The sequence below is a fragment of the Sporosarcina sp. FA15 genome (assembly GCF_051550195.1).
Lineage (GTDB): Bacteria > Bacillota > Bacilli > Bacillales_A > Planococcaceae > Sporosarcina > Sporosarcina psychrophila.
Map to the genome: position 1 here is coordinate 2885563 of NZ_CP188818.1, position 115343 is coordinate 3000905.

Annotated in this window: 88 protein-coding genes and 1 riboswitch (2 of these 89 only partly in view); of the genes, 19 read left to right on the top strand and 69 right to left on the bottom strand. The window is 40.8% G+C overall.

Going from position 1 to position 115343, the window contains the following annotated elements:
- Both ACP8HG_RS13585 and ACP8HG_RS13590 read right to left on the bottom strand, forming a co-directional pair.
- A protein-coding gene (locus tag ACP8HG_RS13585; protein ID WP_438296769.1) for a SpaA isopeptide-forming pilin-related protein crosses the window boundary here: on the bottom strand, positions 1-268 show its 5' end (the start). 5855 nt of this gene lie to the left of the window's left edge; only the first 268 of its 6123 coding nucleotides appear in the window; it begins with the start codon at positions 266-268; its stop codon lies off the left edge, out of view.
- Positions 269-407: 139 nt separating this feature from the next.
- On the bottom strand, positions 408-1025 hold the full coding sequence (locus ACP8HG_RS13590; RefSeq protein WP_255428509.1) for a class D sortase: 618 nt from the start codon (positions 1023-1025) through the stop codon (positions 408-410).
- A 397-nt stretch (positions 1026-1422) separates the two neighbouring features.
- Between ACP8HG_RS13590 and ACP8HG_RS13595 the strand changes: the two genes are divergently transcribed.
- The gene (locus tag ACP8HG_RS13595; protein ID WP_438296771.1) at positions 1423-2559 is read left to right on the top strand and encodes a DUF5050 domain-containing protein; all 1137 of its coding nucleotides are present in this window, start codon (positions 1423-1425) and stop codon (positions 2557-2559) included.
- 149 nt (positions 2560-2708) lie between these two features.
- Positions 2709-3869, top strand: coding sequence for a response regulator (locus tag ACP8HG_RS13600; RefSeq protein WP_438296773.1), 1161 nt, complete (start codon positions 2709-2711; stop codon positions 3867-3869).
- Between the two features lie 51 nt (positions 3870-3920).
- Here ACP8HG_RS13600 and ACP8HG_RS13605 read toward each other — a convergent pair whose 3' ends face one another.
- The 6 genes from ACP8HG_RS13605 to ACP8HG_RS13630 form a co-directional block, all read right to left on the bottom strand.
- On the bottom strand, positions 3921-6965 hold the full coding sequence (locus tag ACP8HG_RS13605) for a hybrid sensor histidine kinase/response regulator (RefSeq protein WP_438296775.1): 3045 nt from the start codon (positions 6963-6965) through the stop codon (positions 3921-3923).
- Between the two features lie 760 nt (positions 6966-7725).
- Entirely contained in the window at positions 7726-8637 is a 912-nt protein-coding gene (locus tag ACP8HG_RS13610; protein ID WP_438296777.1) for an aminopeptidase, read from the bottom strand.
- Between the two features lie 29 nt (positions 8638-8666).
- Complete coding sequence (locus tag ACP8HG_RS13615; RefSeq protein WP_438296779.1) at positions 8667-9338, bottom strand: AroM family protein; 672 nt, start codon at positions 9336-9338, stop codon at positions 8667-8669.
- Positions 9335-10495: an amidohydrolase family protein gene (locus ACP8HG_RS13620; protein WP_338655102.1), complete on the bottom strand. Its 1161-nt coding sequence runs from the start codon at positions 10493-10495 to the stop codon at positions 9335-9337. The genes ACP8HG_RS13615 and ACP8HG_RS13620 overlap by 4 nt, the downstream gene beginning before the upstream one ends.
- The gene (locus tag ACP8HG_RS13625) at positions 10495-11574 is read right to left on the bottom strand and encodes an amidohydrolase family protein (RefSeq protein WP_438296781.1); all 1080 of its coding nucleotides are present in this window, start codon (positions 11572-11574) and stop codon (positions 10495-10497) included. Before ACP8HG_RS13625 ends, ACP8HG_RS13620 begins: the two co-directional genes overlap by 1 nt.
- Before the next feature lie 78 nt (positions 11575-11652).
- The gene (locus ACP8HG_RS13630) at positions 11653-13245 is read right to left on the bottom strand and encodes an ABC transporter substrate-binding protein (protein ID WP_438298659.1); all 1593 of its coding nucleotides are present in this window, start codon (positions 13243-13245) and stop codon (positions 11653-11655) included.
- Positions 13246-13556: 311 nt separating this feature from the next.
- On the opposite strand from ACP8HG_RS13630, the gene ACP8HG_RS13635 reads away from it, so the two are divergent.
- The 8 genes from ACP8HG_RS13635 to ACP8HG_RS13670 all read left to right on the top strand — a co-directional run bounded on the left by ACP8HG_RS13635 (position 13557) and on the right by ACP8HG_RS13670 (position 21820).
- A complete protein-coding gene (locus ACP8HG_RS13635; RefSeq protein WP_187045838.1) occupies positions 13557-14525 on the top strand; it encodes an ABC transporter permease in 969 nt (322 codons plus the stop codon).
- A complete protein-coding gene (locus tag ACP8HG_RS13640; protein WP_354312054.1) occupies positions 14522-15415 on the top strand; it encodes an ABC transporter permease in 894 nt (297 codons plus the stop codon). The genes ACP8HG_RS13635 and ACP8HG_RS13640 overlap by 4 nt, the downstream gene beginning before the upstream one ends.
- Positions 15416-15432: 17 nt before the next feature.
- Positions 15433-16446 (top strand): ABC transporter ATP-binding protein, encoded by a 1014-nt coding sequence (locus ACP8HG_RS13645; RefSeq protein ID WP_342539120.1) that lies wholly within the window; start codon positions 15433-15435, stop codon positions 16444-16446.
- Positions 16439-17407 (top strand): ABC transporter ATP-binding protein, encoded by a 969-nt coding sequence (locus ACP8HG_RS13650; protein ID WP_187045841.1) that lies wholly within the window; start codon positions 16439-16441, stop codon positions 17405-17407. The genes ACP8HG_RS13645 and ACP8HG_RS13650 overlap by 8 nt, the downstream gene beginning before the upstream one ends.
- A gap of 19 nt (positions 17408-17426) precedes the next feature.
- Complete coding sequence (locus ACP8HG_RS13655) at positions 17427-18377, top strand: DUF1177 domain-containing protein (protein ID WP_438296784.1); 951 nt, start codon at positions 17427-17429, stop codon at positions 18375-18377.
- A complete protein-coding gene (locus tag ACP8HG_RS13660) occupies positions 18374-19642 on the top strand; it encodes a M20 family metallopeptidase (RefSeq protein WP_438296786.1) in 1269 nt (422 codons plus the stop codon). Before ACP8HG_RS13655 ends, ACP8HG_RS13660 begins: the two co-directional genes overlap by 4 nt.
- Before the next feature lie 57 nt (positions 19643-19699).
- Positions 19700-20461: an IclR family transcriptional regulator gene (locus ACP8HG_RS13665; protein ID WP_438296788.1), complete on the top strand. Its 762-nt coding sequence runs from the start codon at positions 19700-19702 to the stop codon at positions 20459-20461.
- Positions 20462-20767: 306 nt separating this feature from the next.
- Positions 20768-21820, top strand: coding sequence for an acyltransferase family protein (locus ACP8HG_RS13670; RefSeq protein WP_438296790.1), 1053 nt, complete (start codon positions 20768-20770; stop codon positions 21818-21820).
- A gap of 417 nt (positions 21821-22237) precedes the next feature.
- Here the strand turns inward: ACP8HG_RS13670 and ACP8HG_RS13675 are convergent, their stop codons facing one another.
- The 5 genes from ACP8HG_RS13675 to ACP8HG_RS13695 all read right to left on the bottom strand — a co-directional run bounded on the left by ACP8HG_RS13675 (position 22238) and on the right by ACP8HG_RS13695 (position 30635).
- Complete coding sequence (locus ACP8HG_RS13675) at positions 22238-22879, bottom strand: hypothetical protein (RefSeq protein ID WP_067212584.1); 642 nt, start codon at positions 22877-22879, stop codon at positions 22238-22240.
- A gap of 172 nt (positions 22880-23051) precedes the next feature.
- On the bottom strand, positions 23052-23876 hold the full coding sequence (locus tag ACP8HG_RS13680) for an alpha/beta fold hydrolase (RefSeq protein ID WP_399629138.1): 825 nt from the start codon (positions 23874-23876) through the stop codon (positions 23052-23054).
- A 786-nt stretch (positions 23877-24662) separates the two neighbouring features.
- Positions 24663-25967 (bottom strand): glucose-6-phosphate isomerase, encoded by a 1305-nt coding sequence (locus tag ACP8HG_RS13685; protein WP_438296792.1) that lies wholly within the window; start codon positions 25965-25967, stop codon positions 24663-24665.
- Between the two features lie 705 nt (positions 25968-26672).
- Complete coding sequence (locus tag ACP8HG_RS13690) at positions 26673-26942, bottom strand: excalibur calcium-binding domain-containing protein (RefSeq protein ID WP_187045853.1); 270 nt, start codon at positions 26940-26942, stop codon at positions 26673-26675.
- Positions 26943-27896: 954 nt separating this feature from the next.
- A complete protein-coding gene (locus ACP8HG_RS13695) occupies positions 27897-30635 on the bottom strand; it encodes a M14 family metallopeptidase (protein ID WP_438296794.1) in 2739 nt (912 codons plus the stop codon).
- A 223-nt stretch (positions 30636-30858) separates the two neighbouring features.
- Between ACP8HG_RS13695 and ACP8HG_RS13700 the strand changes: the two genes are divergently transcribed.
- Positions 30859-31041 (top strand): hypothetical protein, encoded by a 183-nt coding sequence (locus tag ACP8HG_RS13700; RefSeq protein WP_438296796.1) that lies wholly within the window; start codon positions 30859-30861, stop codon positions 31039-31041.
- A gap of 377 nt (positions 31042-31418) precedes the next feature.
- On the opposite strand, the gene ACP8HG_RS13705 is transcribed toward ACP8HG_RS13700, so the two are convergent.
- The 25 genes from ACP8HG_RS13705 to ACP8HG_RS13825 form a co-directional block, all read right to left on the bottom strand.
- Complete coding sequence (locus tag ACP8HG_RS13705; protein ID WP_067212603.1) at positions 31419-32345, bottom strand: aldo/keto reductase; 927 nt, start codon at positions 32343-32345, stop codon at positions 31419-31421.
- A 709-nt stretch (positions 32346-33054) separates the two neighbouring features.
- Complete coding sequence (locus tag ACP8HG_RS13710) at positions 33055-33432, bottom strand: hypothetical protein (protein ID WP_438296798.1); 378 nt, start codon at positions 33430-33432, stop codon at positions 33055-33057.
- Between the two features lie 28 nt (positions 33433-33460).
- Positions 33461-34072, bottom strand: a complete 612-nt coding sequence (locus ACP8HG_RS13715) for a hypothetical protein (RefSeq protein ID WP_438296800.1) — start codon at positions 34070-34072, stop codon at positions 33461-33463.
- A 21-nt stretch (positions 34073-34093) separates the two neighbouring features.
- Positions 34094-34375 (bottom strand): hypothetical protein, encoded by a 282-nt coding sequence (locus ACP8HG_RS13720; RefSeq protein ID WP_438296802.1) that lies wholly within the window; start codon positions 34373-34375, stop codon positions 34094-34096.
- A 321-nt stretch (positions 34376-34696) separates the two neighbouring features.
- Complete coding sequence (locus ACP8HG_RS13725; protein ID WP_438296804.1) at positions 34697-35260, bottom strand: hypothetical protein; 564 nt, start codon at positions 35258-35260, stop codon at positions 34697-34699.
- Positions 35261-35558: 298 nt separating this feature from the next.
- Positions 35559-36113: a hypothetical protein gene (locus ACP8HG_RS13730; RefSeq protein ID WP_421101590.1), complete on the bottom strand. Its 555-nt coding sequence runs from the start codon at positions 36111-36113 to the stop codon at positions 35559-35561.
- Positions 36114-36160: 47 nt separating this feature from the next.
- Positions 36161-36418, bottom strand: a complete 258-nt coding sequence (locus ACP8HG_RS13735; RefSeq protein WP_338655070.1) for a hypothetical protein — start codon at positions 36416-36418, stop codon at positions 36161-36163.
- 439 nt (positions 36419-36857) lie between these two features.
- Complete coding sequence (locus ACP8HG_RS13740) at positions 36858-37307, bottom strand: DUF5085 family protein (protein WP_231885715.1); 450 nt, start codon at positions 37305-37307, stop codon at positions 36858-36860.
- Positions 37304-37759 (bottom strand): DUF5085 family protein, encoded by a 456-nt coding sequence (locus ACP8HG_RS13745; protein ID WP_438296807.1) that lies wholly within the window; start codon positions 37757-37759, stop codon positions 37304-37306. Before ACP8HG_RS13745 ends, ACP8HG_RS13740 begins: the two co-directional genes overlap by 4 nt.
- A 21-nt stretch (positions 37760-37780) precedes the next feature.
- Complete coding sequence (locus tag ACP8HG_RS13750; protein WP_438296809.1) at positions 37781-38569, bottom strand: hypothetical protein; 789 nt, start codon at positions 38567-38569, stop codon at positions 37781-37783.
- Positions 38566-40143 (bottom strand): ribonuclease YeeF family protein, encoded by a 1578-nt coding sequence (locus ACP8HG_RS13755; protein ID WP_438296811.1) that lies wholly within the window; start codon positions 40141-40143, stop codon positions 38566-38568. The genes ACP8HG_RS13750 and ACP8HG_RS13755 overlap by 4 nt, the downstream gene beginning before the upstream one ends.
- The gene (locus tag ACP8HG_RS13760; protein WP_338655059.1) at positions 40140-40442 is read right to left on the bottom strand and encodes a YwqI/YxiC family protein; all 303 of its coding nucleotides are present in this window, start codon (positions 40440-40442) and stop codon (positions 40140-40142) included. Before ACP8HG_RS13760 ends, ACP8HG_RS13755 begins: the two co-directional genes overlap by 4 nt.
- The gene (locus ACP8HG_RS13765; RefSeq protein WP_438296813.1) at positions 40439-40801 is read right to left on the bottom strand and encodes a YwqH-like family protein; all 363 of its coding nucleotides are present in this window, start codon (positions 40799-40801) and stop codon (positions 40439-40441) included. Before ACP8HG_RS13765 ends, ACP8HG_RS13760 begins: the two co-directional genes overlap by 4 nt.
- A gap of 11 nt (positions 40802-40812) precedes the next feature.
- Complete coding sequence (essA, locus tag ACP8HG_RS13770) at positions 40813-41349, bottom strand: type VII secretion protein EssA (RefSeq protein ID WP_438296815.1); 537 nt, start codon at positions 41347-41349, stop codon at positions 40813-40815.
- On the bottom strand, positions 41339-44167 hold the full coding sequence (gene esaA / locus ACP8HG_RS13775; protein WP_438296817.1) for a type VII secretion protein EsaA: 2829 nt from the start codon (positions 44165-44167) through the stop codon (positions 41339-41341). The genes essA and esaA overlap by 11 nt, the downstream gene beginning before the upstream one ends.
- Positions 44164-48645 carry a type VII secretion protein EssC gene (essC, locus tag ACP8HG_RS13780; protein WP_438296819.1) on the bottom strand — a complete coding sequence of 1494 codons (4482 nt, stop codon included), beginning with the start codon at positions 48643-48645 and terminating at the stop codon, positions 44164-44166. The genes esaA and essC overlap by 4 nt, the downstream gene beginning before the upstream one ends.
- 45 nt (positions 48646-48690) lie before the next feature.
- Complete coding sequence (gene essB, locus ACP8HG_RS13785; protein ID WP_438296821.1) at positions 48691-50046, bottom strand: type VII secretion protein EssB; 1356 nt, start codon at positions 50044-50046, stop codon at positions 48691-48693.
- Between the two features lie 13 nt (positions 50047-50059).
- A complete protein-coding gene (locus tag ACP8HG_RS13790; protein WP_067212643.1) occupies positions 50060-50299 on the bottom strand; it encodes an EsaB/YukD family protein in 240 nt (79 codons plus the stop codon).
- A gap of 80 nt (positions 50300-50379) precedes the next feature.
- Positions 50380-50673 (bottom strand): WXG100 family type VII secretion target, encoded by a 294-nt coding sequence (locus ACP8HG_RS13795; RefSeq protein ID WP_067212644.1) that lies wholly within the window; start codon positions 50671-50673, stop codon positions 50380-50382.
- Between the two features lie 145 nt (positions 50674-50818).
- Complete coding sequence (locus tag ACP8HG_RS13800; protein ID WP_067212647.1) at positions 50819-51169, bottom strand: hypothetical protein; 351 nt, start codon at positions 51167-51169, stop codon at positions 50819-50821.
- Positions 51170-51186: 17 nt separating this feature from the next.
- Positions 51187-53154 carry a DUF6792 domain-containing protein gene (locus ACP8HG_RS13805; RefSeq protein WP_438296824.1) on the bottom strand — a complete coding sequence of 656 codons (1968 nt, stop codon included), beginning with the start codon at positions 53152-53154 and terminating at the stop codon, positions 51187-51189.
- A 48-nt stretch (positions 53155-53202) separates the two neighbouring features.
- The gene (locus ACP8HG_RS13810; protein WP_438296826.1) at positions 53203-53865 is read right to left on the bottom strand and encodes a hypothetical protein; all 663 of its coding nucleotides are present in this window, start codon (positions 53863-53865) and stop codon (positions 53203-53205) included.
- Between the two features lie 644 nt (positions 53866-54509).
- On the bottom strand, positions 54510-55172 hold the full coding sequence (locus ACP8HG_RS13815; protein WP_338655043.1) for a hypothetical protein: 663 nt from the start codon (positions 55170-55172) through the stop codon (positions 54510-54512).
- Between the two features lie 215 nt (positions 55173-55387).
- On the bottom strand, positions 55388-56050 hold the full coding sequence (locus ACP8HG_RS13820; RefSeq protein WP_438296828.1) for a hypothetical protein: 663 nt from the start codon (positions 56048-56050) through the stop codon (positions 55388-55390).
- Positions 56051-56281: 231 nt separating this feature from the next.
- Complete coding sequence (locus ACP8HG_RS13825; protein WP_187045873.1) at positions 56282-57163, bottom strand: DUF1672 family protein; 882 nt, start codon at positions 57161-57163, stop codon at positions 56282-56284.
- A 458-nt stretch (positions 57164-57621) separates the two neighbouring features.
- On the opposite strand from ACP8HG_RS13825, the gene ACP8HG_RS13830 reads away from it, so the two are divergent.
- A complete protein-coding gene (locus ACP8HG_RS13830) occupies positions 57622-57765 on the top strand; it encodes a hypothetical protein (protein ID WP_342539145.1) in 144 nt (47 codons plus the stop codon).
- An 848-nt stretch (positions 57766-58613) separates the two neighbouring features.
- Here ACP8HG_RS13830 and ACP8HG_RS13835 read toward each other — a convergent pair.
- The 3 genes from ACP8HG_RS13835 to ACP8HG_RS13845 form a co-directional block, all read right to left on the bottom strand.
- A complete protein-coding gene (locus tag ACP8HG_RS13835) occupies positions 58614-60182 on the bottom strand; it encodes a glycoside hydrolase family 10 protein (RefSeq protein ID WP_438296831.1) in 1569 nt (522 codons plus the stop codon).
- 471 nt (positions 60183-60653) lie between these two features.
- On the bottom strand, positions 60654-62918 hold the full coding sequence (locus ACP8HG_RS13840; RefSeq protein ID WP_438296833.1) for a 5'-nucleotidase C-terminal domain-containing protein: 2265 nt from the start codon (positions 62916-62918) through the stop codon (positions 60654-60656).
- Between the two features lie 356 nt (positions 62919-63274).
- Positions 63275-64915 (bottom strand): glycerol-3-phosphate dehydrogenase/oxidase, encoded by a 1641-nt coding sequence (locus ACP8HG_RS13845; RefSeq protein ID WP_438296835.1) that lies wholly within the window; start codon positions 64913-64915, stop codon positions 63275-63277.
- A gap of 168 nt (positions 64916-65083) precedes the next feature.
- Here ACP8HG_RS13845 and ACP8HG_RS13850 point away from each other — a divergent pair, with 168 nt between their 5' ends.
- The gene (locus ACP8HG_RS13850; RefSeq protein WP_187045879.1) at positions 65084-65647 is read left to right on the top strand and encodes a glycerol-3-phosphate responsive antiterminator; all 564 of its coding nucleotides are present in this window, start codon (positions 65084-65086) and stop codon (positions 65645-65647) included.
- Here ACP8HG_RS13850 and ACP8HG_RS13855 read toward each other — a convergent pair.
- From ACP8HG_RS13855 to ACP8HG_RS13870, 4 genes are read right to left on the bottom strand one after another with little or no spacing between them, the layout of a single operon-like run.
- Positions 65642-66415 carry an HAD-IIA family hydrolase gene (locus ACP8HG_RS13855; protein WP_187045880.1) on the bottom strand — a complete coding sequence of 258 codons (774 nt, stop codon included), beginning with the start codon at positions 66413-66415 and terminating at the stop codon, positions 65642-65644. The genes ACP8HG_RS13850 and ACP8HG_RS13855 overlap by 6 nt on opposite strands.
- Before the next feature lie 20 nt (positions 66416-66435).
- Positions 66436-68139, bottom strand: coding sequence for an ABC transporter permease (locus ACP8HG_RS13860; RefSeq protein ID WP_187045881.1), 1704 nt, complete (start codon positions 68137-68139; stop codon positions 66436-66438).
- On the bottom strand, positions 68136-69266 hold the full coding sequence (locus ACP8HG_RS13865; RefSeq protein WP_338655024.1) for an ABC transporter ATP-binding protein: 1131 nt from the start codon (positions 69264-69266) through the stop codon (positions 68136-68138). Before ACP8HG_RS13865 ends, ACP8HG_RS13860 begins: the two co-directional genes overlap by 4 nt.
- A gap of 16 nt (positions 69267-69282) precedes the next feature.
- A complete protein-coding gene (locus ACP8HG_RS13870; protein ID WP_342539149.1) occupies positions 69283-70311 on the bottom strand; it encodes an ABC transporter substrate-binding protein in 1029 nt (342 codons plus the stop codon).
- A 279-nt stretch (positions 70312-70590) separates the two neighbouring features.
- Between ACP8HG_RS13870 and ACP8HG_RS13875 the strand changes: the two genes are divergently transcribed.
- Complete coding sequence (locus tag ACP8HG_RS13875; RefSeq protein ID WP_438296839.1) at positions 70591-70917, top strand: hypothetical protein; 327 nt, start codon at positions 70591-70593, stop codon at positions 70915-70917.
- Between the two features lie 290 nt (positions 70918-71207).
- Here the strand turns inward: ACP8HG_RS13875 and ACP8HG_RS13880 are convergent, their stop codons facing one another.
- The 6 genes from ACP8HG_RS13880 to ACP8HG_RS13905 all read right to left on the bottom strand — a co-directional run bounded on the left by ACP8HG_RS13880 (position 71208) and on the right by ACP8HG_RS13905 (position 83797).
- A complete protein-coding gene (locus ACP8HG_RS13880; RefSeq protein ID WP_438296841.1) occupies positions 71208-72104 on the bottom strand; it encodes a DUF2628 domain-containing protein in 897 nt (298 codons plus the stop codon).
- 82 nt (positions 72105-72186) lie between these two features.
- The gene (locus ACP8HG_RS13885; RefSeq protein WP_438296843.1) at positions 72187-72444 is read right to left on the bottom strand and encodes a hypothetical protein; all 258 of its coding nucleotides are present in this window, start codon (positions 72442-72444) and stop codon (positions 72187-72189) included.
- A gap of 1286 nt (positions 72445-73730) precedes the next feature.
- On the bottom strand, positions 73731-78548 hold the full coding sequence (locus ACP8HG_RS13890) for an endonuclease (protein ID WP_438296845.1): 4818 nt from the start codon (positions 78546-78548) through the stop codon (positions 73731-73733).
- Positions 78549-78649: 101 nt separating this feature from the next.
- On the bottom strand, positions 78650-82153 hold the full coding sequence (locus ACP8HG_RS13895) for a 5'-nucleotidase C-terminal domain-containing protein (RefSeq protein WP_438296847.1): 3504 nt from the start codon (positions 82151-82153) through the stop codon (positions 78650-78652).
- 559 nt (positions 82154-82712) lie between these two features.
- The gene (locus ACP8HG_RS13900; protein ID WP_438296849.1) at positions 82713-83012 is read right to left on the bottom strand and encodes a site-specific integrase; all 300 of its coding nucleotides are present in this window, start codon (positions 83010-83012) and stop codon (positions 82713-82715) included.
- 443 nt (positions 83013-83455) lie between these two features.
- Positions 83456-83797, bottom strand: a complete 342-nt coding sequence (locus tag ACP8HG_RS13905) for a hypothetical protein (protein ID WP_438296851.1) — start codon at positions 83795-83797, stop codon at positions 83456-83458.
- Between the two features lie 470 nt (positions 83798-84267).
- On the opposite strand from ACP8HG_RS13905, the gene ACP8HG_RS13910 reads away from it, so the two are divergent.
- Positions 84268-84609: a transposase gene (locus tag ACP8HG_RS13910; protein ID WP_187045315.1), complete on the top strand. Its 342-nt coding sequence runs from the start codon at positions 84268-84270 to the stop codon at positions 84607-84609.
- Between the two features lie 5 nt (positions 84610-84614).
- Positions 84615-85466, top strand: a complete 852-nt coding sequence (locus ACP8HG_RS13915; RefSeq protein ID WP_187045316.1) for an IS3 family transposase — start codon at positions 84615-84617, stop codon at positions 85464-85466.
- 191 nt (positions 85467-85657) lie between these two features.
- Here the strand turns inward: ACP8HG_RS13915 and ACP8HG_RS13920 are convergent, their stop codons facing one another.
- The 6 genes from ACP8HG_RS13920 to ACP8HG_RS13945 form a co-directional block, all read right to left on the bottom strand.
- Positions 85658-89011, bottom strand: coding sequence for an S-layer homology domain-containing protein (locus tag ACP8HG_RS13920; protein ID WP_438296854.1), 3354 nt, complete (start codon positions 89009-89011; stop codon positions 85658-85660).
- Between the two features lie 331 nt (positions 89012-89342).
- A complete protein-coding gene (locus ACP8HG_RS13925; protein ID WP_438296856.1) occupies positions 89343-89600 on the bottom strand; it encodes a hypothetical protein in 258 nt (85 codons plus the stop codon).
- Between the two features lie 454 nt (positions 89601-90054).
- Positions 90055-90765 carry a WecB/TagA/CpsF family glycosyltransferase gene (locus ACP8HG_RS13930; RefSeq protein WP_067213010.1) on the bottom strand — a complete coding sequence of 237 codons (711 nt, stop codon included), beginning with the start codon at positions 90763-90765 and terminating at the stop codon, positions 90055-90057.
- Positions 90762-92054 carry a nucleotide sugar dehydrogenase gene (locus tag ACP8HG_RS13935; protein ID WP_438298660.1) on the bottom strand — a complete coding sequence of 431 codons (1293 nt, stop codon included), beginning with the start codon at positions 92052-92054 and terminating at the stop codon, positions 90762-90764. Before ACP8HG_RS13935 ends, ACP8HG_RS13930 begins: the two co-directional genes overlap by 4 nt.
- Before the next feature lie 169 nt (positions 92055-92223).
- Positions 92224-93420, bottom strand: a complete 1197-nt coding sequence (locus tag ACP8HG_RS13940) for a S41 family peptidase (protein ID WP_438296859.1) — start codon at positions 93418-93420, stop codon at positions 92224-92226.
- Positions 93421-93552: 132 nt separating this feature from the next.
- Positions 93553-94629, bottom strand: coding sequence for an S-layer homology domain-containing protein (locus tag ACP8HG_RS13945; protein WP_438296861.1), 1077 nt, complete (start codon positions 94627-94629; stop codon positions 93553-93555).
- A gap of 251 nt (positions 94630-94880) precedes the next feature.
- Here ACP8HG_RS13945 and ACP8HG_RS13950 point away from each other — a divergent pair, with 251 nt between their 5' ends.
- Complete coding sequence (locus ACP8HG_RS13950) at positions 94881-94988, top strand: putative holin-like toxin (RefSeq protein ID WP_222617994.1); 108 nt, start codon at positions 94881-94883, stop codon at positions 94986-94988.
- Between the two features lie 180 nt (positions 94989-95168).
- Here the strand turns inward: ACP8HG_RS13950 and ACP8HG_RS13955 are convergent, their stop codons facing one another.
- From ACP8HG_RS13955 to ACP8HG_RS13990, 8 genes are all read right to left on the bottom strand, one after another.
- The gene (locus ACP8HG_RS13955) at positions 95169-96365 is read right to left on the bottom strand and encodes an aminotransferase class I/II-fold pyridoxal phosphate-dependent enzyme (protein ID WP_438296863.1); all 1197 of its coding nucleotides are present in this window, start codon (positions 96363-96365) and stop codon (positions 95169-95171) included.
- A 611-nt stretch (positions 96366-96976) separates the two neighbouring features.
- Complete coding sequence (locus ACP8HG_RS13960) at positions 96977-97066, bottom strand: putative holin-like toxin (RefSeq protein WP_222617995.1); 90 nt, start codon at positions 97064-97066, stop codon at positions 96977-96979.
- Between the two features lie 256 nt (positions 97067-97322).
- The gene (locus tag ACP8HG_RS13965; RefSeq protein WP_438296866.1) at positions 97323-98243 is read right to left on the bottom strand and encodes a nuclease-related domain-containing protein; all 921 of its coding nucleotides are present in this window, start codon (positions 98241-98243) and stop codon (positions 97323-97325) included.
- A 470-nt stretch (positions 98244-98713) separates the two neighbouring features.
- Positions 98714-99640 carry a DMT family transporter gene (locus ACP8HG_RS13970; protein WP_187045904.1) on the bottom strand — a complete coding sequence of 309 codons (927 nt, stop codon included), beginning with the start codon at positions 99638-99640 and terminating at the stop codon, positions 98714-98716.
- A 208-nt stretch (positions 99641-99848) separates the two neighbouring features.
- Positions 99849-101453, bottom strand: a complete 1605-nt coding sequence (locus tag ACP8HG_RS13975) for a gamma-glutamyltransferase family protein (RefSeq protein ID WP_438296868.1) — start codon at positions 101451-101453, stop codon at positions 99849-99851.
- A gap of 790 nt (positions 101454-102243) precedes the next feature.
- Positions 102244-103209 (bottom strand): nuclease-related domain-containing protein, encoded by a 966-nt coding sequence (locus ACP8HG_RS13980; protein ID WP_438296870.1) that lies wholly within the window; start codon positions 103207-103209, stop codon positions 102244-102246.
- A 933-nt stretch (positions 103210-104142) separates the two neighbouring features.
- Positions 104143-105303, bottom strand: a complete 1161-nt coding sequence (locus tag ACP8HG_RS13985) for a polysaccharide deacetylase family protein (protein ID WP_438296872.1) — start codon at positions 105301-105303, stop codon at positions 104143-104145.
- Positions 105304-105401: 98 nt separating this feature from the next.
- Positions 105402-106019: a 3'-5' exonuclease gene (locus ACP8HG_RS13990; RefSeq protein WP_187045908.1), complete on the bottom strand. Its 618-nt coding sequence runs from the start codon at positions 106017-106019 to the stop codon at positions 105402-105404.
- Between the two features lie 239 nt (positions 106020-106258).
- Positions 106259-106357: riboswitch (guanidine-I (ykkC/yxkD leader) on the top strand.
- A gap of 75 nt (positions 106358-106432) precedes the next feature.
- On the opposite strand from ACP8HG_RS13990, the gene ACP8HG_RS13995 reads away from it, so the two are divergent.
- A complete protein-coding gene (locus tag ACP8HG_RS13995; RefSeq protein WP_399629283.1) occupies positions 106433-106774 on the top strand; it encodes a DMT family transporter in 342 nt (113 codons plus the stop codon).
- Positions 106774-107088: a DMT family transporter gene (locus ACP8HG_RS14000; RefSeq protein WP_067213040.1), complete on the top strand. Its 315-nt coding sequence runs from the start codon at positions 106774-106776 to the stop codon at positions 107086-107088. Before ACP8HG_RS13995 ends, ACP8HG_RS14000 begins: the two co-directional genes overlap by 1 nt.
- Before the next feature lie 151 nt (positions 107089-107239).
- On the opposite strand, the gene ACP8HG_RS14005 is transcribed toward ACP8HG_RS14000, so the two are convergent.
- From ACP8HG_RS14005 to ACP8HG_RS14020, 4 genes are all read right to left on the bottom strand, one after another.
- A complete protein-coding gene (locus ACP8HG_RS14005) occupies positions 107240-112801 on the bottom strand; it encodes a S8 family serine peptidase (RefSeq protein WP_438296875.1) in 5562 nt (1853 codons plus the stop codon).
- Between the two features lie 525 nt (positions 112802-113326).
- Entirely contained in the window at positions 113327-113797 is a 471-nt protein-coding gene (locus ACP8HG_RS14010) for a general stress protein (protein WP_067213042.1), read from the bottom strand.
- A gap of 165 nt (positions 113798-113962) precedes the next feature.
- The gene (locus ACP8HG_RS14015) at positions 113963-115261 is read right to left on the bottom strand and encodes an efflux RND transporter periplasmic adaptor subunit (protein ID WP_338654980.1); all 1299 of its coding nucleotides are present in this window, start codon (positions 115259-115261) and stop codon (positions 113963-113965) included.
- Positions 115254-115343, bottom strand: the 3' end of a protein-coding gene (locus ACP8HG_RS14020; RefSeq protein WP_438296878.1) for a hypothetical protein. Its footprint extends 606 nt past the window's final position; 90 of the gene's 696 nt are visible here — the last part of the coding sequence; its start codon lies beyond the right edge, outside the window; the stop codon is at positions 115254-115256. The genes ACP8HG_RS14015 and ACP8HG_RS14020 overlap by 8 nt, the downstream gene beginning before the upstream one ends.

Consider the following 115343-nt stretch of genomic DNA (forward strand, 5'->3'; position numbering starts at 1 on the left):
CTTCATTTTCTGGTAGTTCTGGAGATTCGTTTTCGGCACCTTCTTCATCTTCACCAGGAGTTACTTCTGTTTCTGTTACTGGTTCATCTGGTTCTATCTCTGGTTCTATTCCCCCAACATCTTCCTGGGCAGCTTCAACTTGAACTATCTGATTATCCTCATTCAGTTCAGTTTCACTGAATTCGTTTGCACTTGCGGAAGCCAATGGTCCCAAAATAGCTTGCCCAATCAGCAGTAAAATCAAGGCAAATATATTTAACTTCTTCACGCTATCCCCCCTATCTGTTTGTTATTCGACTTGTCCGCCCAATAATAGGCATTTCGAAATTTCATACCCAATTCCCCTTTTCATAATAAATATATTTATATCAATTTCTATAAATATTAATTTATGATTTTTGAAACTACTACTTCTTTAGTGCCGCCTGAACAATCAATCGGTTCGGCGGGTTAACTGCTCCAAGCGGTGTGCAAGTGACCAGTGTGAGAAATGGTCCTTCTTGATCATCGAGGACGGACACATCCGATTGATGGACGATAAATGAGTCGACTATGACAAATTCATATGTACCTTCTTGTGTGGTCACTTGAATTTCGTCGTTCATCCTTAATTCATTCATACGATTGAATTGTTTCCCTTTCGCTACAGCTCTGTGTCCAGCTAAACCAATGTTGTTGACGCCGAATTCTTTCTTAGGCTCTATCATGCCGATGCCCTTGCTGAGCGTTTCGGGGCTCGTCCCGTCAAAGATAATCATTTCAAGGTCAATTTTGTTAATATTAATAATTCCGCGAGCTCCTTCCAATAATTTGGATTTCTCGCCAGTTGGTTCATTGTATTTCTGCACCGCGAGTGTATCTTCATATTGATTGGAGGCATGCTCAATTTGTTCCGTATTGCCTAATTGTTCAAAACTCCTTACCAGCTGCTGCTGACCACGATCATAGTGCTGTTTTTCAAGTTGCGGATAAAATACAACCGCTAAGCCAATGACCATCAATAGAACGCCTATAATTCTCCGCAATCCTATTCGCTCCTTTAGTGGACATGAAAAGTGAACGTACGCTAAGACTTTTCCCAGCCCCTTGGCAAACGTTTCTTAATTTATCATATGGAATCCCTCTTATAGAACGCTTTACAACCTCTTACACTTCTCTTAAACATTCAATAGCCAACGTCTTTTCGTAGTGACTACGCCTGAATTTGAAGATTGCTGTTTGGTCTTCTCGGGACGTTGTACAGTTTCGTAACATTAATTATTGAAGTGCTAACAACACTTTATCAATCTCACACTCAGGCATTATGGTATACTATTATTAATCACAGTTAATAAACTAAAGTCCTAATTCAGTAATTGGATTAAGAGAGTTAAAAGCAATATTCATAGTTAAAATGGCGCACTTTAATTTGGAGGGATTCCATTGAGAAAAATATTTATTTTTTTCACATTCTTATTCATCACACTGTCATTCGCTAGTTACTCAATCACTGTAAAAGCTGCTAGCAATGAAAATCCTGGACTTAAAACGACTGTAGTAGCGGACTCATACAACTCAATTCGTTCCTCTCTGTTAAAAAATGAACGTACTGGGCAATTTGATAGCGCAGAAGTTTCATATACACAAGTTGACGCCCTTATTCAAAAAGTAGTACGTGAAAATCCTGAAATTCTTTATTTTGATTCGGCAATGTCATGGTCAAATGGTGACATTGAGTTTTCGTACTCACTCCCTGTTAGCACAATAAAAAAGAACAAAGCAGCTCTTTCAAAAGAGGTTGACAAGGTACTTGCCCAAATTATCAAGCCCGGCTTCACAAATTTTGATAAAGTAAAAGCCATTCACGATTATTTAGTATTGAATGTTGCTTATGATTACAAGAACTTTCAAAATAACACCATCCCTTCTGATTCCATTACAGCTTATGGTGCACTTATTAAAGGTGTGGCCGTTTGTGATGGATATACGAAAGCTGCTCAACTTCTACTTGATCGTCTTGGTATTGAAAATTACTATGTTGACGGATATGGAAATGGCGGTCAGCATTCATGGAACTTAGTCAATCTAAACGGACAGTATTACTTCATGGACATTACCTGGGACGACCCCGTTCCGAATGTAAAAGGTACTATTAGTTATAAATACTTCCTAGCCTCTGCCGATCAACTGCGAAAAGACCATAAATGGAACGAGGCGGATTGGCCAATTGCCAAGAGTAAAACGTACAGTTTCTTGAACGACTTTGGCTCGATGATCGAATTCAAAGGACACTATTACTACAGCAGTATTTCGGACAAGGATACATTATATCGAGTTAAGAAAGACGGAAAATCTAAGCAAAAAGTTAACAATGTAAAGGCTCCTTATTTCGCCATTATCGATGACTGGATTTATTTCAGTAATTATTCGAAAGGTGGATTCTTGTATAAGATGAAAATCGATGGATCCAAACCTCAACAACTAAATTCCATCCATTCAGTCAATCTAGTCGCTGTGAACAACCAGCTTCACTATACTGATTCCAAAACTAAAAAAGTTCTTAAATTGACGATAAAATAAAAAACTCCTAATCGGTTTTAGCCGATTAGGAGTTTTTTTATGGTATCTTTTTAGTTTGACTAGAATGCTTATTCGTACTGGCATAGCATTGAAGATATAGATTTGTTATATATTCCAAAACTATGATAATCTTGAGTTAATAGAATGACGTGTTTCCTACACTGAAAGGAGGTAATTTCATCATACGCGCGATTGTAGTTGACGATGAACCATTGGCTTTGAAACATATGGAAATCAAGCTAAGTGAATTGGGCACTGTCGAAGTTGTTAAGACCTTTTTAAATGTAGGTAATTTCTTAAAAGAAATGAAACATCTTAATTTTCAAGTAGCATTTTTGGATATTGAAATGCCCGGTTTTAGCGGATTGGATTTAGCTGAACTAATTCAAGAGCAATTCAAAGATGTTTACATTGTTTTCGTTACAGCCCATCGAAATTATGCTGTTCAAGCTTTTGAATTGAATTCAATTGATTATTTATTAAAGCCAATTATGAAAGAACGTCTTGAAAAAACTGTAACCCGCATACAAGAACAACTGCGAGTAAATGATATCTCATCTTCCACTGATCAGGATATCTCCTCAAAACTAAGAGTTGTCTGTTTTGATGAGTTTGCTGTCTTCAGTCATAATGAACCAGTAAAATGGAAAACAGCAAAAGTAAAAGAACTTTTTGCTTTCCTCGTCACGAATATTAACACTTATGTAAATAGGGACTTCCTTATCAATTTACTTTGGCCAGACACCGAATATCCAAAGGCTAAGATTCTACTCCATACGTCTATTTCACATTTGCGAAAAACGTTAGATTCTATGGGTTATCCGGGTTCTTTAACTTTTTCCAATCAAAACTATACTTTAGAACTTTATGATTTTCAATGCGATGTAATTGAATTAGAACAGACAATAGCTATGTATACTTCTGTAAATCATAATACTATACAGCTATTCGAGCATGTCGTTCAGCAATACAGCGGTGATTATATGGGAAAAAACGGATATGAATGGGCTGCAGTCAAAAATCAAAGTATTCGCCAAGAACTGTTACGGCTTCTGCAAAAAATGATTGATTACTATACCGACAATGAAAAATTGGATAAAAAACAGAACTATTTACAAATTCTACTCACCTATAATCCTTACTCGGAACATGCTTTACAGCAACTTATGCGCTACTACATTACCGTTAGTAACCGTGGTGATGCCGTTAATGTCTATCATGAGTTCAAAAACCAGTTACAGGAGGATCTCGGTATTTCGCCAGGTCGTGCAACAACAGAACTCTACGAATCGATTCTAGTTACAAATTAGTTAAGGAGAAAACGCCGCTGTCATACCATGGACAGCGGCGTTTTCTCCTTACTATTCTTCTTTTGGCACGATAAATCTAACGGTGGTCCCCACATCGGGTACACTTGTTATGTCAATTCCACTTCCGTATTGCTGTTTAAGTCGTTTATCGGTATTAAGCAAACCGATTCCCCGATGTCCTTCTATCTGATGGATCAGTAAATTTTTCAATTTCACTTCTGGTATTCCTACCCCATCGTCTAGAATTGTAATTTCGACTACTTCCGGCCGTTCTATAACCTGGATTCGAACAGTTCCACCTTCTGGACGCTTTAATACGCCATGTTGAATGGCGTTTTCTACGATTGTTTGAATTGAAAGTGGAGGAATTCCAATAGCTGGTATCTTTTCCACCTCCCATTCTATATTCAATCGTTCTCCAAACCGTTCTTGTTCGATGAAAAGATACGAACGCACAAGTTCCAACTCATTTTCTAATTGGATAACTGGATTTAGATTATGGCTGGCAAAACTAGCATGCAAATAATCGCCGAATTTATCCAATAACTCCACCATTTTAGAAGCGTTGACTTCACTAAGTGCCGCAATCGTATTTAATGTATTAAACAAGAAATGAGGCTGGATTTGTGCCTGCAGCCAGGCTGCTTCCATTCGAACTCGTTCGCCAATAGACGTTTTCAAATCGATTAAAGCCTTTACGCGTGACACCAATTCAATTTTTTCTACGGGTTTAGTAACATAATCACTTGCTCCGCATTGAAAACCAGTTTGAATATCCTCTAATTGGCTACGAGCTGTCAATAATAAAATAGGAAGTTCTGAAATCGTGAACCGTTCCCGTATTTTCTGCGCTAGCTGATACCCAGACATGCTTGGCATCATTACGTCCGATATAACAAGATCCCACTTTCCTTTATCCAATAAAACCAATGCTTCTTTCCCACTCGTACATGTAATGATTTCCAACTGTTCAGCTACTAAAATTCGCTCGACAATCGCCAAGTTAAGAGGATCATCATCCACAACTAATATACGTGGAAATCCTATAGTCATAATCTGCTCTGTCCTCTTATTCCCGTTAGTCACGTCCACTACAGTTAGTCGTACAAGAGGGTCACTCGTTTGATTTGCTGAAATTGGTAGTGTAAAAGTAAATGTAGAACCTTTCCCTACAGACGATTTGACGGATAATAATCCTCCATGCAGTTTGACTAACTGTTCGCAAATACTTAGTCCAAGTCCGATTCCACCAGCAATCGCTGTCATATCAGAATCCGCCTGCTCATATGGTAAAAAAATGGACTTCATCGTTTCTTCATCCATACCAATTCCATTATCCTGTACATGAATAATCGCCATTTCTTTTTGGGATTCCGCAGACACTACGACTTCTCCCTCATTCATATACTTGACCGCATTATGAACTAAATTGAATAGAATTTGAAATAGGCGATTCTCATCAGCTTCTATCTTCGGAAATGTTTCGGGAATCGTTTGTACAAATACAATACTTTTCCCTTCTTTCATAAAACCAAGCGTATCAAATACACTAGATACGACGGATGCAAGGTCTGTTTCTTTAACTTGCAATCGGATTCCATTTTCTTTTAGTTTAGTAATATCAAGTAGATCATTCAGAATCATCGACATACGCCGACCGACTGTCATCAGTATTCGTAGGTTTTGTTTACTTTCTTCAGTCAAATCATCCTTTTCATTGTCATAAATTGCTTGTGACATATTAATGATTCCATGAAGTGGATTTCTTAATTCGTGTGATGTATTGGCAAGGAATTCGTCTTTTCTTTCAATTTCTTTCTGCAACCTTCCAGCCAGATTCTTAGTTTCTTCTGTAGCGAGGAAAAAACGTTTAAACCAGAATACCGCAAAAAATATGACACCCAATATAATGTCAATCGGATAGTAGGGTAATGAAACAGATAGCTTATTTTTTATGTCTCCCCAAATAGCGCTGGAAGCAATGCTGATTGTAGCAAGAAGCAGATAGATAATCCCCGCTTCACTTACTGCTACTTTCTTCAATATTACAAGTGGAATAATCATCGGGATAAGAAGCATAATAACTGAGAAAAACGGATTAATTACAATCTTGAAATCTATCAGTACGCTAACAATAAATAATAAATATACGAGGTTTAAAACCCTATATAGGTTAAATACTCGAGCTTTACTATTTGAATGTCTCGTCATTATTGGCCTGCAAAATTGCAACAGAAAAAATGCGCTACTCGCATATGAAAGATAAAGGATTTCCGCCCACATCCCCGAGCTAATGGATGGAAATAAGTAAAGTAATACTTTATCATCATCCGCAAGAACTGAAACTGTCGCACAAAAAAATACAATGGAGAGAAAAACCAATTCTCTCTTTCTGACAAATACAAGAAAGATGACTAATACATAAATGCTATGAAGAAACAGTATTGTTGCCGACATAAATTGCATCAAAGATGACATCATTTGATCTTTTTTCATGGAAGCAGAGTTCCCGAATTTAATCGATTTCACGATTCCACCTGAATGGCCAACGTTATAATTAGAGACTTGAATAATCAGGTCTATCTCTTTAAGATTGCCATCTATGGATACTTCGAATGGGCGATAGTCCTGAATAGCTGATTCGACAGTTTCAGCCACGCGTCCCATTTCTGCCACTCTTTCACCATTGATAAAAACTGTTGCACTGGATTTAATTTCTTTAAAACTCATGGTGTACAGCTTGGATTGTCCATCCAGCAAAATCTGAAGGCGATAGGTTCCATATCCATACGGTATATTTCTATCGTCAGATACTGTTTCTACCCAATCTCCAGGAACTCTAATCCATTGTTGCTTAGCGCCAGAGAATTGCTTCGTCAAGCTCTCCGGCGCTATTAATTGATTGCCGAAAAAAGCCCATTCACCGTTCAGCGTGATTGCTTTATCATCTGGCAACTCCACACCCCGAAGATCAAGGATTCCCCCTTCTGCGTAAGGATAATCTGACGTCATATAATGATTGAGCCAAAGTAACCTAAAACTCGTAAGTAAAAGTAAAAATAAACCGATTATTATAATCATTTTTTTCTTATTCATGATAGTTAGATTCGCTGTTTGATAAGCTAATTCCTTCTTACAGTCATACCTCTCTCGTTTCCTATGTGTGAAGAACACGATTACAAGGGCAAGATATAGCAGTGTGTAAGTAATATTATAGTGACTCCCTCCATTTTGACGCTACTGGGTATTTCATTTGCAAACTCTTTGGAGTGCGTTAGATCATCAGTGATATACAAGTTCTTTATAGCAGATGGACTTTTTTGGCAGTAGGCCGGCTAGCAAGAATGATATGTTATATGACCGGTTGAGCGGGAGATATGATCGCTCGCCATGGGATATGATTGGTTGAGCGAGATATATGATCATTCAACATGGGATATGATCGGTTGGACGGGATATATGATCGTTCAACATGGGATATGATCGGCTAAGCGGGTTATATGATCGCTCGCCATGGGATATGATCGGTTGGGCGGGTTATATGATCGTTCAAAATGGGATATAATCGGTTGGGCGGGTTATATGATCGCTCAAAATGGGATATGATCGGTTAAGCGGGTTATATGATCGCTCAACATGGAATATGATCGGTTGGACGGGATATACGATCGGTCAACATGGGATATGATCGGTTGGCAGTGTTATATGATCGCTCGCCCTGGGATATGATCGGGCGACAGTCTTATATATTCTGACAGCCTCTACCTTTGAAAACCTCCATTCAAAACAGCTCAGATTCAGTTACTGACTCTGAGCTGTTTCATTTTTATATCATGTATGATTAGCTATTATCCACTCAATCCCACTCTACAATAGGTTCTTTCGTTACACAGTCAATATGCACATTTGTTTTGATGGTGCCGCCAAACGTATGATTCGAGCCAAATGCCACATGTATCGTATGATAGGCTTTTTCGTCTTCCAGTATAATGCCCGTCAAACGGGCAGCGTAGTTCGTGCCAATACCAAATTCGCAAAGCAGTCGTCCGTCACCTTCGCCCAGTATTTCTAGCAACTTTTCACCATTTTTGCCGCTTGCAGTCGTTAACCTACCTTTTTCAATCGATAGGATGACTGGTTCTTCTAGTAATCCTATGGTAGAAATCGTGCCGTTTATTTCGATTGTCCCTTCGGCTGCTCCTTCAATTGGTGCAATGTAAGCTTCCCCTGATGGAAGGTTGCCAGAAGCCCCTTTTTCTCGGAATACCCCCGTACTTGGAACACCATTCCTTCCGTTTATCGGGATGACCAATTCATATTGACCTCCCGTGCGAATTGTTACTTTTTTCGCAGCTGTTAGTTTGGCAGTCATTTCATTTGTTTCTTGTTCCACTACGCTGTAATCGGCAGCCATCGCCCCATTCAGGAACATATCTTCCGTAATGCCTGGCATCGTAATGACACTGATACCTTTTGCGTTTGCGTTTTTTCGTGCGACAGTATGTGTCAGTGAATGTTTCGTCAAACAAAACACTAGTTCATAATTCAACATTTCTTTCGCAGCCGCTTCCGGTGGTTCTTCGCCCGACTTTGTTCTGTCTTCCATGACAAGCGAACTCACTTGCCATCCGTCGTTCTCCAGTGCATCAATGAACTTCTTACCCAGTTTTTCGGTGCTGACATCCGTGAGAACGAGAATATTGACGGTTTTATCGACCGAGAAGTTATTGACCATTAACGTTGCGACCGTTTGTTGAAAGTCTTTCAATTTTTCTCCACCCTTTCGCTTTAAATTATTCACAACATCTCAGCTAGTGAAGAAAACACTACATTACGCGCAACAAGTACTGGTTTTGTAGTATACTCAACCATAATTTTCTTCATTTCGTCCGTATATCCCATGCAATCTAACACTATCGCAGTAACAGGCAACTTGTCCATTTCCTTTGCAACATTAATTAAATTTTCACTTTTAAAGTCATATGGAGAACTCGCTAAAACGGAACAAGTAAAACCTGCATCGTCCCACTTTTCCGTAATGCTTTGTGATTGCTCAAGTAATGGGACGACGATACCTAATTCCCCCTCTTTAAATAAGCCTTTAACGACATGGCTCAATAAATAGTCCGGATAAACGATAGGTATATCAGATTCAAAAAGGTCAAATTTCCCCGTACAAGCAAGTAAAATCGTGTCAATGTCCTCCGTCTGACATTCATCTATTAGCCGTTGCAATGCGCTAACCACGAATTGTTTCCCTAGCGTTACACTCGAGCCATCACGTAGCCGTGAAACTAATGTTTTTTTACGATCCACAGGCGCAAGTGCTTCAATTTCTGATGTTGATAAATCATCCAGTATACCTTTTTCTATTAATCGTAAATTCTTCGGCAAGTATTTAGTGATGGCTGGAATCATATCGGCCCTTGGACTTTGCCCAATTGTAAGGATACAAAGAGTTTTCTTCATTCAACAAATTCCTTTACGTACACACTTTCACCATCAATATAAGTTGAGAGCACATTTGCTTGGGCTTGGAATGGCTGATGAGACCAAATGACAAAATCTGCATGCTTTCCGATTTCGAGTGAACCTACTTTATCATCTACGCCCATAAGTCGAGCTGCTTCATACGTAATACTTTTTAAAGCTACCATTTCATCCAATCCGAATTTAACTGCTTCCGCAGCACAATAAATAAGGTATTGAATCGGAATAAATGGATGATCCGTCATGATTGCAAATGGTATTCCCGCATCATGAAACATTTTCGGTGCCATTGGCGTGGAATTTCTCGTTTCATATTTACTTGCTGGCAACATGAATGGGCCAAGCGTAACACTCGCTCCGCTATTCTTAACCGCATCCAACATCATATGCCCTTCCGTACAATGTTCAAGCGATAGCAACACATCGAATTCTTTTGCAATTCGGATAGCAGTCGCGATATCATCAGCGCGATGGCAGTGTAGGCGTAACGGCATATCGTGTTCCAATACCTGTATAAAGGGCATTAGCTCACTTTCATCTTCCCTTACCACTTCCCGTTGCTCTTGCGTCAATTTTTGTGCATCGTGAAAACCTTGACGTATAATATCTGCAACAGCCATTCGCGTCATCGGTTTTTTTTGATATTGATTGCCAAAAACATTTTTAGGATTTTCCCCAAGCGCTCCTTTTAAGCCACTGCGTTCTACAAGAATACGTTTTTCCAAACTTCCTCCACCAGTTTTCATGATACTCCATGTACCCGCGATTGGATTCGCACTGCCTGCACCTGTCTGAATCGTCGTTACTCCTCCTTCAACCGCTAAGTCAAATGAAAAGTGGCGAATATCAATCCCATCTACTGCTGCCATCGAAGGCGTCCAAGGATCTGAGTATTCATTGGCATCATTTATCTGCTCACTAATCTCTCCCCATATCCCGACATGCGTATGCGCATCGATTAGACCTGGCGTTATCACCTTTCCAGAACAATCGATTACTTGAGCTCCGCTTGGAATAGGAACTTCAGTGCCTATATGTGTGATTAAACCGCCTTGTATCCAAAATTCACCGTTTTGAATGACTGTATTCGATTTGTCCATTGTATAAAGTGTGGCATTTTTCAATACAGTAACCATTAAAATCCTCCTTTACGATAAACTTCTTGTCCTTTAATGAAGGTATGCAGGACATTTGCAGTTAAATTTAACGGATGCTGATCCCAGATAACGATATCGGCAAATAGTTCGGGTGCAATAGAGCCTGTTAAATGATCGATTTCCAGTAGTTTAGCTGCATTTTTCGTTAAGGCTAACAATGCATCTTCAGATGAAACCCCTTCGCGAAAAGCAAGTGATGCTTCGAGTTTTAAATGTGTAACAGAATTGACCGGGTGATCGGTCGCAAAGCCGAAGCGTACGCCTGAATCTTGAAGCGTTTTGTAGAGCGCCGGTTTCAGATTCTTCAGCTCCAATCGTTCAATCGCTTGAAAACTGGGTCCTCCGATACTATTGTTGGAATGCGTCAATACTTCTTTATCGACTAGTCCGCATTCTGTCGCGTGAACTAATGTGATTGGCACATCCACTTCTTTTGAAATTCGGATTGCGGTTTCGATATCATCCGCTCGATGGCATCTTACAAATACTTTTCTGTTGTCCAATTCCCCTGAGCTTTTTAACCGCTTCAGTGTAGTCCTAATCCTCTGAGCAATACCCATTCGCGTTAAAGGCATCTTTGTTTGTTCCATAAAAGACTTTTTCGGAATATCTCCCATCGAAAAAGAAAACCCTACTTCATTATCAATCAGCATCTCTTCAACGGTAGAACCTTTCATATGAATGATAGCCGTTTTTGCACCTATAACACTGTTAGGCGCAGACAGGATATGTGCAGTCGTGACTCCTGATGCAACTGCATCTTTAAATGAAGGATCAAACGGATAAATACCATCCGTCACAGAAAGTTTCGTCGGATCTTCTTGTTGGGGTTCATAGGAATCATTGCCTTCCCAACGGACACCCGTTTCGCGTAATCCAATTTGAGAGCAAGTGTCAATCAATCCCGGTGTAATGTATAGATTAGTAGCATCTATCGTCTTAGAAATCTCACTTTCATCACAGCTAGCCAATAATTCATCCGTGAAAAAGATGTCTTGTTTACTAAACGCCCCACTGTCAGAATCTAGTACCCATCCATTTTTTATAACAGTTGTCATATGACTCCTCCTCATGTATACGCTGAAAAAAGCAGAGACTCAGACCCTCTACTTTTTCAGCAATACCTATTTTACTACTTACTTTTTAATCCAAACATTTGCTCCGTTCGGGTGAACGATTTGGATAGAGTTATCCGCAGACACTTCATATCCTTGAACTTTTTTACTGATACCCGCTGTTGCTTCCTGCACATCAATTTCGATACGCGGAACGTCTTTCAAGATAATTTTCAATGCTTCTTGATAAATTGCTGCACGTTCATCTTGATCGGCCGTTTCAGATAATGCGCGATCTAACAGTTTATCAACTTCAGGGTTGTCATAGCCTTTCCCGTTTCCTAAAGCACTAAGTTGATCTGTATGGAACAACTGATAAAGGAAGAAGTACGGGTCTGGATACCATGACCAGCCACCAATGGACATCGGTGCATTCCCTTTAGATACCGTGTCACTGTAAGTTCCCCACTCTACGACTTTAATTTCTACATCGATGTTGAGGTTTTCTTTCATTTGATTTTGGAGGATTGTTGCGTATGGAACACGTGCTGCCCCAACGTAAATTTCTGTTTTAAAGCCATCTGGATAGCCTGCTTCAGCAAGCAACTCTTTCGCTTTTTCCGGTTCATAAGTTGGGACTAGTTTTTCCAGTTCTTCATCGTAGCCCCAAGATCCAGTAGGAAGTGGCAGATAAGAACGGACAGCACCGCCCCATTGGTTAACACCAGATACTAGTTCGTCAACATTTGTTGCTTTATAAATCGCTTCACGAACTTTAACGTCCGCAGTTGGCCCAACTTTATTATTCAAGTCAAGATACGTAATAGATAGCGCTTGGATAGTTAGTAATTCAAAGTTCTCGTCTTTGTTAATCAATTCCCTATTTTGTCCTTTAACATCCAAAGCGACATCGATATCGCCTGAACGCAATGCGTTTGTCATCATATTAGGGTCCGCAATAACTTTCATCCGTACACCATCTAAATGTGGTTTACCGCCCCAATACTTGTCATTTCTTACTAAGTCAATTTGCTGATCCTTTTTCCAATCTTTAATGGCAAACGGACCAGTACCCACTAAGTGCGCACCGAACTCATCGCCCCATCCTTCAACTTCTTCTTTTGGCACAATTGAGTTACCAGCATCAGTCAATACAGCTAGCAAAGCAGCATTAGGTGTTTCAAGATGGACTTGTACTTCAAATTCACCTGATACATCTACTTTTGTAACGCCGTTAAGTCTGTTCATGACAGATTCATTTACTGATCTTTCCAAGCTATATTTTACATCTTCGGCAGTCATTTGACGGCCGTCTTGGTATTCACCAGGTTGGAAGAAGACGTCGTCCCTTAGTTGGAACGTGTAGACAAGCAAGTCGTCAGAGATTTGCCAATCTGTTGCGAGCGATGGAGTGATCTCGCTCAAGTCTTTACTATAAACTACGAGTGTATCTGCAACCGAACGCATAACTTGTGATTCGTATACGCCTGTATATTTAACCGGGTCAAGTGTTTGTGGATTTGCTGAGAGGCCAATTTGCAAAGTCCCTCCATCTTGAGGTTCCCCACTATTTTCTCCCCCTTTGTCTCCGTCCTTACTATCAGAACTTGGCGTGGATGACTTTCCTGAACAAGCAGCTAATACGAGTAACAGCGAAATACCAACTAAAAACATTTTCGCCCTTTTATATCCCAATATAATCCCCCCACTTCCATTTTGATTCACACTGTGAACCACTGATTCAACAGTGTTAAATTAGTTACTAACTTAACACGATTTATCATCAAATGTAAAGTATTATTTTAAAAGATTCTAATATCTTATAACGTGCATAATTATTCAAAAAGTCACTTCATTATAAGGCTCACAGGTAATTAAGAATTCTAAAGATTTACCATTTACTTTTTATTCAGAGGGTGGTACGCTATCCTAAATTCACATTGTGAACCAGTGTTTCAGAATAATAGAATGAGAGGTGGAAGTGAATGGGTAAGTACTTTCTTCGAAGACTGATTGATTTATTACCTACTGTTTTTGTTGTAGCTATTATCGTCTTCATCATTACACGTCTAATACCCGGAAATCCCGCAGCCGTTATGCTAGGCCCTACCGCCAGCGTAGAAGATATAGAAAAGCTGACGGAGCAATTGGGATTAAATGAACCCTTATATCAACAATTCTTCAGTTATATAACTGGTTTGCTACAAGGGGATTTTGGCACTTCATTAAGTTATAACCAACCCGTAACGGAATTGATCATGGAGCGCTTTCCAAATACGCTTGTCCTGGCAGTAGCCGCATTAATCATTGCGCTGGTTATTGGTATCCCGGCAGGAATGATTTCTGCATCTCGTCATAACTCCATTTTGGATTATGTGGTTATGTTAATTTCACTAATTGGCGTGTCGATGCCCATTTTTTGGCTCGGTGTTATGTTAGTTCTTTATTTCAGCGTAGGTTTAGGGTGGTTTCCTGCAACAGGAATGGGAACCTTAAGTGAAGGGCTCATTCCTTATCTCAAGCATCTTGCATTACCAGCTATCACACTTGCTACCATTCCAATGGCGACTTTCGCCAGGATTACACGATCTAGTATGCTAGAGGTTTTATCACAAGAATACATTAAAACGGCACGCGCAAAAGGGGTCAGCGAGTTTTGGGTTATATCAAAACATGCTTTTAAAAACTCTCTTACACCAATCTTGACGGTGTTAGGCATGCAAATTTCAATGCTACTTGGAGGAGCAGTTTTAACAGAAACAATCTTTAGCTGGCCGGGGATGGGACGATTGATTGTCGATGCCATCGATAAAAGGGACTTTGTCGTTGTACAAGGAACTGTATTATTCATCGCTATCATCTTTGTTGTCGTCAACTTGCTAGTAGATATGCTCTATAAAGTTGTCAATCCGCGAGTCAATTATCTCTCGAAAAAAGGGGGCGGTGGAAAATGACACTGACTCAGCCTACTAATTCGCGTTCAACTGTAAAGGATAATGCAAATACGAAAGAAGCGAGTTTTCTTAAAAAGCTGTTCAAAAATAAATTAGCCGCTTTTGGACTAGGTGTCACTATTTTAATGGTCATCGTAGCTGTATTTGCGCCTTTAATAGCAACACACACTCCAAATAGTATGGATCTTGCGAATACACTTGCAAGTGCTGGAGTTGAAGGTCATCTTTTAGGCACTGATAACTATGGCCGTGACCTTTTCAGTAGAATTGTCTATGGAGCTCGGATCTCCCTTATCGTCGGAGTTTCGGCTGTACTGCTTGGGGCCATTTTAGGTACCTTGCTTGGTCTGTTAGCAGGCTACTTCGGCGGGAAACTTGACTCGATTATTATGCGTACGATGGACGGACTCTTCGCATTTCCTTTTATTCTTTTGGCAATTACGTTAATGACGGTACTTGGTCAAGGTCTGGTAAACGTCATTATCGCAATCGGAGTTGCTAATATTCCAGGATTTGCACGGATTGTTCGTGGACAAGTCTTAAGTGTTAAGGAAGAGGAATTTATAGAAGTAACGAATTCGTTGGGAGCCACACATCCAAGAATTATTTTCTACCACATCTTGCCGAACTGTTTAGCGCCGCTGATTGTATATGGAACGATGAGCATTGCTGGCGCAATCATTTCAGAAGCTGCCCTTAGTTTCCTGGGTCTCGGCGTCCAGCCACCTACTGCTTCTTGGGGAAGCATTTTGAAAGACGGGAAAGATTTCCTGGTCTTGAATCCTCAAATGGCTACGTTCTCAGGACTTGCTATATTAATAACGGTGTTAGGTATTAACTTATTCGGTGATGGTCTGCGTGACGCACTAGATCCGAAAATGAAAGTTTGACGATTGGAGGGATGAATATGTCGGAAACTTTACTTCGCATAGAGGACTTAGACGTTCAATTCAGATCTTCCTCCTCTGTAGTGAAAGCCGTAAATGGTGTAAATATCACGTTAAATAAAAAAGAAACACTCGGTATCGTCGGGGAGTCCGGATCGGGTAAAAGCGTAACAGCTACCGCTTTAATGCGGCTAATCCCCTCCCCCCCAGGTAAAATATCCGGCGGGACCATCAATTTCGATGGCAAAGACTTGCTGAAGCTCTCTGAAAAAGAAATGAAAGCGATACGAGGCAATGACATCGCAATGATTTTCCAAGATCCAATGACGAGCTTGAATCCAGTGTTCAAAGTTGGCAATCAAATCATCGAAGCGATTCGAAACCATAAAGTGATATCCAAAAAAGATGCTAAAAAAGAAGCGATTGAAATGTTAAAAGTGGTCGGCATTCCGGAACCTCAAAAGCGAATTAACATGTATCCGCACGAGTTTTCGGGGGGCATGAGGCAGCGGGTTATGATTGCGATTGCATTGTCATGTAATCCAAAGTTATTGATTGCAGATGAACCGACAACTGCACTGGACGTTACGGTACAAGCGCAAATTCTAGATTTGATGAAAAAATTGCAACAAACAAACGATACATCTATCATCATGATCACGCATGACCTCGGTGTTGTCTGGGAAATGTGCGACAAATTGATTGTCATGTACGCCGGTTCAACTGTTGAATCCGGAACGGTAGAAACAATCTTTAATAACCCTCTCCATCCATATACATGGGGGTTACTAGAGTCACAAATTACAAAAGACGTAATTCACGGTGAGAAATTGCCTGCCATCCCGGGAAGTCCTCCTGACATGAGAAAACCTATGCCGGGTTGTCCTTTCTATGACCGCTGTCCGTTCGGCCAAGAGATTTGTTTAACAACAAAACCTGAGCCAATTGAAGTAGAAGAGAATCATATTGTATCCTGCCATTTCCAAACGACAACGACTCGTTTAGAAAGAAAGGAGCGAATGTACGTTGACTGAATCGATTATAAAAGTACGTGATTTAAAAAAACACTTTCCTATTCATAGTGCCATTCCTTTTGTGAAATCGCATCAAAGTGTCAAAGCTGTTGATGGCGTGAACTTCGATGTTTATAAAGGCGAAACACTCGGTATTGTGGGTGAATCAGGTTGCGGCAAGTCGACACTAGCACGCTTAATCAATCAGCTTGTTCACCCTTCTGCTGGTTCTGTAGAGTTTAAAGGTAAAGATTTAGCAACTTTATCCGCTAAAGACGTTCGTGCAGCAAGGAAATCGATACAAATGGTATTCCAAAATCCTGATGCTTCACTAGATCCACGGAAGACGATTGAGTTTTTAATTGCCGAACCTTTAGTTATCCATAATATTGGCACGAAAGAAAGCCGTAAACAACGGGTGCATGAACTATTAGAAACAGTTGGGCTAAGTAGCTACCATGCCCGCCGTTATCCACATGAATTTTCTGGTGGGCAAAAGCAGCGTATCAATATTGCACGTGCTCTTGCGCTAAATCCTGATGTCATTATTTGCGATGAACCGGTATCGGCGCTGGATGTATCCGTACAAGCACAGGTCATCAATCTACTTAAGAGTCTACAAAAGGAATTTAACTTGACCTATATTTTCATTTCACATGACTTAAACGTCGTTCGTTATATGTGTGACCGTATTGCAGTTATGTATTTAGGGAAAGTCGTTGAAACAGGTACTTTCCAACAGCTCTACGAAGATCCGAAGCATCCTTATACAAAGGCCCTTCTTTCTGCAATTCCAAAAGAAAATCCGTTCGAACAAAAGGAACGTGTCATTCTGACAGGTGACGTACCAAGTCCGGTTAATCCACCTTCAGGCTGTGCTTTTCATGAACGCTGTCAATATGTGATGGATATTTGTAAAACCGACGCACCTGTATTGCAGACAATCGAACCAGAAAACCAAGTCGCTTGTCATCTTTATTAAAAACTAGGAGGAAATGAATATGTCACTCAAACACGTAATGGAAGTTCTTGAATTAATGGATAGTAAGTTTGTAACAGGAGAAAGCATCAAAAGTTATTTGGAAGGTATCTCTTCCAACGGGGACATTTCTGTAGAAACAGTTTTCGGTGAAAAAGGATCCACTGATTTCATCAAAATTACACTTGCAGGCGAAAATGGAAAATCCAAAGGCGGTACTTCCCCTACTCTCGGTATTATCGGACGTTTAGGCGGTATCGGTGCACGCCCGGAAATGAAGGGCTTCGTTTCTGATGGAGATGGCGCGCTGGCATGTATTTCTATTGCTGCTAAACTTCTTGATATGTCTGGAAAAGGTGATGACCTGAGAGGCGATATCGTGTTAACAACACATATTTGCCCAGATGCTCCGACAACTCCTCATGAGCCGGTTGCTTTTATGGGTTCGCCTGTTGACATCCTTGCGATGAATCAACATGAAGTTACCGCTGAAATGGATGCTATTATTTCCATTGACACGACGAAGGGTAATATGATCACGAACCATAAAGGATTTGCAATTACACCTACAGTAAAAGCTGGTTACATACTAAAAGTCAGTGATGATCTTTTACACATCTACACACAATCTGCAGGAATCCTGCCTGTCACGCTTCCTATTACAACACAGGATATTACGCCTTATGGCAATGGACTTTACCATGTAAACAGTATTTTACAGCCTGCTGTTGCAACGAATGCACCGGTTGTCGGAGTTGCAATTACGACTGAAACGGCTGTAGCCGGCTGTGCAACCGGGGCTTCCCACCCTACTGATGTTGAACAAGTTGTTCGTTTTGCAATCGAAGTGGCAAAATCATTCGGTGAAGGTAAATGTGACTTCTACGATGAGACTGAATTTGAATTGATTGAAAAACTATACGGCACAATGAATCACCTACAAACAAAAGGAAGTAAGGTGGAAGCAGTATGACTGATACAATAGCACTCAAGCAATTATTAATCGATGAAGTTGAAAAAAGAAAAGACGAACTAATTGAACTATGCAGTTCCCTTATCCAAATTCCAAGTGAAAATCCACCGGGAGACTCTACGGATATCAGCCAATTTATCACAGATTACTTAAAACAATATGATTTAGAGCCTGAGTGGCACGAGGCAAGCGACAAAATGTTCAACCTGATCTCTTCGTATGGCAACAAAGAAGGTAAAAATCTCATTTATTGCGGGCATACGGATGTTGTTCCAGCAGGTGATTTAACGAAATGGGATTTCAATCCATTCTCTGGTGAGGTTGTAGATGGCTGGATGCTCGGACGCGGTGCGAGTGACATGAAAGCTGGACTAGCGGGACTTATTTTTGTTTATGGTCTAATGAAACGGATGGACATTCAGCTTCCTGGACAATTAACATTAGCGATAGTTCCCGATGAAGAAACGGGCGGCGAATTCGGGGTGCCTTGGTTACTCGAAAACAAGCTGATTGCAGGCGACGGTGCACTAATAGCAGAACCTTCTTCTCCGTACAACCCGACGATCGGTCAAAAAGGCTCTTACTGGTTTGAGCTCGAGGTGTTCGGTACACCAGGACACGGTAGTCTTTCACCGATTGCTGGAAATAATGCAATCACTGATGCCATTAAAGCCATCGATAAAATTCAAGATTTATGGGATTTAAACATTATCATCCCGGATGAAATTAAACCGTTAATCGAAGTATCCCAACGCTATATGCGCGAAGTTGAAAAAGACAGACTGAAATTTCAGCCTGTGCTGGAAAAAATCACAGTTAACATCGGAACAATTCAAGGTGGAACAAAATCAAATATTATTCCAGAAAGTTGTAAAGTACAAGTAGACTGCCGCCTACCATTCGGAATTACACATGACGAAGTTTCTCTGTATCTAAAAGATGCTTTAGATAGTTTAGGCATCCGTTACTCCATTCGATTGTTCGGATTTAAAAGTCATGCTAACTACACTTCTGCAGAAGATCCAGTTTGCCGCGCAATTGTGGACAATATTACGTTCGTTACTGATCATGAAGCTTATGGCGTTATGCAGTGGGCAAGCAGTGATGCAAGACATTTTAGAGATTATAATATTCCAGTCTTACAATACGGGCCTGCCTATCTTCCAAGTATCCATGGCTACAATGAAAAAGTACAAGTAGAAGATATAATCCGCTGCGCAAAAGTGTATGCTGCGGCTGTAATTGATTTCCTATACGAAAAATAGTAGGATGATAGTATGATATCCAATATCTATAATTGCTCGTATAAAAGGAGTATATTAATGTTAAAGACAGTGAATCTAGCTTTAGAGGTATTGAGAATGTTTTCCAAAAGCAAGCCTGTTTGGGGTGGCCGGGAATTAGCACATGAAATGGAACTGAATCACACCAATATCTATCGAATTCTCGAGACATTGGAACGGAACGGTTTCGTCAGTAAAGACCCGATTACTAAACAATACTCATTAGGTTCAGTTGTTTGGGAATTGGGTACGGTTTTTTATGAGGGACTAAATATTAGTACTCTTATTAACCCTATTCTAGAGAAATTAAGCGAGAAAACAGGAGAATCTGTTTTTCTAACGGTCCTGGATAAGGGAGAAGCTGTCACACTGATGGTAATCGAACCTAAAAACAAGGTAAAGTTCTCTGTTTCAGCCGGCAGCCGTGCTCCACTTTATGTGGGAGCTTCTTACCGATCAATATTGGCATATATGTCTGAAGAAACCAGAGAAAAAGTGATTACTGGTGAATTAGTGAAATACACTGGGAAAACGATGACAGATTCTACTGATTTGCGTAATGAGTTATCTTTAATTCGCAAAAATGGCTGGGCCGAAAGCCAAGGTGAATATACACCTGACGTTGTCGCACTTGCAGTTCCGCTACTAGTCGATAACACAATTATCGGCTCCATCACGGTAGCGGGTCCTTCATATAGAATAGAAGAAGAACAAAAAAACATTGCCCTTCCATTGTTGCATGAGACTCGGGATGAGGTTGTGGAAGTAATTACGCGATATAAGTTGAAATTGAATACATGAAGTGACGAGACAACACCCCCCGACTAAAAATCATCGAGGGGTGTTTTTTTGAATATAGATGATTCTAAGTCAATTATATTGGAACATTGCTGCTTTGAAAGGTGCGTGCCTTGATAGTTCCCCTGTAGCTTCTCTATCCAATCACGTTGAATAGTCAGTTAAATTAGTTATCCGTAATAAATCAAGGAAATATCTCCAAGCATTGCTACCTTTCTTTCAATCCCGAGTCAATTCTGTTACATACCGTTCCCAACTACTGATACGTTGTACACTAGATATACGTCAATTTTCTTGAGGAGTTTGATTATGAATAAGAAACGTTTATCCTGGGTGGATGTCACCAAAGGATTTTTAATGATTCTTGTCGTCATTGGTCATTATCCTGGACAGCTCGATTTCCCACTGGCGAAGTATATCTATTGGTTTCACATGCCAGCATTCTTTATTTTAAGTGGTTTGTTTTTTAAGCCTGTTGTAGAAAAGGGCTTAATGAAACTTTCAATTCAAAAACGTTTTATGCAATTAATCGTCCCATACTTGTTTTTCCTCGTCAGTATTACGCTGATTCGTTACGGGATAGAAATTGGTTCAGGCAATATGGATCTATCATGGTATGTAAATGATTTGTGGACACTCGCTGTCGGCGGACGTTTTGCACGTGGTGCATATGGTGTATTCTGGTTTGTAACTACGCTATTCTTTACGTATTTGTTCTTCTTATGGATGACAAAATACTTTAGTCGTACGAAACAAATTATTATTTTGGCTATCTTTTATAGTATTGCCCATTTTGAAAGTTTGTTTGCGATGCGCGTCATTGGTGGATCACCAGATACTGCATCTCAAACAATCCCAATGATTTGGAACATCGATGTTGCACTCATGGCAGTCGTCTATTTTTCACTCGGTTATTATATGAAGAGTATTTGGATGAACGTTTCGAAAAGATGGTTAATCGCGGGATTGATCGGTAGTGTGACAGCAGTTTTGCTTGATAACTTTAATGTAATCGACTATCATTTGAGCATGAAATTTTTGCGTTATGAACATTTCGTTTTAGATTTGATCATCCCACTTTCATTCACACTTGTATTGGTGGGCGTATTCCAACTCATCGCTACTCAACTGTCACTCAATTGGCTGCAAAGGATCGAGAAGCACTCCCTAACGATTATGTACTTGCACATCTTTACAGATATTTTGTTAAATGATTACTTCACATATGGCATTATTGGATTCACAGCATTTGGATTGGTCATTCCAATCGTAGTTTCAATTATCATTCAAAAAATGATACCACATGGAAAGCTACTCCTTGGTGGATTTTCTCAAAAAAGGCCACTACCCATTCAGCAGTAGCACACTAAAATCTGTACTATATAAGTTGAAATAAAGAATCCTACCAACAACGCTCGGCGCCAGTAGACGCTTTGTTGGAGAATATATAAGATCATTAGTTCAACTTATATAGATAGTCGGCATTTAACAAATAGAATGTTCTTCCAACACCGCTTGTCGCTAGATTTGTTCGTTACACCGGCAGACGATTAACAGGTATATCTCTAGGCAATCGTGCATATACTACTAATCACAGAGAGGCGGCACTCCTCTGTCCCGCACGGGGGCACTTTCGACGGAAGGTGAAAAAGAATACCAAGCATAATCTGACTGGAGATTGTCCAGTAGTGCCGCGTACTACATAGCTTAGAACGGAAAAACCAGCCATTTACGATCTTGGCTGGTTTTGCTTTGTACTTTCTTCATTGCACCAGAAAGTTATTCCGGAAACGTTATTACAAGATTTCCTTCGATATTTACAACCTCAATCAGTTCCTCGTTAAACAAATACGGTGTATCATTTTTGTCCTGTGGTGTTATTGCCTCGTAGCTATTCTTGACAGACAAAACTTGAAATGTAACTGGAATATAGCGACCTTTGTTTAATGTTTTCATGTTCCCCATCAAAAATACTTCTTTGCTGGAAACAGCAAAACTCAGATGTCCCACTTCTTTATTCAAATTACCCGATACTAATTTCACGTCCTGCAATAAAGAAATTGTGCATAAAATGAAATCATTGATGATTTCAGCAGGTAACTTCTCAAAGCCATTTTTCAAAAACAGCGCGTTAAAACCATTCCTTATTTCTTTAAACGAGAAGATATCCTCAATTTTTTTAGCTTTGACCCCATTACCCAAATTTGCGATAACCTGTTTGCAGTCTCCTAGGTACTCCCCTACATATCCCGAGCTCTTCTCCCTTAGCGCGATGAAATCAGCAAGCCCATTAACACTATCAATTCCATGCGCATCGTCTCGAACCAACATCATGAAACTATAGAAGTCCTTTTCATCAAAACTTCTTTCAACAAATTTGTTGTAGTAGTGTGCAAATAACTGTTGTTCTTTCTTATCCATGACGCTTCCACCCTTTTCACTATTCTTTTACGTATCTTTACTATAATCATAACATGCTTAGGAACATACTTTCTACAATGGGGTTGTAAATGTACACTCGAAATACGTCTTCTTGCTTTTTAACTAGCACAAAAAACCAGCCCTCACAATCCAGGCTGGTCCTCATTTAACATTAGGCAATACTAACAAGCTTACTAGTTGCTAATAATTCCTGCTCCACTTTAACTTGTTCCTTGATAAACTGTATAGCTATTTGATTGAACTCTTTATGCTTCTCAATATTACAGACATGGCCGCATTGCTCAATAATATGCAATCTAGCGCTTTTATCCTTTATCGTATCTTCTTCAACGGGGCCAAGAAACATATAGTCTTGATCACCCATGATGTACATCTTGGGAATTTCATGTTTTTCACAATCAATTCGCGGATAAATTTCACAAACCTTGGCAGCAAATCGATACCATTTAATAAACCCTTTTTGACGGATTTTCTTTGCTTCTAGGATGAAAACATCCCTTGACTTCTTATGGTGTGCTTTAGGCATAAGGATACGTGCAAATGTTTTATACAACCACATGTAGGGGACCACACTTTTAAGCAAATTTCCTGTTCTCAGAATCACTTTCGCAACACTTGTTAACCGGATAATTGCACCGCCTAAAATCATGCTTTTAATTCTACCGGGTGCGTAAATATGCATCGCATGTAAGACAACAGAACCCAAACTAATCCCCGCAAAGTGAGCCTTTTCAATAGAAAGGGAATCCATTACCATTACGACATCTTTAGCTAAAATTTCAGGTGTATATGTCAGCATTTCAGGTTCATAATTAGCAGAACCGCCATGATCTCTTAAGTCAATGAAGAGAAGATTGAAATGCTTTTTAAACTCTTTTATTTGTTTATACCATATATTCGAATTCCCACCCAAGCCATGAAGAAATACGACCCACTCATGCTGAGGACCTAAGTTATGCGTTTCATAATGTAACAAATGAAATTAACCCTCTTCCCTTTAGAGCAATCCACAAAAAACCTACATTTTATCGAAATTTGTCGGTTTTTGTTATCTTATGAATACTATTGTAATTCATTCGTTTACAAAAGTCTTGTGCTAGCCTGAAAGAATCGCCTCGAATTTTCCCACTGTACTTTTTGTTGTCACAAAAGAGAATTATCTCCTTGTGCACGCTACCCTTAGAGAGTTTATCCATTATTAGCCAAATATTATTCCTCAAACTCATCCGCTTGTATAGGACGTTCATATTCCACCGGTAATCAATCACATTCGCCGCGTGAACAATCATATAACCCGCCAACCGATCATAACCCTGCATGAACGATCATATCCTCTGCCAACCAGTCATAACGCCACACAAACGATCATATAACCCGCCAACCGATCAGTAACACCACACGCTCGATCATATATCCCACCAACCAGTCATTACTACCTCACGCACGATCATATTTCCTACCAACCGATCAGTAACGCCGCACGAACGATCATATATTCCGCCAACCGATCAGTAACACCACACCAACGATCATATTCCCCGACAACCGATCAGTAACGCCACACCAACGATCATATATTCCGCCAACCAATCATAACGCCACACCAACGATCATATTCCACGCCAACCGATCATAACCCCCACATAACCAATCACATACACCCCCCAGCCCAATCATTTCCTATATACAAAAAAAATCAGACATTTACGTACATGTCTGATCTTCATTTTATTAAGTTGTAGATCACTAAAACTTACACCTGTTATAGAGCCGCTATTACATGCCCGGGTTTCTCCAACAATCTAAAGATATTGTTTTTATATTCTTCAACCCCTGGCTGGTCGAAAGGATTTAGGCCCTGCAAGTAAGCACTCATTGCACATGAAAGTTGGAAGAAATATATGAGATAACCAACATGATAGGCATCTTGCTTAGCCACTTCAAGACGTAGTAAAGGTACGCCTCCATCTCGGTGCGCCTCCATAGCCCCATGCATCATTACTTCATTTATTTCATTTAATGTTTTATCCGATAGATAATTCAAGCCATCCAAGTTTTCTTTGGATGAAGGTATCGCACAATCCTCCGCTTCTTCTGTGAAATGGACAAACGTTTCAAAGAGCATCCGTTGACCATCTTGTATATATTGACCGAGGGAATGTAAGTCGGTAGGATATGCGACGGCGGCAGGGAAAATACCGTTTCCGCCCTTCCCTTCACTTTCACCAAAGAGCTGCTTCCACCACTCATGGAAAGTTTCAAAGGATGGGGAAAAGCTCGCTAAAATTTCGACATTGTAGCCTTCAGATAACAGTAGCGTTCGTAAAGCAGCATACTGATAAGCTATATTCGAACCTATATCTGCGTTCGAGAGATCATGAATGGCTTTTTTTGCTCCTGCAAGGAGTTGTTCAATATCGACACCAGCTACTGCAAGAGGGATTAAACCAACTGGCGTGAGAACAGAATAACGGCCCCCAATATCATTTGGTATAATGAAAGACGTAAATCCTGAACGGACAGCCATTTCCCTCAAAGCACCTTCTGATTTATCGGTAATCGCAACAATTCGTTCGCTTGCGGATGAACCATAACGGTTTTCCATATATTCAAGCATAATCCGGAAAGCAATTGCAGGTTCCGTCGTTGTTCCAGATTTCGAAATAACAATAATGGCAACTTCTTTACTCCCCATATAGCTTAATAATTGTTTCATATACGCACCGCTCAAGTTTTGGCCAGCAAAGAGTACTTCAGGATCATCCGAGTTTTTTTCAAAATACGGTGATAGAGCGTCTTGAATCGCTTTCGCTCCTAAATAAGAACCTCCGATACCTATGACAACAACTAAATCTGCATTTTCACGCAGTTTTTTCGCCGCCTTCAGAGCATCCTCTAATTCATTTAACGAAATCTCATTCGGGTAATTCTTCCACCCCAAATAATCAGCACCTTCAGAAGTACCTTTGTTCATTTCTTGATGAATCGTTTTCACTTGTGTGCCAAATACTTCCTCAAGCTTACTTATAGATACATGTGATTGATTTAATGTTAACGGAATTACCAATTCGACATTCTCCCCTTCTAGGTGGTTTTATCAATTTAAGTCATAAATTACTATTCATCTAACATGTCCGACTTCTTTCTACGGGTTCAATAACAGTCTATCACTTCCAACTCCCACTCATCTTTTATCAAGATAGGGCAGTAACTCATTTCCCATTAGGTGAGCCTCTTCAGCTATCGCAATTAAAAATAGATCATCAAAGCTCTTCTTCTCTATTATGCCCAAGAAGCATCTTAACTTCAATTCTAAATTTCCATGGATGATTAAACAGTGGAAGATATATTATATGAAGGAATTTCCTTCAGTAACACTTAGTTATCGTAATGCAACTACCCCACTTACACAACATCAGTAATACGTAATGAATTACTGTTATTTTAACCACTGCTAATGAACCATGATTTAATCATCTTGGAATACAATGTATCGTGTGCGGTTCGGTGGATCCCGTTATAGCCTAATGAATAAATTATTAGTCAAACGTGCACTTAAAAGTCTGTCCACTTGTTGTATAGGAGAGGATTTACACTCGCAGAATATGTGCAGTAATTCGGTATAAAAGTAGCTGGTAAGAAGAAACATCGGGAGCGGATACTTATGAATTTGAAGTGCGAATTAGGGTAACAACAACCAAGCCTAGCCAGATACTATAGTAAAAAACAGCTCCTATCCATCTGGACTGAAGCTGTTACGTTACTTTTATAGTTACTTTTCACACGCGATTAAATCTTTATCGCGGTCGCTTTTTTTGTTCGCATCATAGATTGCCTGAGATACAAATGGCTTGTACTTGGTTTCACCGCCTACATTTTTAATAGATGCAGATCTTGCTACGCCGCCTTTATACACCTTGTTTAACTCAGTGCAATTTTTATATGTCACGACTTTCGGGCTAGCCGCCTCAACATTCACCGAACTGAATGAGAAGCCTATCGCAATAGTAAATGCCAGCAAGACAGTAAATACTTTCTTCATAACAAAAACCTCCTTTTCAATTAATCCTCTTAGGTATGAACCTGTTTATAGGCATGAAAAAACGCCTTCCTTTATCCCAATCATTCATAGCGATCAGGCTGAAGACATCCCTCTTGAACTATATAATTACCTTAACAGACTTTGAGTTTATTGAATACCCTGAAAAAACTGGTTGGGGCTGATATATGATCGGTTAGCCTGAGAATATGATCGGTTCCAGCTAATATATGATTGGTTTGCTCGGGATATGATCGGTTGCCGTGGAGATATGATCGGTTAGCGTGGGATATGATCGGTTGCGCAGAGATATGATCGGCTCCTCGGGGATATGATCGGTTGCGCAGGGATATGATCGGGTCATCGGGGGATATGATCGGTTGCGCGGAGATATGATTGGGTCGCGTGGGATATGATCGGTTGCGTTGAGGTATGATCGGGTCGCGTGGGATTTGATCGGTTGCGTTGAGATATGATCGGGTCATCGGGGGATATGATCGGCTGCGTCGAGATATGATCGGTTAGCGTGGGATATGATCGGTTGCGCGGAGATATGATTGGTTCGCGTGGGATTTGATCGGCTGCATGGAGATATGATCGGTTAGCGTGAGATTTGATCGGTTGAGTCAAGATATGATCGGTTAGCGCGGGATTTGATCGGCTGTGTCGAGATATGATCGGGTCGCGTGGAATATGATCGGTTCGCGCGGAGATATGATTGGGTCACGCGGAATATGATCGGTTAGCGCGGAGATTTGATCGGCTGCACGCGGATATGATCGGCTCGGGCTCGTATATGAATGACCTGCCTATGAAAATGACAAATTCTAGAGATTTCAATTTAGCACGAGTAAATAGACCCAGTCATTTTATTAATGACTGGGTCTATTTACTATTTTGAAACTTTCTATTTTGCTTCGAATTTAACTTGGCGGTAGCCGGTTTCGCATCAACTGCTCACTCTGGCGTTGTATCTTCACTTGCCGAAGCATAGATGCTATTCGCAAGCATGCGGTAATAGTATTTCGTGTGGGCTCTAAATGCTAAGTCGTTCGCAAATAGCGTCACTGTTGAATCTTCCAACTGCTGCGTAAAGGCGAATGTTTGCCCCTGCGCCCCTTCATGTCCAGGCCACCATCCCGAAACGAAGAAATCATCCGTATTTTTGACTGTTGCCAATACTTCAGCATCCACAGGCACTTCAGTTATCCATGAACCCCTCGTTGTATATAGAAGCTCATCTGCCTTATAACCAGAAGTTAATTGGTGATTGACATTTACTGTCGCTTTCACAAGTCCTTCATGTCCACCTTGAGTCGTTACATAATCGAATCCTTCAAGTAACTTTGTATCTTTAACGGCTTTTAGTACACTGTTACCAATACCTACGAACGTTTTACCAGATAAATCTTTAGGCAAAGTACTATCAGAGATAATGACTTCTGCATTTTTCTCATCAACTAGCTTAAAGCCTAGCTCTTTCAACGAAAATGTCAATTGGCTAGAACCACTTCCTGCTACCTTTGGCTCCGAAATCCACTTTATTTCAAACGCATTGTATGCTGGTAAAGGATTCGCTTCAAAGGTATAATCCTCGACGTAGGATAGTAAATCACTTGTATTAACTACGAAATCGCCTTTACGGAATCCGAATTTTTCCTCTTGCACCAAGCCGACTTGTTTTCCTTCTGCAAGGAGTTTGTTCACAAGTTTGATTGTGTCATTATTAGTGTTTTTTAGTACTTGTCTAGTAGCCGTTTTCTTAACTTCGCTTGCTGGAACTTCGATTGCACTAACCTTCGTTGTATGTCCTTCGAATCCTTCTTCATCTCCAAAACGTACCTCAACGACGTCAAAACCTCTAAGCGCTGGGAAATTAACAACAACGGGATCGTACATTGCTTCCCAATCAGAAACATCATCGCCTTTATAAAGCATCGCATTAGCCAAGCCGCGCTTTGCTTGTTTCATTGGAACAACATAAGTTCCTTTCGGATAAGTAGTTGCTTCAATCATTATGTCTTTAGTCGTTTGTTCAACTGTTAAACCGTTGCGGATTAAATACGTTACCATATTATAAACTTCTAGTACGTTCTTCTGATTTCTTGCATCAGCCGGTAATACATAGTAATCCGGGAAGAAGTTTTCATTGTTTCCGCGAACCCGACCGATTGATTCTCCAGCTGCATTCGTTAACAATGGATCAACGAGACGATTGTCTTGTCCTTTAATTCCACGACTAAAGATTTCAAGCTGGTTTAAATATAACTCGTCTTTATTCTCAAGGACATAGTTTGTAGCTCCAAGGCCAGTACCTACCATAGCGCGTAAAGAGTCCTGACTTAAAGTTGGCACCTCGACAGTATGTCCAAGTGTTCCATGAAGCATTGAAAAGATAGGTGTATAGGAAGGACCCATGTCATCCCATCCATCTTTATAGCCTTCTGAAGCTAGGAAATAAGAAGTTAAATTAGAATTACCAATTCCCGCTTTCCCCATTTCATGTGCCTGTTCAGTCATGCTTTTAATAAGTAAATCATATTCAAAGTTCGGGTTATGCGGCGGTGTAGCCGGTTCAATTAAGAATCCATTTACATAGCCATGCCCTTCTACCATTGTAAGCGGAGTCCACTTCGCAATTTCTTGATTCAATTGAATCGTTTCAACCTGCGTTTGGTAAGCATTGTCACGGTTCAAATCAAATCCAAGTGCATTAGCGCGCGTATTCAGGACACGTCCGTCCGGGTTGTGTGAAAAGTTAAAGATAAAAATAATATTGTCTAATACTTTATCCATATCCAAAATGACTTCTTCAGAATCACCATTTTTATCCTTTGATGTGAATTTAACTTGTGATTCTATCGCGAATTTCTTTAGCAGCTCTGTTTGGAAGTCGATACCTTCCACTTCATCTGGATGGATATTATTGAACCAGACTGGAACTTGATAGTCACCCATCGTGCCGTCTTTAATCTTCTTCATTAGCTCTTCCGGATTTTCAAGCGCAGTCGGTAGTGTTTGATTGAGATACTTATCCACTGCTTCTTTATCTTTTGCAAGTACTACAAGGTGAAAGTCGCGGCCCTCGACAGATTTACCTGGGCTTTGATACTCTAAATAGCGATCGTTTAATTTATTTGACTCGGCAAAAATACTATCAATAGATGGCTTAATAGCTTCCCAGTCGAGATATTGGTCATAGACATTTAACTTTACAGTCGTTGATGCATTTAAATCATTTGCAGCATCAACCAAAGCAAGTTCATAGTCTCCAATTAGCTCTTTGTAGATGACACGAATTGACCGTGTTGATAGATTGTCCGTATTAAAAGGTAGTCCAAACTCTAGTTCAGCGGCAATTTTAGTTGTTCCGCCGACATAGTGTGGTTCTTTTTTAACAATGATGAATGGATCCCCAGAATATGATTCCGCTTTCGCATCCCACATCTTCCACTCCGATAGACTTTTCCCTCCAAATTGAAATTCCAGTTTGGTTAGGTCTACTTTCTTTCCAAAATCAACTTCCAACTCTACATCGCGAATCTCCGTAAGTGAGAATAGGGATTTGCTAACCTCTAGTTGGGTCGCTTGGCTAACTTGGACAGTATCAACTGTCTGGGCAGCTAACGTTGATGCTGGCAATGCCATCGTAATTGCCATATAGATGGATAAAAATGCTACTAAAAACCGTTTCACTACTTAACTCCCCCTTTTCATATTGTTTGTAGATTGTCAGACTACAGATTTAATATAACAAATCTACAAATTGTTTGACAGTGAATTTACTTCGAATTCTAAACTAATTTGAATAGTGCGCCTATTATTATGGTGAGATATTACTTTAATATCGTGATTAGGTTTGAAGGTCCAAAGTTTGTCCGATATTCTACTGTTTATATAGCTCCTTGGAAGCAACTAAGTGCTTCCAAACTTTGAATGGATTTGCGCTAATTTCCGGCTTGCCTTCCTCGCACAACTATCGACAATTCTCAGTAGTAGGATTGTACGGGCGGCATTCGGTATCATCTATGGTTGGTCTGCAGTGGGATATGATCGGTTAGCACGGACATATGATTGGGTCGCGTGGGATATGATTGGTTAGCGCGGATATATGATCGGGTTAACCGGGATATGATCGGTTAGCACGGACATATGATCGGGACCCGTGGGATATGATTGGTTAGCGCGGACATATGATCGGTCTCCCCGGGATATGATCGGTTAGCACGGAGATATGATTGGGTCGCGTGGGATATGATCGGTTAGCGCGGACATATGATCGGTCTCCCCGGGATATGATCGGTTAGCACGGAGATATGATTGGGTCGCGTGGGATATGATCGGTTAGCGCAGATACATGATTGGGCCACGCGGGATATGATCGGTTGGCGTGGAGGTATGATTGGTTCAAACCAGAACAACCTCCCGACCGATAATCCGGTCAGGAGGTTGTTTTCGTTGTAATTGATAATGGTGTTGTTATGGAACGATATTTCCAGCTGCTTTATAAATGTCGTACCATTCTTTCCTTGTTAACGTAATATCTGTACTCTTACATGCGTCTTTTAATCGCTGAGGATTCGTTGTTCCGAGTACGACTTGGATGTTAGCTGGATGGCGGCTAATCCAGGCGGTTGCGATGGCCGTGTTTGTTACGTCATAGTTGGCAGCAATTTCGTCAATCACTTTATTCAACTCTAAAAAATTCTCTAAGTCGCCAAGGAATGGGCCAGCAAAGAACCCATTTTGAAATGGTGACCATGCTTGTAGCGTGATATCATGCAAACGACTGTATTCTAGTATACTGCTATCACGATTAATAGCTTGATCTATATTCATATTTAACGCAATTCCCGCGTCAATCATCGGTGTGTGTGCAATACTAAACTGAATTTGGTTGACTACTAATTTATGTGGTGTATATTTTTGCAACAATTCGATCTGTGCTGGGTTATGGTTCGACACCCCGAAATGTTTTACTTTTCCGCTGCTATGCAATTTCTCAAATGCCTCGGCAACTTCAGCAGGCTCCATTAATGGATCAGGACGATGAAGGAGTAGCAGGTCCAAGTAATCCGTGTTTAAACGCTTTAAAATACCGTCAACTGAGTCGAGGATATGTTCTTTGGAAAAATCAAAGTAGTTTTCTTGGCCTTTTATGCCACATTTACTTTGCAAAATCATTTTATCACGAATACTAGGGCTCATTTGAATCGCCTCGGCAAATAATTCTTCGCACCGACCCTGACCATAAATATCTGCATGATCAAAGAAGTTAATCCCTTCATCAAGTGCAGTGCGGATTAACTGCTCTATTTCCGTTAAAGAAAGCTGTGTCAAACGCATATTCCCCATAATAATGTTGGATGCGTTGAGTTCGGTATGTTTAATTTGCGTATATTTCATGGAAAAAAGCCTCCTTTAAATGTAGTCACACTATTTAGAATACCTCACAATCTAGGTAAAAGAACAATTTCATGCTTAGGTTGGAGGCTTTTCGAGAATGGTTGGAGGCTTACGGCGATTGGTTGGACACTTCGAGAGTTTTGTTGGACACACATTCGTTGGTTGGAGGCTTACGGCGATTGGTTAGACACTTCGAGGGGTTTGTTGGACACTCCTTCGTTGGTTGGACACTTTTCCAGAATGGTTGGAGACTTGCGGCGATTCGTTGGACACTTCAAAGGTTTTGTTGGACACTCCTTCGTTGGTTGGACACTTTTCCAGAATGGTTGGAGGCTTACGGCGATTGGTTGGACACTTCGAGAGTTTTGTTGGACACTCCTTCGTTGGTTGGAGGCTTACGGCGATTGGTTAGACACTTCGAGAGTTTTGTTGGACACACCTTCGTTGGTTGGAGACTTGCGGCGATTCGTTGGACACTTCAAGGGCTCTACACTCATCTCCGTATAGGTCCGCCCCGCATAGTTACTTTACTTATTCTTCATTATATAAGCTACCTCTCTTATTAAAATTAAAGCTTTTAAAATGGAACTTGCAATACAAGATAACGAGTTGCTCCGGCAACACAAAAATCATCGGATAGAATAAAACAAAGCATATGACTGTTATGAAGGTATCCTCGATATCAGCCAATAGGAATGCACTGGAAAATTCATTCTCCATGAGGCACTTGAATCGAATGTGTTTTTAAATATTCCTTTTTAAAGCCGGAATAGTTTGAGGTCCAAATGTTATGTACAAAATACAAAAATGGCAGCGCGGCTACTGGCAATAGAAATAACAAGAACCAATATGGGCTTTCCATGATTCCTAGGATTGTGCCGCCTATGATACCAAAAAGAATATAAATCATTGAAATAAAACAAAGACTTGCGTAGACAAGAAAAAAACAGGTATTCATATAAACTAATCCATACATTTTCATCTTTTTACTTCTTCCTTGAACGAGTTGACTAAACTTCCAATTCGCCTTTATCTCCGAAGCAGATTGCTTCAATACTTCCCATATGTTCCTTATTATTTTCTTCACGTTTTCTAGACCTACCTCCCTACATACTTTAAACATAATAGGCGCTACAACTTCGTAAAAAGCTGTAGCATTTTAGTTTTTTTTCCAATTCGAATTTAGCGTTTTCAATTTTCACAGTTTTGTTTTCTTCAGTCATCAATTGAAGCAGTTCTTTCCCCTCAGGTGTAACCGGAAAAGTAAATGGAATCGCATGGTTTGGCTGAATAACACCTGCAAATGTTTCGGATAGGTCTACTTTTTCACGATTGAATACATATTTTACAGCACCCTCCGTTTCAACGCCCAACGTGTATTCTAACGTAATATTTTTGATTCCCTTTTCCAATCGGTTAATCCCTAAGAATAGCATGACACTCTCGCCTGCACTCTTTTCTACAAGGTCAATTGCATGAATACTGAAGTCGTCCGCAACCCCAATGTCGGGATTGGCTTCTACAAGTCCGGACAATTGTTGATACATCTCTTCTTCCAACGTGACGCCATTTTCCTCGTCCGCTTTCAATACTTGCATCGAAAGCGCTTGTTGCTCTATCTCTTTTTTTACGTTTTCTTTCTCTCCCGTCTGCGGTTTTTGGTCATTGTCGGCATTACACCCCACTAATAGTATTGCAGCGAATAAAATTCCAAGTAGCTTCTTCATTTCGAGACTCTCCAATCATGATTAAAAATTACTGTTGACTATGTATAAGTTTACTATAATGGAATGATTCAACTTTTTAGTTACGCTGTTCAAATTAGGACTTTCATTGAACGGCCCTAGTTTATCGGTATCCAAAACTACATCTTTTTCCACGCATGTATTATTCATAGATGTCGGAATAAGAATCCTATCCTTCATTTGCACGTGTTGTTTTTCAACGCCAGTAAGTATATGTGGATAGATGACGCCATTCCATTTGTCGTTAGGAGCCCCGTGCATATAGAGCGTGTAATTATTCCCCAAAGTTTTAGAGCATTCAACTACATTCTCTGTACCGAAATAAAATACGCTTTTCTTTTTCCGTCAGTAAGAATTTCCACAGTCAAATTCGTTCTGGACATAATCCAGAGCGCATTGGCGAACCCTTCCTCTAACTTAACTTCACCGTCGACGAGGTTAACAAGCCCACGAAGATGAAGTTTCTTATACGTTTTCTCCCATTCCTTATCTATTTCCTATTTTGTTAACGCTATAAATGGATTGGAAAAACCGATGATTGACTTTGTATTCAGCGTTTGCAACATAACGAAAATATCATTTTCCGTAAACTCTGGAATCATATCTTCACTTCTTTCTATTACTTTTTTTAGATCCGTCTTGTCTTTCTTTCAGTGGCAAACTAAATTCCGGATAAACCTGCTTTACAAGACCCTTGTTTTTGACAATATAAAAGTAACGATGCAGATATACAGAAAAATATGCTGTTATAATTGATAATAGTGAAATTAAAAAAATGAAAATCATCATTTTTGCGGATTCACTATAGACAAACGTTAATATAAGTTGGCCGATTACATATCCTAATCCTGCGAATGATAACCATCTAACATTAATACTCTCCATCTGTTGCATTTTATGATATGTTCCTGTGTACAGCGCCTTTATATTCAACCAGTTCATCGTTACCAGTAAGCCGATAAAGAGAAGAAATCCAATAATAAAAGGACCTTTCCCTTCTGCTCCTAAGTGAAGATACAATAACTTTTGTATTGCTAAAAAATAGACATATGTATTAACAACCCCATATACACCAAAAAAGAGATAATAGGACTTCTCAAATTTGTATGGGGCGAATAAATAAAGCAATGCCCAAATTTGCAGGATTACTACTGGCACAATTGCCGCCATAAAATAAATAAACGAAAATGGTACTCCTAAAATTGGAATTACACCAATTACATATAATAATATTAAGAAAAAACAAATAATATTAGATCTGTTTTCCTTAGGCGTTTGGAATTTTAAATAAGATAATGTAATTGTATCGATTCTATTTTCCCCGATTTTGATACTCTCCTATCCGTTATACCAAGATGAAACTTTATTAATGATACCTGTTGTTCTCTTTTTTATTGCATCGCCAATTAAATTATAAATACGAACAACTAAAAGCGTTGCAATCAAAAGTAGCATTGCAACGCTTTCATTAATTTACTGATTCAAATTTAAAATTATCCATCTTCACGACTTGGTTATCTTGTTCAAGTGTGTCGATGATTGCTTCTTGTTCAGGCGTTATGCTTAGAGAGAATGGAACTGCATGATTCGATTGAATGATACCTGTTTCCTGCTCGGAAAGGTCCACTTCAACGCCCTCCCACACAAATGCACCATTATCATGACCTAATGTATAGTCGAACTTGATGTTTTTCATAGGTTCATCCAAACGATTGATGGCTAAGAAAAGCAATGAAGCGTTTTCTGTTCCACTGTCCACGATATCAATAATATTAATACTGAAATCATTGGCGAGTCCCATGTCTGCATTTTCCGTAATCATTCGATTTAACTCTTTATAGACTTCGCTATTTTCAATCGTTACCCCGGCTTCTTCGTCTGCTTTCAATAATTGCAACGAAAGTGTTTCTTGTTCAACTGTTTTATCCACTTTTTCTTCAGCCCCTTTTTCCCTATTATTATCCTTTGAGGCACATCCTGCCAATAGTAAAACTACTATCAAAAAAAATATGGTTTTTTTCATGCGAATCCTCCTAATCAAATTGCAAATAGTAACGCATCGCCTGTTCATCATTGCACCCCTACAGACATCTCCACATTGGTTTGCCCTGCATTCGTTTCTTTGAACTCTATGAATATAGACGTTTTCCGACTCATTTCATGCTCTTCAATATAGGTGAGAAGCTCCCAAAACGTTACCTGTGATTGGGCATCAAAGTCATCTGTTAGTCGAGTCATAATCATGCGGTCGTTCAGGAAATAACTGCTAAAATTAATTTCCTCTTCTGCTTCAATTGGAATAAACAGTTCGGCAGTGGGATTGCTCATAATGGAAAAGAACTTCTTTCCTACATCTTAGTCTTCAGAGTTCATATAACCCCTTTTATCGAAATTAAAGCTTTTGAAGCGGAACTTGCAATACAAAATGACGAGCTGCTCGGGCAATACAAAAATCATCGTATAGAATACGGCAAAGCATAGGACTGATATGACAGCCTCTTCGATATCAGCCAAATTGAACGTTCTCACGACAAATTGAACGATAACACAAGTCCAGTACCTCCAATAATAACGGCTGGAATATACGTTTTCGTTTCGAATTTCGCTCGGAGTTCATCTCATTTCGATCCCTTTTGATACTTCCCTCTTTTCAATAAAACAGAAAATCGGATGAGAGTAGCAACGAATAGCACACCTCCAAACTCAAAAAACCTTGAAAGACTTAAAGCCAGTCAAGGTTTTTTCGACCTAATCTTCTTAATAAGTATTATAAAACCCCTACACTCATCTCCGTATAGGTCTGTCCCGCGCGGCTTTTTTTGTACTCAACAAAAATAGGTGTTTTTTGAGTTTTTTCATGTGCGTTCATATACTCCATAAGCTCCCAATACTTCACCTGTGCTTCCACTTCAAAATTGCCTTTGATTCGTGTCGTGAGCATACGGTCAACTAGGAAATAGCTGTGGAAATTAACTTCTGCTTCCTTCGGGATTATAAAATGATTCCCTTTAATGGGAAGGAATAATTCAGCTGTCATAACTTCATCGGTCGGATTACTGATGATTGAAAAGAACATCGGTCCCGTAATTTGATAGCCATACTCGTCTAGAATCGATACAAAATCCGTTAAAGCAAGATCAATTTCTTCGGGTAAAAAGTTATATAGTTTGGACGCGACATTGCGGTATGCAATCTGATGGTTTTCTGCAATCATCATGCATCGCCCTGCCCTTTTATCGGCACATAGAGATCGATGATGATATCCCCGTATACATCCAGTAAAACGCAATAATAGGTAGTGTCCAATTCGATTTGTTGCGTGTTGGCGTATGCCTTCACTTCTTCATAGGCAGCGGCGAAATCCATTTTTTCATCAGCCTGCCGTAGGACCAATGCACTTCCGATGCTTAGGTTTTCATGGAAAGTAAAATCAGACTCATCTACTAAAACGACTGGACTGCTGATTGGCAAGTAGTAGGTGAATTTCCCGGATGTTTCATCCCCTAGGTTTTGAACAAATGAGAAAAATACCGGACCGTTTTTGTAGACATCTTTATTGAGCGTGAACTCTTCTAGCATGAAGATGGCTTCTTGCCAGTTCTCTTTTCTTTGTTCTGTTTCATATGTTAGTACGTTATTGAAAGTCAGTGAACGTTTTTCGATTCCCATTTACAAACACCCTTTCTAACATCACTTTTCGTTATATAAGTTTCCTTGTTCATTAAAATTAAAGCTTTTAAAACGGAACTTGCAATACAAGATGACGAGCTGCTCGGGCAGGATGAATAGCATGACGTAGAACAGTAAAATGCCTATCGCAATGACAACCATGATATTGATATCTGTGATTGCAGAGGTCCTGGCAATGTACTGGATCACAAAGACCAATCCAATTCCGCCAAGAACAGCGGCTGGTATGTACGATTTTGTTTCAAACCGTGTTCTAAGCTCATCTTTTTTCGACCCTTTGCGATAATGTCCATTGCGCAGTAAAATAGCGAAACGAACGAATGTGGCGATAAAAACCAGTAACCCTATCAGGAGTGTGATATAGGTGAAATTCAGAAGTGATTCTGGTGCAACCGACGAGCCTTCCCCTTTCTTTCCGATGAAAAATAATGCACAGATAAAAAGAGAAACGGAAAATAGGTTTTGGGCCACTAAGATGGACAGTAAATACTGGACCTTGCCACTTCTTTTATAGACTGCTGGAATTGCATAAATAAGAGACAGCACAATAAGTCCCGCCGTTATCCAGAAATGAACCTTCAATATTTCATCTTTGTATGGATATGCTGTCACATCTCCTGCAACAAAGTATTCCAGTGAAAATAGTAATGCCTGTAAAAATACGCATAGAACAAGGATACCCGCCAAAGCGGAGGGACGTTGTCTACCCGATTCAAGAGGTCCTCTCAGTACTTCGAAATCTTCTACTGTTCGTTTGGAGGACATCAAATGCACCCTTTCTTCGCTCAATGGAACCACCCTTTAATATGGTCCATTGCTGATTTATCGTCATCTCCAAATTTAACATTCAATAAGGAGTTCACTGCTATTCCTGCCACTACACCGACTGCGGTACCTACACCCGGTATTGGGATTAGCGCTGTACCGGCTGCAGTGAATCCGACTTGTACTGCGCCGCCGATCGCTAAATCGATTGCCGTGTCAACTGTTGCCCTACCTGCAGCTGCACCGTCGTCTAGTCCTTCGTCTTTCGCTGTAGAATAGTTACTATAATAACTAAGACCTGCTCCTAAAGGTGCGAGTGATTTAGCAGCTCCTTTTACAATGCCGCTATTCGCAATGCCTTTAAAATCAACGACATCCGTAAAGGACTTACCTGCGCCTTTAATGGTCGCTGTTCCTATTGTTTTTGCCTGTTGTTTAATGGTTGCTTGGTCATTCCAGTAAGCCAAAGTTGGATGCTTTTTCAGTACACTCTCTCCAGTACCTGACCAGCCGCTCTGTCCCGGTTTCTGTGACGCAAACTTCAGCATCGCCTGATTGGTAGCTTGAATGCCATAATGCTTCGGAGACCATTTTTTATTCCCTTTAGGAAGTCCTGCCATGAGTTCTTTAAGTGCTCTCGCATCGGGATTGACCTTTAAACGGTCTAATGCGGTTTGGGTTGCATTGATGCGATATGAATAGTTGCCTGTTTGCAGATTTAAGTGTCTTGAAGTACTCAAACCACCGTCTTTACCTGCAGCATACATGCCCAAACTAGAGAGCCCTCCAGTAATCGTACTGTTCGCTTTTTTTGCCAAACCGACAGCTTCTTTCAACATCATTACATAGCCATTGGCAGAAGTAGTTGATACCTCTCCCGTTTCATCCTCTGAACCGTCTTCGACAACGCCATTCATAACGTCAACTCGGTGTTGCAGTTCTGTTTTGAGCGGTTGGTTTTCCGATTGCTCCGCCCACTGTTCAGGTTGAAAATCTATATCGGTCAGGCCATTGCTCATCATACCTTCTATTTCAAGCAACCACAGTTCCATTGTCAGCAAATCCGCTTCAATCTGCGTTAATGCGGCTGTCTGCGTTGCATCGAATTCATGGAGATCAGTGACCGTTTTTTCCTGCTTCGTTTGTGCACGTTTCACGCCTTCGTGCACTTCGCTGTCATTCAAGTGCGGAAGAGCGACGATGTCACTGACTTCATCCATGATAGCATTCGCTTCGTCCGTCAAAGTGAGCGTTAATTGGTCAATTGTTGTCAGTCCTTGTTTAACGTCCGCTTCGAGAAAACTTTCTTGGATGTAACCGTTCGAAGCCGATTCCAGCGTGTCGAGAGCGGATTTCATTTGGCTTAGAACGCTGTCATAAGAAGATTTAAAGGTCGTGAAAAACTGTAAGAACGGCATATGACAATCGTTATAAAATGCTCGGATAGCGTTCCCGCCTTGTCCCTTCAGGGAATCATCCAGCGCAACGAGTCCTCCAACGGCAGTTTCAATTGCTTTCATCTCACCTTCCAAACGGCTGAGCATTGTAATATTGTTCTGCAAACCCTCTTCAAATGGGCTGACGTCCAGTACCTTCATTGTGACACCTGCTTCGGTCCTGCTAGTGTGCACTGCATGACAGATGCTACTTTTTCATCGGATTCACTCATAAACTTGACTGAATTGGTAGTCGTTACACTATTAGCAAGAAGCACCGTTTGATAACTCGTTAGTAACGTTTCTAGCTTAGTCGAAAGCTCCGTCAATTTCGTCACGACATCCAGTGTATTCCCTGTAATTGGTGGTTCTGCTTTCGGATTAAGCAATGTGGTTGCATTGCTCATGTCACTGACTTTACTTTCAACATCTGCATACACTATTTTCACTTCGGTAGTCATCTAGTTTTTGCCTCCTCTGCTTCTTCCTTAGCTTCCGCCTCAAGACGCGCAATGGTCTGTTCGATAGAAACGATTTCAGCGTTAAGCGAATTAATCTTGTCAGCAATTGCAGTAAACACGTTCGTGAACTGGGCTCCGGTTATTTCCAGGAAAGGTGTATGGATTCCCGCTTCACGAATATCTTGAAAAGCAGTGGCCAGCGTACCATGCCATGTACTCGTAGATAATTCTGGTTCCAGACACTTTTTTTCATCCGATTGAAATTCCGATTGTTTTATCACTAAGTCTGATTGGCATTTGGTGAGACGCCTCACTTCTTCCAGCTTTTTCCGTAATAGTTCATTGTAATAAGCCAGCAAGTCTTTTCCTCCTATCCTGTTGTTTTATCACTCCGTAAATTTCGTTGATCCCCTTCAGAAGTGTTGACTAGCTTTGGCAAGAAAAACGTAAACAAGGTAACGAGCCCAGCCACAATAATGGCCAATAAAATCAGTGTCCTCGGCTTATTAGTAGCGGTATTCTCTTCTACGATCTTGACAGCGTTGGTTTTCTTTCCACTCTTTTCAGCACTGGAAAAGAGACCGAGTTCGGCTGTTTTTGCTGCGACAGTACTTTTCTCTCCACGTTCCTTAGTTTGGAAAAGATAGGATCCATTGCTTCTCTTCGGTAATTGCCTTCTACCATCAAAGTAAATATCAAACTGTTTAACAGGGATTGTGTTTCTCATCTCAACCTTTTTACTGTCATGCAAATAATCGGTGTTTTTCTTGAACTTTAGTTTTTCATAAACAACTGGTTCCAAATCGAGATTGGGTTCATCATCCGGAGCTGCTTGAACGGTACTATGACCCGCCGTCCAAGCGATTAACAGGATTACAAGTAGCAGCCAAGTCGATTTAGTTGTCATGAGCTTGTTCTGCCGTAGACGTGTCATTTGTTTTGTATTTATTGATCAAATAAGAAATCATGATCATCGCAATCGCAATGATTCCTGTAAGTACCGCTCCCCATATGAAGTTCGTTTCAGGTTCATATTTTATGGACATATAAACAGTCGATAAAATATCTGGAATGTTTATTTCAGGTACTGCAAGGATTAGAAGCGGCGTAATGTATAGACACATCAGTACGACACTCGCAATCCATCCTGCTGTTTGCCCGAATTCAAGTGCTGCCCGAATAACCGCGGCACTAGCCAATAGGAGAAGGATGGTGAATACTGTCCATTCAACTGCACGTTGGTCATTCAGCACATACATGTTTATGCTGTAGAGACTGATAATAAGACCTACGAGTAAAGACAGCATGCAAGTCAATCCTAAGCGGAAGCCAATTGGACCTTCTTTAATTTGATAACTAAAGAAACCAATTAACAGGCTACTAATAAGCAAAATGAGTAGTAGAATAACAGGCGGTACTTTCCTCACTTCATCCGCAAATGCGGCCTCTCCTTTTACCTGGAGTGGATTGACAAAATGATTGAACACATAGCCATTCTCTTGCCCGTCAACATAGGTGTTACCAAGAAAGTCTTGAATATCCGTATCAAATGCTGACATTGCATCCACATTCGTTTCCCACTTATCGCTGAATGCGGTAGACGTTTCTTTCATATTATCCGCTTTTGCAGTTAGATCACTCGCGTAATTGACAAGACCTTTTTGCCTCTCTGACAATGAATCCATCATGCCGCTGAGCGAAACAAGTTGACCACTCACATTTCTTTGACTAGCAGCAACTTCGCCTTCACTTGTTGCCGCAACAGGTTCGCCTGCAGTATTTTGAATCTGGCTAAGTAAAACGTTTGCTTGCTCATCAATCATACTCAAATCATTCAATAGCGCAGCATGCTGCTCTTGCACTGTTTCTTTGTAACCGGACATGATTGCAGCAAACGTTGTACTCAACTCACTCATACCGAGCTCAGTTTCAGGGATACCGTCCCCTACAGAAGTCCAGCCTTCGAGTTCTATTTCATTCATCTCGACAACGTTTTTCAATAATGCGGTTAAGATTTCATCTTTTAGAACGCCATCTTTATGCGTACTTTGCCCCTGCTCGTCGAGGGTAAAACCAAATTGTTCGAGCGTTGCATAATAGGTCAACAATGTTTTTGTATCCGTGCTAGCAGCACCTTTCGCAAACAAGTCTGCTAATCTATTCCGTTGATCCCCCGACAATCCATCGTGCTTAAGAAGGGATGCTTCTTTTTGCTTTATTTGATAAATCATCTGCGCTGTATCTGCAGGGGCTGAATTCAAAATTTGTTGAATCGATTCATATTCCTTGTTCAATACATCATAATCACCAACCAGATCCTTGTAGTCGGTGGATGCTTTTACATAATCATCCGTTCCTTCTTTCTTTGTACCGCTCCAAAGTGCTTCCTTTTCTGACATGACTGCGTTCATCGATGATAGCTCGCCTTCAAGCTGTTCCAATTCACTTATGAATGTAGAATCGGGAGTCGCTTCGGCAACACTAGCTTTCATCGCGGTCAATGCTGCTAAAATCGCAGTCACTTTATTTTGCTCTTCTTCGAGCCCTGGCAATGCAGCTGCGAGCTTAGCACCGGCTTTGCGGTCCATTTCTTCTTTGATTGCGTTCATTTGTTGCTGATCAGCTGTTGGATTAGTTGTACCACCTACAGCCGATCCATCTTTTCCAGCCGCAATTCCTTTTTCCAAATTACCTAAAATCGAATTATTATAGCGGTCAATCGCAGTTCCTTGGACGACAAGAAGGTCCACTAGTTGTCGATCGACTTCGTTTTTACGCAAATCGGACAGTGCATTGAATTTTTCTTTATTCGCGTCAATTTTTTCATTCACTTTGACAATTTCACCGTTTAACTTTTCGTTATTTTCTTCAAGCATCTGGACCGATTCGTTGAACTGGCTCGATTGAGTTGCCGCAGCAGCATGAATCTTAGCTAGACTATCATCTTGGACTTGTTGAAGAATATTTTTTTGCTGTTGTTGAAATTCTTTATACTGCTGTACATATGTGATGAAACCGTTCATTTGCTGTCCGAATGAGTCTGCATTTTCAATTCGGGCATTATGACCATTATTTGCATCACTGATTACGGAGCGCAGTCCTTCCATTTGTTTTTTCTGGCTCTTCATCTCTTCCGCTAGCTTCTCGGACCCTGGTTTATAATAGTCGGACATCGCAGTAAGGAATTCTGTTTCCTTGCCCAGAATCGTTGTGAACTCTTTTTTAATATGATCCATTTCTTGTGCAACATAACTCCAATAGAGTGTCGAAACCTTTTCGTTTACACGGTTTGTGGCCGTTTCAATTTCATGGAGTACTTTTTCTTTTTCTGAACCCGCTTTTTGTCGTTGTACTTCATAGGAGAATTCCGCTTGCTCTGGATTCTGCTGATCATATGACATGATACTTTCCGAGAAGTCTGAAGGAATATACACAATCGCTTCATGCTGATTCGATTTTAACCCGTTAACAGCGGTACCACGGCTCATGACTTTCCATTCATACTTTGAATCTTCGGCTAGAATGGAAACAACCTCTTCTCCCATATCGACGGTTTCATCATCCTTGGACATACCTTGGTCTTCATTGACAATCGCTATAATTCGTTTATTGGAACTATCCGCATTAAACAGATTCACACCTAGTAGTTGAAAAAACAAAATGGGAACAGCTAGTATTAATACAATTCCCGCACCAATTTTCAGTAAACTCTTATTCTTTTTCATTGCAGAATCTTCCTCTCAATCTCACTTAACGGAATTTGTATTTTACTAGCATTGCCATTCAAAATATAATGTGCAAATCCTAACGGAAGATCCATTTCTTTGCGTTCGTACGCAACAGTATATAATGTCTGCTCTGATTTTTTCATGAAGATAAGCGCTTGCCGAACCAGCTTCAATTCATTCGTGAATGCATCGTAGCCTTTCGTGATTTCCGCATTATTTCCAGAGATAATGACATTGAACCCTAAGTGGGAATACTTTTTCATCAGCTTCGATAAGCGATCTTGTATGCCAATATCTGCTACTTGTAAAAACCGTGTATAGCCATCGATGATGAAATAAGAGGGTACAAGTTCAGCTGCCCTGTTTCCTGACTGGACGGTTTCCAGATACGCATTTTCGGCTTGAATGTAGAATTGTTCAGCTTGCGTTAACCACTCCATGAGACGTTCTTTCGTTTCCAAGTAGTCGACTTTCGGGTCTCCGGAAAACATGGATAAGCCCCGGTCAAATGAGTCAAATATCGCGATGAAGCCAACGTCTTGATCCATCAGCGTATGAAGGATCCACTTCAATGTATTTGTTTTTCCTCGCTGTACTTGTCCAACTAGCAGACAATGGCGATTTTTCCTGAAGTCGATCTTTATCGGCCGTACTGTTTCTTCATCCAATCCGATTGCAACAAGTCCATTTTCCTGTTCCCCTGATACATAAGAAGGGAAAATGGTTGACGTCAATTCGAACGGCAACATCGGAATCGGTTGAGGAAGTTCCTCGCCACGGTATTTCTCCTTCAGTTCTCGAGCAATCATTTTAATCGCTTCCAGGACTTCGAAATCATTTGCCCCCGGCGCCGGAAGGAAAACTTGCGCGAAATGTGGATCCTCTTTTTTGATAATAGCCCTGCCAGGGAACGGCTCCAACTCAAATGGGACACGTCCAATGACTGTAAAGGATTCCGTAGCATCCATTAAATAATGAACAACTTTCGTTTTCAAATTATTCATGAGTGATTGTCTAACTGATTGCACGCGCGTCGCAGCGATAAACAGATAGATACCAAGCGACTGTCCGTCACGCCCGAATTGGATCAGTTGCATTTCGAGCTCTTCCATCTCTTCACGGATGATATCGTAATTATCGACAACCATGTAGATCAGCGGCAAACGATGCGCAGACAATTCGTTGTACATATTAATGTTGCTGACTTCCGCTTGTTGGAATGCCAATTTCCTTTTCGTAATCTCATCTTTCATCAACTTAACGAGTTTTTCCCGCTTCAACTCTTCATCCAGCGTGAAATAGTCAGCTGTATGCGGTAGTTGTCGGAGTGGTAGTAGCGATCCATTGCCGAAGTCCAAAATATAAAAGTTCGCTTCGCTCGGCGGTAGATGATCAGCTATTCCCAGAACTGCCGTCAGCAGTGTATACGACTTTCCATACCCTGATGATCCGAAAACACCCAGATTGCCATCTTTCGTCCAATCATAACCAATTGGTGTTTGACTTTGTTTTTCTGGCTCATCAATCATCCCGAGCGAAAAACCAACTTGTATTGCAGAACGATCTTCCGTCGTTTCGATACGCATTGCCAGCGGCGGTAACCACGGACTCGCTAACTTCCGGATGGACATATCTGCTTGTGTTTGTGCAATTTTTGCCGTTACGGCTTCCATTTCTGTTAGACCGCTTCTTTTTTTGCTGATATTTGTTTCGATACCGGAAAGAGAATGCAGACCAAGGTCCGTGACAATCGCAATGTCATCTTCGCCCTCCAATGTTTCCTCCATATACGGCGCGCCGCTCCAAGCAGATTGAAACAATTCATAGACTTCATTGTTCCCCACTTGTAAATAGCCTCGACCGGTTACAGTAATTGTGGCAGCATCGCCATTTTTCAAAATCTCTTTACTATCCGATGCATCCTGTACTTTCAATGCGACACGGAAACGGGCATTACTCCAAATCTGTTCGTCGATGATACCGCCCGGTTTTTGTGTTGCCAAAATAAGATGGACACCCAGGCTTCGGCCAATTCTGGCGGTACTAACTAGCTCGCGAATGAATTCAGGTTCTTCACTTTTCAACTCTGCGAATTCATCTGAAATCAGGAACAGATGCGGCAAGGGTTCAGCTGCATTTCCTTCCTTATAGAGCGTCGTGTAATCATCGATATGTGTGACGACGTATTGGTCGAATAAACGCTGCCGCCTTTTCAGTTCACTATTAATAGAAGTAAGTGCACGCATACTGAAGTTTTTACTGCCTTCAATGTTTGTGATGGTGCCTAATAGATGAGGAATATTTCTAAACGGTTGCGCCATTCCTCCACCCTTATAGTCAATCAATAGAAAAGCGACTTCATGGGGATGGAAATTGACGGCAAGCGATAGAATATACGTTTGAAGAAATTCACTTTTCCCTGAACCCGTCGTCCCTGCCAGCAAACCATGAGGACCATGCGCTTTTTCGTGTAGATTCAAATGGACAAGTTCCTCTTTTCCTTTGAAACCGATTGGAACGGCAAGTGACTTCGACGATTCGTTCGTCAGCCAATTGCGTCCAATCGGAACATCTTTAACGTCCTTCACCCCGAACATTTCAAGGAAACTGACCGAACTCGGTATCGAATTCTTCATGCCTATCTGATGATTGAGCGACTTCAGCATTCGAGCAAAGCGTTCATTCGTTTTCTCATCATAGGCATCCAGTTGAAATGGCGTATTAACTGCTTTTCCAGCATTGATGAGGATATCGCCTTCCCAGTCATTTACGTAACGGACAAGCGTATGAACATTTTCAGTCATACGCTCTTGTGCCGATTCAGCAAATATGACAGAAATGCCGAGATCCTCATTACTTTTCCCTTCCAAGTACTCTAGAATGACATGCTCCGCAATTAACGGGTAATTGGAAACGATGAATACAAGATGTGGTGTGAATCTCACTTTCCCTTTCATGTCATCCATATCGCGTTCGCGAATTATTTCATAGAGTGACGACAGCAACTGATCGCGCGTCTCTTCGTTATGAATCAATCCTTTTGCATGCATATTTGGAAGTGTGAAATGTGGCAACCATTTCATCCATTCGATGTCTGCGTAGTCCTTGTTGTTAAAGATGTAGATGAAACGTGTATCATGGTAACTATGAGAAAAAGCGAGCTGCCCAACAATCTGGCGTAATTCACGCTTGATAATCGATGCTTTTCCGATAAGTCCTAAAATTCCTTGCGATATACGGGCAGTGATTGGGGCACCTGGAATTTCCTTATAGACCGTTTCCATGCGCTGTGCTTGTTCCAACAAATCATCGACTTCTCTATTCGCCAAATCCCCCGATGACAACTTAATGTCATAACTAGCGGGCACATTGCCGGTACCAAGTCTAAATTCCATAAAATCATGACTTTCCAATGTCTTTTCCCAAATTCTACCCGACAACTGATTCGTCAATTGCTTCATCTGTTCAAACGGTGGAAAATGATAGTCCAATACTTCTTTTTGCTTTTTGGATAATTCATATAGTTCTTGACGCATATTTTGCAAGTAGATTGTGTAGACACGGCGTCTTTTCGCTTCATTTACCTTACGTCTTTTCCGATCTTTAAAAAATTGCACAGTTGAAGTGACCAAGGTCATTAGGAACATGGAAATGGAAATGATGATGAAAATCCCACGGGGTATCAAAATGGCAACAAGCCCCATGACGATGAGCATAACTAGCGGCGGTGCAATAATAAGCAAAAGACCGCGCCCTGAATCATCACTTTCCTGCGTTGGAAAGGATAGTGACACTTTGTCTTCAGGCAAGTCGTAGATCATTCTGGGTGTCCGTCTGTAATCGGGATACATCGTAACGAGTTCAGACTGTGGTACGTCAATTTCTGACAGTCGGGTTTCGTACTGGGCAGCAGTAACGACTTCTAAAATGTCTTGTTCGATTAATTTCATTTCCATGAATGCCCACTGAACTACATCTCCGATTTGAAGGGGCTCATTCATGTCAACTCTTTTGCCGTTCACATAGAGCGGGCAACTGTAATTTTTCTTAATAATCCAGCCAGCCAATGTCTTATTCAATGAAAATTGACCGGATTCTACATTTGAAAAAGTAACTTCTTCTCGGTTGAATGTTGCCGTTTCAAGTCGACTCTCAAACGAAACTTCATTTTCATAGTCGAGATAGTACGTTTTGGTAGAAGCGGGAGCAGTTAAGACATATAAATGAAGAATTAGTTCTTTTTGTTCAATCGACAAACTCCCTTTGTCCGATATTCGACCGACGTGATCGACTCCATCATGAACCGTAAAACCATCCTCTTCCTTCGCTACTGTGAAATGGCCCGATGTAAATGGATACGACAGGATTGTGATATCATTTTCGATAGCTGGCCCGATAGTTAGTGAAGTAAAAGAATTTTCATCCACATCGATACGTTGATAATGTTCCCCGTAAAACACCCATAGTTGTTTCATCATGTACACCTTCTTTTTTTAGTTCCTAGTTTTCGCTTACGAATTTCATTCCTTATCTACTGTTTCAACTTTGTCTACCTTCTCTTGCTTTTCTACTTTGTCTGCTTTATCTTGTTTCTCTGCTTCGGCTGCCTTTTTTTGTTTCTCTACTTTGTCTAGCTTTTGTTGCTCCACTACTTTAGCTGCCTTTTCTTGCTTCTCTATTTCTGCTTCGGCTTCGGCTTTTTCTGCCTCGTCTTCCTCATTCTGCTCCATCAATTTTTCATACTCTTCCACTTCTCTATCTACTTCTTCTAACAGATATTGTTTCTCTTCGCCTGTAAGCGTATGATCAGCTTGGAGTTCTTCACGTCTTTTAAGTAATCCAAAAGTGATGAGTTCACCATCTTCCATTGACCTAGCCAAATCAACCGCATTCGCGGCTTCCCCCCGGCCAAGGTAAATCCAATACTTCAAGTAGTCGGAATCTGTTTGCAACGTGATATTCGACAGCACATTTCTTTTTTGTTCTTCATCCAATTTTTCATTTGTTACGAATGAATGAGCCAGTTCATACAGCATCACATAAGGCATCGACTTTATGCTGTACGGGCTTAGTACGGTGACGACCTGACTATAATTCCGCTGCAAAAAGTATTCATGGCTATCAATGTACGCTTCATTTTTCGGCTTTTCGTGTATGAAATAAATAAATGCAAATAGTAGTGCTGGAATAAGTAGCACGCTAAGACCGATAGATAACCATTTAGTCATTTTCCACTTTTTACGCGGTAATTTCACAAAGCTTTGTTCTTTGATATCCAAATTTTCAAGTTGTTGCTCAATATAGTCGAGTAACGCTCGGCTATCCTGAATGGACATCACTTTCGCACTTGTCTCATTAAGCTCCAGGACCTCGTTATACTTTAAATATTCTTCATATGTGAATGAGCCATCTACTGCCGCAGCTACTGCCGCCCTCGTTTCCAGCCAGACGCGCTCCGCATCATTCCTAAATGGCGGCAAACTCTCCATCACCCCGTAATAGATGAAAACAGGGGCCATGCCTTTGCTATACACTATATTTTCGGGACAAACGATCAGATTTAGACGGGGGTATGGATGGGCATCAACCTTTTCTACAAGCTGATGAGCAAATATCCATCTTGACTTAGCATCTTCCGATTGAATTTCATCAAACTGCTTCAACGAACTTGGTATGTCTGCTTGTATGATTAACTCGTCATCTGTTATGACAATTTCTTTTCTGATTTCAGGATTGACTTCTTTTAAAAAGACAATCTCAGTACTTCTTTTAAAACCGAAACGTTCTTTTTGAAAGATGAATGTTCTTTTGTTCTCTTCTTCATTGATCTCTACACCTATCAAATCTTTTAAATATGTATGTACATGAGTCGGCATCTTTTTTTCTCCTTCAAATGATTTCAATACGGTCACCTGTCCTAATCCCACAATGTGCCAGTGTCAAATGCCCTGGAAATAGCTTGTCTTTATTAACTACCCGTATCCAGTGACCTTCACGCGGATTTATTGAAATAGAATTTGCCTGCCAAGCAATGTCTATCATTTTTTTCATAGTATAGTAATCGGATAATCTAAGATCGATTATATCGCCCTCGTAATTTGAAAGATCTACAGTAATTTCGATATACATAATTTCCACCTCAATGAAGGAAAAGCGCCTTCCTTTTAGGGAATGACGCTCCACTATTTTCAACTTCTGAATCTGAACAATTAGCCGCGAATTTGACCGGCGATTTGCTGATCCGCGTCTTGTAATGCTTGTCCTGCACGGCTTAACTGTACGCCGACTTCACTTAATAATTCACGCATTTCGTTAAAACTTGGCTTAAGGCGCTCATATTGCTCCGCAAACGCTGCACTAGAAGCCCCTTCCCACATGGATTGCAATTCACCAATCATTCCGTCCAAACGGCCGATTTGTGAAGCAACCTCCCCTGATTCGTGATTGTAGCGTGATGCCATTGCATCCAGTTCTGCTGGTGTTACGCGAATAATTCCTGACATTCCAAACATCTCCCTTTTCCTTGAATTTTAGTGCATGTATAAAATAACTGTATGGATAACGACAATTTCTCATCGCAATACAGAAACTTCTGAATTTAGACTCGCGTTTTTTGCGGCATCACCTCCTTTCCGTTTCGATGAGCAATTATGGTGCAAGAATCATCGATGTAGTCTCTACTGTTTCCCTAATCCGATAAGTGATTGTGATTGGTTGAGTCGCAAGGTCATTGTAAATCGTGTTATATTCCCGGGTCGCGCCCGTCACATAGTATTTTTGGAAGTTGCAGACATTTACTTGTTCAATCGCGCGTTCATCGACTTCAGCTATTATTTTTTCAACAATCGTGCCTTTTGCATGCTGTAATTCCGCATCAACCAACCGATTCAATCGAAGCGCCAATTCTTCCATTTCGCCCAGCAGACCATTCACATATACACCACTGGGCTGCATGTCTTCGTTTGGTAAAAAACAATAATCCATATTGATTTGTCCCAATTTCAACTCCCCCTCCATTAGCGAAGCTCAAACATCACCGTAAGTTGCTGATCTTCAGTAAAAAGTTGAATAATTGCATCCTTCATTTGACTGAATAACAGCTTCCCTTTTTCTATATCGGCTGCGTAGAAACTTTGAATTCCATCCATCACATTTGTAATTTGTGACGGCATGGGCGGAATGTGTTCTTGAACAGAAATACCGATCATCTCGCGATCACCACCGCCAAGCAAATAACTGTATGAATGAGGATTCGTTTCCATATAGCCTATTTGAGTTAGTAAGTCTTTTCGTCTGGACTCGTAAGGTTGTTCAAACTTCTCGATATAAGCACGTTGTATACGCTGGATGACATGGCTCTTTTCTTCGTAGTTATCCAATCCCATCCAATACAACCGGGTCGCAGAAGATACATTCACCTCGATAATGGAAGCTCCCCCTCCTGCGGAATAAATGAGGTCATTCCCTACATAGCGCCGATTCGGTTGGGAAAGCCCGTTGATAAGGGCCTCTAATGCATGCGCATCGAATGATCCTAATACATCTGCTAGAAGGTCCTTCCCTGATTCCCATAAAAGATGAAAGTCAGATACGATACCATCCAATTGTTGAATCGCATACTTAATCCCCTTGAAGCTATCATTGAACCCTTTTATTGTCGTGATATCAAAAGTTGAAATTGCAAGCAACACATTCGACACCTTCTCCGCACGCTCCTGTATGCTTCTCAAATAATCTGAAATCCGTTGTCCCTCTTCCCCCGACATTGCATCGGCAATCACTATAAGCGTCGGAAGCTGCTTGATCAACGTTAGCAGCCGTTCTTGAATAACAGGAATTTGGTTAACAATTCCCTTGAAAGCCGCATGCCGATTCTTTGCCGCCTTGAATGGATTGGAGATTGTAAATTTCGCAATGTTTTTCAGGCTTAAAGCCCCTTCACTTTCGGGATCTCCAGTCAGCAAGACATTAACATTTTGAAGGAAGTTATTATCGATGCCCGTTGCAAAGTAGAATAACCCATCCATACCCGCCTCTTCATAGTAAGGTGCCGCTGTCGCTACGTACTTTTGCAATGATTGCAACTGCTTATCCGGAATTCTACTGATTACATCGTGAAGTCCTGTTATGTTAGGGTCCGTATCGACTACTTGTTCATTTCCAAAACGTATAAATCCTCTGGTAAGATGTAAGGGATAGAGCGCATCTTCTTCAGACGTAATATGTTCGATGTGTTTGCCCTTTGATTTGTAGTAGTTTAATGCGAAAGTACGGAGTTGATTTGGGTCGAGTTTGTAAAGTTCATCGACATCTTGGAATTGCTGTCCGAATTTTATTCGAATCTCTTTAAAAAAGTCTGCGTCATTTGCGGCAAGCTGATAGACGGTCGGAGCTGCATCATTTAATGCATAGACTCCGTCAAAATCTGACCCTAATAAATTCAGCATTTGAATGTGGTTGCCGCCTAGTGAATGGCCAATGCCAATTTTTCTTAGTTTTGGAATATTGATATCGTTTTCACTCGTATTTCTCGTTTTAATTACCTTATTTATTTCTTCGCTTGCCCATTTCTCGAAATCCTTCGCATCTTGTAATTGATCATTTACTTTCCCAGTGAAAATACCTAACCCATTGTATAGCCAGTCGAGTGGTTGCCCATCTCCCTCTCCACCACTCTCTGCGTGCTCAGAGCCACGAGGTATCGTATAACTTTGATTAATGCCCTTCTCTGGATCGTAGAAATGAATGACCGTCCCATCGAAACCGCTATCTCTACCCTCTCTTTTGAAATCATCGGATTTATATAAAGTAATCGCACTTGGTGGTTCTGCGCCTGTTTCCTCAATATAAATGCGACGTATTTCCTCTACCGAAATTGAAGTGAATTTCCCATCATCCATAGTTCCATATTCTAATTTCGCAATTCGCGCCTTAAGAATAGCGGAATCGAGTATGTCTAATTGTTCGTCATTTGATTTATTCATCTGGTCCTCCCCTCTAGTAAGACTCGGATAGTGAGTACACGATCATCTTTAATTCTCAAATTTCACTGATTTGACTAGCTTCCAAAAATGATCTTTAATAAGTTTTGTATCTGCTTCACAATTCAATGTCCAGTCACTGCAATGGTGATCAAATACTATCCCCAATGCTTTATCACTGTTTTTATGTTTGATAAAGCCTATATATGAATAGACCGGAATTTTCACTTCTCTTTCTAGTCCAGCCTCATAAATTCTTTCACCATAATAATAGATATTGTCTTCATCTTCGCTTTCACTATATTCACCCTTGAATTTAGAAAAGTCAGTCAAGTGTTGTAAACCTATTTTCTCGGAGTCAGGTCTGTCCTCAAATTGCCCAAATACGCCGTAGGAAAGATTTTCTTCGTTATCTAGCCATGCATATGAAAAGCGTTCCCAGTGCTTTTCTCGCTTTTCATAAAACCCTTCGGATAGTTTAGCATCCACAGGTATCCACATCGTATATGCCTCTGTCCATGGCTTAAAAGCATAATGCCCTTCTGCCACTTCGTCAGTTGAAACGAGGAAAGTACGTGTAAACTCATCTTGTGCTGCAATTGTATCTGGAAGTTCCGTCGTTGTTTCCTCATTATCGCCCGATTTCTCCATACCTGTGCAGCCCCCTATCAATATCGAAAAAACTATCAAAATTGTAATTTGTAATCGTTTCAACTCATAGTCTCCTTCCAATTGAACCCTTCATCTCTTAGTTGGTTGCATGTGTTTTTCATGATGGAATTCAATCTTGCCGGAATACGGCTTCGTATAAGAAATCTTATAACTTCGGAGGACGCCGCTTAGATTATCCAGCCAATTTTACTAAGTCTTTATCGCTAGCCGACGAATATGTTACTCGATTGATTTTTACTGACTCTTTTATTTGCTAAAAATTCATTTTAATTAATTCCCATAGGTTTCCATTATATTAATAAATAACACTTGGATAAGCCGCTGTCAAAGAACACCAATTTTCAGCAAATTAGACTCAGCCCTTTAAGCCTACTTAACTATTTAAAATCTATTTTCCGGAGTAATAATTGGTTTCTATCAATCTAGTTAAGTAGTTATTATTTAATAGATAATCAAGATTTCTATTCCGAATCTATTACTTTAGATTCATTTTAAGTTTTTGAAAATTAAAATAATATCTCGATATAAAGATGCTTGAAATGAAGGGATGTATTTGATTTGGAAATTGACTGAGGTTTTTTATTCTTGGGGCATAGCGGAATTGAGTATATCTAGATGTTCGTCATTCGATTTATTCATCTTGTCCCCCCTCTAGCAAGACTTGGATAATTAACTTATGATCTACTTTAATCCTCAAATTTTACTGATTTGACCAGTTCCCAAAAATGTTCTTCAATACTTTTTGTATCTGCATTACAATTTGTGGTCCAATCACTGCAATGGTGATTGAATAATATCCCCAATGTTTTATCACTGTTTTTATTTTTAATGAAGCCTATATGTGAATAGACAGGGATTTTTTCTTCTCCTTCTTCTCCAACCTCAGAAATTCTTTTGCCAAAGTAATAAATATTATTCTCATCTTCACTTTTACTATATTCATCCTCAAATTTAGAGAAGTCAGACAAATGTTCTAAACCCATCTCTTCAGAATCAGGTCGGTCCTCAAATTGACCGTAAACGCCATAGGATAAATTTTCTTCGTTATCTAGCCACGCATATAAAAATCGTTCCCAGTGCTTTTCTCTTTTCTCATAAAAGACAGAATCCAATGTTGCATCTGTCGGGATCCACATCGTATATGCCTCTGTCCAGGGCTTAAAGGCATAATGCCCATCCGCAACTTCGTCAGTTGAAATGAGGAAAGAGCGTGTGTATTCATCTTGTACGGCAATCGTATCTGGAAGGTCTGTTGTTGTTTCCCCATTATCGCCCGACTTCTCCACGCCTGTGCAGCCCCCTATCAAAATCGTAACAACTATCAAGATTGTCATTTGTAATCGTTTCAACTCGTAGTCTCCTTTCAATTGAACCCTTCGTTTTTTAGTTGGTTTGTATGTATTTTTCATGATGGGAGTAATTCCGCCGGAACACCGTTATGTAAAAGACATTCTATGAACTACGGCGTACACTGTTGGATTTATTTATCTAATTGTTCGTCATTTGAATTATTCATCTTGTCCTCCCCTCTAGCAAGACTTGGATAATTAATTTATGATCTACTTTAATCCTCAAATTTTACTGATTTGACCAGTTCCCAAAAATGATCCTTAATTCGTTGTGTATCTGCATCACAATTTGTTGTCCAATCACTGCATCTATGATCAAATAAAATCCCCAACGCTTTATCACTGTTTTTATGTTTAATGAATCCTATATTTGAATAGACAGGAATTTTTTCCTCCCCTTCTTCACCAACCTCGGAGATCATTTCACCATAATAATAGACATTTTTTTCATCGTCGCTTTTACTATATTCACCCTCATACTGTGCGTAGTCAGACAAATGGTCTAACCCTACCTCCTCAGAGTCAGGTCGATCTTCAAACTGTGCAAATATGCCGTAGGAAAGATTTTCTTCGTTATCTAGCCATGCATATGAAAATCGTTCCCAGTGTTTTTCTCGCTTTTCATAAAACCCTTTGGATAGTTTAGCATCCACAGGTATCCACATCGTGTAAGCTTCTGTCCAAGTCTTAAAAGCATAATGCCCTTCCGAAACTTCGTCAGTTGAAACGAGGAAAGAGCGTGTGTATTCATCTTGTGCTGCAATTGTATCTGGAAGCACCGTTGTTGTTTCCTCATTATCGCTCGATTTCTCCATGCCTGTGCAGCCCACTATCAAAACCGAAAAAACTATCAAGATTGTCATTTGTAATCGTTTCAATTCGTAGTCTCCTTCCAATGGAACCCTTCGTTTTTTAGTAGGTTTGTATGAGGTTTTCATCATGGAATTTAATCTTGCCAGAACTAAAAAATCCAAAATACAAGGGAGTACTCAGCTTAGATTAACCAGTCAATTCGACTAAATCTTTATCGCTATATAAAGTTAATCTTCAATCAGAGGGAGGGTTCTTCATCCACCGAATATGAGACTTGAGGGATTTTCTCTACCTCCTCATTCTTTCAAAATTTCATTTGGATTCATACTTTCCAGCGTATTATCCTTTGTTCCTATACCTCTTCTTTTATCAATCAAGTTATCATTCAAAATAATTGTATATGCACCTCTAGGTATACCTTCCAGCTCATTAATATCTGAAACGATTTTATCAAAGACCGCCTGATCGGGTTCCGTGTCAGATTCTTTCATAAATAATTCTATGAGAATCAACATTTGATCGGGCTTGAAATCAGCTTTACTCAAATTCTTTTTTATTTCTTCTTTACTAATTTCCGGGTTTTCTAAATACATATCATATATCCCTTGAAATTCGTTACCGAGCTTGCTTGTTCTGTACACTGAACTTGAGAATCCAGAACCTCCGACTTTTTCTATTGCCTCTATTGGTACTCCGACAACAGGGTATTTTTGAAGTATACTTTCCAAGTATTCATCTAGCGTTGCAAATTCTTGTTCATAAATCATTGCATATAATGCGCCTTGGATCGCATTTTCAACTTGCCCTTCTTCGGACCAGACTTCATCAGTTTCCACGGTTTCACTATCCACATCTATTGGTATAATTGCATACGTATAAAAATGGGGTTCACCTACCGACTCCACAAATATGGTTGCACCATCGACTGCCCCGATGATGTTATGGACAATCACTTCTGTTTTATAGGTGCTTAAGAAATACTTTTGGACCGCTTCTTCGATTTCTTCCCGGTGTTCTTCAGCCAGTCTTCCTGTTTCTGGTCTGCTGTCGCGCAATTTATAACCTTCACCGGTGTAGTCCTGTACACGTACGAAGTTCTCTATTTCGTACGCATTTCTCTTGTTTTCAGTCGACGGTTTCTTAACCTCAATTTTTTCATTGTTGGTTAAATTATCCATACCTGTACATCCTCCTACTAGTAATGAGGAGCTCAATGTTAGTGCCAGTATGTTTTTATAGCCAATATTCAATGAATACACCTCAAATGTCTATAGTAGATTGTTGTCCCTCTTCTATATAAAAAGCGCTATCAATGATTTACATGAATTTTCCATAATACTAATAGATACCACTAAGATAACCAACTGTCAAAGAAAGACAATATACAATGATATAAGCTTAGATCATTTAACCCACACGAAATATGCCGTTCCATTTAAACAAGTAACAATTGTCTGCTATTAGTAAATACCATTCTAGTAAACTGTTACTAATACAGTAAGATACCTTACGGACTGCCCCGTAACCATTACTTTAGGTTCATTCTCCCTATTTTTAAGAATCGGAAAATACCTTGATATGAAGGGATTTATGTGGTTAGTAGATAATTGGATTTCTGTTTGTTGGAGGTTTTTCGTTGGTTGGACAGTTTTTGAAAATGGTTGGACGCTTTCAGCGATTGGTTGGAGACTTTTCTAGTTCTGTTGGACACTCCACTGTTGGTTGGACAGTTCTCGAGAATGGTTGGACACTTTCAGCGATTGGTTGTAGGCTTTTCTAGCTTCGTTGGACACTTCGAGGATTTTGTTAGACACTCCACTGTTCGTTGGACAGTTCTCGAGAATGGTTGGACGCTTTCAGCGATTGGTTGTAGGCTTTTCTAGCTTCGTTGGACACTTCGAGGGTTTCGTTGGACACTTCACTGTTGGTTGGACAGTTCTCGTGAATGGTTGGACACTTTCAGCGGTTGGTTGTAGGCTTTTCTAGCTTCGTTGGACACTTCGAGGGTTTCGTTGGACACTCCACTGTTCGTTGGAAAGTTCTTGGGAATGGTTGGACACTTTCAGCGATTGGTTGTAGGCTTTTCTAGCTTCATTGGACACTTTGAGGGTTTCGTCGGACACTTCACTGTTGGTTGGACAGTTCTCGTGAATGGTTGGACGCTTTCAGCGGTTGGTTGTAGGCTTTTCTAGCTTCGTTGGACACTCCACTGTTGGTTGGACAGTTCTCGAGAATGGTTGGACGCTTTCAGCGATTGGTTGTAGGCTTTTCTAGCTTCGTTGGACACTTCGAGGGTTTCGTTGGACACTCCACTGTTCGTTGGACAGTTCTCGTGAATGGTTGGACACTTTCAGCGATTGGTTGGAAACTTTATTGAGTTCGTTGGACACTTCCAGGCGATTCCCCGAAGACCCCAGATTTTAATTGATCGAGTCTACTAGTCCATGCAACCATGGACAAAAAAGACGCCTTCCACCTGATCATTTACTGTGATCAAGCAGAAGGCGTCTTCATTCAATATTGGGTTAAGTACTTTAATCATAACGAGCGTACGAACTGTAACCCGTAAATATGCCCGCTCAAACAATCTACTAACGGTTTCGTAGCTGTCAAATTAGCGTTATTTCCCTAGCGCCTAACCTCTTCAGACGTCACAACATATGCATTCTCACTCTCAACGCCAGTGGCGGATACGGAAGTAATTCCATATGTGTATTGTTTGTTGCGGTTTGCTGTCTTATCTAAAAATACGGTATTTCCTTTTGTATTATAGACAACATCTACTATGCTATGAGGATTTTCATAGGATCCCACTTGGTTTCCTTCAAAACGGTAGATCACATATTTTCTTGGTTGTGTAGTCGTTTGATCCTGGATGACTAACTTCATTCCGGCTATATCCTTGTTAGCTTGTACCCATGTTGGTTCTGCTGGAATTGCTGCGTTGCTCCAAGAAGTTGCTGGAGTTAAAGCAGTATAATTATAAAGTTGTTGCTTCAGGATTGTTGCATAACCAAGCTGATTTTTTTGGATGCTCTTTAAAGAAAAGTGCATTTGACCCGTAGCTATTTGGTTTGCTCTGTTAGCAACTACTTGGTTTGGTAACTCCATTTTGTTCTTCCACGCTTTATCAGCGTCAATGCCAACTTTATAATCAGCTAGACCAATATATAGATTAACAGGATGTTTGTCGGCATAGGTGTCTACTTCTTTACTCCACCAATCTAATAGAGTTGAATACTTAGCTACTGACAGTGTTTTAGACCAGTAGATTTGTGGCGTAATATAATCAATACTGCCGTCTTTAATCCATTGTCTTGTATCCGCATATAAGTCATCATAATTTGTTACACCAGCTCGCGTACTGCTGCCAGTAGGATCCATTGATTGATTGCGCCACACTCCAAATGGAGAAATCCCAAATTGCACATGTGGTTTAGTTGTTTTAATTGATGAATAAACCTTTTTGACAAGTTGGTTGACATTATCTCGACGCCAATCGACTATTTTTTTGAAAGAAGATCCATATTTCTTAAATGCAGCTTGATCGGGAAATGTTTCATTTTTAATTTTATAAGGATAAAAATAATCATCCATATGAACAGCATCAATATCATATTTAGCTACTAATTCTTTGACTGTAGCTATTAAATAATTTTGTACTTCAGGAAGTCCAGGATTCAAATAATATTGCTTACCATATTTAACTACCCATCCAGGATTTGTGTGGGCTACATTACTAGGCGCAAGACTTGCTAATGTTTGGCCAGGCATTGTTACTCGGTAAGGGTTGACCCATGCATGTAGCTCCATACCACGCTTGTGCGCTTCATTAATCATTATTAATAAAGGATCGTAACCAGGGCTTTTCCCTTGTTTACCCCCTGTTATATAGGATGACCACGGCGCCAATTTTGAAGGATATAACGCATCATTTGTTGGTTTTACTTGATAAATAACTGCATTGAATTTATTAGCTTTCAAGTGATCCAATGTTTTCTGTACCCAAGCAGTATATTGAGCTGCATTCATGCCAGGTTTCATATCCACATTTTGAACGGTTGCAATCCAAGCTGCACGCATCTCGTTTTTAGGGGGAGTCACGCTTGCTCCTTTAACCTGTAACGGTAGGAGTGAAATAAGTAAAACGAGTGTTATAGCCGCTGATAATGTAGCTTTAAATAGATGTTTTTTCATTATAAGTAACTTCCTTCCTTACCCTATGTAATGGTTTTTCTAGTATTTCGAGTAGTTGTCCATCTTTTTGACTTCTTTATTTCCATTTCCCCCTGTATCCTTATCCTATTCTAATTGTATCCAATTATAGGTAAATATGAAAGGAGTAATTCCCCCACTTAAAGTATCCACAAGAACTTCCGTATTTTATTTACTCAAAGAAAGGAACTGACGAGATGGAACAATGGTTGAGTTTTATACAAGAAATCGGTTTCCCGATATGCGTATCATTCTTTCTTTTGCACCGACTCAAAAAAAATTTAGTTTATTCGACGTTCAAGAGAAATTAGTTAAAGTATAGAATGAACAGCAAAAGAAATAGCCCCTTAATCCATTAATGGATTGAAGGACTATTTTCTTCGAGGCTATTCACCAGTGTCAGAATTGACTAAGGGTACCGGTGCTTGACACAATGACCTTCTTTTCTAGTTATTACTTTTGTATTTTCACATATCGGCTGTAAACATATGCTGTCTTGCCTTTGTATGAAATCTTATACCAGCCTTTTTCTTCTCCTAAAATAGTTAGCTCTGTATTCTTAGATACGGTGCCATAAGATTTCCCGCCGTTTGCTGGATGAGAACGAACATTCAAGTAGAATGCGGTAACATTTCCTTTAGGTGTTGCTGGTTTTGTGACTACGGGTTTAGCTTTATCTGGTGCGGGTTTACTCGGGCTAACTGGTTTAACTTTATCCGGTGTCGGTTTGCTCGGACTAACCGGCTTATCTTTTCCTTCATCTTCGACAGGGGCAGGGGTTTTTAATACTTTTGATAGCTCCTGATAAAATTCTCCTGTCGTTTTCACTTTGGAAAAATGACTATCACTTACTTTGGCTTTTAAAGAAAGGGCTTTAATCTCCTCTTTCGTTACATTATCATTTGCATTGATAGATGCGATGTTTGTGAATTTCCCGTCTTCCGTAGTAGGGATTTCCAAAATGCCTTTATTGACAAGATCAACGACCGCTGAATATGACGGTGATTTTGTATCTACTCCGATAACTTTCCAGTTGCTTTGAAGAATCGGTGTGTACTCACCTTTCATCTCTTCTTTTAAATATTTAATCGCCAAATTACGGATTGTGCCTCCTGTTTCACCATATGCGCTTTCATTTTTAGAGGACCAAAGCATATTGAATTTTCGTGCTTCAAATGGCTGTCCCTTTGAAAGAAGGAAGTCCATCCTGTACGCATTCATGCCAAGTGTTAGATTGTCTTCCATGTTAATTGGTGTTTCATCTAATCTGCGAAGATTTTTGATTCTGTTACCTGCTTGCTCTGTTAAATCGATATCGTATTTGACGTTGCCAAAAAAGTCGTTTGTACTATATTTTGATGCACGACGCGTTTTATCAAAACTAATCGTTACATCTCCTGATCGAGTACTGTTAAAGTAGCCGGCAGCCCATTCCATATAGTCTTTCAAATCTTTTCCGGTTACTTCATATACCGATATTTCTCCACCGGCAAACTGATAATTGTATGCAATATCCTTTTTCTTAATAGGACCGATATCCAAGAAAGCCTTATCGTTATCAATTTGATGCGCCACTACATCCGCATTACTGTAATGAAGCATGACTTCATGGAAAAAGTCCGACAAAGGTGTTTCTTGAATTTGTACAGCTGGAATTCCGGTGATTTCATTTTTCGGAACAAGGTTCATTCCTTTCAGCTGCCCCACAACAATATTCGCATCCGCACGAGCGAACTCATGAAACGATTCCAATTGTTTTTCCAACTTACTGTCCGATTCAACAAGCGTTCCGTCAACTGATTTAACTGGAATTGCTTTTGCATCTTTATCTTTCAGAATATATTTTGTACCCTCGCGATTGAAAGTCAAATCTATTTGGGAAATATGTGTACCGTATTTATTGGGTTCTGTAATTAAAACACCATTTACCACTTCTTTTTCAATCAGTACATGATTGTGGCCCCCAAAAATGGCAGCTAACTCAGGTACTGCGTTTGCAACATCGCGCACGCCCGTTCCAGGAATCCCATTTTCATTTTCTAGACCCATATGCATTATGCCAATCATGACATCTACTTTTCCTTCTAACTCTTTAACTACCTTTTTTGTCTCTTCAACTGGATTTTTAACAACCAAACCATCCAGATGATTAGTACCTTTTTCAAATTCAACGATTAATGGCGTGACCATACCAATAATCGCAATTTTAACGCCTTCTTTTTCGATAATCGTATAAGCCGGTAAAAATCGATCGCCATTATCTTTATAAACATTCCCCGCCAATTTCGGACCTTTGTACTGGCTGGATACCTTATCCAACGTATCCAATCCAAAATTAAACTCATGATTACCATAAGACCATGCATCATAATCCATTTCATTTAAAGCCTTCATTAAAGGTGACTCTGGTTGATCATTGAACAGTTCTGCTGAATTATCCTGAATCATATCACCATTATCCAGAAGAATTGTATTTGGATTCTGTTCACGTACATTTTTAATAATTGTAAACAATTGCGTTAAACTTCCGCTTGGGTTTGATCCGTCCACTGCATAATCCCAAGGCATGAAACGACCATGAATATCTGAGGTTGCAAGCAGTGTAATATTAATCTCTTTTTCTTCCGCACTAGCGGTTTTTTGCATAGAGAAAGTTCCAGCTCCCAGAACCAATACGATTGCTAAAATAATTGATATAGATGTTTTAAATTTAACCATTTCATTATTTCCCCCTATTATTTTCGGAATCTTAAGAATACCTCTCCGAGTATAGCATTTACACCTTTCTCTAACAAGTTGTCCTTCAATTAAAGTGAGTTTTCCGATTGACGTGGAGCGCAGCATACTTGAAATTTATTCACTCCTATAATACTTAGGACGAGTACATCCGAAGGACAATATTAAATTGGAACTAGTATAAGTAGCCAGACAAATAGCACAATAGTTCAGGGTTCCTTTTATTTTAGGGTTCAACTCGTCTCTGGTACTTAAAGAAATCAAAGAACTTTGACCAATTAAGAGGCTTAGCCGTATCCTACATCCGATTCACGAACGAACTTCATCAACCTCAAATTCTATGCTTTTGCTTCCAATATGCGCATCTCTAATTCTTCTGTAAGCTTCTCTTTTCGTTCTTGTGTCCACTCCATAAATTGTGCCATGTAGTCAATCACCGAAAGTTTCCAAGTCTCTACCCAATTAATGTCGAAGAAGATTGTTCCAGTCCTTCGCATAAAGTAATCGACTGGGGTTAAGATCATTTCATGTTTTATGGCATAATGAAGTGTCAGTGTGATTGAGAGCGGTAACCCTGTCTCCTTTAATACCTCGTTCTTCAGGCTAACAATAACGTCTGTGTTTGTCCCATATAAGGCAGCTATATTTGTCGCATCTTCAATCGAAATACCAAGTGATGTAATTTCTCTTGCTTTGGAAGTTATAAAGTTTGGTAATTTTTTGGGGTTATTAAATTCCCCTCCTGATAACTTCAAGTCTTTAGTGATTGAACTACCACTTTGCACTCCTACATTTCGCAGTTCCTTGCAGAGTAAATTAGTTACTGTTTCAGCCATTTTCCGATAGCCTGTTAATTTCCCACCTGCAATCGTGATAAGCCCGGTTTCCGAGATCCATACCTCATCTTTCCGCGAAATTTCTGAAGGACCCTTTCCTGCCTCATGAATTAAGGGCCTTACACCCGACCAAGTCGATTCGATATCATCCAAACCAACGCTTGCCGCTGGAAACATAAACTCGATACATTTCAATAAATACTCCTTATCTTTGACTGTAACTTGAGGATGCTGCAATTCATCTTCGAATACAGTATCTGTCGTTCCTACATAGGCTTTTCCGTTTCTTGGAATCGCAAAAACCATTCGTCCATCTGGTGTATCGAAATAAATCGGCTGTCGAAGTGGGAATTTTGCTCCGTCAATAACAATATGGACACCTTTTGTATGAAGAAGGCTTTTACCATCAATCTTTCGATCCATGCCAATTATTTTTTCAACCCAAGGACCGGAAGCATTAACAATTTTCTTACCATTTACCCTAAACCTTTTCCCTGTCAACATATCCTTAATATAAACACCTGATAGACGGGCATCAGAGGTATATAAGAATTCTTCCATTTTCGTATAACTTAGTAGGTCTGCACCTTTTTCTACCGCCTTCTTCGCGACTTCAATTGTCAACCGGGCATCGTCTGTACGATATTCAACATAATATCCTCCACCCAAAAGGCCTTCTTTTTTTAGTAAAGGTTCTTTTTTTAGTGTTTCATCCCGAGATAACATTTTCCGCTTTTCACTACGTTTAACACCAGCTAGAAAGTCATATACTTGAAGTCCGATAGAAGTAGAATACTTTCCAAAAGTCCCTTTTTTATAAATAGGAAGAAGCATCCATTCCGGGTGAGTGACATGTGGGGCATTTTCATAAACAATTGCTCTTTCTTTTCCTACATCCGCTACCATTTTCACTTCAAATTGTTTTAAGTACCGAAGACCTCCATGGATCAATTTAGTTGACCGACTCGATGTCCCCGCTGCGAAATCTTGCATTTCCACAAGAAGCGTCTTCAGCCCACGTGTTGTGCAATCCAGGGCTATTCCAGTTCCAGTAATACCTCCCCCGATGATTATGACATCATACTCTTCTCCCTCAATCCCTGACAACACTTTATTTCTATCCATATAAGAAAAGTTTTTCATTTTATAATCTCCTTTACAAAATAAGGCCATCACAATATCCCTCACTCTATGGGAGGGCATCGTAATGGCCTTTCTCTTCTTCTCTGACCTTTATTCAATTTATTACTCTATTTAGTATGTTATAATTATTAGGTAAACACTCCAATGATTGAAAGAAGGAAATCCTCTATGCGCTTAGTTGATATGGTTGAATCGCAAATAATTGCATCTGTGCAAAATGAAGAAGATTTACAACGGTCACTTACAAGTAATGCTAATATTGTTTTCTTACTCACTGGAAATTTAATGACGATAGCTGACTATATCAAACAACTTAAAGAGGCAGGTAAATATGTCTTCATCCATCTAGATTTTATAGATGGAATTTCGAATTCTAAAAACGCCCTCAGTTATGTTGCTGAATTTTGGAAACCTACGGGTATTATCACAACAAAGAGCCACATTGTTAAAATGTCAAATGAAGTTGGACTAATGACGATACAGCGTATTTTTTTATTAGACAGAAGCGCAATCCAAAAAGGTATTGAGATGGTGAAATCTTGTCGCCCTGACGCTGTAGAAATCATGCCTGGTATCATGCCAAAAATCATTGATGAGCTCTCCTCAGAACTGAATTATCCAATTATTGCAGGTGGACTAATAACTCAAATATCTGAAGTCCATGATGCACTACAGGCTGGCGCTCTCGCCGTTTCTTCTGGAGATCCTGAAATGTGGAATTTCGACTTATAACGTACTAATATCTTTTACACTCTCAAGTACAAAATCAGGTTGGTAGTCAGTCTTCCTTAACATTTCAGGCGTTGTAATGCCTGTCATGACAAGTACGGATTGAATACCGGCTTCTTTAGCCATTTTAATATCCGTTTCCAGTCTGTCTCCGACCATGTAACAATCACTCGCTTGCATGTCTAAAACGTTATTCAAAACGTATTCCGCCATCATCGAAGATGGCTTTCCGGTAATTGTTGTTATGGGTTCACCGGTGGCCCCCTCAATTGCTCCAATCATAGCCCCACAATCTGGAATTTCCCCACCTTGTACTGGGCATGTCCGATCAGGATTAGTCGCAATAATTTTTGCTCCATTTCGCCATGCTTGAAAAGCGATATTTAACTTATCATAAGTGAACTCACGGTCCCATCCGAGAACAACATAGGATGCTTTTTCAGGTACATCTGCCAACTTTATTTTTTCATCTGAAAGCTCTTTGAATAAAGGCTCTTCTCCAATTACATATACAGTATCCCCTTCATCCATTGCTGACTTCAGATAATGTGCAGTGATGTAATTCGAATTGATCACTTCATCAATCTTTACCTCAATACCAAGCTTATTTAACTTTTCAACGTAATCATTTCTACTTGCAATTGATTTATTCGTAAGAAACACGACCTTATCGCCGCGTTCCTTCAATTCTTTTATTGCTTCTGCAACACCACTAATGATTCCATCATCCACATATATTGTTCCATCAAGATCAAATATGAATCCTTTCAAGACACTTCACTCCCATAAATTCATAGCTTTTGTTTTCTACCTATTCCAGTAGCAATTGCCTGCAGTACAAGAACGAGTACTACTAAAATAATCGACATTGCAGCCGCAGAGTAATATTCTCCACGTAAAATATTTTGGAAAATCGCCAAACTCATTGGCGCCCATTCTGGTGGAGCTAACAAAATAGATACACTTGCTTCTTTTATGACTGTAATGAATACCAAAACCGATCCTGCTGCGATTCCCGGAAGCATAAGTGGTCCGATAATCGTAATGGCTGCAGTAAGTGGAGTTGCACCAAGATTAATAGCAGCTTCTTCAATGTCTTGCTTTATAGCGCGCATCGCCCCCATTGTCGAACGAACCATGTAAGGGAGCCGACGAATTGTATATGCAATGATGAGGAGAAACGCTGTACCCGTCAATTGTAACGGTGCAGTATTAAATGTTTGGATCATTGCAATCCCAAACGCAATTCCAGGAACAACGAGTGGAATAGATGCCATGAAATCGAGTTTCGCAGAGTTTTGTCTTACAACAAAGTAAGAAACAAAAGTAGCAATAATTACACTCAGAACGAGCGCTCCAGTGGCAAGCATAATACTATTTTGAATATTCCCCATTGAGGTAGAGAAAATAGTCTTATAATGATCTAATGTATAACCGTTCGGTAATAGATTTTTTCCCCAGGTCGTTGCAACTGATTGTAATGCAATTGAAAGCATTGCTAGAAGCGGCACTAATACGATGAAGAAAGAATAGCCTGATAGAATTCTAGTCAATAATTTGTTTTCAATCAATTTCTGCTGTTTTGGCTTTCCGGAAACAGAACCATAATTCTTTCCTTTTGTAAATAAGTGTTGAAGCCAAAAGAAGAATGCGGCAACAATCACCATGACAACAGTCAAAATTGCAGCACCACCCCAGTTAAAGAAACCGGAAATTTCACGATACGCCTCAACGACAAGCAAGTTCAATTCCTTAGGAGCAAGAACGATTGGTGTCCCAAAATCCGAGAAGCTAACAGTGAAAATTAGGAGTGCACTAGAAATGACACCCGGTAGTGCAAGTGGAAATGTCACGAATGCAAATGTAAACCAACTTTTGGCACCCAAGTTCTGTGATGCTTCCTCCAAACTTACATCACTTACTTTAAATGCAGCAACAAGTGGCCATAAAGCATAAGGGAAGAAGAAGAATACTTGTACTAAAACAACACCCGTCATCGAGTACGGGTTTACAAACATTCCCTCCCCGCCTAGTGCGTTGTAAATCTGTGTTACCCATCCTGCGCGTCCAAACATAATGATAAACGCATATGAAGATATGAATGTCGGTACGATTAGTGGTACCATACATAGTGCGGAAATCGTTTTTTTGAAAGGCATCTTCGTTCTAGCAATCCCATATGCAAGCGGGATACATACCAAAATGACAATAATGGTAACAGTGAATCCTAAAAGTAGACTATTTTTCAATGCAGATAAATAGCCCGCATTCGTAAATATCTTTTTATAGTTTTCTAAAGACATACCTTTCAATTTTTCTATTGTTGAACTGAATATAGCTGGATCCGTTAATGAGCCTAGCAGATTGATGGGTTGGCCAGTAAAACTGACTAGAAATACTGAAAACAAGGGAAGGAGCATAAACAGACCGAAAAACGCATAAATCAATATCTTAATGAGCGTTAATCCACTGAATCTGTCTTTGAATTTCTTCATATCAACAGCACCCTTCCATGTTCCACCGTCAGTTTAACCTTCCTTCCTTCTTTAAAAATGCTTACCCCGGAAGTGTATGTTGTATCAACGATAAGTTGATAACCGCCGACTTGTACATCATAGCGAACCACTGATCCCAAGTATGTGGACATAACAACTGTTCCTTCAATAACATTTGTTTTCGTTTCATCGATGACACTATCAGCAGCTTCGACTTTCACGTGTTCAGGACGTATGATTGCATCTACTTCTTTTTTTGTTGTCTTGTTAGCTGACTTAATTAAGAAACCTTCGCCTTTTACAATTGTTAATCCGTTTTCTTCACCTAAGACTGTCCCCTTTAGTATGTTAGACGTTCCTACAAAGTTTGCTATAAATGGAGAAGCAGGATTACTGTATAAGTCTGTCGGCGTACCGATTTGAACTATATTTCCTTTATCCATAACTGCAATACGATCAGCCATACTCATGGCTTCTTCCTGATCATGAGTAACGAAAATAGCAGTTATCCCTAAATCCTGTTGAATTGTTCTTATCGTATTTCTCATTGAATGCCTAAGTGCCTGGTCCAAGTTCGAAAGTGGTTCATCCATCAGAAGTACTGCCGGTTCCATGACAAGTGCCCGAGCAAGAGCGACCCGTTGCTGCTGCCCACCCGACAGTTCACTAGTCATCCGTTCCGCATGATTATCCAATTCCACATATTTAAGTATTTTCATTACTTTCTCTATTGTCTCTTTCGGATGTTTTCCAAATCTCTTGTTCAAAAGTCGTGCGTAGATACCCATTTGCTTAATGGGGTTACTAGAATTTAATTGTTTGATATCCAGGCTGTAGGCAACATTGTCGAATACATTCATATGAGGGAATAATGCATAGCTTTGAAATACCATTCCACAATTTCGTTTGTTTGCCGGAATATTTTCCACTTCACGATCGCCTATGTAAATGCTTCCAGAGGTAGGATCCTCAAAACCGGCTATGCAACGCATAGTCGTCGTCTTTCCACACCCAGAAGGGCCGAGGAGGGCAAAAAACTCGCCTTCCTCTATATCTAGGTTAATATCATTCAGTGCAGTAAAGTCACCAAATGTTTTTATGAGATTGCTTATTCTTACTGAGCCCATCACTACACCCCCTTATTTATTGAAATTTAGCTTGCCATTCGCTTCGTACACGGTCATAGTTTGCGTTAACCCAATCGATATCGAGCTCAACCGCATGCTCTTTAATGTTATCAAGTGTTAGTGGTGTTTTCGATTCCACTTCAGGGTTTATCGGAATATGGTACCAGTTTGCCATTATTTGTTGAGCGTCTTTAGATAGAAGGAAATCGATGAATTTCTTTCCGCCTTCTTCGTTTGGACCACCTTCAATGATGGATACTGGGTTTACGAGAACTGGCGTTTTATCAGGCACTACGAAGTCCACACTTTCACCTTTGGCTTTTTGTTCATATGCCATGAAGTCAAAACCGACAGCAATATGCGCTTCACCCATAGATACTGATTTTGTAGGCGTTGACCCTGAATCCGGCATAGAGTTTGCTTGTTTAACAAGTTTCTCAAAATAAGCCCATGCTTCGTCTTCCCCATTGCGCATCATTTGATCCATGACCATTAATGTTGCTGTTCCGGAAGCTGCCGGGTTAGGGAACTGAATTTTCCCTTCCCATTTAGGATCAAGCAAATCTTCCCACGTTTTCGGGGCTTCTTCTTCTGTAACGAGCTCCGTATTGTATGCGAAACCTAATACGAAGATTTCGACTCCGACGTAGTTGCCATCTCCATGTTTCATTTTAATACCATTTTCAACTATGTCCCAATCTGCTGCAAAATCAGGAATATACTTACCAAGAATCCCTTTTTCAACTGCTGCTTCGAAGGGAAGAATCCCCCCACCGCCATACCAAACGTCAGCTTTCGGATTATCTTTCTCTGCTAACATCTGATTGACAAGGACGTTCGTACCTGCATAATGGACATCCACTTTTTCATCATGCGTTTCCTGATACTTTTGAGCAAGTTCTTTCGTAAAGTCTGGAGTCTCAGGTGAATAAAGTGTAATTCGACTACCTTTACCGCTCCCACCATCTGAAGATCCACCCGCACATCCACCTAGTACACTTGCCGCTAATAGAATACTAGCAGCCATTAAGCCCGCTCTTTTCATGATTATCCCCCTATAGTAATATTTTGTAATCTAGGCAACAAAAAAGATGAATGCTAAATGAAACCCCTATCAATGTAAGGGTTTTCATTTAGGCATTCATCTCATAGTCTCTGCCTAGTTATGTAACTATACCCAGTATACAATTTATTCAGAATAATACAACCCCTAATTAATAGAAATAATTATTAATTGAAGAAGGCCTGTGCTTGTAACAAAGCTAAAATGTGTGAGCACCTGTCCACTCTGAATTACAACGCAAAAAAGCCAACCGTTTTTTCTATGATAAAAACGGTTATTATCGCAAATCTTTGTAAGTGGGAATCTCTTAGACAAATTGAAACTGGTATTCGTTCTAGTAAAAATTTCGGGAATGGGATTAATTTAATGTCCATTAGTCATTCGCAAATCAGTCGGCGGCTTATTGATTTAGATACAAGAGATTTAGCAGAATTACTTGGTCATTTCGCCAGTCATTATTGGTTATTACAGAGCAATGCTATAGGCTTCTGCAAGAGTTCTAGCGAAAAAAGAAGAAGAGTAAAGGTAAACAGAAAGTACCGAAGCCCATACGATATGGAAAGGATTTCGTCATTGTTAGCCCAATAATCAAAGAACATTTTTTAAATATGCAAGAGAACGACCCAAAAATAAATTATAAAAAAAAAGGGAACTGAGTCATTTACACAGACTCAATTCCTTTTTCCATTTTTAGTCTGACCACAAATGTAAAAGTATCAGATTTTTTATTTATTATGGTTTCTACGCAACGCTAGTGAGTATCTGACACTAAATCCCCTCACGAAAGACATCATTGTTTACAGCTCGAACTTTCCGTTTTATGCGTTAAATCGAAAACAACTAATCTTTTATTTGGCACAAATCCTCACCTTACTTCCTTATTCCAACCGAAAAGAATCTATTATAAACTCCAACTCACGTATCATATTTGACACAATATCCACGTCCTCTTGGTTTAAAGGGTTATGCATTTCTTCATTTGCCTCACCAGCAATCGCCAACGTGTAGGTTTTATTACCATCATTGGTTAAGTATATTTCATCGCTATTTCCCCAGTAACTTTCCTCTAAAACTTCATCATAAATAATGATGCTAAATACGTATTGTTCAATTTCTTTCGAGTGATTTAAATAATAAAAGTCGATTGTTTCCTCTGAATCATTTTCCCAGGTTCCATAACTAATCTCTACCGAATTGTTCCAAATTACTGGATAATCAAATGAGATCCCGTAGTCTTCATCTGTATAAGTTGTCAATTCTGTGTTACTCTCTACCTCGGTAAAAGAATGTACGACCGATTCGAAAACGACTGAAATGCCTGCATACCCGAAAATCAACAAAAGCGTTAACCAAAAGCCTTTCCAACTACTATCACCACGTTTTCGTACTTTCTCAAGAAGCTCATCACCTGAAAAGCGCTTTTCTAATTTGTTGATTTCCTTTTGTGCAAACTTTTTATATTCAAAATTACCCCAGATACCAAGTACCGCCGCAATACCGATGTTGATATATAAGTCAAACTGAGCGGTGGAGGCTCCTACTAAATAGTGTACTACGTCAGCTATGAGCAAAAACAGCAGTATCACTAGTACATGCTTATACATTTTCCTATAACCGAGCCAGAAAAGCGTAGCAAAGAAAGCGGCCCAGTTCCATGATCGTCGTTCGTTTTTTGCCCATTTCCCAAAGTAATACGACTCTTTATACTCGCCAACAAAAGCTTTCAACAAGTCCGGTGCTTCTGTCTCACTAGGTGTTTCCACATTACTGTCCAAAAGGTTATTTCCACAAGCCCCACAAAATTGATCTTTTTCAAAAATCGTACCCCCACAATGAGTGCAATGCATATACAATCCCCTATCCTACTGGCAAATCAATTTCATCAACTTGCTCTATATTTAGTCGTACAATCTGTTGAAGTCCCGCGTTTATTAAAGTAAATATAAAAATCCATGCGATGCTAATCAGCAAAATATATAAAAAAATCAAATTCTGCAAATAGTAGAGCAGCATATCCCAAATGGAATGCAAAATAACAGGCACTGAAAATAATTTAATAAATTTTGCATTCAATAGATGATGTTGGTTAAATAGATTTCCTTTCTTCACATACACAAGCACTGCACCTGCTATAGCGGTCCTTCACATGTTTTTTTAAGACAGCGGAAAAAACATCCCATAAATGGCACCTTGTTCTCCAACCATTGCATTTATTTTTTCAGTAGCTTGCAAAAGGTTCCTTGTACATGTTCTGGAACGCTTTTGGCTATTGGCTCCACCATCGCTGATGAATCTTCACCCTTTTGATTTGTATAACTACTTTTTTCTGGTTGCCTATCAAGTCGAGTACCACAAAAAGAGCAGAACTCCGCCTGCAAACGAGCTTTTTCCCCGCAGTTAAAACAAAACAAATAAACACTTCCCCATTAATGTTTCCAGTTTAAGAGTCTATAATAATATGTATTCTTAAATTAGCGGTTCGTAGTTTTTCCGACTTTCCATATTTCTGATTTATTGTATTATACTATATTCTCAGGAAATCTTTTCTATTTATATAGCACTATTATATCATTCGGATTAATAAAAGAATAGGTCTGACATTAATTGTATGGATGCCTGTGTAACAAAAAACAATCCACGACTCACACAATTATATAAAACTTAAAGAAGTTTAGATGATTAGTTATTTCTTTACTCCTCAACTAATAAATATATAATCGGAGTGGATTGACTGAATAGTGTTATGTACAAGTACTTGAAATTTTAGTTCGTTGGAGGCTTCTCTGAGTTTGTTGGAGACTACGAGGGTTTTGTTGGACACTCCCTTATTCGTTGGACACTTTTCGAGAATGGTTGGAAGCTTTCCACGGTTCGTTGGAGGCTTCTCTAAGTTTGTTGGAGACTACGAGGATTTTGTTGGACACTCCTTTGTTGGTTGGACAGTTCCCGGGAATGGTTGGACACTTTCCCCGATTCGTTGGAGGCTTCTCTGGTTTCGTTGGACACTCCTTTGTTGGTTGGACAGTTCCCGGGAATGGATGGACACTTTCCCCGATTCGTTAGAGGCTTCTCTGATTTCGTTGGACACTTCGAGGCGATTCCCCGAAGACCTCAACTGATTTTAATTACCCAACTCTACTAGTACCCACACAATCATAGACAGAAAAAAGCGCCTTCCACATGACCATTTACTGTGATCAGCTGGAAGGCGTCTTCAATCGATACTACAGGATTCTTATCTTAGTCTTACTTCAATTTCTTTATTGAAGTCGGAAATTCGGGGTACAGTTTATGCTTCAACCATCCTTTATCCATCCATATAAATCATGCTATGACGGGTTTGCTGAATTGTGTTAGACATCATGATTTTCATTTATTCCTAGTTCTCAACTAATCTTGACTCAAGATGCAATTTGCATATCAGCTAAACCTACCTGTTTCCATATCAGTTCCACCCACTCCGGATGATCAATAAACGGATTGCGGTTTCCTTGCCATTCCTGGATAACATTGTTGCGATTTCGTTCAAACTCATCAACTGGATCTTGTTTATGCCATTCTAGTAGGACTGAAAGTTTACCATGGTATGGTGCACTTCCGTTATTAAGTTTTTCATTTAATTCGAGGTCTACACGATCGCCTTTTTCATAGCGAGTTGCCATATAGAAGAGAATTCTTGCTACGTCGCCTTTTACGCGATCTGGTGGCTCAAATGAACTTGCTGTTTTGAAACAACCGTTACAGCCTTTAACTGCGCTTCCGCCGTTATCAAAATCTAAGTTTCCTCTAGAGCTATTGACTTGTACATCTGTCGGACGTAAATGATGGATATCTGTTCCTGGTCCTAGACTTGTGCCAAAGTTTCCGTGTGATTTTGCCCAGGTGTGTTCGCGGTTCCAATCGCCAACCAATCCGCCGTTGCGATTTTTAGCGCGGGACTCTCCGGAATAAAACAGTATGACATTGTTGACGTTAGTTGGATCCTCATCTGTTTCACGGAGTGCTTCCCACGCTTTAGCGTAAGATAGTTGAGTGTGATCATCGATGATCTCATGAAGTGCAGTTTTTAACGCTTGTCCGTTCTTACCAATCGCGTCTTTGTAATACGTATCTAGTGGTGACTCTTCTCCAGAATCCGCTTTAACTGTAACTGTAAAGCTGGTAGTCGCCGTTTTTTCACCATCAGTTGCAGTAACACCTACAATATGGCTTCCTACTTCAAGTTTTAACGTTAATGTAGCTCCTTCAATCGTCCCTTTTGTTGAAGTAAATGTTAGTTCATCTTTGTCGGGATCAGAGAAGTGATCTGATAACAAGAAGGTTAACGTTTCTCCAGTTGCAACAGTTGAATTAGGAATTGCTGTTTTTACAATTGGCGCTTTGTTTTCATTAGGTAAAGAAGGAACCTCATTTTCGAGGTTCCCTTCTTTGTCTATGAACTGAATGTTAGCTGCAGATGCTCCATTAGTGTATTCAATTTCAACATTTTCAGGAAGTTCACGAATTTGTTTTACGTTAGTTCCATCAATAATTATTTTTTGAATAGTTGTTCCTTTGAAATCAATTATTGCATCAGCTTTTAATGGTTTGATTGTTATTGTTTTGTCAACGAATCCTTCACCGTGGAATTCTGCATAATCTCCTGTGAATAAAACGCCATCTGTAATCGTTGTGTTTTCACCTAGTGTAAGTGAGATACTCGGTTTCGTAATTGTTAATTTCTTCGTTGTAAGATTTTTGAAATCATATAGTTTTTCAGGTGTGATTGGTGTTACATCTACTTCTTCGTCTTCACCTTCACCTTTTAAATCGATTTGAACCATTACTGGATCATGGTCACTTGCGCGGCCAGCCATATCCGTGAAGTCTGCGTTAATATGAAGAATATCGATTACTGTATTTTTCACTAGATTGTTAGTAACTAAAATATGATCTAGCACTTGTGAGTTACCTTGGTATAGATATGTGTAACGATCAGAATTTTCAACTTTATTGATCATATTTGTCATTATACTACCCTCATGAATTTTAAGAGTCTCAGAGAATTGATAATCATTAAAGTCGCCTAATGATACAACATTCGCTTTAGGATTATCCGTTTTAATATCTTTCACAAAGTTGTTTACGATAGTTGCAATTTTATGGCGTTGGATTTCGCTATCGTATTTTGGTGGTTGGATAGATCCGAATAATGGCGTATCCCCCGTTTTTGAATTCCAGTGGTTCGCAATAACCACGACACTTTCCCCTTGGAAATCAAATTGTGCTGCTAATGGTTTACGGCTACTGTTAAACGCACTATTTGTTGGATCGATACGACCTGGGTTATGTGTTAACTTGCCATCTTGATACCCTACAGTAGTTGTAGCAGTTCCTGGTGTAGCACCTTCTGTTAAAGTAACACGGTCCGGATTGTAGAGGAACCCAACGCGAATATTCGCATTTGGTGCGCCGCCGTCTTTGTTGTTTTCAGGGTCGATGTTGGCATATTTATATTTAACACCACCAGCTTTTTCAATTTCAGCAATCAATCTTTCATAGCTTTTATTTGCCGCTGAATCCCCTGCACTTTCACCGTTATTATCTTGAACTTCCGTTACGCCAATAATGTCCGGGTTTTGCATATCAGTAGCAAATGCACGTGCTAATTTCTGTGCTTTAGCGTTCGGAGAAGACGTTGTGTTATTCGAGAAATTTTCCAAGTTATACGAAGCAATCGTTAACTTGTCATCCGCTTTTATAATCGCCGTTTTTTCTGGTGTTGCAGCACCTTTTGTATGGGCACTCTTCATTTTAGCCAAATCAACATAGATCTTATAGTTTTGGAATGAATAGCCTACTACCCCTGAGATAGGACCTTTGAATTTATCGCCAGTTGCTACTTCGAAATCACGACCAGGTCCATTTGGCTCCAAACGGAATTGGACACGATTTGGATTTTGTTTTCCTTCTTCATATAGTACTCCGCCATGAAGTGAATTTGTTGGTGCAGTTTCAAGAACAGTTACAAGATCCCCATGCTCTTGTGGTGCTACTGCTTTCACATCAACAACTTCTACGCGCATACCTTCTATGCTTTCCCAGAAATCAATGGCATCCACTTTAGGGTTGAAAACGGATAAATTATCGCTATCAATCGCTGTAGTCGCCATTGTTTTTTTGTTAATAATAATTGGATCCGGTAATTTCACGTCTCTATTTAGAACTTGAACACTTCCACCTGCGTCATCACGGACATTGATTTGTGTAGTTTTCAAGTCAGTTGTATTCGCATCAGAATAACCATCATATGCGTACTCACTTACTTTACCGGTAACTGATACTAGATCACCAACTTTGATTGACAACGATTTATTCCCACTGTATAGTAAAATCGCTTCTGACGTATTTGGATTGTCATCTGCTAAAGCATCAGGCGTTTGAATGTGATAATAGTATGCACCATTCAATATGAAAGCATAAGTGACTACGCCCTCAATTCCGTCCACGGTTTGATTGTTAAAGGGAGTTGTATGACCTTCTCCTTGGATATCGTGAATTTGAAGACTGTCTGTAATTTTATATTCAAACGTCTTCACTTCACTAAAGTCACCGTTTTCAGCTTTTACAACTGCTTTTAGTGTTGAATCTTTAGTGATTTCAATCGGATTTCCATATTTTTGACCATCAACTATGGGATCTTTACCATCTGACGTGTAATAAATTTCCGCATTTGCTGTAGTCGTTGATAATTCTACTGTTTTCTTTCCAACAAATGTTCCACTTCCTGGGTTCGCGAAGACTGGTTGGATAATTGAGCTATCTGCGACAATGTCTTGTTGTGAGCGTGGAATAATTTGATAGGCGCCGCTAAATTCTTGAACAATACCTGTGATTGACTCGTATGTTGTACCAGCTACTAATCCTAAGTTGCTATTTTCATCGCGAACAGTAAATTCTGTTCCAGCCGCATCCGTTCCTTTATAGTTTTGAGAAGCTCCAGATATCGTTACTTTATTTACTGTTACTAGTTTCGATTCGCTCGCTTCGTTCAGTTGTGCACCTGTAAGTACTTGTGGACTTGGTACTCCTTTAGATACTGGTTCACCTACAAGTGTTCCAGTTAATTGTAGTAAACCATTGTATTCCTCTAATGCACCATCAACCGTAATTTCATCACCAAGTTGAACATTCAGCGTTGCTGGACGAACTGCAATTGCTGCCGTTCTATCTTGGATATGAATCGTATTTTTTAATTTTGCCGTTACGACACCTTTTACTGTTACTTTACCAGTACCTTGAGCACGAGCATCTGCGATTGACATCCCTTCAACAGGCGTTTCAGGATCTGTTGAATCTGCTGCCGCAACTGCTTTCGTCGCATCACTTGTTATCGATGAACCATTATCACCATTAACGATTACTTTAATAAATTTACCTACGTGTCCTTCAACTAATGTCAGTGTCTTATTTGTAGCTCCATCAATAGTTGAGTAAACACCATCTATTGCATCAGCTACTTGCCATTGGTAAGTTACATTTGTCGCCCCTTCATTTACTAAGGCCGTTAACGTTTCACCAACTTTTGCGGTTCCAGTAATTGTTGCTGTCGTCACTTCAACTGGTTCTGTTGGATCTGTTGGTGATGAACCATCCATTACGTGCATACCTAAATTGGTGGAATCATTTATTGGTAATGCTGTCCATTCCACTGATGGATTGAATGCATCATCAATTATTGTATCTCCAGTTGTAATATTGCTGTTGCGTACTAGTGTAACATCTTTACCCCAGTCAACTCTTGCTCCAACTTGACCAAAGGAATCAATGACTTCACCTGATTTCTTTAAAACAATTACATCATCACCGCTAAAGTTTGCAATAGCGCTATTCTCTAAATCTCCTACACTTTTAATCTCTTCAACTGCATCTTTGTGATAAATTACATATGTTTTACCGTTCTCCAACGCTCCTGATAACGTCACTGGTTTTTGAGAAATTGTTTTTCCATTGTCATATAGCTCAAGTGAGTATGCACTTAAATCGACAGCTGCACCTGTCCCATTATAGAGTTCAATCGCCTTGTTAAAGCTGCTTCCCTCAATATATTCAGAAATAATTAGGTCTGTCGCATTCGTTGCAGCACTTACTGTAGCAGGTATTGCCGGCACTACTAGGCCCGCTACTAGACTTGCCGCTAACATAGTATTCACAGGTTTCTTCCAAGTCCTATTACTCATCTAAACAATTCTCCTTTATAAATACAGTTTTTGAGTAAAGCAAATGTGACATTGAAAACGCAAAGCCTTCAGCCAACTAGCAGAAGGCTTTGCGCAATAAGTTAAAGTATTGTTTCTCCCACTACCTTAATACCATTAAATTCAAAGACATCCGAGTCCAGGTCTGAAAGATCCAAATTACCTTCAACCGTAATATTCGCGAATGACACGTTTTCAGTTGGCGTACCTGTAAGGATTAAATTTCCTTTTACAGTTACATTTTCAAAGGAAACTACGTCGGTAACCGATACCGTAACGTTACCTTTGTAAACTTTCGGTGCGTCAACTGTTCCTGAGAAATCTTCACCTGCTACGTCTTCAGTACCCGGTTCTTCTACAACACCTGCTACATCTACAATGCGACCTTCTATTTCAGTTGGAATTTTGTTTTTTAGTGATATTAATTGTTCTCTTAAGTTTTCCCAATCTGAAAGTCCAAGATCAGTTACTCGACCTGCTTCATAAGCTTTTTTAAGAACATCATAGCCGTCTCCACCTTTTGCAGTGAACGCGTTTGTTGCTACTGTATAGGTCTTAGCGTCTTCGATCTCAGTATAAGAACCATCTTCATTTTTATATTCAATAGAAACGACACGTTCTCCAGCAGGTTTAGAAGAATCGAATTTTACTCTTGCACCTGATACATGTAAGAAACCGCCACTTTCAGCAGGATATGCGCTCACGCTTAGTTCAAATGCTTCTTTTATTTCTGCACCTGTTAGCTCCATTGTTGCTAATGTGTTACCAAATGGAAGTACTGTGATTACTTCACCTACCGTGATTGGTCCTGCTCCAATACCAGTCCTAATTCCTCCACCATTTTGGAATGCCATTATAACATCTTCGTTATACTCTTTTGATTTAGCAAGCATGCCATCTGTAATTATATTACCTAGTATCGTTTCATTTTTTCGTACACTTGGTTTTGTATTATCTCCACCTGTACGTGGAGTTTCTAATGCAGTTAGAAGCTCTACTCCAATTTCTTCTTTCTCTATTTCCGAAATTTTATCTGCATATTTTTTCAGTAATTCTTTTGCTTCAGCATCTTCTGCTTTACCAACCGTTGCAATTAATTCACCTACATGTCCTATTACGACACCATTTTTATCAAATTTAACATCTAAAGTACCAAGGTAATCTGAATATTGATATGCTTGTACAATAATTGTTTTATCTTTCGCTTTCCCATTTCCATCTTTGTCTACAACTACAGGTTTGTCTAATTGAGTATGACTATGTCCACCCACAATTACGTCAATCCCAGCTACATTTGCAGCTAGTTCTTGGTCATTGTCCATAGCGGCATTATCATCAAAACCTATATGTGTAAGTGCAACGATTTTGTTAACACCCATCGCTTCAAATTCCTTAACCATTTTTTCTGCATCTTCAATATAATTAGATAATGTAATTTTCCCTGGACTGGCAATGTCTTTCGTTTCCGCAGTTGTAAGTCCAAAGATACCGACTTTTTCCCCGTTTATTTCTTTTACAATTCCCGTGTAGATATTGCTTTTTTTAGGTGTTGTAGAGATTTTCGTATTGAACAATCCATCAAACAATGGATCTTTCGAGAAATCTACGTTCGATGATACAAATGGGAAGTTTGCTGCTTTAATGAAGTCGACCAATGCTTTGTGACCTTCCGCTGATGAACCAAGGTCAAACTCATGGTTTCCAAATGTCATAGCGTCGACCTTCATTAAATTCATAAATGCTAAGTCTGCTTGGCCTAGGAATTCATTGAAATATAAAGTACCTGAGAATACATCTCCTGCATTTAGTAACAATGCATCCGGTTTAACTGTGCGTACTTCTTTCACTGCTGTAACAAGCCTTGGTGCTTTGTCCGTATTCGCATGTATATCATTTACGTGCATTAATGAAAGGTTAAACGTTTTTCCATCATCGATGATTGGTGGATTCGGATTCGGGTTTGGATTCGGGCTAGGGTCCCTATCTGAGCCTGTGTTTCCACCACTAGTACCACCGCTATTGGATCCATCAAAATTCACAATAACATCTTTTAACGTTATTCCTTCTGGTAGGTCAAAACTACCAACTTTTGTACTATCTCCTAAAGTAATTGTCGTACCTTTAAGTTTAACAATGACTTTTCCGATTTCCCCGATTGTTAAGAGCTTCAAGTCAGTCTTGGATTCGACAGTGACATTTTTGATAGTGGCTGTTCCATCAATCGTCAATGCATTAGGCGTGTCCACTGTAAGATTGTCCACTGACGCATCAAGCGTTGCTTTTGTCGCACCGTTTTTGATGGTCACTTTTGGCAATGTAATTCCCTTATCCGCTTTTAAGTGGACGTTCGATAGAAGGGTGAAGCCTTGGGCTGTTGAATTCCCTTTTACTTCAATTAGTACTTTTTTAATCTTCGACACTTCAACTGTTTGGATGACAGAGTCCGTGAAAACAATACTTGGTTCTTTCATTTCTACAGCAGCTGTTGAAAACACTTTATTGACTTGGCTTACTGAGGTTTTATCGGAAAGATTTATTCCGCCTAAAACTGTCATTTTATTCGCTTTGAAACTATTTTCTACTTCTTTCCCTATCTCCAAATCGACTGCAATCGTTATGTTTTTCAATGAAACATAATCACCATTAACACGTACTGTTCCTGCAAATTTAGATCCTTGTCCATCTAGTACAACATTGTTTGTTTCATTGCCATTCGCTGTAAGTTCAATTGAAGCAATTTCAATGAGTACGCCGTCTTTAACTGTATAGTCTAAGACTGCTCCTATAAGAGCTGTCGAATTGGAAGCATTCAAAACTTTCTTCATGTCTGCGGACAACGCATATGTTCCAGTCGATAGCTTAACTGACTCATTTGTTACGCTAACCAGTTTTCCCGTATTTTTAACTGTAGAGTCATTTTGCTCAACAAGGGAAGCCGTTTCACTTCGAACGATTAAAGAAGCCATTTGCCCTCTTGTAACAAAAGCATTCGGTTCAAATGTAGTTGGAGTGGTGCCAGTTGTAATTTCATTTGTGATCAAAGCTTGGACATAATCTGCAAACCAGTGTTCAGCTTTTACATCTTTAAATGGGCTATTCGTAAGCTTGGCTTCTTCTAGATTAAATCCGATACTTATCATCTTGGCTATGTGCGCACGTGTCAGTGACCCACCAGGCTTAAATGTCTTATCGTCATACCCTTTTACTATGCCTGCTTCAACAAGGGCAGCAATTGATCCATAATGCGGGTCAGTCACTTTCAAATCTTTGAATCCCGGGTTTTTCACGTTTTTTGTGTCTAATCCAATTGTTTGCGCTAAAACGCTTGCGATTTGTCCCCGAGTTACTGACTGATTAGGTTTAAAAGTACCATCGGCAAAACCTTTTACTATACCTCTAGAAGCCAGACTTCTAACACTGTCATAGAAATGATGACTTTCTATGTTCTTTACATCAGAAAATGTGGGAATTTTCACCTCATCGGCTTGTATATATACTGGTGCAGCTACTGCAAATGTTCCCGTTGCTACTGCTACAGCTAATGACGCCCCGAATACTTTTTGATATGGATTGTTATGCTTCTTCATTTACTGACCTCCTTTAATCGTATGTAATTTGAGGATTAAGTTAATCCTTAAATTAAGGTTACCATTTTAAATCCCTTTAAATGTTAAGTGATTATTAACATTGAGGTGTATTGTTATTTCATTGTAAAAAGTGTTAAATTTATATTGGAATTTTAATGAGATCACTGCGTGGCTGTCCATTTTATCTATTTACATCAATCCACTCCTGTTCATAAATTTCTTCCCAAATGACATGAGGTCAATAGTTTATCTATATCTCACATATGTCCACTTCAAGCATACAATCCTATTAGCATTACTTTAATTTAAATATTCCAATAAATTAATAGATTTTCGACCTAGTAGTAAGTTCTAGTAGTTCACATCTTCTTAACTTAAAAAATATTTTATGTAATTATGTAAGAAGTAGTAGAAAACTTTTTCTATATTTCAAGCGTATTTCCGGTGCCAGTCACTCACTCAACTATTATTCCCCCGAAAAATATATTTTTCCAACGCCTTAAAGCTAGAAATTCGACATTTAGTTCGCTTTTGAAAGGAATATTTCAATTTCATATGATTATCGTCGTTTTAAAACGACGATCGAATCACTTAGTACGCCTATGGTTCTTAGATAATCGTTGTAAACTTTTAGAGAATTTATCATTTTGTTAATACTGGAAACCGCATACTCTTCTTTCATCAGGTGTTCTTTGAAACGAACAAACGAGAATCGGGAAAGTGGTTGTTCTTCTCCTACTGCCTTTTCCGTTAGAAACTGTTGGAATCCTTTGATGTCTGAACCGTAGGATTCAATCGTTCGAGGGGAACGTCCTTCTTCAAAGAGCCAGTGTTTAAACGATTCAATGGATGGTTGCATGTCTTTTCCTCCTTGTTAAAAAAAGAACCATGGATACCTCGTTAGGAGGCATTCATGATTTATCTACGTTTAATGACCTGAATGAGCAACTGGATTAAAAGCTCTATGCAGGGAGAAATCACTGGAATCGGTGGTCTCATGTTTAACCCTTCCTTCCTAGCTTTGGTTTGTTGGTTTCTTGAAAGAGGGTTAATTCTTTAGCGACTTCCGCCAACACAGTTACTAGAATGATAGTCGCAATTGTTTTCCACATGGAAGCATCTCCTTTAGATTTGATTTTACAAACAGATGAACTCACGCCAGTATTATAATTACTGTGGTGAGCTTTTAGCCTATAAAAACCGTTGGTTTGTTGACCTAGCAACCTTCTCGCCCAATCCACTTATTGATAAGTAGAACGGTCGTGAGATGGCTAGCTAAGTTGTCTAGTTTTGTCGTGAGCTTTAGTAGATTATCGACAACAGTTTTCTAAGCTGAACCTCATCATTTTTCGTGATGACTTGCAGACACCATTCTGGCGAATCGGGATAGAATCCAATCGTTCCTGACCACAGATTCCCCTCCCTATCTTCAACGACCATCAATTCATACAGTAAGGTGTTTGGTGTAACTTCAAACAGTTCTTGCGGAATCAACACTGCATCCACTTCGTCCATGCCAAGTTCCAGTCCTTCTTCACCTACGTCTTGTGCAATAACTTTAACTCCATGGTCTTTCCGCAACCTGTGAATAAACCAATGGACTTCTCTTGAAATGAGCACACCTTGATTGTCATGTTTTGTCATCCTAGGCACCCCTGTGAAATTCTGCTTGAGGACTCTTAATAGAACGGTTCTTGTAAAGCAATCTTGATTCCTTCACCAACAACAAGTCCATCTGCTCCATCTTTGATTCATTATTCTTCATACTAAATCCCTCCAATTATAATAAGCCCTACCTCTTCAAAGGAAGTAAGGCTTGCTGATACTATTCAGAGTTATAATATATGCTTGAAAAAGCAGTTGAAACAGAAAAAGTCCTTCAATCGATTGCTCGATTGAAGGACTAGTTTCTTTGGTGTCGTACTCAGCCCTCAGAATTGTGTTTGAGTTGTATGAGTGACTGGCACCGGGATATTAGAGTTCTTGTTTTTCTTCATGCAATCGAAGTGAATTTACTGAATAGTATCATGCACAGTGGTCGACCCCCTTAAAACGGACAAAATAGGGTATAGAATATACAAAGCCTTATTATTCTATTTAAAGGAGAGGTTATTATGTATATCCGGAAAAAGTTAAAAAAGCGTCGTTCAACATTTGAAACAAAATTATATGCGGTTACACAAGTGATAGAGTTCAACCGAAACAAAAGGCTTGTTGCCGAAGAAATTGGCTTCAGTGTAAATTCAGTAATTAATTGGGTCAAAACCTTTGAACAGCACGGTGAGACTGGTCTTCAATCGAAAAACCCAGACTTACTATCAGATGATAGGATTGAATTAGAACGCCTACGTTGCTTTGAGACGAAATATTATCAACAACAAGAGGAGATTGAAATTCTAAAAAAGTTCCAGGTCTTTCTCAAGGAGAACGAAAACAAAAGTCATATGATGCCATAACTTCTTTGAGAAAGGAATATTCGGTTGAAAGACTTTGCAAGACACTTGGTGTATCAAAAAGTGGGTATTATGATTACATGAAGCGCCCACAACAAGGACCATCAGAACGCGATCTTCGAGATATTAAAGCTATAAAACGAACGTATAATAAGAGCAAAGGTACTTATGGTTGTAAACATATTGCAGGAGAACTTAAAGAAAGAGGCCACATTATAAACCATAAACGCGTGGCCAGATTAATGCATGAATTGAATTTAGCATCTAAGATAAGAAAGGCAAGAATCACTAGAGAAACAAGAACAAACCTTGTTGGCCATGTTTATCCAAATATATTAAATCGAAATTTTGATGTAGATTCTCCGAATCTAAAATGGGTTATGGACCTCACCGAAATCAAAGCAGAGGGCGCAAAACTGTTCATTTCAGCTATTGTTGATTTGTTCAATCGAGAACTAATTGCGCTGGCTGTTGGTTCCAGGCCGATTTATGAGCTAGTGGAAGCTACTATTCATATGGCAATGAATGAACGTGATCTTCAGTCGATGAAAGGCATTCTCTTCCATACCGATCAAGGAAGTGTCTTTACATCACTTCAGCACCATAAGAAATCAAAGGAACTTGGCTTTACGCCAAGTATGTCGAGAAAAGCAAACTGTTGGGACAACGCGGTCATTGAAAGTATCTTTTCTCACTTCAAAACCGAATTTGATTTTCATTATCCTTTGAATAATTATGCACAGGCTAAAATCGACTTACTGGCCTTCCGCAACTACTTTAACGATGAGAGAAGCCAAAAACGTTTAGGGTATAAGACACCTAAAGCCTTCTTGGAAGCGCACTTGTTACCTCAAAGCTAGTATTTAACTGCGTCCGATATATAGGGGGCAAACCACAGGTACCTGAAATTTAACAAAGAGAATCCCCTTGGGTCTCAAGAGACCTAAGGGGATTCCTCACGTTTCCTATAATTCATTTAATCCAATCATAGTGATTAGATAATCATGGGTTACCAGAATCATATTAGATTCTGTTGTCATAAATTTATTACTTATCGTACAACAATTGGTGATACAGGGTTTGTAGTCCAAGTTGTACCAGCATCAGCAGTAGTTAATACTACTGATTGAGTTTTACCGTTTACCTTGAAAGTAGCAGTTATTGCGTCAACTGCATCAACTGTTCCAGCAACGACAATTTTATTATTTACTACTGTTACAGAAGTAATTGAAGCATCCGCGTCAGTAGTTGCAGTTGCTGCTAACGGTGTATCAAATACTACAGCACTGCCAGTAACTACTGGAGTAAATGTAAATTGTAGTCCAGCGATTGTAACGTTAACCGCAGAAACTAAATCAGCTACATCTAATACATCAAACGCTGCTAATGCTGCCGCTTTGTTTTCTAATGTAGATGTTGGTAAAGCATATGCCTCTCCAAAGTTAGCCCAAGATGCTGTAGTATATTTATTAGCATCAACTAAAGCTGGGAAGCCAGCTGCAGATTTGATTGCAGTAGTAGCGTTAGTGATTGCTGTTTCTAGAGCAGTTACATTCGCTGGAGTAATTAAAGTTTTTTGAGCTGGTGATAATACTTTATATGCATTATTTACAGCCAAAATTTCTGTATTTGTCGAAGCAGGTGTTAAAGCTTCAATTTTTTCAGTAACTAATGCAGCCGCACCAGCCTCAGTTGTTCCACCTGAAGTTTGACCTTGAATCGCAAATGTTACTGTATCATCAACTACTGTATAAGATGCAGTAACTTGATTTGCAGCAAGGATAGCCAAGAATCCAGTTGCTCCATCAGGAATTGTTACTCCACCAAGACCTTTAAATACATAAGTCTTACCAGTTTCACCAGCATATTTAACTGGAGTTTTACCAGCAAATGTGACTGTTTTTTTAGTAGTATCATAAGCAGTGATTACTCCTGTATGACCCGCAGTAGGTACTTCACCGACTTTAGTGAATGAAGCAGTTGTCTTTTCCGCTGTGAATGCGAATGTTTTTTGTGCACCTGTTGGTCCAAATAGAGCATTACCTGTTGCAGTTACTTCAACTGATGTTGTAGAGTCAGTAAGTGGTTTCACTAGTAAATCACTAGTAGATGACACAGTAATAGCACGTTGTGGTGAAACTGTTTTCCATACACCATTGTCATTTACTGATACATCTGCTGCACCAGAATTCGTTAATGTGTAAGAAACATTTGAAATACTTGTTGTAGCAGCATTAAATGGCAAACCACTTTGGTTAGTTAAATCCACTTTAAATGTTGCAGTATCTCCCCCATTAAATTTAGCAGTTTTAGTAGCACCATTGTATGATGTTAATGCTGCACCAGCTAAATATTGAGCTTGGAAATGAGTGATTGGTCCAATTGCAGTTGGCTCACCATTATCTAATTCTGCCAATGATGCATCGGAAGTATTAATATCAACCCAAGCAAGTGGTGTTACATAATCATTTACTAGATTGCTACCAACTACAAACGTTGCTTCACCTTTAGAGTTTGTTTTGACTTGAATTTTTCTAGCTTGAGCACCAGTATGGAATACTTGTGTTGTACCTGAAGTATCGATGAAAGCAGCAGCTGTGTTAGTAGCAATTACTTTATCCAAATCTTCGTTAAAGCCAACATTTACAGTTTCATTTACTGCTACTGTGCCATCTTTCTTCTTAACAACAACTTTATATTCACGGCCGCCATTTGAAGCACCGATTGCAGCAACTTCGCCTACACGCGTCATCTCAAGAGTATATTCAGCTTGAATTGCACCGAATGTTACTTTTGAACCTACTGCTTGTAGTGCTGATGCTTGATAATTTTTAGAATAACCTGTAGCACTAGTGTATGCAGCTTCAAACACTACAGGAGTAACCGTTGCATGGTTACCAGATAATGTGAATGTTGCTTGACCATTTGCATCAGTAACGATTTGTGCTGCTTCTGTTACAGTGTTATTGCTAAGTTGTGCAACTTTCACACCGTTTACTGTTACATTTTGTGCTTTATCCGATGAAACATTGATATTTTCTAGTGCTGAAACATTCAATGTTTTACCTGATTGAGGTTTACCAGTCTGTGCATCTTTATAAGTAACTTTATAAGTTTTGTTAGCGCCGTTGTTGATTGTAGCACCAGTAGTTACTTCTTCAATGTTAAGAATAGTGTCAACACCCCAGAATACATAACCAAGGCTACGTACAGCTGGCGCACCAGTAGGGTAAGCTACTACTGAGTCTCTACCTGCAGCATATTGAGTGTAAGAGAATTGTGCAATTCCGTCTGCATTTGTTACTGCTTCAAATACTTGGTCTTTGTTAAGAGTAGTATTTGTATCAGCTTTAACGTTGAATGTTACAGGAATACCTGCTTGTTTAACGCCAACATCAGCAGAAAGGATAGCTTGTGCTCCAACTTTACCTTGAACTGACTGTGTAGTGATGTCAATTTTAGTAGGAATTACTGCAGAAACACCTGTGAATGAACCAATTGCTTTTTCATTCAATGTTACAGTGTATTTCTCTCCGCCTTTTTGAACAGCAGTTGTAAGAACTACTACTTTGTTGTCAGATTGTTTAACTGCTGCGTTAGAAACAGTCAATCCGTCAATTTTGAAGTTAAGAGAGTTGATGTTATCAACTGCATCTTTGAAAGTTACTTCAACAGTTGTAGCGTTAACAGCCTTAATCTCTGTAGAACCTACTACTCCAGTTGTAACATCAGAGAAGTCAGTTTTTGTTGTTTTGTAAAGGAATGTAGCGAACTGTCCGCGAGTAGTTGTTTCCTTAGGATTGAACGCTGGTGCAGCCGGGTTCGTGATGTCGAAGAAATCAAGAACGTCGATTGCTGGACGTGCTTCAGCTTTCGCTTTTCCTAGGTCAGTAACGTCTTTCTTGAAATCTTGTCCTGCAACATAAGTTGTAAGATCGATTTCATGAACGCGGTCAAATGCGCGAACAAGAACGACTGCCATGTTTTCACGAGTGATATTGCCTGTCGCGTCTAATTTACCGTCTGGAGTTCCTACGAATACGCCGTTGTCTTTAACAACTGCAGCATATTTTAGAAGCTCGTCGTTAGATGTAGATTTAAGATCTGCGAAACGTGGGTTTGTTTTGTAATCTGTTGGTACTACTGACCCTTCAGCTACAAGCCATTTACCCATCAATTTCACAACGTCAGAACGAGACAACGTTTTGTTCGGCAAGAAAGTACCGTCTGTGTAGCCTGTGATAACGCCTGCATCAGAAAGAGCGTTGATAGCTTCTTCGTGCGTGTTACCTTTCGTATCTTTGAAATCTGCCGCGCTTGCTACTGGTGCTACTGCGGATGCTACTAGTGCTGCTGATGCAGCCCCTACTAAAAATTTGCTGTACTTAGATGGTTGGTTAGCCATTGAATAATTTCCTCCTCTTAGATAGAAAATAAATTTGTGTCAACTACTTCCACGGCAAAATGAAAGATAGAAGTCATTACAGATTAAAGTATAGATAATTACGACAAGGATGTCAATTACAAGTTAGTAATATAGTAAATCCCTTTGGAAACATTACTAGATTCCTGAGCCGCTTCTACCATTCTATCGCATATCTGATATATATCAAGTATTTTACGACTTTTGGTTTAAAGTTACAGAACGATTTCAATTGTTAGTGTCTAGTTACTGCTGATTATGTATTTGGAATTCCTTACGCGGTTTCCAGTCTTTTCGCCTTACCTATGCGTGTTTAAGTGGGAATTATATGGTTTTCTTGGTCCACATAAACATCGAATTCTTTTATTTTCATCTGTTTTGAATTTATGGCGGAAAATGGTTTTCTTTCCAAATCGGGAGGATTGTCATTCATTACTTTGGGTGTCAGTAACTGGCACCCAGGGCTTTGCTTGTCGAGGCCTTTCGCTTTTCGGTATTGGCTAGTTCCAGCGCCTAGCCCATCGAATCGCTTCAGTTTTGAATCAATGGCAAAAAGCGCCATTGCTTTCAAACCCTCCAGTGCTTGTCGGGGCTTAACAGGCGCTTCCGCTTTTCAAGCTTGTCTAGGCTTCAGGCGTCAGATGCTCGGGTCATAAGCCGACTCGGCTGTGCGGCAAAGAACGCCGCTTCGCCAATTCGTCTTATGCCTGCCGCATCTAGGCGGCGCCTTTCGCTTTTCTTTGTTGTCTAGACTCCAGTGCCTAGCCCCTCGAGTCGCTTCAGACTTACTGATAATGGCAAAGGGCGCCATATCAGCAAGCCTTCAGCGCTTGTCGGGGCTGAGCAGGCACTTCTGCTTTTCAAAACAAAAAAACTCGAACAGATGGGAACTGTTCGAGTCTTTTTGTGTGGTCAACCAACCAAATTTCGATCTGCATGGCGTTTGTTATATATTTTATAGAGGAAATTATCCTTACACTTTAGTATTCTAGCACCACTTTTACTGGAATACAAGAGTGTCAACCTTATTTTTGTTTGAAAACTTCAAATAAGAATTTTGGCAGATTCATTTGCCTTTTAAGACGACTTGGTTCTTTTAGTAGACGATACAACCACTCCGCACCCATTTTTTGAAATGCGGCGGGTGCTCGCTTGACGTTACCTGCAAGGACGTCGAATGAACCACCAACGCCTTGGTACAACGTTGGGTATAGGTTGTCTCGATGTTGTTCAATCCATTGCTCTTGTTTTGGAGAGCCCATCGCAACGAATAGAATATCAGGCTTGGCCTTATTGATAGTTTCTAAGACTTTACTAGTGTCTGATTCATAGCCATCCTGTGTTCCTGCCACGATGAGATCTGGATAGGTTTGTTTCAGTTGTTGTGCCGCCTTATCAGCAACACCTGGTTTCGCACCGTACAGGAATACCGCACGCCCAGTACGTGCTGCTTCCCTAACAATGCGGTCCATCATGTCAATTCCGGTAATGCGTGACGAGATACTGCCCTTTTTTAATTTAGACGCAATGATAACGCCAATGCCGTCCGGGATTTGGAACTCGGCTCTGTTAAGAAGCGCTTTTAGTCCCGGGTCTTCTTTTGCTTTCATCAGCTTTTCCGGGTTGATGGCTACGACGAGTGATTTCTTCTTGTCTTCGATGTTGCGGAAGACTTTCGGTATTAACTCGTCGTAGTTTTCGGTGTTGACTTGAACGCCAAGAATGGTCTCTTTCATATAGAAGAAAGTCCTTTGTTCTTGCCATCGCCGAGCTTAAAGAAACGGAATCCGGCTTGTTCCCACTTGTCTCGGTTGAGTGCATTTTTCGTATCGAGTACGAGTGGTTTTGTGTCGCCAGTGTTCACTGTTTCAGGATTAAGGTTTTTAAATTCCGTATGATCCGTTGTCAGGATAATCAGGTCGACGTCTTGAAGCGCTTCTCCTAGTGATGCCCGTTGTGTTGGGTGTTGCAGTTCTTTGATATGTGGATCGAATGACGTTACTTGTAGATTCAAGTTTTGAAGTTCTTTAATAACTTCCGTCGAAGGGCTTTCTCGTAGATCGTCGACATCTGCTTTGAATGCAAGACCGAGTACTGCAACGTTACCGCCCTGAATGCCATGCTGTTCGAGAAGTGCTTTTGCTTTTTGCGCTGTGAATTTCGGCATGCCGTTGTTCGTCAGGCGTGACTTCTTAATGATGTCCGAGTTTTCCGGGCTTAATTCGACCAAGAACCATGGGTCTACTGCGATACAATGTCCGCCTACACCAGGTCCTGGCGTATGGATGTTAACGCGCGGGTGGAAGTTGGCAAAGCGGATAGCTTCCCATATGTCGACGTCGATTGTTTCAGCGATTTTTGCGAGTTCGTTGGCAAACGCGATGTTAACGTCGCGGTACGTGTTTTCCATTACTTTGACGAGTTCCGCTGTTGTTGCGTCAGTTAGGTGGATTTCCCCTTGGACGAACGTTTGGTATAGCTCTTTTGTCATCTCAGCGGATTCAGGTGTGATGCCGCCGACGATGCGGTCGTTGTTAATGAGTTCTTCGAAGATCTTGCCTGGAATGACGCGCTCTGGTGAGTGTGAGACGAATAGTTCTACGCCTAGTTCTAGGTTTGACTTGCGAAGCTCAGGCAACATAACGTTTTCTACTGTTTTTGGAGGTACTGTTGATTCGAGAATAACTAGTGCCCCTTTTTTTAGGTAAGGAACGATTGACGCTGTTGCTTTACGAATGTACTCCAAGTTTGCTGTGTTGTCTGGGTTGATGGGTGATGGGACGGCCACGATGTAGACGTCTGCTTCGACAGGTTGTGTTGAAACCGTGAAGTACCCTTTGTCGATTGCTTCTTCCAGACGCTCTTGAAGTCCGTTCTCTTCTATATGAAGTTGTTTGTTTGCGATCATGTTAACTGCTTTTTCGTTGACGTCCATGCCGTGTACGCGGACGCCGCTGTTGGCGAACATTACTGCTGTTGGTAGGCCTATGTAGCCTAGTCCGATGACGCATATATTTTTATTTATAGTAGATTTCATAGTAATTTTCCTCTTTTCTAGGAGTTCTTGATGGCGGTTCAATGTGGAGCTAGCTGCTGCCACACTTTGAAAGTGCTAAATGGTGTCAGTAACTTGCACCAGACAGCTCGTTGATTATAACACATTCGGTGTTTAGGTTGCTAGGCGCTAGCGTACATCAGCTGGCGCTTTTGACGGTTATTGGGACGTATGTGCCTTGTTTAACCGTGCGACCATTGGTATTTTTCAAACCCGGATGGATGATGAGTTCATAGGAAGCGCCGGGTTGCAGGTTTTTGTTAGGAACAATTTCAATTGTGTTATTGGCCTTTTGGTTGATGGTGATTGGGACAGCTACGCCGCCTACTTTAACTAGTTCTATATTATTGGACGTCTGTGCGTTGTTAAAGTTCATTGGCTGGGTAAATTGGATAGTCATTTTTTTAGTCGTTGGTACATTGTCGAGATTGTCGATTTTTTTGTAGTGCTTGTTGCTGAATGACTCGTTGAGGAGCCGCTGATGGATGTCTAACAGTTCTTTGTTCGATTCGGTTTTGATGCTAGGTTGGATACCCTTTTTATGGACAAGCGTACCTTTGGGTCCTGTGAAGTGCCCAATTGTCAGTTTGAGTGCACTGCCGTCATTGAATTCGAAGAAGGATTGGACACTGCCCTTCCCTTTTGTCGTTTCGCCTACTATTGTAGCGGCTTGCTGATCGATGAGGGACGCTGCGACGATTTCAGATGCAGATGCGGAATAGCGATTGACGAGCACATATGATTGTTTCGGAAACTTCGTTTTGGTTGGTATCGGTTTAATCATTTTGTTGCCTTCGCGTGTAGATAGGTAGTAAGCGTTGGTGACGCCTTGATAAAATCCAAGTAGCTGTTCGGCGCTGTCGACGTAGCCACCGCCGTTATAGCGCAGGTCGACGATGAGTCCGGTTGCTCCTTTTTGTTTGAGCTTCGTCCAGTGTGCTTCCACTTGCTTGCCCAGGTCGGCGGAAAACGTGGCGATTTTTATGTAACCGATGTTGCCGTAGAGCATGGATGATGTGATTGGGTGCTCTGGTGCTGCTGGTGATTTAGTCGATGTTGTTGCAGCTACGTTTGGGATTGACGATGGTTGGTGTTCATCCACAGCAACGGCCGATAGATAGGTACGGTATTCCCCGGCGGACATGAAGCGCGAGTATTCGTCGAGTGAGTTGACGATTTCATCTACGTTTTTCATGGTGTTGAGGTTTTTAGGGACGTCACCATAGTAGTAGGTCTCGACGAAGAATTTGACGTCGTCGAGTGTACTTGCTTGGGCGATTGGTGTAAATAGGAACAGGGTTATGATGGCGATGAATGCTGTTTGGATTTTTTTCAATGTGGTGAGTCCCCTTTCACGGGTATGTTCTTTTATATTATAACCTATACCCAGTTTTGAAGTTTGTAAGATGGTTGGATTTGGTATTTTGTTGTTTAGTTTGGTGGAAATGTTGTTTGGTTATGCGTGTTTTTATTTTTGTGTATAGAGTTGGACCCAATACGGTTTTCCTTTGGCGTCGGTTGCATAACCAGTACCGACGTGTGTGAAGTTGTTGTTTGCGATATTGGCGCGGTGAGTTGGCGAGATCATCCATTCTTTGACGACGGATTCAGGTGCGATGTAGCCTCTTGCGATATTTTCACCGTATGCGATCCATTTATAGTTGAATTTCTTCAGCATTTCATCGACAGTGCCATATGTTGGTGATTTGTGGTCGAAGTAGTTATTTTTCGCCATGTCTTGTGCTTTGGCTTTAGCGATTGCTGAGAGATCAGCGTCGAGAATGAGTTCTTTTACGCCTAGCTGTTTGCGCTGTTTATTGACAAGTTCAACTGTTTTGAGGGCATTGTCCTGGGTGTCAATAACTGGCGGCATAGGATCGGGCTTGGATTTGTCCATATACATGCTGCGGGCTTTGTCATAGTAGATGACGCCTTTTTCGCGCTCAATTTCGAATTTGGTGGTGCGGTCGATAAATGCCGCCATATGTGCGCGGGTTACGATATCGTTTGGCTGGTACATGCCGCCTGGCGGTGTTGTTGTGATACCGAGTTCGGCGAGTGTCGTGATGTAGCCGTAGTTTTGGTTGAGCTTAATGACGTCTTGGAAGTTGATAAGGTCATTGTCGTCGACGATTATTTTATAGCCCAATGTTAGTATTTTGGCCATTTGCGCACGTGTGAGTGGCTCGTTCGGTCGGAATTTGTCCCCGTCGGTGAAGATGCCACGTTCGGTGAGTGCGCGGATGTGATCGTATGCGCCATGGGCCGGACTGACGTCTTGGAAACTCGGTTTGAATGCGGCTGTCGGTTTGGCGTTGATGGCGAGTGCTACGACTTTTGCTGCTTGGGCTCGGGTGACGGGTTCGTTGAGGCGGTAGGTTCCGTCTGGGTAGCCGTTGATCAGGCCGCGGGTGGAGATTGCGTCAATGGCTTTGTGCGCCCAGTGTGCGGTTGGCACGTCTGTAAATGTGGCAGCTTGTGCGGCTGGTTGGAATGCGATTAGTAGAGTTGCTGAGAGTAGTAGGGTTGGGATGTGTTTTTTCATGGTAGTGCCTCCTTTTTCTATGATTATACTATGTTTTGCGGGGGTATTGAGAGGTTTGTTGTTTGGTTGGAAAAGTTTAAAGCCCCTTGCTGGTGGCGAGGGGCTTGTTTTTATTGATTTCTTAGTAATCGATTGATGGATTTTTGTTGTCGCAAGATAGAACAAACGTTCTTTTTGTGTTATGATAGAGTTGGTAATTGCATATGAAGTGTGGGCGGTTGGTCACTTCCATGAGAATGGAGGTGATGCCAATGTCGACTTACGAATCGATAAATTTGCTAATTCAGCTTTGCACTGTAATGTTAGCAGCCTTTACAATTGTAGTCACATTGATCATTTTCTTCGTAAAAAAGAAATAACCGTCCCCCGCTGATAAGGTATGACGGTTATTTCTGTCTAAAACCGGATCAACCGCTCTTCTTGCGGTTTGCAGTTGCTAGGCCGAGTGTTAGCGCACTCGGTCTTTTTTTATGTTATGCGTTTCTAAAGACATTATACCTTTATTCGGTGATTGTTTCAAGAATGGTACTTTTTATTGATTACAATAACGGTGGATTTGGAACTATGTGACGTTCTTTGTTGCGCCAGTTGGTTATCCAGGTTTCGAGTCGGTCCATGGCGATTTCGAGTTGGTCGAATGCGTAGGCGTAGGAAATTCGTATGTGACCTTCCCCGAATGCTGTGAAGGCGGTGCCTGGTACGACGGCGATTCGGGCTTCATCGAGCAACGTGTGGGCGAATTGTTCGGATGTTAGGTTGAACTCTTTAATAGAAGGAAAGATGTAGAATGCGCCACCCGGTTTGACTGTCGGAAGGCCCATGTTGGTGAGCCGGGTGTAGATGTAGTCGCGACGTAGGATATAGTCCGGGTTCATTGCCACAGGGGTTTGTTGGCATTCGGTTAGTGCGCAGATGGCTGCGTGTTGGGATGGGACGCCTGCGCAAATGGTGTTATAGGCGTGCACTTTGACGGCTTGTTGCATCCACTGGGCGGCGGCGAGCAGGAAACCGATGCGCCAGCCTGTCATGGAATGGGATTTGGACAGGCCGTGGATGAGGAATAGTTTGTCTTTTAGTTCAGGATATTGAGCGAATGAGCGGTGTTCCCCTTGGTAGGTGTTTTCGCTGTAGATTTCGTCTGAGATGATGAAGATGTCGTGTTTGGCGAGTGTTGCGGCTAGTTCGTCCATCGTTTTGTGCGGGATAGTGACGCCGGTTGGGTTGGATGGATAGTTGAAGACGATTGCTTTTGTTTTGGGCGTGATGAGTTTGGCGAGTTGGGCAGGGTCCGGGATGAAGCTGGTTGTTGTTGTGTCGAGATAGATGGGTGTGGCGCCGGCAAGTGTAATGAGCGGTTCGTAGCCGGTGTAGATGGGTGCGGGTACGATGACTTCGTCTCCATTATCGAGAATTGTGCGGAATACGGTGTCCATTGCTTGGCTTGCGCCGGTTGTGATGATGATTTCGGTTTGTGGGTTGTAGGTGAAGCTGTATTTATCGGCAAAAAAGGTGGATACGGCTTGCCGGAGTTCGAGGAGACCGGCGTTGTGTGAGTAGGTGGTTTTATTGTCGTCGATTGCTCTGTGGGCGGCTCGTTTGATGGGTTCGGGTGTTGGAAAGTCGGGTTGGCCGATGGTTAGATTGATGGCATCGGGGTAGTTTATGAGCTGGTTTGAGATTTTGCGGATGCCGGATGGTTCTATTTGTTGGACGCGCGGGTTGATGGTGAGTGACATGGTGGTTCCCCCTTTTTGATTGGTGGGTAGTAGTATATGCGGGATGTGGGGGGATGATTTTTGGGGTGTGGTTTGGTGTTGAGGGGGTGTTGTTTAGTTGGTTGGGAATGTTGTTTAGTTTCGGCGGGATGTTGTTTGGTTGGATCGGAGTGTTGTGATGTTTCGACGGGATGTTGTTTGGTTGGATTGGAGTGTTGTGAAGTTTCGACGAGATGTTGTTTAGTTGGATTGGAGTGTTGTGATGTTTCGACGAGATGTTGTTTAGTTGGATTGGAGTGTTGTGATGTTTCGACGGGATATTGTTTGGTTGGAAAGGTGAGTTGTGAAGTTTGTTTGATTCGTTGTGAACTCTTGGATTTGATTGGTCAAGACTTTTTCCAACCATCTTTTGGCTTGCTAAAGACTTCCCTTTCTTCTGCTTGTTAAGTTATTTCTTGGTTCAGATTCTTGAATTCTTCTGCGGCATACTGTATATTGAAAGTAGATATAGTAAAGAATAAAAAGGACCGCTTGACGTGTCTAGCGTCAAGCGGTCTGCAATAGCTAGGTTCCCTGCAAGGGGATCGGCAGACAAACGGGATAACCCATCTGAGGCCTAACTCAAGGATGGGTTATTTTTTATTTTTATGGTCAAATGAGAGTATCAACACGATTAATGTTGCAAAAGCTACCGCGAACATCAACGCCTCGAATACTGACATTGGCACCACCCCCTTTCATACGGGAGTGAGCCGACCACCCTTGAGTTTTCCTATTCTATTGTTCTCTCATTGTACCACACGTATGTTCTGAATCGCTATTGTAGTTTATCTTTTATTGGACTTCTCTTTTTATATTTTGAGGACGTTTCTTAGTTTGGCGGGGGCGTTGTTTACTTTCTTGGATACGTTGTGGAGTTTTGGGTTTGATTTGTATATAAAGGTAGCCGCCCGGTGGAGAGGGCGGCTTTTTGTGTTGTTATTTATGCAAGGGTAATTTGTAGTCCCAGGTGTAGATGGTTCTTGGTGGTGTGCCTTTTCGGTTGAGTCGCAACTGGCGGAATATGATGCTGGCGGCGGATTTTGAGTTTAATTTGAGAAATTGGCGGAGCTGTTTGTTTGTGAGTGTTGGGCTGATGAGCAGGTACCAGTCGGCGACGGCTTGTTCGAGTGCGCCTTTGTTGGGTTTTCCGCCAGGGCTGCAAATCCATGTGCGGCCTTGGGTTCTTGGCATGATGGCGTTACAGTCGGGACAAAGGACGCCTTTTTTTAACTCGAATGGTGAGATGTTGTGTTTTTCGCTAGCGGGAATTCGTTTCCATTTGACTTGGTTTGTGTAAAGTTGGTTGGCAATTGTTGTGATTTGGCGCGGTGTGAGTTCGTCTGGAATGTCCGGGAGTCCTCGGATATATCTGGGTAGCTGTTTCGCGAATTTGAGCGGTGTGGATACGGGCATTTTGGGGATTTCGGTCCGCTCATTTGCCATTACTAGGATTGGTTCTACGGGTAAATCGATTTGTTTTTGGTTGAGCCATTTTTCGACGACGTACGTAGCGCGGTCTAGCTGATGGATGATGCAGTCGAATTTTTCGATTGTGCCGTCGCCAGAGATTTTGGTAGTTTTTCCGGATGCTTCGTCGAATAGGACGGTGCCAGCGTAATTTTTGATTTCCAATAGGATTGCGCGTTTTGGGGTTAGGATTAGAGTGTCTAGCTGGACGCGGAAATTGGGGTTGATGTCCACGGTTATGTTTTTCATGATGGCGGAACCTTTGGGGAAGTCGATTTCGTTGAGGATACGGTCGACTTTAAGTTCGCCGGAATAGCCGAATTTCGTCTGGTATAGTTTGTTGCTTATTGTTTTGTACTGCTGGTGATTGTCAGGTAGCCGGGCGAGCAATCGTTTCAGGGGTACTAGATCGTCCGGCGGTTGGCGTTTTGTGTAGATAGGGATTCACTCCTTTCGGTGGTCTGAATATTCTTTGTTCAGTGGTAGAATAGCAGGTTTTGAGTGAGGTGGCAAGGGGTTGGGCGGGAGTGTTTGTTTGGTTTAGTTGTTATGTTGCTTACTTTTTGGGATGTGTTGTTTAGTTTGATCGGTATGTTGTTTTGTTTGATTGATACGGTGTTTAGTTTCACGGATGCGTTGTTTAGTTTCGTTAATAGATTGCTTAGTTTGATCGATACGTGGTGAACTTCTTTATTTTATTCGGGACTGCCCTTTTCTAATTAGCTTTTGACTTCTACTTTTAGAGTTGAAGGGCATAAAGGAAGCCATCCGGTGTTCCGGATGGCTGATTGGGTGGTGATTGTTTATTTATTCAAAAGAAAGGTATCTTAATCTAGAATGTAAACGGCGGGTTTAGGAAACTAGACAACGTTTTTATCAATCTGCTCAACTTTGTGTGCACGACGTTTTTTCCATAGATCTTCTGCGGCGCCGGATCCTAGTATAACGCCGGCAATGATGAGGGCTAGGCCGATGAGATGGCGATAGGTGATGATTTCGCCAAGGAATAGTGCTGAGCCGATTAGGGAGAACATGGTGTTGAAGTTGATGAAGATGGCGGCTTTGGCTGGACCGACTTTTCCGACTGCGTAGTTGTAGAGCATGTGTCCGACAGCTGTGCCGATGATGGCGCTTGCTGCGAAACCGAGCCAAAACATGGGTGGTACGGTGGCAAATGCTTTGATTTCACCGGGTTCTTGAATCAGGCTAATGATGAGTAGTACCGCGCTGCCGACTACCATCATATAAGCGGTCATGATACGTGGATCCAGTGTTTTTGCTGCTTTTGCGATGACTAGGAATGATAATACTTGAGCGGCGATTGAAATGAAGATGAAGCTATCACCGAGCGCGAGACCGCCAATTCCCCCGCCTGCTAAAACGACGGAACTGACGCCGCCTAGGCCGACTAAGAAACCAAGCCATTGCACTTTAGACGGGTAATTCCGCATGATAAGTGCGACGGAGATCGCCGTCAGGACTGGGCCTGTTCCGAGTATCAGTCCCGCGTTTGTGCCGGTCGTGCGAACAAGTCCCATGTTCAGGAAATAATGATGGAGAACGACATTGAGCATCGCGCCTCCTATGATGTATTTCCATTCATTTTTTGTTGGCAGGCGAAGCATTTTGAACGCTGCCAGAATGATGAATACCGTGATGCCTGCGAGCAGGATACGGAATGTTGTCATGGTAACTGGTCCGACATATATGAGCAGATATTTGAGGAGTGGCAGGTTAAATCCCCAGATAAGCATTGCGGTAGTGAGGAGTGCGTAGATTCTCCACATGGGGCCGTCCCCTCCTTTGGTTGGTGATGATTGGTTGTTCGAAGTACTGTAGGGTAAGATGGCAACTTTTTACTAGAAGTAAACAACGTTTATTGGATACTTAACAACGTTATTTCTTATGTGTCGGGTTTGATAATGCTTAAGTATACACCTTTTAAAGCGTGGTAGTAGCTGCCTAAGTAATTCTTATGCGGTTCGATGAAATATTTTACCAGACGGCGATTGCCCCGTCGGTTCGGGATTCGGTGCCGCCTGATAGAACTCCGGTTTTAGGATTTCGCCAGATGATTTGGCCACGACCAAATGAGCCTGAGTCGAGGGTTGGCTGGATTTGGTGACCCAGTCTTGTTAGTGCTTGGGCAAGATGGTTTGGGAAGCCCGGTTCGACGTGGACTAGATTGTCTTTTATCCACTGCCAGCGCGGTGCGTCGAGGGCTGCTTGTGGATTTAATTTGTAATCGATTGTGTTGATGGCTACTTGGAAATGGCCTTGAGGTTGCATGTATCCGCCCATGACGCCGAATGGTCCGATGGCTTGGCCGTTTTTGGTTAGGAAGCCTGGGATGATGGTGTGAAATGTTCGTTTGCCCGGTTTTAGTGCATTTGGGTGATTTGGATCTAGCGAGAAGTCGGCGCCACGGTTTTGGAGTGCGATTCCTGTGCCAGGAATGACGATACCGGAGCCAAAGCCCATGTAATTTGACTGGATGAAGGATACCATGTTGCCTTCCCCATCTGCCGTTGCCAGGTAAACTGTGCCGCCTTTTGGAAGTTCATACGGTTCTGGACATGTTGCGGTTGCTGTGATTTTGGCGGCGCGTTGTTGTGCGTACGTTTTGGATAGAAGGTGTTCGGGTTTAATTGGCATATCGGTTGGTTCCGTGATGAATGCTTGTCCGTCTGTGAATGCAAGCTTCATAGACTCAATTTGTTCATGAAGTGATTGTGTGTCGTGCGGCACTGGGCTGTTCATTTCCGATAGGATGTTGAGTGCCATGAGTGCGATCATGCCTTGGCCATTTGGCGGAATTTCGTGAACGTCGTAGCCGCGGTAGTTTGTAGAGACGGGTTCTACCCATTCTGGCTGGTAGTTTGCCAGATCAGATTTTGTGAGAAAGCCACCGTGTTGTTGCATGAAGGTGTCGATTTTGTCGGCTAGTTCCCCCGTGTAGAAGGATTCTCCATTTGACTCCCCAATGGATTGTAGTGTGGCGGCGTGATCTGGTGATTTCCAAATTTCACCGATTTCTGGTGCTCTGCCGTCGGGCGCGAATGTGGTGAACCATGCGTCGAATTCTTCTGTTGTGAATGAAGTGCTGTATTTTTTGTAGGCGGTGTTCCAGTATTTACCGAGAATCGGCGTGAGCGGATAGCCTTCTTCGGCGTAGCGGATGGCTGGTTCGAGTGATTCTTTCAATGGTAGATTGCCAAATTTACGTGCGAGTTCCGCCCATGCTGCGGGTACTCCTGGGACGGTGATTGGCGTCAAGCCATAGACTGGCATTTTGTCGTGGCCTTGCGCTTTTACGGCGTCGATTGTGAGAGATTGCGGTGCCGGGCCGGAAGCGTTGAGGCCATGCAGTTTATTGTTGACCCAAACGAGTGCGAATGCGTCGCCGCCGATACCGTTTGATGTTGGTTCGACGACGGTAAGTGCGGCTGCGGTCGCGATTGCCGCATCGATTGCGTTGCCTCCCCTACGCATAATTTCAATGCCTGCTTGTGCGGCGAGTGGCTGTGAGGTTGCGACCATGCCGTTTTTTGCGAAAGCGGTATGGCGTATGGATGGATTTGGGTTGTAAAGGTAGTCCATTGGTGGTTCCCCCTTTGATGTTGGATAGTTCTGTGAGTTTATTATACTGGAGATGGAGGTTTTTAGGGAGGCGAAGTTTCTTTAGGGGGATGTGGATGTGGGGAAATGATTGGTTGATTGGGAGATATGATCGGTTGACTTGGGATATGCTCGGTTGCTTGGGAGATTTGATTGCTTGGTTTGGGATATGCTCGGTTGGATGGGAGATATGATTGCTTGGTTTGGGATATGCTCGGTTGGATGGGAGATTTGATTGCTTGGTTTGGGATATGCTCGGTTGGATGGGAGATTTGATTGCTTGGATTGGGATATGCTCGGTTGGATGGGAGATATGATCGCTTGGCTTGGGATATGATTAGTTACGTACAAGATATGATCGCTAGCCTTGGGATATGCTCGGTTGGATGGGAGATTTGATTGCTTGGATTGGGATATGCTCGGTTGTATGGGAGATATGATCGCTTGGCTTGGGATATGATTAGTTACGTACAAGATATGATCGCTAGCCTTGGGATATGCTCGGTTGGATGGGAGATTTGATTGCTTGGATTGGGATATGCTCGGTTGTATGGGAGATATGATCGCTTGGCTTGGGATATGATTAGTTACGTACAAGATATGATCGCTAGCCTTGGGATATGCTCAGTTGTATTCGGAATATGATCGCTTGGCCGGGGATATGCTTGGATGCATGCGGGATATGATTGGTTTGGTGCTAGTTTTGATTGAATACTATTTTAAAGGCTGTTTTCATTGGACGGATTACTAGTTTTATTCGTAGAAAAGCGCTTCAAAGTTCATGAAGCGCCGACTCATGCTTATTTGTATTTTCATTCATGATATAAAAACTACCTTTCCCCTTTCCTTCGTGTGATAGTCCGGATCGGGCAAGGAATCTCGTTGTTACTTGTCTGTCATTTAGCAACATGAAACTCCTGAATTCCCTGTTGGTTATTCGGTTGCCCATGAGACATCTCCAATCTGCAAGCGCCGCAATATGATATTCAGGTCCAGTATGATTACACGTCGGACATGCCCATTTTCTAGGCTTCCACTTCATTCCTCTAGTGTTGCATGCCGGACAAATGACTCCGGGTAAAATATCAATTGGGGATATATTCATCAATTTGGCTAATGGGAAAGGATCATATTCTTGATGGTTATTTCTTAATTCGAATGCCAATTTCCGTATGGTATCTTTGCTTATGATTTCTTTATCGACGGATAAGGAATACAAATAAGTCGGAGTTTCATTGGTGAATGTGATTTTAGTTTCGGGAACGTTTTCGAAGATTAACTCATTGGTGAATGCGAAAGTAACAAGTCCGCTAATCGGGATATCGATTTTCCTTTGCTTGAGCCATTCATTGAGAAATAATTGCTTGCGATTGAGCTCAGCGATGGGGTTGCTCAACACTTTTCGTTCACCTGTCGGGGATTCCTGGATGAACTGTGTGGGGTTTGATTTCACGATAATTTTCCCAGCAATGTTTTTCACCTCGATAATAAGAATGAAAGCTGGCGTAATAAGTACCGAATCCATCTGAAAATAAACGCCGTTCTGTTTCAAGCAGACGTCGTGCAAGATAGCGTGTGGATAATGGGGTTTGAATTCTAGTAGATGCTTGTCAAAGTGTTGCTCCCCACCATAGCCTGCTTTTCGTATTCGAAAGTCCTCTCTGACTCTAAGCATTTCGGCATGTGACGGCTGTAATCGGGGCATTAATGCACTTAATCCAATTAGTATTTTCGGCATTGATCTTTGTTTATAAATCAATTTTTTATCACCTCTTGAAAATGATATCAGAATTTTTGGTGGTTTTATATACTTTTCGCCAAAGCCGAATTATGTATTTGTTAAACAGTGGCATGATTGATATTTGATAGGGTTTTTGGCTATATATTTGAGATTTGAACACTTGCTCTTTTTGGTGGGCGGTGTATTGATTTACCGTTGGCTGGTCGGGTGCTGGATATGATTGGTTGGGCTTAGGATATGCTCGGTTCTGTGGGGTTTATGATTGGTTGCTCAGGGTTATGCTCGGTTCAATTGGAGATATGATCGGTTGCATAGGTATATGCTTGGTTGAACAGGTTATATGATTGGTTCAACATCCTATATGATCGGTTTCCCGCTTTGGCGGGTGGTATGATTTTAGATCTATGCATTTGACTTAAATCTGCTTTTGGCCGAGGCCAAAAGCTTCCTTTCTAATTAGTTTTGGATTGCTCGCGCCGGGATATGCTCGGTTGCGCGGGAGATATGATCGATTGTCCGAGGATATGCTCGGTTGCGCGAGAGATATGAACGGTTGCATGAGGATATGCTCGGTTGCACGGGAGATATGATCGATTGTCTGAGGATATGCTCGGTTACGTGAGAGATATGATCGATTGCCTGAGGATATGCTTGGTTGCGTGTGAGATATGATCGATTGCCTGAGGATACGCTTGGTTGCGCGAGAGATATGATCGTTTGCCTGAGGATATGCTCGGTTGAATGGGAGATATGATCGTTTGCCTGAGGATATGCTCGATTGAATGGGAGATATGATCGCTTGCCCGAGGATATGCTCGGTTACGCGAGAGATATGATCGCTTGCCCGAGGATATGCTCGGTTGCGTGGGAGATATGCTCGCTCCCCATTTTCCCGCACACAAAAACCGCCTGCAAGAGGCGGTTTTTTGGTTATAATGTGGTGTCGCTTAAGAAGTTTTGGATGATGTGGTGCTCGGGTTCGTATGTTTTGATGGTATAGCCTTCTTTTTGTAGCCATTCGATGATTTCTGGTAGGGCTTTTGCTGTTTGACTGCGATCGTGTAGCAGGACGATGATGTTATGGTCGCCGGATTTATTGGCTTTATCGACACCGTCACGGACGTTTTTAACGATTTTGTCAGCTTCTTTGTCGGTGTATTTCCAGTCATTGGAGTCGACGTCCCAGTCCCACATTTTGTAGTTGTATTGGTTGAGCTCTTTTTTCATGGCCGGTGTGACGTGCGGTTTACTGCCGTATGGAACACGGAGTAGTTTAGCATCGATGCCGGTCATTTTGTTGATGAGTTTGGTTCCTTCGGTCATTTCATCGATGAATGATTTGGTGGATTTATATACTTTGTCTTTGTCGTGTGTCATGCTGTGCGTGCCGATGTAGTTACCATCGCCAGCCACTGTTTTAACGATGTCCTCGTTTTTTTTCATGTGTTTTCCTAGGAAGAAGAATGTACCGTGGACGTTATATTTTTTCAGTGTTGCGTTGTTGATTGTTGTGAATTTATTGGGGCCGTCATCAAAGGTCAAGTAGATTGTTGTTTCGGATTTCGCTCCGGGCTTTTCTGGCTTAACTGGTGGTTTGGCCGGCTGTTTTTTATCCAACAATTGTTTAACATGTTTTTCGTAATCTACATGGCTCATATGCTCGTAGTCATCACGATAAATACGCAACGTTTTCATTTTTTGGATGTATTCTACTTTGAATCCCGTCACTTTTGCGATGTATTTTGCGCTAATGAAAAGCGTGCCGTTAACGTCGACGATTGGAGTCCAACTGAGTTCCACACCGTCTTTCGATGTCAATTTTGTTGAAGCATCATAGCTGATAACGGTGCCTCTTTTTCGAAGATAAGTGATGCCTTCTTCTTTTTCTACTGGGATGTAGAGTACTTTTGTGATTTCGCTAAGTGGGATCTTCATATCGTTATCGATGACCTGGACGTCTTTAAAGTCCAATAATCGATCATGAAGTCCTATGTAATGTGTCGGCTTTTTCACCTCTGCCTCGCCTACAATTGTGCCGTAAACTAAACTTATAACTAATGCTGTACAGATGGCCCACACATTTTTCCTCACTTTAATTTCCCCCTTTCCATTCATTTAATTTCCTGTTCTTACCTTAACAAAAATCCGCCGCCAGTCAGAGCCGACTTAGTAGATTATGCGAGTTTATTTTAAAAATGCTTTTTCACGCAATATTGATAAATGGCTGCTGTTGCCACACAATCTCCGATGGCATCATGGGCATCGTGTTCGAGCTGTAGAAATTCTGTCAATGTGGTTAGTTTATGGTTGGGGGCTTCGGTGATTTTTTTTCTAGCTAGTTTGACGGTATCGATGACAATATACTCGGGAATGCTTATGCCATCGATGTTGTCGAGTGCATAAAGGAAACCCATATCAAACGATGCATTGTGAGCAATGATTGGTAAATCTCCGATGAATTCGAGTAGTTCTTCAATTTTTTGATTGATACTCGGTGCCAATTCAACTGTTTCGTTTGAAATGCCTGTAAGTCGTGTAACTGTCTCTGGGATATGACGAAAGGGGTTGATGAACGTATTAAACATGTCTTTCACTTCATGATTTACATACCTAATGGCACCAATTTGAATGATTTTATCAGCGCCTGCACGCAAACCCGTCGTTTCAAAATCGAGTACGATGTAATCATCCACTAATTGGGAGGATGATTTATATTTCTTATCTTTTGCGGCTCTTCTTGCTCCCCAATTTTGTTGCTTCGGTTTCCTTTCAAGTAATTCGATCGCTTCTGTATTCCAGCTTGTCATGGGTGCACTTCCTTTTTTTCGGTTATTGTCCTTTGTTTAGTAGTAATTCTCCTTATACTATTTAATACCCTTTTTTATAGCGCTTAATCTTCAAATAAAATGGATAAAAAAAGCAGCCTACTTTGGACCATTAAGGACAAGTGATTGTACATGAGGTAAATTAAAATCATGTCTTGTTTATAATGTTGTACAATTGACTACGATTTAAAAGTGTGTATAATACAAGGTAATTACATACTTTGAATGTTTTCTAGGGTTCCGCAACTGTCAGTGTTGGTCTGGTCCGAGAGAAAACTCACAGCTATGCTGTGTCACGGAAGGATAAAAGCCTGGGAGGAACTGTTTTTTAACAGTTATCTCTTGGGCTTTTTTTGTTTTTGATGGGCACGAAAATAAACGGAGGTGTTAGTTAAATGAATACAGATTGGGTTAAAGTAATAATCGCTGCTTTTTTCGAAGTTTTTTGGGTTATTGGATTAAAACATGCAAATGACTTTTGGACTTGGACTGGAACAGTTATTGCTATTATCGTTAGTTTTTATTTAATGATTATGGCTGGGAAAAAACTACCTGTTGGAACTGTCTATGCGGTTTTTGTTGGACTAGGTACAGCCGGAACAGTTTTTTCCGACATCATATTTTTTGATGAACCATTTAAATTAGCAAAAGTACTTTTAATTTTGGTTTTATTAGGTGGAGTCGTTGGTTTGAAATTAGTGACTCAAGATAGCGATAAAGAAGGAGCTGAATCTTAATGGCGTGGGTTTCTTTGATTGTTGCAGGTTTATTTGAAATGTTTGGTGTTGTAATGATAAGTAAATTGCATAAAGACCGTAATTGGCAATCGGTGCTATTTCTAACTCTTGCGTTTGGAGCTAGTTTTGTGTTTCTTGCTTATTCAATGAAAACACTTCCTATGGGTACGGCTTATGCAATTTGGACAGGAATTGGTGCGTCTGGTGGAGCAATTTTAGGTATGCTTTTATATGGTGAATCAAAAGATTGGAGAAGACTTATTTTTATAGGCATGGTCTTAGGTGCTGCAATAGGTCTAAAACTCGTCTCATGATAGAGTTTTTAGATTGTAATAGGAAGAAGTTAATTTGTTTTTTATTAAGTGAAATAAAAGCTGAACTAAAAAAATCTTTAGTCCAGCTTTTATTTTTAATCTATCTACCTAATGGGGAAGCATATCAAACTCAATGTGCTCCTTTTTTAAATTAATAGCTGATAGCGACAAAGTTACCTGCGCGGTTCGCTGTGGAAGTATTGATCACAACGAAACTACCTGGACCAGTCGCTGTGAATTCAAGTACTCCATTGTTGTATTTCGCTTTTATCGTATTAGTTGAATTTAGATCACGTACCGCTATTTTGTTGTTCTTAATCACTTTAGACGCGTCTATCGGGAGAACGATTTCGATTTTCTCATTGAATTGATTCAACGCAAATCGATTATCGCCAGTACCGCCCTCAAGATTAACGATAAAGTTTTCTGAAATTGCATCTGCTATAGAAGATGCATTTGCTTCGCTTAACGTGATTGTAGCATCACCGCCTGCTTGTTGCATAAGTTTCTCGACTGCTTTTTTCGAGAAGAAGAATGACGTTTCGCCTCTAGTGACGAATAAGCCTTTCTTAGCATTAACGATTGTATTTAGGATTGTTGAGTTGAATTCGATTGCGATTTCCTCTCCATTTTCAGGTAGTGCAATGAAGATTTCTTTTGCCTGTTTATCGTTCACATAAGCTGCAATTTCTGCTTCTGAAACACTATATTTCTGAGCTCCTGGTGACTCGGGTACCTCAGGCGCTTCCGGTACTGAAACCATTTCGACTTTGACGAAAATGGTTGCAACGTCATTGCCATAAGAAGCTGTGATTGTTGTTTCACCAGCGCCGACTGCAATGATTTGGCCTTGCTGAACATCGATGACAGTTGAATCGAACCCGCTATATGCAGCAATTTCTGTCACGTCTGTCGATGTCGCCTCACCATTTTTCGTTTCAATCGATTGAACTGAAATGCGAGAAGATTCCCCGACTACCAATTCAAGTGCTGCTGGGTTTGTGATCAATTCTGTTGTGATTATTACGTCTTGTTCAACAATCGCTGTGACTGTCGTTGTGAAGTTCGGGTGTGAAACTGTAATGACCGTTTCTCCTGGTCCGACTGCTGTGGCTAACCCTTTACTTAATGTGACGACTTTAGAATTCGCAGATTTAAATTTAGAATCTGCTGTCACGTTTTTCTCTGTGACAGAGCCGTCAGCTTTTGTTGTTTTTTCTATTACAGTTAATTGTTCAGTTGCGCCTGCTTTAAGTGCGACGCTGTTTTTATCGACTGAATAAGTGATTACGTCTTGCTCGACAATCGCTGTGACTGTCGTTGTAAAGTTCGAGTGTGTGACAGAGATGGCCGTTTCGCCTGGTCCGACTGCTGTGACTAACCCTTTACTTAATGTGACGACTTTAGAATTCGCAGATTTAAATTTAGAATCTGCTGTCACGTTTTTCTCTGTGACAGAGCCGTCAGCTTTTGTTGTTTTTTCTATTACTGTTAATTGTTCAGTTCCGCCTGCTTTAAGTGCGACGCTGTTTTTATCGACTGAATAGGTTAGTACGTCGCCTTTCACATTCAGGTACACAAGGATTGGATCTTGATCTGGGATTGTGACAAGTACTTGTGTTTGACCTCCTGTAATCGCTGTGACTAGACCTTTTTGAACTTTTGCAATTTTATTGTTGACGACTTTGAATGAAGTTGTTGCTGTGACGTCTTTTTTGCTCGTTTGTCCTTTCGGAGTCAGCGTTGTTTCTGTCACTTTCAACTGTAATTGGTCGCCGACATTCATTTTCACATTTGTTTTATTCACTTTGTACGTAATGATATCCTGAGGAAGTTTCACTACTTCAACGTAAACGTAGATGGCTTCCTCGTTTGGAATCATGACGCGCACTTGTGTTTGGCCTTCTGCAAGTGCTGTTACGAGTCCTTTTTTGACTGTAGCAACTTTATTGTTGACTGCGTTGTAGCTGCCATTTCCTGTGACGTCTTTTTCAGTGACTGTGCCATCCGCTTTTGTCGTCGTTTGGGTGACGTAAAATTGTTCTGATTGGCCAACACCGATTGTTAGGTTCTTTTTACTAACTGAATAAGTAACCTGATCTTGCGGTGCTGCTGTCACTTCAAGGTAAACGTACATATCTTCTCGTCCTGGAACCATGACGCGTGCTTGCGTTTTACCTGCCGCAAGTGCTGTGATGAGACCTTTCTCGAATTTTGCAATATCGCTGTTGACGACATCATAATTCACTGTTCCTGTTACGTCTTTTTCAACGACTGAACCATCAGCCTTTGTCGTTTTTTGTGTGACGAAGAGTTGTTCTTGTTGACCAACGCCTATTGTAAGATTCGTTTTGCTTACAGAATACGTAACTTGGTCTTGACCATCTTTCGCTGCCACTTCGACTGCGATTGTTGCTGTGAATTCTTTGTAGTTTACTGTGATTGCTGTTTTACCTGCGGCGACTGCTGTTACTGCACCATTTTTAACTGTTACAATTTTTTCATCTGCAGACAAGAATGTTGCTTCTGCTGTGACATTTTTGTCTTCTTTTGTTCCGTCCGCTTTTGTTGTTGTTTCAGTTACTGTTAGGTTTTCTGTACCGCCTACTTGCAGTGCTAGTTCTTCTTTATCCACAGAATACTTGACGCCGGTTCCATCATCGACTAGTACTTTTTCTGCGGCATTGCCTGCAGCGTCAACATATTTCACTTTGACACTGTTATCTTTTGTTAACGTACCAACGTCGATTGTAAATGATCCGTCTTGTGCTAATTTAACAGGACCGGACGATTTCACCGTGTCGTTTTCCATCACTTCGTAACTTGCTTTGAGTTTCGTATTTACGTCATAGCCTAAATCATAGTTTACAAGTTCAGCTTGGTAGTCAATATACTTGTCAATGATTTTACCTGTTGCTGTTGTGCCTTTAAGTGCTCCTTCAATTGTACCTGCTTCAGACTTCACGACGACCGGGCCAACGTAGCCACTAAGAATTGCCGGTTCCCCTGAAACTGTTTGTCCAGTGAAGTCAATTGTGTAGAGTCCATCAGGAATTGTTGTTTGAGCTGCACCTTCAGTCCAAGGTTTGTAATTTCCTGCCACGTTAAGCGTGTAAGAACCGGCTGCGAGCGAAGTACCTGCATGTAAGTAGCCGATATAGCCGTCTCCATATTCTCCACCTTCAGGATCCATGATATCCCATAGTTCGATGTAATTTGTAGTGACATCGCCTGTCAGTTTAAATGACAGAACAGCCGAGTCTTTTATACCGTCATTGTTGAATGAAAGATCTGTTTCCGTGATTGCGAAGTTTTCAAATGCAGATGCCGGTGCTCCGCCAAACTCTGCTGCGAATGGTAATGAAACTTCAGTACCCTCACCGTTAATGTGAATATAGCCCAGAATTTCGGAACCTGGTGGTGCGTTTGCTTTTTTCGAAGCCGTTAATGTAACTGTTAACAATTGCTCACCATTCAATGTGAATGCTGATTTGTCGACGGTCACTTTTGCATCTTCGAATGATTTCGTAACATCGACTGTTACATTATAATTTCCTCCGTTACCTTTCATATCTTTTACAAGAATGTCTTTTGTAACGGAAATGTTTTTTTCTTTGATTGATTGAGGACCGAAAGTGACTGTCCCTTTAATATTGTCGACAATTTCACCGCTTGTATCCAACACTGCCTCATCCATTGCATATGCAAGGATAGTCGGATGTGCTGCTGCATAAGCTTGCACACGTCCTGCACCTTGAGACATGACATCGTATTTGGTCGTATCTAAAATTTTTGCACTGTTGGATAGCGCGACTTTCACGTCAAAAGCACTCCAACCTGGATTTGCTTGCTTAACAAGTGCTGCAATTCCTGCAATATGCGGTGTTGCCATTGATGTACCAGTTTTACGTGTGAAAGCTTCTTCATAACTTGCAGCTGGAAAATCTGCTTTGTACATTGGAATTGTTGACATGATATTCGTTCCAGGCGCACTAACGTCTGGTTTGATATCAAAGTTTGGAGTCGACGGTCCACGTGAACTGGAATCGTTGACATTATCACCAATTGTCATTGTTTTATTGAAATTACTGAACGTTACAGTTCCTTGACCGCCTTTAAGAGCTGCACGAATTGCATCTCCGTCTGTTTGTGACAAATCATAAGCTGGAATGAATTCAAATGCATCTCCTAAGAATGTTCCAGAAGCGTTCGGTGCATTTGAACCGCCTGCAAAGTTATGGATAAGAATTGCAATTGCGCCTGCTTCTTTTGCGACGGCAATTTTGTCGACGAATGCGATATCTCCTCGTGAGACAAGTGCCACTTTCCCGTTAACGTCGAGTCCGTTATAGTCAGCTTTAGTACCCATTCCAGGTACTGCTAGGACTTCATATTCACCGGACAATTGTGTTGTTAAATCTGCTCCAAATGTAGTTCCCATTAAGTTAATGGTTTTTGATAATTGATAGTCTCCGACTGTTACATGTACGTTGCTATCAAAATTCGCTTCAGGATTCGTTGTGTTGCCAACTGCAATTCCAAGGCGTGCTGTCGATGGTGTACCCATCGTTCCACGTTTTGGACCCGAGTTTCCTGTTGCGATTACGGAAATCGTTCCGGCCATCATCGCATTATTGATGGCAAATGAACCTCCGTCAGTTTCAGAATTTGCTCCCCCACCAAGTGAAAGATTGATAACATCCATCTTTTGTTTGACTGATTCTTCAATTGCAGCGATGATTCCCGAAGTAGATCCGCTACCGTAAGCTCCCAGAACGCGGTATGCGTAAAGATCTACTTTCGGTGCAATCCCTTTAACTCCGTACGGATTCGCCCCGATTGCAGCAATTGTTCCTGCCACGTGCGTACCATGTGATGTGTAGAAAGCGCTTCCAGTTGCGCTAAATTCAGGCGTTCCTGCTGGTCGTTCAACAGGTGACGTTTCCGATGCATCATTATCTGCACGGGTTCTTGTATAAGTAGCAGAATTTGGAATGAAGTTCTTTCCGCCTTTATAAATACCGGCAAAGTCAGGGTGATCTTTATCAATTCCTGTATCAAGTACAGCGACTTTAATCCCTTGTCCTTCAATTCCTTCAGCCCAAAGCCTTTCAATTCCTAGGAATGAAATGCTGGTGTTCATATTCGCATCTACTGTTCCAGATGAAACTGGAGCTTCAAATGCATGCACTTCAGTATCCGGTTCAATTAATGTAACACCTTTAATAGCTAGTAACTTTTCAAGATCTCCTGCTTGTACAGTCGCAGAAAAACCATTTAGTACAGTATCGTACGCGAATTTCTCAGTAAAATTAATGTTTTTCACTTGCATCTCTTTTTTCATAGCTGTCTGTTGCGTTTTCACTTTCTTTTTCACTGCCGTTGCTTCTGCAGAAGTGAATGTTTTCCCCGCTAACTCTTTAATCCCCTGTTCAAGTGCAACTGGCTTTTCGGATAAATGAACAATAACTGCGACTTGTCCATTTCCAGTTAACCCTTGTAAGTCTTTGTGTAACTTGGAACCACCATCCAACAGATTTAATTGTTCGGCGATAGCTGCTTTCTGTTGCATAATGCTTTCGCTGTGATTATCCGGCTTGAATGGTTTTGCCTTTTCTGCATTTGCCGATGCAGTGAATGGCGATAGTAGTGAAAGCACCATTGCAAGAGCTAAAAATGCGCTGAAAAATTTAGTGAAATTACCCCTCTTCAAATCCCATCTCCCCTTTACCCGTTTATTCGCACTTAACAAAATAGTGCGACATAAAGAATCTATCATAATAAAAATAGATTTAATATGATACAAAACGTGTATTTCGGGGAAAATCATGCGTTATTGAAAAAATCGTTCAAAGGGACTTCGTAAGAATCAAAGAATAGTAGTCCATACGATTTATGGATAATAGTGGAAACCATTCAATGGTCCTAGCACTCTAATTTCTGCTTTTCTGAAACGACGTGCGACAGATATAAAATTTTCAATGAAAATCAATAAATTTAACGCACTACAAAGTGGGATAACGATCATATATCACGACCAACCGACTATATAACTTGTAAACCGATCATATCTTTTGCAAGAACAATCATATATCTACACGACCAATCATAATCGCTGCATGACCAATCATATCTCCTAGCCAACCAATCATATGTACAACTTCCCCCTGTCAGCCTCCGAACCACAAACAGACAGCCACCCAACTAAAATTGGGTGGCTGTCTGCATTTATATGACATTAGACGATTGGGGGAAATCGATCATTCGGTCTTGAATAGTCACCATCAAGAAGGACAAGGATTTTTCCTTCATTGAAGTAATCGTTGTAGCGGTTCGCTTCTTCTTCAGGGATACCCATGCCGATAAGTGCTCCGGCTAGTCCGCCAACTCCCGCTCCGGCAGCTGCGCCAGTAATGCCTGCTACAATTGGGCCAGCTGCGATGATTGGGCCAATTCCTGGTATTGCGAGTGCACCGATTCCCGCGAGCACGCCGCCAAGTCCTCCTAGAATTCCGCCAGTTGCTGCCCCTGTGGCTGCACCATCTGCTGCATATGTTCCTGTTTCTTCTGCAATAACATCCGCATTTGCTGTATGTTTACTCATAACAGATATGTCATCTGACACATATCCTTGTCTTTTTAAATCTTCAATTGCCGCGATTGCTTCAGTTTCTGTATCATAATAGCCAACTACATGTCGTGTTACCATCTCATAACGCCTCCTAGTATTTTTCAATAAGCTATTTGGCTAGCTAGTATTGAAAATACCCTTTCTAGTTCTTCTAAAACCTTTCAATTGCTACATTCCTATTACAGTTTCGTAACGAAAGAATAGTAGAGCATCAAAAAACCCCGAAGATTCGGGGTTCTGATGTCATCTTATAAGTATATATTTCACGTAATTTTTCCACCCGAATGCTCTCCATTGTTTTTTTGAAGGCAACTCTGTAGGCAATGACATGAATACCGTAGGTGCATATCCATACGTAGCAAGTTCAGGTTCATAAACAACTACATCTCCAAGATTGAGACCTTGCGACACGACCGCCCGAGTTTCCCATGTGAACGGTGTCGCAATGGCCACTTGTTTAGCACGACCTTCATTATCAATTATCCATGCATACGCCGTTTCTTTGTACAAGTCATGAAGCCACTTTTCTTTCACCGAAGTGACATCCAGCGCTTCATTGACAATAACGATTGCATTGACATTTGTTCCAAATGGCACCGATTGATCAGTAGCATCCGTCAAAATTCGTACTTCATAATAAGCAAGTGGATTCTTCACTTTGGTTTCGTCGAGTTCTTTGTAGGCTTGGAGCCATTCGTTGTCGATTGCAGGTGCCTCGGAAACAGAAAGAACCGTTCCTTCTACCGCATTTTCGATGCTATCCCCTTGGATTAAGACCTGATCACCATTTCGAATTTTTTGCCACTCGTCATTTTTTGCATATGTGACAATCACTTTTTGTGAGCTGAAAATATCAACTGACAGCGTGGAACCGGTACGCGTTACTTTAGAAACTATACCGTCAACAGGGCTAATTAGAGCAGGTCTCCCTGGATTTTGTGATAATTGCGCCTCAACAACTGTTTGCTGGCGTTCAATTTCTGCAAGATCCTGTTCAGCCGCTGCGATTGCCTGTGCAAATGATCCGTCCTGCTTCACATCTACCTGGACATCAACATTCAGTCCTACTTCCACTTTTTTGTCGGTTGTATTTTCCGACACGTTATCTTTACGATTCACATTCGAAGAACTATCCGATTGAGCTTCCTCCCGCTCAGACTCAAGACCTGATATCATGCTTCGAACAGATGATGTCTGTTGTTGAAGAGCCTCGCGTTCGGCTTCCCATACAGCGCGCTGTCCTTCTGCACGTTCTGTTTGTAGAATAGCAATTTCTTCCCCCACTGTAACGGGATCGCCTTCTTTAACTAGCCACGAATCTACCGTATCGTCATTACCGACGTATACTGTATAGGTTTCTTCGGGAGCAACAAAGCCTTCTTTAGCGAGCTCTTCTCTGTGATCACTGCTTGTCATACGTTCATAGCGTTCGACATATACTGATTTGGTGATGACGCTTTTATCGGAAAATAGCAGATAAAAATTCACTGCTAGAAATGCACTGATTGCGACAGCAATAGCAATATTCGTCACTTTATTCACTACCAACACCCCCTTCTACAAAGGAATGGAACAAGCTTTCTAGTGGAATAAATCCAATAGCCGCAACTATAAGGGCCATTGC

Excerpts from the sequence above, each read along its gene's own strand:
- ACP8HG_RS13605 (WP_438296775.1), bottom strand. The coding sequence starts at position 6,965 with ATGAATAAGAAAAAAATGATTATAATAATCGGTTTATTTTTACTTTTA.
- ACP8HG_RS13615 (WP_438296779.1), bottom strand. The coding sequence starts at position 9,338 with ATGAAGAAAACTCTTTGTATCCTTACAATTGGGCAAAGTCCAAGGGCC.
- ACP8HG_RS13620 (WP_338655102.1), bottom strand. The coding sequence starts at position 10,495 with ATGGTTACTGTATTGAAAAATGCCACACTTTATACAATGGACAAATCG.
- ACP8HG_RS13625 (WP_438296781.1), bottom strand. The coding sequence starts at position 11,574 with ATGACAACTGTTATAAAAAATGGATGGGTACTAGATTCTGACAGTGGG.
- ACP8HG_RS13630 (WP_438298659.1), bottom strand. The coding sequence starts at position 13,245 with ATGTTTTTAGTTGGTATTTCGCTGTTACTCGTATTAGCTGCTTGTTCA.
- ACP8HG_RS13635 (WP_187045838.1), top strand. The coding sequence starts at position 13,557 with ATGGGTAAGTACTTTCTTCGAAGACTGATTGATTTATTACCTACTGTT.
- ACP8HG_RS13640 (WP_354312054.1), top strand. The coding sequence starts at position 14,522 with ATGACACTGACTCAGCCTACTAATTCGCGTTCAACTGTAAAGGATAAT.
- ACP8HG_RS13645 (WP_342539120.1), top strand. The coding sequence starts at position 15,433 with ATGTCGGAAACTTTACTTCGCATAGAGGACTTAGACGTTCAATTCAGA.
- ACP8HG_RS13655 (WP_438296784.1), top strand. The coding sequence starts at position 17,427 with ATGTCACTCAAACACGTAATGGAAGTTCTTGAATTAATGGATAGTAAG.
- ACP8HG_RS13660 (WP_438296786.1), top strand. The coding sequence starts at position 18,374 with ATGACTGATACAATAGCACTCAAGCAATTATTAATCGATGAAGTTGAA.
- ACP8HG_RS13665 (WP_438296788.1), top strand. The coding sequence starts at position 19,700 with ATGTTAAAGACAGTGAATCTAGCTTTAGAGGTATTGAGAATGTTTTCC.
- ACP8HG_RS13670 (WP_438296790.1), top strand. The coding sequence starts at position 20,768 with ATGAATAAGAAACGTTTATCCTGGGTGGATGTCACCAAAGGATTTTTA.
- ACP8HG_RS13675 (WP_067212584.1), bottom strand. The coding sequence starts at position 22,879 with ATGGATAAGAAAGAACAACAGTTATTTGCACACTACTACAACAAATTT.
- ACP8HG_RS13690 (WP_187045853.1), bottom strand. The coding sequence starts at position 26,942 with ATGAAGAAAGTATTTACTGTCTTGCTGGCATTTACTATTGCGATAGGC.
- ACP8HG_RS13705 (WP_067212603.1), bottom strand. The coding sequence starts at position 32,345 with ATGAAATATACGCAAATTAAACATACCGAACTCAACGCATCCAACATT.
- ACP8HG_RS13715 (WP_438296800.1), bottom strand. The coding sequence starts at position 34,072 with ATGAAGAAGCTACTTGGAATTTTATTCGCTGCAATACTATTAGTGGGG.
- ACP8HG_RS13725 (WP_438296804.1), bottom strand. The coding sequence starts at position 35,260 with ATGGCGGCAATTGTGCCAGTAGTAATCCTGCAAATTTGGGCATTGCTT.
- ACP8HG_RS13730 (WP_421101590.1), bottom strand. The coding sequence starts at position 36,113 with ATGAAAAAAACCATATTTTTTTTGATAGTAGTTTTACTATTGGCAGGA.
- ACP8HG_RS13735 (WP_338655070.1), bottom strand. The coding sequence starts at position 36,418 with ATGAGCAATCCCACTGCCGAACTGTTTATTCCAATTGAAGCAGAAGAG.
- ACP8HG_RS13740 (WP_231885715.1), bottom strand. The coding sequence starts at position 37,307 with ATGATGATTGCAGAAAACCATCAGATTGCATACCGCAATGTCGCGTCC.
- ACP8HG_RS13745 (WP_438296807.1), bottom strand. The coding sequence starts at position 37,759 with ATGGGAATCGAAAAACGTTCACTGACTTTCAATAACGTACTAACATAT.
- ACP8HG_RS13755 (WP_438296811.1), bottom strand. The coding sequence starts at position 40,143 with ATGAAGGTACTGGACGTCAGCCCATTTGAAGAGGGTTTGCAGAACAAT.
- ACP8HG_RS13760 (WP_338655059.1), bottom strand. The coding sequence starts at position 40,442 with ATGACTACCGAAGTGAAAATAGTGTATGCAGATGTTGAAAGTAAAGTC.
- essA (WP_438296815.1), bottom strand. The coding sequence starts at position 41,349 with ATGACAACTAAATCGACTTGGCTGCTACTTGTAATCCTGTTAATCGCT.
- esaA (WP_438296817.1), bottom strand. The coding sequence starts at position 44,167 with ATGAAAAAGAATAAGAGTTTACTGAAAATTGGTGCGGGAATTGTATTA.
- essC (WP_438296819.1), bottom strand. The coding sequence starts at position 48,645 with ATGAAACAACTATGGGTGTTTTACGGGGAACATTATCAACGTATCGAT.
- essB (WP_438296821.1), bottom strand. The coding sequence starts at position 50,046 with ATGCCGACTCATGTACATACATATTTAAAAGATTTGATAGGTGTAGAG.
- ACP8HG_RS13790 (WP_067212643.1), bottom strand. The coding sequence starts at position 50,299 with ATGTATATCGAAATTACTGTAGATCTTTCAAATTACGAGGGCGATATA.
- ACP8HG_RS13795 (WP_067212644.1), bottom strand. The coding sequence starts at position 50,673 with ATGTCAGGAATTATTCGCGTAACACCAGCAGAACTGGATGCAATGGCA.
- ACP8HG_RS13805 (WP_438296824.1), bottom strand. The coding sequence starts at position 53,154 with ATGAATAAATCAAATGACGAACAATTAGACATACTCGATTCCGCTATT.
- ACP8HG_RS13825 (WP_187045873.1), bottom strand. The coding sequence starts at position 57,163 with ATGGATAATTTAACCAACAATGAAAAAATTGAGGTTAAGAAACCGTCG.
- ACP8HG_RS13835 (WP_438296831.1), bottom strand. The coding sequence starts at position 60,182 with ATGAAAAAACATCTATTTAAAGCTACATTATCAGCGGCTATAACACTC.
- ACP8HG_RS13840 (WP_438296833.1), bottom strand. The coding sequence starts at position 62,918 with ATGGTTAAATTTAAAACATCTATATCAATTATTTTAGCAATCGTATTG.
- ACP8HG_RS13845 (WP_438296835.1), bottom strand. The coding sequence starts at position 64,915 with ATGAAAAACTTTTCTTATATGGATAGAAATAAAGTGTTGTCAGGGATT.
- ACP8HG_RS13850 (WP_187045879.1), top strand. The coding sequence starts at position 65,084 with ATGCGCTTAGTTGATATGGTTGAATCGCAAATAATTGCATCTGTGCAA.
- ACP8HG_RS13860 (WP_187045881.1), bottom strand. The coding sequence starts at position 68,139 with ATGAAGAAATTCAAAGACAGATTCAGTGGATTAACGCTCATTAAGATA.
- ACP8HG_RS13865 (WP_338655024.1), bottom strand. The coding sequence starts at position 69,266 with ATGGGCTCAGTAAGAATAAGCAATCTCATAAAAACATTTGGTGACTTT.
- ACP8HG_RS13870 (WP_342539149.1), bottom strand. The coding sequence starts at position 70,311 with ATGAAAAGAGCGGGCTTAATGGCTGCTAGTATTCTATTAGCGGCAAGT.
- ACP8HG_RS13875 (WP_438296839.1), top strand. The coding sequence starts at position 70,591 with ATGATAAAAACGGTTATTATCGCAAATCTTTGTAAGTGGGAATCTCTT.
- ACP8HG_RS13890 (WP_438296845.1), bottom strand. The coding sequence starts at position 78,548 with ATGAGTAATAGGACTTGGAAGAAACCTGTGAATACTATGTTAGCGGCA.
- ACP8HG_RS13895 (WP_438296847.1), bottom strand. The coding sequence starts at position 82,153 with ATGAAGAAGCATAACAATCCATATCAAAAAGTATTCGGGGCGTCATTA.
- ACP8HG_RS13900 (WP_438296849.1), bottom strand. The coding sequence starts at position 83,012 with ATGCAACCATCCATTGAATCGTTTAAACACTGGCTCTTTGAAGAAGGA.
- ACP8HG_RS13905 (WP_438296851.1), bottom strand. The coding sequence starts at position 83,797 with ATGACAAAACATGACAATCAAGGTGTGCTCATTTCAAGAGAAGTCCAT.
- ACP8HG_RS13910 (WP_187045315.1), top strand. The coding sequence starts at position 84,268 with ATGTATATCCGGAAAAAGTTAAAAAAGCGTCGTTCAACATTTGAAACA.
- ACP8HG_RS13920 (WP_438296854.1), bottom strand. The coding sequence starts at position 89,011 with ATGGCTAACCAACCATCTAAGTACAGCAAATTTTTAGTAGGGGCTGCA.
- ACP8HG_RS13930 (WP_067213010.1), bottom strand. The coding sequence starts at position 90,765 with ATGAAAGAGACCATTCTTGGCGTTCAAGTCAACACCGAAAACTACGAC.
- ACP8HG_RS13945 (WP_438296861.1), bottom strand. The coding sequence starts at position 94,629 with ATGAAAAAACACATCCCAACCCTACTACTCTCAGCAACTCTACTAATC.
- ACP8HG_RS13950 (WP_222617994.1), top strand. The coding sequence starts at position 94,881 with ATGTCGACTTACGAATCGATAAATTTGCTAATTCAGCTTTGCACTGTA.
- ACP8HG_RS13955 (WP_438296863.1), bottom strand. The coding sequence starts at position 96,365 with ATGTCACTCACCATCAACCCGCGCGTCCAACAAATAGAACCATCCGGC.
- ACP8HG_RS13960 (WP_222617995.1), bottom strand. The coding sequence starts at position 97,066 with ATGTCAGTATTCGAGGCGTTGATGTTCGCGGTAGCTTTTGCAACATTA.
- ACP8HG_RS13970 (WP_187045904.1), bottom strand. The coding sequence starts at position 99,640 with ATGTGGAGAATCTACGCACTCCTCACTACCGCAATGCTTATCTGGGGA.
- ACP8HG_RS13975 (WP_438296868.1), bottom strand. The coding sequence starts at position 101,453 with ATGGACTACCTTTACAACCCAAATCCATCCATACGCCATACCGCTTTC.
- ACP8HG_RS13980 (WP_438296870.1), bottom strand. The coding sequence starts at position 103,209 with ATGCCGAAAATACTAATTGGATTAAGTGCATTAATGCCCCGATTACAG.
- ACP8HG_RS13990 (WP_187045908.1), bottom strand. The coding sequence starts at position 106,019 with ATGACAAGCTGGAATACAGAAGCGATCGAATTACTTGAAAGGAAACCG.
- ACP8HG_RS13995 (WP_399629283.1), top strand. The coding sequence starts at position 106,433 with ATGAATACAGATTGGGTTAAAGTAATAATCGCTGCTTTTTTCGAAGTT.
- ACP8HG_RS14000 (WP_067213040.1), top strand. The coding sequence starts at position 106,774 with ATGGCGTGGGTTTCTTTGATTGTTGCAGGTTTATTTGAAATGTTTGGT.
- ACP8HG_RS14010 (WP_067213042.1), bottom strand. The coding sequence starts at position 113,797 with ATGGTAACACGACATGTAGTTGGCTATTATGATACAGAAACTGAAGCA.